This window comes from Bacteroidota bacterium (assembly GCA_034439655.1).
Classification (GTDB): Bacteria; Bacteroidota; Bacteroidia; order UKL13-3; family UKL13-3; genus CANJUD01.
On record JAWXAU010000159.1, the window covers coordinates 1 to 87,571 of the forward strand.

Here is an 87,571-nt window from a genome sequence, read left to right on the forward strand (position 1 = left end):
AAAAAAACTGTTATACTTACTATAAATTAGTATTTTATGCAATTAGGTCGTTGATTTTGCTGCAAGGCTTTATAGCGAAATTGCTCAATATCCGTGCAGAAGGTTTTGTTAACCCTAAATTAAAAGGAGAATCAACGCCTATATTCCATGTGAAAAAGAAGAATAATTATTCATTATACTATGCTTTTATATTACCACAATTTCTTTTGTTGATGCTTCTCCCAAAATAGAGAAGATTAATTCCAAATCTGTCATGTGGTCTCTAAGGTTTTGAGATTTCAACCCTTGCACTTTTTTATATTCTGATGGTATTAATCCAAAAGTAGCTTTTGAAATTTCGGCTAGTTTACTTAGTGCTTTATTCAATAAATTAAATGTTGGTAATTTAAGTTACAAGTTGTGAATTTATTTGTTTTTTCAAATTGGGATTTAGTATAATTATTATACCTTTGGCAATTCAAATTGCTTGTATCTATGACGACATGAAATGTTTAACGAAAGATTTAAGCGTCCATTTTCATCGGCGTTTATTTTTTGCTGGCTCATTACTAATTGGAAGATATGGGTTATACTTTTTAAGTATGATATGATGAATAAAAAAGATTTGAAATTTGAAGAGATTGTAAAGTTGGTACATGAGCAGGTAGAGACGATTGTACATGATTTTGATGTTATATTAGATGATTGTGTGTGTGAAAAAATAGCTAATAAATTGAAGAATTATGATGAAATTTATTATTTATTTATGGATAGAATATAAGATAACATTATGAATATAGAACCAATTAAAGAATCTATTGCCAAAAGAGATGTGGCATCATTTGTAAAAGAATGGGCATTGATAAAAGACACACTTAGTGATGAAGCTAGGCAGGAATTGCTTGCAGAAATTGTAGAATTTTATTATAAGGAAAAGTATTATAGTTCTTATAAAAGGATATTTGACTTAATATTATATAAACAATTGTCGCTTGACTTTAATATAGATAGTTGCCCATGTACTTTTTTATGTGCTGTTTTTGATAAGGCATCGATACAACTAATGGATTACTTTTTAGGGAAAGGTGCTAACTTAAATTATATAGGCGATAGCGACCCTGATGCGAAGGAGGGTGAATATGATGATGAAGCTGCGGGATATTTAAGGCAACGCCATGTTACTTGTTTGGATTTTGCTTAAAATAAAGTAGCCGATTTGGTAAGTACAGATTATAACTTTAGTGTGCCTGATAAACCCGAGGAAGACCTGCACTCAACGGAAATAAAAGACGATGAAAAGATAACTGTAAATAGAAGTACTTACTATTATTTGATAGAGCAAGCGGAGTATTTAAGAGAACTTGTACATACTGATAATTTATTTTACCACATAAAATCGCTTGGGGCGAAAACATACGGGGACCTAAAGAGAAAAGAATAATTGTTTTACTGAATTAGCTAAAAAGGTAGGCTGTAAATAGTCCGCCTTTTTATATGGTATTACGGTTATATCTGACCACCCTCTCAAGTCCAACCTTGCGGGTCGCCAAAGGAAAAATAATAACATATTATCAATTATTCATCGATACCAAAAACTCTTCGTTCGAGTCAGTGTCTTTCATGTGTTTTTTCAGTGTTTCCATAGCCTCCTCGGGGTTCATATCGTTGAGATAGTTACGCAGCACCCATATTTTTTGGAGCATGTTTTTCTCTATCAACAAATCTTCGCGGCGGGTGCCCGATGCCAATATATCAATGGCTGGGAATATACGTTTATTGGCCAAGCGACGATCCAACTGCAATTCCATATTACCTGTGCCTTTAAATTCTTCAAATATCACCTCATCCATTTTGGAGCCAGTATCAATCAATGCTGTTGCTATAATAGTGAGTGAGCCCCCGTTTTCAATTTTACGAGCAGCACCAAAAAAGCGTTTGGGTTTTTGCAAAGCATTGGCTTCCACACCACCACTCAATACTTTGCCCGATGATGGGGCCACCGTATTATATGCACGGGCAAGGCGGGTAATAGAATCTAAGAGTATTACAACATCATGACCACACTCCACCAAGCGTTTGGCTTTTTCGTGAACCATGTTTGCAAGCTTTACATGTTTTTCGGCAGGCTCGTCGAAGGTTGATGCAACTACCTCAGCTCTCACGCTGCGGGCCATATCGGTTACCTCCTCAGGGCGTTCATCTACCAATAATATTATTAGATAAACCTCTGGGTGATTGGCGGCAATGGCATTGGCCACATCTTTAAGCAAAACTGTTTTACCCGTTTTGGGTTGGGCCACTATCAATCCGCGTTGGCCTTTGCCTATGGGCGATAGCATATCTATGATACGCGTTGACAATGCTTTGTTATTGCCTCCCAAATTTAATTTTTCATCGGGGAATAGCGGCGTAAGATGCTCAAATGCTACACGGTCGCGAACATCTTGTGGGGTTTTACCATTAATGTTTTCTACACCGGTTAGTGCAAAATATTTCTCTCCCTCTTTGGGCGGGCGTATGGTACCTTTCACGGTATCACCCGTTTTAAGACCCATAGTTTTTATTTGGTTAGGCGATACATATATATCATCGGGCGATGGCATATAATTATAATCGGGCGAGCGGAGGAAACCATAGCCATCGGGCAATAGCTCCAAAACACCTGATGAAGAAACGAGTCCTTCTAGTTCGCTAATAAGTTGGTTGGTACTGTCCCGTTGATTAGGCTGCTCGCGTTGCTCACGCTGTTGTGGCGGATTTGGATTTTCTCTCTGTTCACGCGGCACTTGCGGATTTTCCCTTTGCTCACGTTGTTGTGGCGGATTGGGGTTCTCTCTTTGTTCACGTGGCTGTTGATTTGGATTTTCGCGTAACTCCCTAGGTTGTGGCAGATTTGGGTTTTCCCTTTGCTCACGCGGAGGGTTGGTACTTGTATTGTTTTGCTCCTTATTAGGATTGTTTCTTTCATTATAAGGAGGGCGTTGTTGCCTATTCTGAATATTCTGTTGGCGTTGCTGGTCTTGCCTATCAGGACCATTGGCTATAGGGCGTGGCGGTTGTGTGTCGCTAGGTTTAACTGGAGTGGCCACTATATCTTTAGGGTCAGGAGCAATAACAGGCTCCGTAGTTTTAGTTTCAACCGCTAGGGGCAATTGTGCTTGGGGTGCTGCATCCTCTTTGGTCTTGGGCTTGCGGCCACGTTTGGCAGGTTCGCTATCGGGAGTGGTTATGCCATCCGTTGGGTTTTTTACAATGGGTTTTCGAATTTTTTTTGCGGGTGCTTCTGGTTTTATTTCGTTGGGATTTTCTTTAAAATCTTTGGCATCAGGCATCACCGATTGTGTCTCGATGATTTTGTAAACCAAATCCTGTTTTGGCAAACTGTCCACGTTGCTCATATTGAGCTTTTGGGCAATGTCCTTAAGTTCCGACAACATAAGGTTGTTCAGATAAGCAATGTCGTACATGTAGAAATATGAATAGTTAAAATAATAATTGACAAGAATTTGTAGGGGTAAACTTTCGTTCTTTAAGAGATATTAAAGAAAAGCTTGACTGCGATTGTACTGCAATATTAAGACGGATTAAGCAAACGGCAAAAAATATTTAGGATTTAGGAACAAGGAATAAGGAATAAGGAGCTGACGCCTAATAACTATTTATTACTTTACCCTATTTCCTTATTCCTTGTTCCCACTTCCTTTTTGTTTTGTCTTTCCACTTTTATTGTTCTACATTTGTAACTACCAATGCTTGCCTAAAAAACGCCAATACACTTGAAACATTTTATCGAAATTGATGATACCACCAAAGGGGGACAGGAACTGTTTGCCCTCGTGAAATCGTTTATGGCGATGAGCGAAAACAATGAAGGGATAAAAATATCGGGGCCTTTGGAGGCCGCAGCAGTATTGGTAGAACGCAACGAATTTTTGGAAGACTTGCTAAATGAATTACCTATTGAGATGGGAATTTTGGACAAAGATGGGCGTTATATTTATATGAATAAAAAGTCAATTTCCAAACCTGAACGACGGGCATGGATTATTGGCAAAACAGATGAAGAATATTCCATCAAATACAATTTCCGCACAGATCTTTTCAAAAAACGTATGGATGCTTTTCATAATGCTTGCAAAAGTGGTAAAGAGATAACCTGGTTCGAAGAATTTACTATGCCCGATGGCAGCACCAAGCATTATTTAAGGAGATACGCACCCATACATAGTAAAGAAGGAAATTTCTCATACCTCATGGGCTATGGCTTGGATATTACCACCATTAAAGAAGCCGAGATAAAAATACTGGAAGCTAAAACTCATGTAGAGAAAGCCCTTAAAGTGAAATCAGATTTCCTATCAACCATGAGCCACGAGATGAGAACACCCATGAACGCTATCATTGGTTTTAGCGATTTGATGTTGGACGGAAAATTAGACGAAGAAAGTGTGACGATGCTTAACTCCATTCGTTTTTCTGCAGGGAATCTGTTGAGACTGATTACTGATATATTAGATCTTTCAACATTGGAAGCTGGCAAAGTAGAACTGCATGAGACCGTTTTTAGTATCAAGTCTTTGATGCCAAAAATAAAAAGCACTGTAGAACTGGCTGCTAAAAACAAAAATTTAGAACTTAATTTTACTGCCGCCGATAATTTGCCCAATATGCTAATTGGTGATGAGTTTCGTATATCGCAAGTACTTATTAATTTGCTCACCAATGCCGTTAAATATACCGATACTGGAAGTATAAATTTATCCGTTAAATGGCATGGGATTAGTGAAAGCCGTTGCTTGTTACATATAGAATTGAAAGATACTGGCATCGGTATTCCAGCAGATAAACTTAAATATATATTTGATAGTTTTACGCAAATGCATGTGCAACATTCACGCAAATATGGAGGCACCGGGTTAGGACTTGCCATTGTGAAACGATTGGTATTATTGATGGGTGGCGATATAAGTATTGAAAGTAATGTGGGCAAGGGTTCCTGCTTTCATTTGGCGTTACCGCTTCACATATATTTGGAAAAGGAACAAACAGAAGAGCCGCATAGTACACACGATGATATACCAAATGATCTAAAAACATTGGTAGGCAAAACTGTATTGGTAGTAGAAGACAATATCATTAACCAAAATGTGATTGCACAAATGCTTAAAAAGCTAAACCTTATTAGCACCATTACCGAAAATGGAAAGGTAGGATTAGATGCTATGCGTACGGGTAGTTTTGATATGATATTGATGGATTTGCACATGCCTGAAATGGATGGATTTGAAGCTACGCAACATATACGTAAATTTTCTACTGTCCCCATCATAGCACTCACTGCCGATATTTTCCCGCACTCGCAAGAACGTGCCTATCGATGCGGCGTTACCGATTATATAACGAAACCTGTGAGACTCGATGACTTGAAAAACAAGTTAGAGCAACATATATTGTAGTAAGCAGTTTACAGTTGGTTTACTAGTTGAGGTGAAGTAGTATAATATATATATTCTTCAATTTATTTTTTCAGAACCAAAGCGTGGTTATAATTAATGAGTGACCATGAATAAAATTTTTCCAAAAAAGACTTCCCTAAAAGCAAATCAGTGTCGTTGTTTTGTTGAACCGCTACCCTAATATTGGTAACTATATATTTGCCAATATGCAATTCCTTAATAACTGCGATTTTGCATACTATACTTTGTCCATTCGCTAACTCATACTCTTGAGTTTCTGCTGGGGTATTATATACTAATATTTTTTCGGATTTTAATTGATTCGCGATTTTTTTGTTTATTACCACATCACTTGCACCATTGTCCAACATAAAATAATAGGGTTTTCCGCTTAAATAGGTTTTTACCCTATTGCCTTGTGGTCCATTTATCAGGTCGATGGTAGCAGATAGTTTTAAACCGATAATCTCTGATTCGGATACCGGGGTATCCTTCAACCTAGTCTCAGAAAAGCAAGCCATAATTACTTCATTAAAAACAGGTGAACTTCTGTCTTTCATTTTCAATAAATCAATATCTTTTCTATCCTTCATTTTTTCGTAGGCACAGTTACAGAATTTATCTATATCTACCTTTTTTATCAATACCCCATCTGCCGAATCTTTAGCAGCCTTTTTACATACTGAAATAAATTCTGCTTTATCATACCCATTGCCACCCTCTGCTATTCTACCAAGCGTGCTAAGTGAAATTATAGTCCAAGCTATTATAAAAATATTTCGCTTTGTTTTTTCCGGCATTACTATTTTGAATAGATAATAACCAAGCATCACTAGCCATACTAATACCAATTCTTAACCTAAAATAGTTCTCCGCCTGTGGCGGATTTAGTATTTAGAATGGTAATGCCGAACTACATCCCGAAAGCCCCGCTTAATCCCGATAATTATTGGGATGCGGGGGAATTAGTCCCTTTCTTTTGGACTATTATATATTGAGTTTCGGTATAAAATACTCGGGAGGAGTATAAATCCAATCACTCCCCCGATAGTGCGAGGGATTAGCTCTTCCGGAGAATGATCCATTATAAAGTAAGACAGGGTAAAACTAATAACGAGTACAACTGCCCATTGAATTCTATTTAGTCCCATTAGCAAATCATTCAATCAATCATTCAATCGCTAAATCAACGAATATTAATAGTCTCCCTTTTCTCCAATAAACTGGTCTTCTTTATTTTTAAAGAGTACATTAAAAGTGGTAAGGCTTCCATATATTTTGGTGATATACTGTTGCAAATTAACTTTTTCTTCATCCTCTAATTTGCTGGCATTGATGCGTTGCTCCATTACACGAACGCGGTCTCTAATCATGATAACTTTGTGGAACAATTGCTCCACGGGAATCTCTTTATTGGCCAATCCACTATCCCCAGGTTTAAGAATCATCTTACCACCTTTCCACTTTTGCCCCAATTCTACGGGTTCGGGGTATTCGAGATAGCGTTTGAGTACACTTGTGAGGATACGTTCCACATCGAACATGCTCACCATATCGGTGTCAGGATCGAGTTGGTCGATAAGGGTGACCTCTTCTTCTTTCTTCACTTCACGCATGCCGTACTCAATGAAACTCACCACATACAATGCTGATTTTTCGTTCACTACCACACCTTTGCCATAGCGGGGATGTTCGAGACGAGTACCTATTCCTAAATTTTCTAACATACTTTTTTTTGTTTGGTTTATTAAGCCGTCAAAAATACATATATTTGCATGGAGATTGCAACACAATAAGATTTTAATTTTTGCGTTTATATATATATGTTAAGGCGTATCATCATAATCATAATATTAGCTACTGCCGTGGTTTCGGTCAGTTCATCGTGCAAAGCCAAAAAAGCAGCATGCTTCTGTCCTTAATAAACAATACATGGAGAAGGTGTTGAAACAAGGGCTATATATTGTGCCCACACCCATTGGTAATTTACAAGACATCACACTTCGGGCACTAGATATACTCAAAAGCTGTGATATGATTTTGGCCGAAGATACCCGTGTTACAGGCAATCTGCTCAAACATTTCAATATACAAAATACCGTGAAGCCATTTCATCTGGCTAATGAGCACAAAGTATTACAGCATTATATAGATTTATTAAAACAAGGAAAAACTCTAGCATTAGTGAGCGATGCTGGCACACCTGCCATTTCCGACCCCGGCTATTTACTTACCCGCGAATGTGTAGCCGAACACATATATATTGAATGCCTTCCTGGACCAACGGCTTTTGTACCCGCATTGGTGAAATCAGGATTCCCCACTGATAGTTTTGTGTTTGAGGGCTTTTTACCTCATAAAAAGGGCAGGCAAACAAAACTAAAAGAACTGGCTACCGAAAAGAGAACGATTATATTATATGAATCGCCCTACCGAGTGGTGAAATTATTGGAAGAACTTAAAGAACATTTTGGCGAGGACAGGCAGGTTTCTGCAAGCAGGGAATTAAGCAAAATGTTTGAGGAAACAATTAATGGAACTGTGGCCTTTTGCCTAGAACATTTTACAAAAAAAGACCCCAAGGGCGAATTCGTTATCGTAATAAAAGGACATGCTTAAAAAACTGTTTTATTATATACTTCCCGGCTTATTGCTTACTGCAAGCTGGCTCCACAATTATACTTTCTTCTTTATATTTATAGCTTTTATTCCTATTATACAAAAAGCAAATACTGAGCAAAAAACATTCAGGTTTTGGATATATACTTATGCCAATATGTTGTTATGGAATGTTGGCAGCACCTGGTGGGTTTGCCTTGCTTCGGTTGAGGGTGGAATTGCGGCTATTATAGCCAATAGCTTACTAATGACTTTGCCTCTGTTACTATATTATTATACCCAAAGACGTATTAATAAACCTTGGGCACTATTTTCGATTATATTTTATTGGCTCACTTTTGAATATCTGCATTTGCGTTGGGAACTCACCTGGCCTTGGCTCACGCTGGGCAATGTTTTTGCGGGGGTTCCATCCATAGTACAATGGTATGAATTTACTGGGCATTTGGGTGGAAGTATCTGGGTATTATTGGCTAACATTCTACTATATAAACACTATACTAGTTCCGTAAAAAATATAAAACCAATACTTGCTGTTTCTATTATCATTTTTCCTGTTATTATATCTTCAATATTAAATTTCTCACCTGTTACAGAAACGAAAAGCTATGAAACTATTATAGTACAACCCAATATAGACCCGTATAATGAAAAATTCGGCGAGCTCACATCTTCTCAGCAGTTGGACAAAATGCTCCAATTAGCTTCAAAGAGAATGAGTACGAAAACTAGGTTGGTGATGTTTCCTGAAACTGCATTAACTGATAATATAGAAGAAAGTCAAATAGAAGAAAATGAGAACATACTAAAATTACGAAATTTTATAGATAGTTTTCCCAAAGTTTCCATTTTAATAGGAGGCAATGTATATCATATATATAAAAACGGAGAAGTGCCACAGCCCACAGCCCGAAATGACCACAGCGGAATGTGTTATGATATTTATAATACAGCAATTTTTTTGGAGAAAGATAAAAAAGCAGAACTGTATTTCAAATCAAAATTAGTGCCTGGAGTGGAAAAAATGCCTTATCCGCAAGTGTTTAAATTCCTTGAAAAGTATGCAATAGATGAAGGTGGTATTTCAGGCTCATTAGGTGTGCAAGAAGAAAGAGAGGTATTCAATGTGCAAAATATATTTAAGATTGCACCAGTTATTTGTTATGAATCCGTATTTGGGGAATACGTGACGGAGTACATAAAAAAAGGAGCCAATGCAATATGCATCATCACCAATGATGGCTGGTGGGGTAATACCCCCGGCTATCGGCAACATTTTAACTATGCAAGACTCAGAGCTATTGAAACACGGAGAGCCATACTTCGCTCGGCCAATACTGGAATATCAGGAATTATCGACGAAAAAGGTGTTTCTTCACATGAAACAAAATGGTGGGAGCCTACGGTGATAGCGGCATCCTTCAAGCCCAATTCTAATTTGACTTTCTATGTGAGGTACGGAGATTACTTGGCTTTAGCTTGTTGCTGGGGCAGTTTGGCTTGGTTTATTTTAATGCTCTTTAAAGTCAAGTTCTAATATTATACCAATTCTTATCCTAAAATAGTTCTCCGCCTGTGGCGGATTAGGTTTGTAGAATGGTAATGCCGAACTACAATACATTTAGTCCCTTGCTTTTGGACTATTATATATTAAGTTTCGGTATTATACAAACACCAACCTATTTTTGTACCCGAAATGCAAAAAAATAACGAATGGAAACTACTTCTTTTTATTACCTTAATGGTGATAGGAGCAGATGTGGCAGGGAGTTATTTGGTGAAAGGTTCCGATGAATTGCGAGAAAGTTTGCTTATACTTATTTCCGTTCCCATTTATGTGGTAGTAATTGGTGCCGAAATCCTGTTCAGTTTTTTTAAAGAGAAAAAGTATTATAGTGGCGAAGGCACACTGGCTAATATATATTTAACTGTTTTGAATATGGGCTTCGACCTTGCACTTAGAGTATTTTGTCTATGGTTTCTGGGCAAATGTTATACGTTAGGGGGTTTGCGTTTAAATATGATATGGGCACCCGTGCTATATTGGATAGTGTTAACTATTTTCGAAGATTTTATGTACTATTGGGAGCATCGCATCGACCACTTTTGTAGGTTCTTTTGGGCTTCTCATATTACCCACCACAGCAGCGAGGAGTATAATCTCACCGTAGGTTTCCGTTCTTCTGTTTTCCAACCCTTATATAGATTCATCTATTTTATTCCCATAGCTTTTGCAGGTTTCAGACCCGAGGATATTATGTTCACTTATGCCTTTACGCAGATGTGGGGAATTTTCGTTCATACCCAAACAGTGGGGAAACTTTGGAAACCTATTGAATATATTATGTGTACGCCTAGCCACCACAGGGTTCACCATGCATCCAACATTAAATACTTAGATAAAAATATGGGAATGCTTCTAATAATTTGGGATAAAATGTTTGGCACTTTCCAAAAGGAAGATGAAACTTACGAACCTATTAAATATGGACTCACCACCAATATTAAAACAGTCCATCCAGTTACAATGGTTTTTCACGAATGGAAAAATATATTTAATGATGTACGGAAACCTGTAAAACTTAAAGATAAAATAATGTACCTTTTTGGCCCCCCAGGATGGAGCCACGATGGAAGTACGCTTACCAGTTCGCAACTGCGAGAAAAAGAAAAAAATATTAAATCAGGATAAAGATTTATCTTTGCTTATTAATGCAAAAAAACGAAGTGCTTTTTATATGAAATCCCTGCTAACTATCATAGTTATTCTTTGCTGTTTGAATGGTCACGCACAAGACAAGCGTAGCGATAGCGTGGATATTACCCATATCAAAATTAACTTAGATATGACCCGCAGCATCACAGGTCAAAATCAAATTGCAGGGTATGCAAGCATCAAACTTAAAGCAGTTAATTTTGCTATTTCTTATGTTTATTTCGATTTGCTTAAAATGACTATAGATAGTATCGTGCAAAATACTGCCCGATTGAATTATAATTACAATGATTCTATTATATATATAAACTTGTTCAAATCTTTGGTGTCAACAGATACCGAAGAAGTAAAAATATATTATCATGGGCAGCCGCAGGGTGATCCAACGGGCTGGGGAGGATTTTATTTCGCTACTCCTTATGTATATAATTTAGGAGTGGGGTTTGGAATGGACCCACATGTATATGGCCGTTGTTGGTTTCCTTGTTTCGATAATTTTGTAGAAAGGCAATTATTTAGCTTTAATATAAAAACTGATAGTATTGATCAAGCAATTTGCAATGGAATTCTTATTTCAAATTCTTTAAATGCCGATGCTACTATTAATTGGCAATGGCAATTGGGTCAACAAATTCCTACTTATCTAGCCAATGTATCTGTTGCACCTTACCGCCCTGCTAAAAATAACTTTAATAGTATCAGTGGTAAAAATATTCCTGTATGGCTCGCAGCCTTACCCGTTGACACCGCCAATGCAATAAAATCGTTTGCAAATCTGAACAATTGCCTGAAAGCTTTTGAAAAAAATTACGGCCCTTATTTATTCGACAGAGTAGGATACTGTATGGTTCCCTTTAACAGCGGAGCAATGGAACATGCAGGCAATATTTCCTATCCATTATATGCAAGCGATGGTACTAAAACCTATGAAACTCTATGGGCACACGAGCTTGCACATCAATGGTGGGGTAACCAAACTACCTGCAAAAATGAAGGTGACATGTGGCTGAACGAAGGATGGGCTTGTTATAATGAAGCTATATTTTTAGAAAACATATATGGTAGAGAATCCTATCGAAAACGTGTGAGTGATAACCATACTTTGGTATTACAAAAAGCCCATATAAATGATGACGGATACCGAGCCGTAGCAGGCATGCCCCATGATTATACTTATGGAACAACAGTATATAAAAAAGGTGCTGATGTGGTGCATTCTTTGAGAGGATATATGGGTGATAAAGATTTTTTCGAAGCTTGTTTAGATTTTCAAAATACCTATAAATTTAATTCGGTGGGCAGCGATGATTTGAAAAATATTTTTCAGAATCATACCAAACAAAGTATGAAAAGTTTCTTTGATAACTGGGTGTATGAAAAAGGCTTCCCGCATTTCGAAATATCCAATTTGCAAATAGATAGTAGCAATACATTATATAGTATATCAGGAACCATTTTACAAAGATTATTGGCTACACAAAAGTTGTACGACTCAGTACCTATGGACTTTACAGCCATTGGACCCAACTTAGAAAAATATACTGCCCAAGCTATCATAGGTGGTTACTATAGCCATTTCCAAATAAAGAATATTCCTTTTAAACCTGTCATTGTATGTCAAGACTTATATGAAAAAATTAGTGATGCCATAACAGATGAATATTATATAATAGATTCTGTACAAACTTATAAGTATACAAATGCCCGACTGAATTTGAATGTGAAAAGTGTTTCAAAAAATGATTCCAATTGGGTGAGGGTAGAACACCACTGGATAGGTGCTAATGGTGCTGCAAAAACACCGGGATTATATATATCACCCACACATTACTGGACTATTCAAACCATTGTAGGGACTACCTTTGACGCGGATGCGTCACTCAATTATTCAGGTGCTAAGGATGCAAGTGGTGTCCCCGGCCTCGATAGTAATTTGTTTTATAAGACCGAAGATAGTTTGGTATTGTTATACAGGGAAAATACCGATAGTACTTGGGTAGAATATATAGATTATATCAAAAACATGGGCAGTAAAACCGATTTAAAGGGTAATGTACTTATCAAACATATCAAATCAGGTGATTATACTTTTGGAGCATATAATACTCGGCTATCTATACCACCTGTAAAAAAAAATGACGAACATTATATAAAAAATTTCTATCCCAACCCCAGCAACGGCAATGCCCATATAGAACTGAAGGAGGGTAATATAAAAGGTAATTTTACATTATATGATATGAAAGGTGGTTTGCTACAAACCATTCCCATGCGTGCAGGAAATTTGCTTTATGAAATCAGCGTTCAAACCAAAGGTATATATATTATCAAACTGGAAGCTGAGAATGGACAGGTTTTGGAAACGGTGAAGTGGGTGGTGGAGTAAAGATGGTCGGTCATAAGACCAAACATAGGCAAACCATAAACTAAGAAAGTAATTTACAAATTTTATCATATACTATTTCCTGATCAATAGGCTTCGTTATATAATCATTCATCCCAATTTCTATCACCTTTTGTTTGGTACTTTCCATCACATCGGCTGTGATAGCTATAATAGGAATATTTGTGTTTTGCATACCGGCTTCTCCATTTCTAATGGCAATGGTAGATTCATATCCATCCATTACGGGCATGTGTAAATCCATCAGAATTAAATCTACAGAATTGTTTTTTAATACTTCCAAACATTCCAATCCATTATCGGCAAAACTTATCACCGCATTCTTCCACTTTTTTGTAATTGCTTCTATCACGAGTTTGTTAATGGCATTGTCCTCAACAATTAAAATATGTTTTCCTTTCAAATCATAAGCATCATTAGAAGAAGATATTTTGGCTTGTATATTTTGAATGGCGGGTAATTTATATTCCAATATAATTCTGCACAGTGTTCCTTTATTGGGTATACTGCTTAATTCTATGTTTCCATCATGTAAATCGACCAATGCTTTTACAATGCATAGGCCCAGTCCAAAGCCGCCGTACTTGCGTTTGTTATTGATAGTTTCTTGGGTGAAGGGCTCAAAAATTGTATTGATTTTTTCTTTTGCAATGCCAATTCCCGAATCGCTGATGGTAATAATAATACTTACTTTATGTGTGTCTTTTACTAAGGTGTCGACTTCAAACTTAACAAAACCTTTATCGGTATATTTAATAGCATTGTTTAATACATTATTGATAATCTGCCCTAAACGAGTAGCATCGCCCTGTATGATGGCGGGCATATTTTCAGGAGGTGAATATTTAAAATCCAAACCCTTTTCATAAGCTTCCACGCCTGCATTATTTTTAATTTGCTCAAATATTCTAAGAGGTTCAAAACTATTTTTCTCAAGCTTTAATTCCCCTTTCTCCATTTTAGAAAAATCGAGAATATCATTTACCGATGATAGCAAGTTATAGGAAGCGTGTTTAATCACCTCGCAATTATTTTTTACTTTTTCGTCACGGCTTTCTCTAAATGTTAAATCGGCAAGGCCCATGATAGCATTGAGTGGTGTGCGTAATTCATGACTCATATTTGATAAGAAAAACGATTTCACTTCATTCATTTCTTCTGAACGTTGTAATGCGATGGCTTGCATTTTTTCTTTTTCACTTTTTAATATTCGTACCCTCTTTGCCATCGATAAAGACAAAAATATAATTTCCATTCCTGTTCCCAATTTGGGACTATTTTCTACTAGATATGAATTGGGAATCAAACCAAAATTATTGAGAATAAAAACAACAAACCCTGATACCAAAAAGAATATACCGATACTGAAAAATCTGTCAACTGGAATATTGTTTTTATATAATGAGATAACTGAAGTGATTATTAAAACAAGCACAGTCAAGCCTAAAGCATTTGCAATAGGATATGAATAAACCAGAACACTTGGAGATATAAAAATTGCACCGAGCAACACCGCTAGAAGTAAGTATAAGATTCTAAATATATGATATATGGTTCTGCGATAGGTTCGTACTTTTAAGAATGTTTCCCCGTATTTGCCTAAGAAAATGCCTGATATAATAGCAAAGATAATAACCGAATGCTGCGAGAACCAGCCAGCATCGGGCATCATATACTGATAAAAATAACCATCTAATGAAAATTGCATCAAGGCAATAAAAATTACGTACAAACTATAATATAAAAAGCTCATATCTCGGAGAGCAAAAAACATAAACATATATATGATAGAAGCTAACATTAATATGCCATAAAATATACCAAAAACTAGCTGGTCGATATAGGTACTGGCTAACAAACTTTCGTAGGTATGCAGTTGCAATGGCAGGTTTATAACTTCCCCGTCACTTTTGAAATGAATAAATATTCTGGTTTTAACTCCATGCAGCAAACTCAACTTAAAAATCGATTTACGGTGTTTTAAACTTCGTTCTTCAAAAGGAATATTGTCGCCACCTTTTTGAGAAATTACCGTCCCTTGGGAATCGAGTATATATATATCGACTTCGTCGGTAACGGGTCTGCCTGTTTCTAAATAATATATAGTGGGTTCATTTGTATTGTTTACAATTTCAAATTTTACCCAGTAGTGGTGATTCGTAAATCCAAGATTTGATTTTGGATATGCTACAGATTTAAAAACTAAATTAACGTTATTGTCTTTTACTTCTGCGAAAGATAATTTTTGCGTTCCCGCATCTGCAATACTAGCGTAGCTATATAGTGACACTTCCTCATTTCTGCTATTTGAGTTTATAATGAATTGTGCTACTGCCTGTAACTGCTGAAACCCCAATATCATTAAGATTGCTAGGGTTTTTATTATAACACGTTTAATCATACCGTTCGAAAGTAGTGGATTGAGCTATACGAAGTCTGAATTATTTTAGATTCGTATAAAGCCCAATTTTTTAGAGGGGGCAAAATAAGTGAACAAAGATGTAATACCAATACGCAATGAACTAAAAATGAGTTGCATTCAATACTAAGCACTGACCACAACTCATTCTGGTTATTTTTCTACTACTAAACTTAATTCTCTACCTGTCTCACAAATTCCGCATTGGCAATAATTTTCACTTCTTCACCCAATAATATTCCACCAGTTTCAGAAACCATGCTAAAACTCACACCATAATCTTTACGGTTAATTTTTCCTGTCAATGAAAAACCTATGCGTGTATTGCCCCATAGGTCGATAGTTGAGCCGCCATATTCTACATCAAATACTACATCCTTACATACGCCACGCATATTAAGGGTACCCTGTATTTTATAATTTTCATCGTCCACTTTTTCCATCTGCTTTCCTTCAAAAATAACTTGTGGATGATTTTCTGCATCAAAGAAATCGGCTGAGTGCAGATGACCATCCCTTTGCTCATTATTGGTAGAAATTGATTTTACCTCCGCAGTGAAATGTACTTTGGCTGTGCTCAGGTCATCATCTTCCATATCCACTGAAGCGGCGAATGTATTAAATTGTCCTGTAACTGTAGAGATCAATAAGTGCTTTACTTTGAAATGAATCTCTGAATGTGTGGCGTCTATAGCCCATTTTGTTGTTGTTCCGAAAGCTATCGGAGTTTCTGTAGTGTTCATGCTATTAATTTATTATAAATTTTATTCGTTTTGGAAATACAAAATTAGATACCTTTGCTATACTTTAGTTAGTACTATACCAATGTATAGCACTATACTTTAAGATAGCTTATATAAAAACTACCATGGCACAAGCACAACAGAAACCAGTTAAAACGCATGGGGAATGCACCAAAGCCATTCTTCCAGTTCGTGATGCCTTAGATATATTGAGTGGCAAATGGAAACTGCCGATTATTATAGCACTTTCATTTGGCAACAAAAGATTTTCTCAAATGAGCAAAGAAATTCCTGGCATCACGGATAAAATGTTATCGAAGGAATTGCGTGATTTGGAAATAAACCAATTGGTTAAACGCACCGTTTACGATGCGATGCCCGTAGTAGTTGAATACTCCATGACCCCTTATGGCAAATCGCTCGAAAAATTAATTGATGAATTACGCAACTGGGGTTTACTGCATAGAAAGCGGGTAATGGGGAAAGGTAAATAATATATACTTTAACTCTACCTTTTCTGTTTTATAATTGCACCATGAAATTGATAGCTGATAGCGGTTCAACAAAAACAGATTGGGTGCTGATACATGATAGCAGTGAGGCTGGGCGTTACAGTACCCCAGGCTATAACCCATTCTTCTTCGACGCTGAAGCAATATATAACTCCCTTTCAGAAAACTTATTGGAAAAGTTGCAAGCCAGCGAAATAAATGAAATCTACTTTTATGGTGCAGGATGTTCTAGTCCCGAAAAATGCAATATCGTTCAACAAGCATTACGGCAAGCTTTTCCCGATGCAAGTATTATAGTGTCGCACGATTTGTTGGCTTCTGCCAAAGCTTTGCTGGGTGACAGTGCTGGCTTTGCTGCCATACTTGGGACCGGTGCAAACACTTGCTTGTACGACGGAGAAAAAGTAATATTCAATGTTGATTCTTTGGGATATATTTTGGGCGATGAAGGCAGCGGTTGCCATATAGGTCGTAAGCTATTACGTGATTATATGCGTAAACTCATGCCGCAAGACTTGTGGGAAGATTTTAGAGAAACGTATAAATTAGACAATGAGCATATATATGATATATTGTTTAACAAGCCATCACCCAATCGTTTCTTGGCAAGCTTTGCAAAATTTGCACAACAGCACAAACATAGCGAATACATTAGGGCCAAAGTAAGAGACAGCTTCCACGATTTCTTTAAAAACTTGGTAAGCCATTACCCCAATTATACTGATCATACCTTAAACTGTGTGGGCTCAATAGGGTATATCTTTAAAGATATTTTAATAGACAAAGCCGAAGAATTTAATATGAAACCTGGCAAAATAATACAAAGTCCTATCCACGATTTGGTGCTATATCATCTTAAATAGTTTTGGCATGATTTTGAATAAGTGCAATAACCATCATATAATAATAAAATTATGAAAAAATATTCTCTACTCTCTTTCTTAATTGCTGCTATAAGCTTTGCCAACGCACAAAGCGTACCTTTATATTTTCATCTTTCGGGTCATGCAGCTTTGCCCCAATCTAGCTTTCAAACCAATGGGTATGAAAAAGGAGGAGGAGTTCAAATGCTTTTATTGAGCGGTGCGTTAAACAAATATGGCTCCACAGACCCATGGAACAAAGGTTTCAAATTGCAGTTAGGCCTTGGTTTGGAAATTAACCAATTTGGCAAAAAATCTTTTGATATAGATTTATCAAACCCCGTAGGTGCGAGAGGAAACCAAGAGTTAAGTAATACTTCTGTTGCATGGTATGGGTTGGCAAGAGGCTCGTACACCCACAATTTTTTTATCGTGCCATTTGCAGAAGTACTAGTAGGTGCCCGCAATTTTAAAACACGAGAAGTTTTGAGTGTTACTTCCGTTCCAGATATAGACCCTATAAGTACGGATACTTTTAAAGCAAATTTAGCAACAATGGGTCTTGGCTTCGGGTTAGCTATAAAAATTAATGATAACTTTTTCATTGAGGCGAAAACCACCTATTTTATTGGAGGAAGCGGGACTTATTTGCCTGTTTCAAAAGCACAGCAACCCAGTAACCAAGTATATTATTATCCGCAAACATCGAATACCAATATATTACTTACACAAGTTGGAATTACCATTCGCATAGGCACTATGTTTAAATCTTGCGGATGCATTATGGGAATTTGCGGAAGCTTGAGCAATAATGGAAACTATAGCCCCACTGGTAAAACACGCACCAATTCACAACCAACGACTCCCAAAAAAGACCCGATGCAAAGAGGTACAAGTAAAACAACTACTCCTCAAACTCCAGGTGGGTCAACCCCCGCACCGGCAAATACTACTACGCCCAAGAAAAAAATTGAAGTAAAGCCTGACACTACGAAGCCTGTACCAAGGTAAAAATATTTTACCTGCAAATTGAAGAGGGTTTGCCTTAATTTTGAACCCTGTTGCAACACGAGGATATTATACAAGGACTGCAGAAAGGCGATCTCAAATCTATTGCCCGTGCTATCACTTTGGTAGAGAATGAAAGCCAGGGATGGTGGGAATTACTATCAGCATTGCCACATCACAATACTGTTCCCGTTATTGGTTTTACCGGACCCCCAGGTGCCGGCAAAAGCACACTCATCAATGCATTTATAGATTATATTATTAGTAGTGGCGAGCAAAATAAACGCATAGCTGTTATAGCCGTCGACCCTACAAGTCCGTTCACCAAAGGTTCGCTGCTGGGCGACAGGATTCGCATGTCGCAGCATTTTTTACATCCCAATGTATATATACGCAGTATGGCCACACGGGGTAGCTTGGGCGGACTTAGTCCTAAAGTATTTGAAGTGGTTGATGTGCTGAAGAGTTCACATTTTGATTATATAATTGTAGAGACGGTGGGTGTAGGACAGAGCGAAGTTGAAATTGCGGGCCTCGCAGATACTACAGTATTGGTGCTGGTTCCCGAGGCGGGCGATGAAGTGCAGGGAATTAAGTCGGGAGTGATGGAGATTGCCGATGTTTTTGTGGTGAACAAAGCAGATAGAGATGGTGCGGCATCATTCTATAAAAATATATGTATGGTTGCTATTGCAAATTCATCGCACAAATGGCAAATTCCTGTAATAAAAACTATTGCCACAGATGGAAATGGGATTGAAGAATTATATCTTAGTATTATAGCCCATCAACATACAGAACATAATAATGAAAAACGCAGCAAAGTATTGGCGGAGAAGGCGATGCAATTGATTCGAAAAAAACGTACTGTAGATATCGATTTTCAAAAACTCGCAGAAGATATACAGAACGCAAGCAGTAAAAAAGATTTTAACCTATATTTGTTCCTTGCAGATAAATTTTGACTTTAACCAAAACATATAGAATTTGGATTACCATAGGTAAATGGTTGTTAGCTATTATTGGCTTTGCATTTATATATAAACAGGTTTTTTTGAAAAGCGAATACGAACTGCTCAAATCAAATTTCATAAACTATTATACTGTTTCAAACATTATATATTTTCTGATTCCTGCCGCTGTATTAGTTTTTGTGAATTGGGGTGTAGAAAGTTATAAGTGGAAACATATCATCAAACCTCTCGAAAACATTGGCATGGTACAAGCATTAAAAGGCGTGCTGGCTGGTGTTGCTACTGGGTTTTTCACACCCAACAGGGTAGGTGAATTTGGCGGGAGAATACTTTATTTAAATCATGCAGATAAAATATCCTCTTCCATCTCCACAATAGCTGGAAGTTTTGCCCAACTAATTGCAACAGTAATGTTTGGTTGCTTGGCAATGGTAGCCTATAATATTGATTTACATTTGACCAATTATTATATCACTGCTCTGTTATTTTTTATTGCCGTTCTGCTTATTTCAAGCCTGCTTTTATTATATTACAATTTTTCCAAACTTGCTGATTTGATCAGCCTCAGATTATACTTACCTAGATTTTACGACAAATTTGCCCATTTAAAAAATGCGGACTCAACATATTTAAGCAAAATTATGTGGTTATCCGTACTTCGATATTTTACATTCTGTATACAATATATTTTACTACTCTACTTTTTTCAGGTAAATATTTCAATAGAGCATGCATTTATATGCGTATCTGTTATATATCTTTTGCATACTGCCATACCTACAGTAGCTATTATAGAAGCTGGTGTCCGTGGAGCTGGAGCACTTGCTGTAATTGGCTCATACACGCAACAACCCACTGAAATACTGTTAGCAGCCTATACGCTTTGGATAATCAATATTATACTTCCCTCTTTATTGGGATTGTATTTGATTGCCCGCATCAATATTAAAAACTAATGATTTTAGTTTTTTCATTTTTGGGATTATACATATTACTTATTGCACTTATCATTATATATAGTGGCAAAAAAAATGGCGTGATTTATCATTCAAACGAGGTGCTCACAAAAGTATCAGTAGTAGTGGCGGCAAGAAATGAAGAGGACAACATTCTTACACTTTTGGGATGTTTGCTCAACCAAAAATACCCAAAAGAAAAGTATGAAATTATTATTGTAAACGACTATTCCGACGACAATACTGAGAACCTTTTAAAGGGCTACGGACAGCAAATTAAATATATAAATGTCTGCGATTCTATTGAGCAAACGGGAGGTAAAAAAAATGCAATTGCTTATGGAGTAAGCCAAGCAACAGGAGAATTAATTATTACCACCGATGCCGATTGTATCCTGAATCCAACCCATATAAGTGTTATAGAAAAACTATACCGCAGCACTGATGCTAAATTTATTTCGGCACCAGTAATATTATATCATATAGGTAATCCCATTCTTTCACGGTTATTACACCATTTTCAAGTGGTAGAGTTCGGCTCTTTGATAGTGGCTGGCAATGCACTCATTAATATGAGAAAACCTTTGCTATGCAATGGTGCTAATATGGCTTATCCTAAAAAGGTTTTTGAAGAAGTGAATGGCTATGCAGGCAATGAGCAAATACCCAGCGGAGATGATGAGTTTCTGCTGAAAAAAATCGCCGCTAAATATCCCAACGACATACATTTCTTGCCCGATAAAGAGGCCGCAGTGCACACACCTGCCATGGCCACATTGAGTGAATTGGTGCAACAAAGAATTCGTTGGGCTTCTAAACATAAAAATTACAATTCTCTAAACAAGGCAATTTTATGGTTGATTTTTATTGCCAATTTCATGCTATACGCTACACTTCTTTTACCCGAAAATCCTGTATATTTTTTTACACGCTATTTAATCTATAAAATACTTGTAGATGCTTGCCTCACAAGCTTATATTTGAGATACAAAATTAGTATAAAAACATTTATTTATTTGCCCCTAATTGAACTACTGTATCCTATATATTTGGTATATATTGGCATAGCTGCGAATTTCCTTAAGTACGAATGGAAAGGCCGTGTGCAAAAGGCTTAATCAAATGTTTCTTTCTTTTTTTTATAAAATACCGTATTTTTGCTAATTAAAATTTAATGAACTGGAACAAAATACATACCCAAACTACTTTATATATTATAGGGTTTGTTATGTGTATGGGCATTGCAAAGGCTCAACCAGTGGCCAACTTCAGCTTTACCGACTCGATTTGCGGGAACAAAACAGTAAAATTTACCAATACATCTAGTAACGCAAACAAGTTCTTTTGGTTCATCAAAGGCTCATTTCAAACATCCACCAACCTCACCTATACTTTCGATTCTTTCAAAACATATACTGTTACGCTCATTGTATCCGACAATAGTGGAAACCAAGATACCGTGCAAAAAGACGTTCACCTTTTCGATTTCCCGCAGTTCTCTATCAGTCCGCCACCACCAGCGGGTTGCCCTGGAAGTGTGGTATTTTTATTGGCTACTTATAATTCATCTTTTATATATGATTGGAGCCCGACAAGTTATTTGAGCAACCCCAAAGTCCACAATCCAAAGGCGGCACCATTGGTCACCACCAATTACAAATTATTGGTTACCGATACTGGTACCAAATGTTTTGCAAGCGATTCTATCACCATCAGTGTGAAGCCCTGCAATCTGCCTACTGCCAAGTTTACACGCAATAAAATTACCTGTGGTAATTTCGCTGTTACCTTCCGAAACTATAGTACGAAGGCTTATGGAATTTTATGGAATTTTGACGACCCCAGCAGTGGAACTTCCGATACCTCTACCTTAATGGACACTAGCATTACACATACTTTTAGCGGACCAGGCACCTATAAAGTTTTATTAACCGCTTTTGATAGTTTGGGTCTATACTTCGATACTATTTCTATGTATATAGGAGTTGATAGTGTGTTAAAGGCAACTATTGCAACTGCTAACCAAACTATTTGTCCCGGTGAAATTGTGCAATTGGTTTCTACAGTTAATTTGGTGGGAGGTGCCACCGTAATTTGGCAACCCGGAGGCAGTCTCATAGATTCCACGTCATTGGTGGTGGCTGCAAAACCAAATAATACTACGCGATACAAATTGACCTATAGTAGAAACGGTTGTAGTGATACAAATTCTGTTTTGATAACGGTGCTTGCCCCTCCATTATTTGATATACTATTCGACACGGTTTGTTTTGGTACTCCTACTTTTATCAGAACCGCACAAAATATTTCTTCCACACTTAATTTTATTTGGGATTTGGGAGATGGCGACACCAGTACTAGCAAAACCCCCATGCATACTTATGCAAAAGCGGGTGATTATAATGTAACCATTACCGCTACACAGGGAATTTGTTCGCAATTATCTTCCAGAACCATTACCGTAAAACCGCTACCGGAAACAATTTTTTCCTATTCACCAAACGAAATATTTTTTGATAATCCCAAAATTACTTTTGTAGACGGGGGGAAGGATATTGCTCGTCGTTTATGGGATTTTGGCGATGGAATTACCGATACAGATTCTGTAGTAGTTCATAATTTTTTAGATACAGGGTATTATAATGTTTCACTCATTAATTTTAGTGCTTTTGGTTGCACAGACACTGTTTCCCAAACTATATTAATTAGACCCATTATACTACTTTATGTACCCAATGCATTTACCCCAAACAGGCAAGGCCCTATCGAAAACGAAACATTTTACCTTACTTGCAACGACCATTTGCCAGAGTTTCATTTTGTTTTATATAATAGATGGGGCGAAAAAATATATGAGACCTTCGATCAAAAATTTGTTTGGGACGGTACTTTTAAAAACAAGCCAGTTGAAGCAGGACTCTTTATTTGGAGAATGAATTTCCGAATCTCTGCCGAGAAAGGTGAAGTAAAAACTGGTGAATTAATTTTATATAGATAATGCAAAGATCAAAACATTCAGCTTTCAAAACTATAATACTCTCTGCGGTTATTATTTTCTTTTCTTCATTTGTATATGATAATAAAGCAGAGGTGGACCTTTTATGGAAAGCAGAGATTATGCCTGCTTGTACACTAAAAAAAGGTGACACGGCATGGGTGGTACTGCAAACAGATATTCCCAAAGGATACCATTCTTATTCGAATGAAAATACGTCAGATGATGGTCCCATTCTCACTCAGCTCAACTTTGAAAAGAAGAAAAAATATAAACTTATAGGTAAAGATATTATAGAAGGGGAAAAAGAAGTAGTGTATGAAGAAGTGTTCAAAGCTAAGTTTACCAAGGTGAAAGGGCACATGGTGGTGAAACGAAAATTTAAAGTAACTAGTAAAACCATCAAATTTAAAGTAATGACACAAATATGCGACGAAAATGTATGTATACTAAAAGAAAAAGATTTTGAGTTAAAAATATATTAATAGAAATTATAAATGAAAAAAATGAAGTATATATATATATTATTATTTAGTTTAATATTTAATGCTAGTTTTGCTCAAGAAAAAGTGCAACCCATAAAATGGAGTTTTGAAATTAGCCCATTTAAATTAAAGATTGGCGAAGAAGCTACAATTATATTTACGGGAACTGTGCCTTCAACCCAAACTATATATACTTCCGACGACCCACTTTATCCCTGTTTCGCTGAATATAAAACAATGGATGGGTTTAGCTTGCTGGGAAATCTTATTACATTGGGTAAACCAGAAAAACATTATGATGACCTTTTTGGTAGTGATAGAATCTTCTTTAAAGGTAAATTACAATGCAAACAAAAAATTAAAATCACAAAAAACATAGTAAAGATTTCTGGTTCAATTGATGGCCAAACTTGTTCTGATGCCAGTTGTACACAAACAAAATCTTCGTTTAATATACCAATTTCTGTATTGGCTGCAACAACAACTATTATTATAGATTCGCCAAAAAATATTGACACCGCCTCTCAAACTATTATAGAAAAGAAAACTGATACGATTCATAAAACTGATGAAATAAAAGTTGCAACACCCACCAATAAAACTCCCGATGACGACCTTTTGGGTTTCATATTACAAGCCTTAGCGGTTGGATTTTTGGCCATCTTCACGCCTTGTGTATTCCCAATGTTACCTATGACGGTTTCTTTCTTTATACGCAGTGCTGCAAAGGATGAAGAGGAAAAGAAAAAAGCAAAACGCAGAGGTATTCGTAGTGCATTATTATTCGGACTATTTGTAATAGTTATATATACAATTCCTGGGGCATTGATATCGGGAACCAAAGGGCCTGAGTTTAATAATTGGCTCAGCACACATTGGTTGCCCAATATATTTTTCTTCTTAGTATTTATGGTTTTTGGGTTCTCATTTTTGGGGTGGTTCGAAATTATACTACCGAGCAGATTTGTAAACAAAATGGACAGTAAATCGAGCAAGGATTCTTTAGGAGGCTTGTTTTTTATGGCATTCACTTTGGTATTGGTTTCTTTCTCTTGTACTGGACCATTTGTGGGAAGTTTATTGGTAGAGGCGTCAACAGGACATATATTAAAACCTGTAATGGGAATGTTCTTTTTCTCGTTAGCTATTGCTTTGCCATTTGTATTATTTGCGATATTCCCAAATATGCTACATAGCCTTCCCAAATCAGGTGGATGGCTTAATGCGGTGAAGGTTTCATTTGGATTTTTTGAAATAGCCTTTGCATTCAAATTCCTTTCAATTCCAGACCAAACATATCATTGGGGTATCTTAAGTCGCGATATATTCTTTGCTATATGGATAGTCGTATTTTTATTATGGGGATTATATCTTTTGGGTAAAATTAAATTACCGCACGATAGTGATATGAACCATATCGGAGTTCCACGCTTGTTATTGGCTATTATAGTTTTATCATTCACTGTTTATATGATACCAGGCATGTGGGGTGCACCAGTCAAATTACTATCGGGCATTACGCCACCATTGCAATATCAGGAGTTTGATATTAATGCAGGTAGAACAAATAATACTGCTAGCACAGATCCAAATGATATTGACATGAGCAAAGTTAAATATGGAAACTTGCATAAAATGCCAAATGGACTCAAAGGCTTTTTCGATTTTAAAGAAGCTAGTGAATACAGCAAAAAAGTAGGCAAACCCATGCTCATAGATTTTACCGGTAATGCCTGTACAAACTGTCGTAAAATGGAAGAGTATGTTTGGGTAAAACCTGAAGTATTGACTCGTATGAAAGAGAATTTTGTATTGGCATCATTATATGTTGATGATAGACACAAGCTGCCCGAGAACGAATGGTATACCAGCAAAAGGGATGGTGAAGTAAAGAGAACATTGGGTGACCAATTGAGTGATTTTCAAATTACCAATTACAAAACCTCAAGTCAACCACAATATATTATAACGGACGCGGAAGGTAATAATCTATTAGGTAGTGAAACTACAACTTATGATTCAGACGAACAAATCTATATTACATTCCTAGATAAAGGTTTAGCAGCATACAAAGCTAAATTTAAGAAATAGTTAATGTGGCAGCACTATAATTGCTTCCTTATGAATAAACATTTCTGCTATATTATTATCGTATTCTCCTTGCTGCAAGCTTGCCGCACGGATATAAAGGGTACTAAAAATAACAATAAAGCACCTCGTACATTTTTGGTATGCGATACCATAGCCCGTAGTGGTAATAACAGGCTTTCTTCCACAGTACAACTACAATGGTGGGGCGATGATGCAGATGGATATATTTCTCACTATAAATATTCGTTTGATGGTATAAATTGGTTAACTACCAAAATACAAGACTCTGTTTTTAATTTACAAATACCTCCAGGTAAAGATACTTTTGATTTTAAATTTATAGTAAAAGCAGTGGACAATATGGGCTTGGAAGACCCTGTAGGTGCATCACTAGGCGTGCCAGTAAAAAACTCTTCACCCAATATAGATTTTATCATTCCTACCGGTAGTGCTGGCTCTTCTACCCGAAACCCTATTAAAACATTCCCTGTCCTCAAATATTATTGGCAAACCAATGACCCTGATGGTGCAGCAGATGTAGACCATATAGAACTATATTTAAATGATACGAATAGTATGCCTGTAAATGTGCCTGCTAATTTTAATGAGGTGACTTTAGTGGCTAAAAACCCCACTCAAATAACGAGTGATTGTAATATATTACAAGGAAGCAATCAGACTTTGTCAGCAAGTGTACTTAAAGGTATGGTGCTAGATGCAAGCAATGTATTATATATTCGTTCAGTTGATAAAGTAGGAGCAAAATCATTATATAAACCATCGCAAAATATATTTGTGAAAAAAGTACATGGGTCTGTTTTATTGGTCAATGGAATGCTGAGTAGTAGCGGCAAAATAAGCTCACAACAATTTTATGAAACAGCATTAAAAAACATGAATCTATTAAGCTATGATACTTTATTGAGCAACGATATTCAAAATAATAATTATACCGAACTGGCTCCTGACAATCAAACGCAAGCCCTGATATTCGGACTTTTCCCACATATTATATGGTTCACCGATGATGCAAATACCGCTCTCAATTTTGCAAAGAAAACACTTCCCACATTTTTCTCAAATAACGGAACATTACTTATGAGTGTGGCTTTTAATTCTTCGTTTGATACCACAGCAAATTTTCTAGACTTCACACCTGCAAGTCAACTCGTATATATGCCACAAGGTCAAACATACCGACTTAACAATAGTGCGAATATAGACCCAGTAAGTAGTGGCTGGCCCAATTTAGTAAGTAGTTCGCCTCCCTTTGTTTGCCGACCTATATATAAACTAGATAACAATCAAAATTACAATTACGAATATTTATATAATGCACACATCATTATATCGGGTAGTGTGAACAAGACATGGCAGCAGGCAGACAGTACGAATGTGATGATAAAACGTATAAAAACCAGTACTAACAAAACAGATTTTATCATTACATCTGTGCCCCTTGAAAAAGTAAACGGCAATAGCAATATTCAACAATTTATGGATAAAGCACTCAAAACGGAATTGGGATTTTAAATATATAATAGTATGAACGAAGACTTAGACCCCTTAGAAATGGATGTGCTCAATTGCCTATATTTTGTAGAGCCCTTCCAAACTATATTAGAAGAAACTGGTTTGAGCCCAGCAATAGCGGGAGATGTATTGAAAACACTTATTGCCAAAAAATGGGTAAGCCCGATGAAGTTTGATGAGAAGGAACAAGAATATATTCGTAGTTTTATATATGATACCGACCACATGCACGATTATCGATATATGGCCACCAAAGAAGGGTTGATGAAACATAATGGACTCGAATAACTACAAGTTTTTTAATCTATTGTAGTCAATTTTTGTATGATGTCGTGGGTCTTTGGGTAATGAATCAAGTTTTCTTGTTTCAATATTACCTAAACCAAGTTTACTTAATTCAGAAGTAAAAAACGCCTTATCAAAATCAGCACTAGGCACAAAAAATATAATTGGAATATTATTGATTTGTATAATAGTTCCTTCTTTAATTCCTGATATATTTTTTAAAGTATATTCAAGAATAAATGGGAATACGTAGGTGTTATGGTATACAAATGATTCTTTGCAACGACCTAGTAAATAAAGTACGCCGTCATTGCCTAGCCTTCCCGCATCACCTGTACGATGCCACAAACCCGAGTTGGTTTTAATTTTATTATTGAGTTGGTCTTTTGCTAAACCTAAATAATTTTCTAAGACATGTTTCCCTTTTACAACAATTTCTCCAAACTGTCCAACGGAACATTGTATGTTTTCCCATTCATTGCCACTATATTCATGGTAAGTATCTGGCAAAAATTGTATAATACATAATTCTGTTTGTGCATCGGGAATACCGACAGGCAGACCATTTTCTAATGTGTAATATTGAAGTTTATTTGCATCAATGTGGCTAATAGGTTCCGCTTCGGTACTTCCATATACTATCATATTTTTGGCATCTGGAAAAGTATATACTATATCTTTTGCTACATCAGGGAATACAGGCCCACCACCAGTTACCAAATGCTTTACTGTATAATTTTGGAATTTGTTCTCAACTCCATATTTCCCTAAAGATGCAGTATAATATGGAGATGCTACAATACTTTCTATGTAGTACCTTTCTATATCGCTATATATATTCTCTGGTATAAATGTTTTAGGTTTAGATGTTTTAAAACTCGGTATAACTGTGGTTTTTCCATGTCCCAAATTAAGCATCGTAACAATAGGCAAGGTGCATAATTCTGTAAAGTTTTCACTCCCAGCTATTAAATGTTCGAGTGCATTAAACTGCTCAAACAAAAAACCATGTGTGCGATTGGCAGCCTTCGGTATACCTGTACTTCCACTCGTAAGCGTAATTAATGCAGAAACGTTTTCCTCCATCTCAACAGGTAGATGATTATATATATTAGTTTGCTTAGTAATAAATACTTTAAGAGGGATTGTTCTCAAATCCTTATTGAACCATGCAAACAACGTAGCTTTCCAACCCCCTGCAAACCCTTTGCAGTCAATCATTCTGCAACATTGGCTAATACGCTCTTTGTTGGCCCATTCATCAATAAATACAGCTACAGAACCATTATAGAAAATAGCAAGTAGCATAATATATAAGTCTATGCTCATCGGAATATAGACCAAGACTTTATCGCCTTTTAATATATTCTTTTCTTGCAAATATGCTACTTGTTGTAATACTTTTACTTTTAATTGTGCATAGGTAATTTCCATTCCCTTATGAATCAGTGCGACTTTGTCGGGATACTGCTCTGCCGCTTCCAGAAAGAGATTAACGATATTCATTGTTTATAGTGCTTTACCAAATAAGGTATAGTGTCTAAAATCATTACCTGAAAACTTCGCTGATACATTCACGGATTTATTTTGCACGTGCATAAAAGCATGGTATAATTTTGTAATATGATTTTGGGATGCGTATTGCACAATCATATCACAAAGCAATTGAGTAATTCCAGCATATTTTCTTGCAGGATTCCTAGCCAATGTTTTTATTATAATACTTTGCTTACTTGCATCAAATAAATCTGGAATTGCAAATATAAATCCTGCTAATTTACCTGTCACTGTGTCTTCTGCCAGAATAATCAAATCAGGATTGAGAATTGGCATTAGCAGTAAATACAGGTTTAAGAAATCTTTTGATGAGATAGGCGTATACAGAAAATTATGAACAAAAACCTCGCTACACAAATCATATAACAGTAGTAATTCTTTCTCCAAATTGTTCATATCAATTGAACGGATATTTATTTGCTGTTGATCAAATCTTTCTTTTAAATATAAGTATTTTCCGAACGCCAAATCGGTATCGACTTGAGATAGGTAATGTGAAATTGCTCCAAACCCATTTGCTTCGAACTGCTGCGAGTAATAATGTTGATGAAGGTTTTCAGTAAAAAATAGTGGGTTTGTTTGACTATCTATAAATCGATAAGCTTTCCAAGTGCTTCCATTCATTGGGCCAATAATATAAGTATAGTCCTTTTCTTTGGCAATTTCAAATGCTGAATTTAATAATGTTTTTGCAGCTTCATGTTTGTCAATGCATTCATAATTACCTATTGCAATCGCAGATGTATTATTATATAATAAATCTTTGTTTTCATATAATGCCAAACGTCCGCAAGGCATATCCTCTTCCATTAGTAATAAACAAGTTGCTATGCCTGCTAGGGCAAATTGATTTTTAAAACGCTGCGACCTATCACCATACAAATCAAAAGGGAAATTTATAAAATCCTCATACTTTGCATGAAGCTCATTTACCACAATCGTATGATACTTTTCCATCTTATACTTGTATATTAAACATCCATAAATAATTTACCGCAATGCAAGCAAGGGGAATAAAGAAATTATCAGAGCCTTTGCTGGCTAACAGTTCCGTGACGGCGGTGATAACTGACATTAACAAAACAAAAGTATATATATTTCCAAGAATAGGTGCATGGAGAAAATGGGCCAATAAACTTGTTACTATAGCAGCTACTATAATAAAACCCACAAATCCCGAGAGAGATTTTTTGTCGCCAAAGATGTACATAATTCCTATTGGGAAACCTCTACCACAGAGAGCCGCAGCAGGGTCGGCCAATGCCATAACCAATACCGGTTGATAGAACCAAAAATAACTCTGGAGGCCTGTATGTCCTCGCATAAAATCGTAAAATAAAAAACTCATGTATACTGCCACTGGATATAAAATACTCCCATGAGATTTGCGGTCTATAGCATTAATAGAACGAAGCAAATTAAATTTCAAACTTACCACTAACAGGATAACAAATGATGAACAAATACCCAATACCCACCAATGTGAGCTGAATAATATAGGGAACAGCATGGTGAGTAAACCTGAACCTATATGTACCACTTTCCGTGAATGCTCACCTTGTACTTTCAATTTATGATACAATACTTCTGCCGTTGCAAATAAAACGATATATGCTCCCGATAATATAATATAATGTAGTAAATCAGTATTCATATTTTTTGATCAACTATATATTGATTGTAAAAAAAGCATTTATCAATGCTATGTAGTTTGTTGGAGAGTTCCTTTTGAAAAGCAAACTGCGTAGGATAACTTTCTGACAAACGCCTTGGCACCATCAGGTTCCAATAGGCTACACGGGCATTTGGGTTGGAATAGGTAGAAATAATATCTGCGTTTTCTCTCATTTGCCCTTCGCTCATGTATTCAAATATATCCGACAAGTTAAACCCATCAAATTTTCCGTAGGTGCTTAAAATTTCTTCTGCTGTTCCCTGTACAAATTTTATATTCTTTATATTAGCTCTTACTTTCTTCAAGTTTTCGGGTAATAGATATTGGGGCAATTGCGGACTAAATTTACCTGTAAATATATATGATAAGTACTCATTATTTTGGCAAGAAACCGACATCAAATGTTCGTCAGCCCGTTGGTATATAAATTCACCTACATTGAGCTTTACATGTTTCATGAATTCAGGGGAACGGCCTGCATTACCCATTACCTTCTTGCTATAGAACAACTTGAAAAGCAGTTTCCACCGCCATGAATTCCATTTGTAATTATAAAATTTTGCTTGTTCTATTTCTGCTTTTTTGTCTAGTAATTTCTTAGTAGTTCCTTTCGAATGAATAAAGGGTAATACCCATTTGCGAAACAAAGAAAAATATTTTTCGAATTTTCCCGCATGTATAATACCTTTTTCTATATCGCCCAGATGCTGGTCAAAATATTTTTTAGCGTCACTATGCAATTCAAGTCTGAAAGATTTATATATCTTTACTCTTTGGCTACTGTCCGTAAATCCCAAGAATGCCAATAACTCATCGTCCTCAAGCTGAGTGATAGCAAGCTTTTTCAACTCGCATAAATATAATTGGATGGGGTTCAAATCTCCAGCAACTATAAGTTCCGGATTTAAGGTGAGTAGCGAAAAACTATTATCGCCCGCTGATGCAATAGAGAATATCTTCCCCCCTTGTGCGGTTTTTAATCCTTCTAATAATACAGATGAATCTTCCCAACAATTGGCATATCTTATAATATCAAAATTGGTATTTTTGAATTGCATGGTATTATATAGTTTCTAAAATTTTTATATTTCCTGTCGAACCATCCATCTCCACCCAGTCTCCTGTTTTCAATCTTTGCAATAGTCCTGAAATACCCACCACACATGGTATCCCCATCTCGCGTGAGACAATAGCTGAGTGGCTGAGCAAACTTCCACGTTCCACCAAAATGCCTGAAGCAGTTGGAAATAATGATACCCAGCCTGGGTCGGTGCTGCTGGTTACCAATATATCTCCATCTAATCCTTCGGCTTCGGAAGGGTGTGTCAATACCCGTACTTTTGCTTTTACAACACCTGCACAGCAAGGAATTCCCTTTAAGTCTCCTTCCAAAATTTGCATATTTTTTTCTGCAGCCATTTTGTTGCCTGCATATAAAGGTCCATAACTTTTTATCCTTTCTGCTGGATTCATCTTTTCAAAATCGAGATACATTTGTTTGCGAAGTAAAACTAAATCTTTCAAATTACTATGCACGAATGTTCCCTTAATGGCTCCGAAAATTTCAATTTGTGTTAGATAAAAAATATCAGCAGCGTTTTCCAATAAATGTTCTGCATAGAACTTATTCCCTATCTCCGTAAAAATATTCCTCACCATGGCAAAACCTCTGGTCCTTTCGTAGCGAAGGTTTTCACGATTGCTCACTAGATACCGTGCTTTGCCCATGATATAATTGAAGAAGAATTTTTTAATGGGTTTATTTTTTAACTTATTATATATAAACAACTCCGCTTCTTTCCTCACTTTGGGTTCTGTATGCACACCTCTAATACTTTCTGCTTTCAAATATCCTTTTAATATTTGGATATACATTTCTGGTTTTTGACGGTACGTAATTGTTTCCAATTTAAGTTCGCCCACCGTTCTATCTCCCCAACGATCCAAATATTTATCTATTTTTTGCTTGAGTTCAAAATACTTTTCATCATGAAGCATTCTCCATATTTTCAGATTGTCCTTTTCCTCAAATAAAGTTTTATATAATATATTTTGTTTAATAAAGGAGACAAGTTCAAGCCCCATCATAACAGGCTCCACAGAAACAATATCGCCTGATCCTGCCATCAAATCATTATGTAAATTGCTATGTTCATCACCAGATATTTTCACCACCAATTTTTGCAAGAGTCCGAAATATATCATACAAAAAAAGTCATTGGTAAGTGGTGCTTTCCATTTTTTCACCAAGGTATCTTCAAACTCTAGATAATCATTCATCAATTCATCAGGTCTGCGTTGTGAGAAATCTATCTGTTTATATGTGGTAATAACCTTATTGAAATGTTCTAAGAATTCTCTTCGTTGCTTGTCTACCGTAAACAAATTATATAATACAAATCGAATAGCACGCAACACATCCATATAATCACGTAATCCTGCTCGCTTAGGCTCTTCCGTATTAAATGATTCCTTAACACCCATCATTTTCTCCATGAACTTGGCATTGATGGAAAAGCCAGGCAATAGTGCCAAGGCATTATACCAATTATTCAAATTATAATATACACGTCCATATATATGTCCCAGCATATTGGCATATACTTCTCCATTGGCTGCAATCACAGAGGGACGAATACCCATGATGGCACTGAATTGCCGGTACACACTATCATACATTTTCGCAATAAATGAAAAAGTTAGTGGCAGGGTGAAACCCGGGTATGATTCTATAATATTACTATTGTCCCAAATGGTGGATTTTGCTCCTGAATCAGGCACGTGCACATGGCTAGTAATAGGACGAGCCTGCAATAAGTATAATATATTGTTTTTATAAGCAAATTCTATATCTTGGTATTTGTGAAAATACTTATATAATGTATTTAATACTTCTGCTACTTCATAAATTTGTGCATCGCTCAAAGAAGCCTGATTTTGCTTGCCTTCGGGTACTGCTACTATTTTTACTCCTGATTTATTCTCAATATCAAAAACCAACATTTCAGTTTTTACTGCAATCTGTTTTTCTATATTGTTTTCTTTGACAGTAAATGTATCTGCTAATAATTCTCCCGATACCAAACCTTCACCCAACCCATATAAAGTACTAATCGTTTTCACAGTTCTATTTCCGTCCAATGGGTTGATACCAAAGCCCACCCCAGCGACATCTGCATCAATCATTTCTTGTATAATTATAGATACAGGGACAATTCTACTTTCACCTGCATTATATACTTTTACCCTAAGTGCGTATGCCGATTTCCACACTTTTTTAATGGCATTATATATTTCATTGAAGGGAACATATAGTAAAGTTTCATACTGTCCTGCAAAAGATTTATCTCCAGTATCTTCTGCAATTCCCGATGATCTTACTGCAAAATATTTAGATTCGTCTACTCCAAAATATGCTTTTAAAGAACTTAGCAGTGCATCATCAAATATATAATTGTCAATGATAGTTTCTGGCTTTTCGTTAGGATTGCTTTCAATTTCGTAAATAATAATCGCTGCGGGAACTACTGCATAGTCGGGTACTCTGAGTCCTATACTTTGCAAATGAAATAAATTCCAAGCTTTCATACCAGTGATTTGTTCATCACCGCTTTGTATTTTATAATCTTTAGAAAAAATAATTTGTTTCATAATAGATTATATAAGATTGCCAATCATGGGGCCTGCACCTAAAATTAAATACATACAGATGCTCCAAATTCCTGAAGATAATTCAATTTGCTTGGCATATTTTGTTTGCATATTGCTCCTGAACATCAATGCGGGTATACAACATACCACAAACAATACAGCCAATATAATATATGGACCCACATTATAATTTGCATAATAACAAGCACCCATTGCCAGCATCATAGTTCCCAATAGACACAATATCCAATATATGGGAGCAGCTTTATGACCCATTAGATTGGTATAAGAAACAACACCAGGTTCTTCCTTATCTGGAGTTTTTATTTTGCGACCTATCTCCAATACAATTCCATTCATAAACGAAACCAAAAAGAAAAATATCAAACCCTTGGGAGCAGAAGCTCCCGCCAGGAACCAATCGTAGCCGCTTGCGTACACATCGACCAAAGGTATAATAAGCATGTGCGATACCACATACCAAAATTGTCTTTTTCGCAACCATTCTACTATAAAGAATTCTTTCAACATTAACATCATATATAGCATCGCTACTAAATACAATATAATCATATTGGGGTAGGTAAATATTTGCACGAGTATTTGCAAACCTGCTACACAAAAACCTATATATTTTAGTTCGTTTAAAGATATAATACCACGGGGAACTGGCAAATAACTTCTATATAATTTATCTTCTTCAGCATCCTTATGTTCATCGCAAATTCGCAATAATAAAAACAAGGTAATGGTATTAAATATACAAACCAGATAAGGCTCCCATGCTATGAAACCATCGGCTCCACGGCAAATTCGAGAATACGATATGGCAGAAAAACTAAATGCTGCGATGAGCAAACCGTGTGTTGCAAACGGAAATCTTTCTTTTTGATATATATAAAATCGTTTGATGAATGAATCCATAATATACAATTAAGTTTGTTTGAATTATTATATATAATTTCTACCTCCGCGGATTATTTTTTTCTTCCGAATATTTTATGTGCTTTCGAAAAATTACCAGACGCCATTGCTGCGGCAATAGATAGTTCGCCACAGAGCACGGTTGCACCGCATATTTCTGCAAACTTTCGTGCCGAACCAGGCCCCACACAATCCAATAAATTTAAACATTCGCGTTGGGTGGGTAATCCAGTTCCGCCACCCACCGTACCCACCATCAAACTGGGCAAAGTAACTGCTAAATATAAATCGCCATTGCCCACAACTTCCATCCTAGTAACACCCACAAAAGCTTCCGATACACATGCTACATCTTGCCCGCAAGCCATAAATATAGCAGTTAATCCATTGGCAAAATGCCCTTGAATGCCGATGCTTCCGCTCAATACCGATGCTACTGAAGAAGTTTGCCAATATATAGCAATATCTTCGGGCGTGGAACCCAATACTTCTTTTACCACCTGCCGCGTTATTTGTGCTTCGGCAGTTACTTTTTTTCCACGCACGGACGAAAATGAAACTGCGGTAGCTTTTTTATCGCCTGCATAATTACTTTCAATATACCATTGCTTTGGTTTTATGGGCAAGTGTTCTATTATATAATGACATACAGCATCAGTACATATCGTCACCATATTTTGTCCTGCGGCATCGCCAGTTGTATAATCAAAAATCATCACAGCTTGGTTGCCTTCCATATTCAATCTGAAATCTTCCAGTTTTGCATGATTGCTATGTTTACTTACAATTTCGCGAAATACTTCAATTTTATCCAGAACCCAAAACATAAAGGTACCCAATTCGCTCAATGAATTAAATCGAAAAACAGGAGCTCTTTGAACAGCTTCGGTAAGGCAAACCGAGGTTATACCTCCGCATAGCCGTGATGCTTTTGCACCTCTGTTATACGATGCCACCAACGCCCCTTCACTAGTAGCCATTGGCACATAGAAATCGCCCTGTGCAAGCGTGCCGCTTATATGGAGTGGCCCCATAATTCCAGTTGGTATTTGGGTCATTCCTATATAATTTTCTATATTGCCCCGCAAAGATTCTGTGTCTTCAAATTTTGATACCCCGGTTAAAAAGGGCAACTCCATGTTCTTTTCCTTTTTTATAAAATCTAAACGATGCTCCCAAGCTTCCTTACTCCAAGAAATAGGACCCGGAATGGAAGGGCTGATACCTGAACTTTCTCGCAACTTCAAGTCTTCGAGTACTTGCTCGAAAGGCTTGATACGGGTAAATAGTTCAATAAGTTTGCGTGCTTTTTCGCTGCTTGTCGACATAAATTGTTAATTATTAAAGATTGACAAAGATATGTTTACAATTGGTAATACAAAATCTGATTTATCGTAAAGTACAACCAAGAATTGTATAAACCATTAAGAAGTTAAGGGGCATTAAGCATATTTATACCAATTCTTAAACTAAAATAGTTCTCCGCCTGTGGCGGATTTGGTTTTTAGAATGGTAATGCCGAACTACATCCCGAAAGCCCCGCTTAATCCCGATAATTATCGGGATGCGGGGGGTTTAGCCCCTTTCTTTTCGACTATTATATATTGAGTTTCGGTATTACTTAATATTCTTAACTCTTTCCCGCCGCGGCTGGAATATTATGTTTTGTGCTGTAAAGAGAATTGTAAAAAGGTCTATTATATAATACCCTCCCTATTCAAATCATGAATATGCAAAAGGCCGACGTACTTCCCTGAATCGGTGACTAGAAGTTGCGAAATTTTATATTCTCTCACTAGCTCCAAAGCCTCGGTAGCCATAGCATTTTTTTCTATTTGCTTGGGAGCAGTATTCATCAAATTCGTAGCCGTAGTGCCAGCCAAATTATCAGTTTTTTCTATCAATCGACGCAAGTCCCCATCGGTTATAATACCGCATATCTTATCACCATTAATTACCGCAGTTGCACCTAACCGCCCACTACTTATGGAATATATAACTTCTTTTAAAGGTGAATCAGGATTTACAATTGGTTTTTCTGATGATATAATATCACCAACTTTCATATATAATTTTTTGCCCAAAGCACCGCCTGGGTGAAACTTGGCAAAATCTTCAGGACCAAAATTTCTGCATGATAATAATGCAACTGCAAGTGCGTCACCCATCACCAATTGAGCCGTGGTACTGCTTGTGGGGGCAAGGTTATTGGGACATGCCTCGGTGCTTATGGTGCAATTCAATAACATATCAGCATGTGTGGCCAAGTAAGAATTTGTATTGCCCACCATCGCTATCAATTTATTGCCTGCTCTTTTCAATAATGGGGTGAGTACTTTTATTTCGGAAGTCTCCCCACTTTTACTAATTGCTATTATAATATCATCTTGTTGCAAAGTTCCCAAATCTCCGTGCACGGCATCGGCGGCATGCATAAATACGGAGGGCGTTCCCGTACTGTTGAGCGTAGCTACAATTTTTTGCCCGATAATGGCACTTTTGCCAATGCCCGTAACCACTACTCTTCCCGTGCTTTGTATAATACATTGTACCGCATCTGCAAAACCAGAATCTATATGTTGTTCCAAAGCCAATATCTCCGCAGCTTCGGTACGAATAGTTTGTTTGGCATTGTCAATGATTTCTTGGGGTGAGAGCATGGGCTTTTTGTTTGGAATTTGTGGTGCAAATATATGGGGGAGTTTGCAGTTTTTGGTAGACAGTTGTGACCCTGAACGTTCCCGAAAGTATTCGGGAGACAGGTGTAGTTTAGTGTACCTGAATAAAAATGAATATATAATACTTACTAAAACTATCACTTAGTAATACTGATTATATATATAAAAGTGACGAAAAATACCCAGACATAAAAAGTATTTATGTGATTTGGATATTTGGGAAATAGGGATACCATTGAAACGACATTTATAAGACAAATAAGTAAGTTAGCTGTAATTTGATATGAAGGTAATTTTTCTCGATATTGATGGAGTTCTTAATTCCATGGACCATTTGGATAGCCTGATGAAAATAAAACCATACAAAAAAAAACTTGAGCAATTTGATGAAATTACTCATGAAAAATTTGGTGAAAAATTTGATTTTCGTTGCTGCAATTGGCTCGAATATATTATTGGAGCAACAAAAGCAAAAATTGTTATTTCATCAAGTTGGAAAGAAATAGGAATTGTTGGATTAAAAGAAATGTGGATTAAAAGAGCTTTACCAGGAGAAATACTGGATATTACCAAGGAATTAAAATCCTCCAGAGGACAAGAAATTGATAATTGGGTTATTGAAAATAATCCTTCATCCTATGTTATAATTGATGATACCGCAGATTTTTTTTTACACCAAAATAAAAATTTAATACTAACCAATAGTAAATTTGGACTAACAAGGGAACTATCAGACTTGGCAATTAAAATTTTAGGTACATAACTAATCTGATAATAATCTATAAATTGGGTTAAACAAACTACCCCAAACACGGGTTTTGCAATTATAGCCCGAGCCATTTTGCAAGCAGATTGATAAATGAAACGGGTTAGTGTCAAATGATTCAGATGGTTATAAAACACAAATCGGCTCGGGTGGGAAACGTTATAAATTTTTGTTTTAAATATTACCAATTATTACTAGCTTTGTGAAAAAAATTATGGCACGAAACACCTGTGTTTCTTTGGGTAATTATTTTGAAACCTTTGTTGATAGCAGCGTTTCAGAAGGTAGATTTAAAAATGCCAGTGAAGTTATTAAAGCTGGTTTAAGATTATTGGAAGAAGAAGAAAATAAAATTAGGACACTTAAAATTGCCATAAACGAAGGAATTGAAAGTGGCATTGCTGAAGACTTCAATCCCAAACTTCATCTTAAATCTTTAAAAGCCAAAAGGAAAAATGGCTGAGTATAAACTTACTAAAAAAGCTGTTGAAGATTTATCTAAAATTTGGGACTACACATATAGAGCTTGGTCTGAAAATCAGGCAGACAAATATTATTGTCAACTCCTTGAAGTTTGTCAAGAATTAGTTGAGAATCACAATTTGGGCAGCAATTATAACGACATTGGAAATGAAGTTTTGGGCTGCAAATCTCGCGAACATATAATTTTTTACAGAATTCTTAATAATAAAGTAATTGAAATTACTAGATTTCTTCACATAAGAATAGATTTGAAAAACAGGATTCAAGAATAAAACTGCAGTTAACATATATATAGCTAAATTTCAAAAATAATATTACACTATATAATAAAAGTGAGAATTATATAAGATGAAAAAATCAGAAAAAAAATTAAAATGATTGTAGAAAAAACCAAAACGGGCTTTTCTGCTTTTTCTGAGGAATATCCAATATTCACTGCAGCTAGGTCTATTAGTGAGTTAATAGATAATTCATACGAAGCGGCGAATCTCTATTTTGTCGATGATAAAATTAAAATAACGCACGATAATTTAAAACTTGAAATTGATTTCAAACACTTTTTTAAATATTATAAAGTTTTAAATTCAAAATTTTTGGCTAATAAAATAGGAAAGAATCCTACTCTTTTGTCACAATATGTACAAGGTCATAAAAAACCCTCGCATACACAAACAGAAAAAATATTATCAGGTGTACATCAGATTGGTCAAGAACTTTCGGAGATAAATTTGATATATAGACGATAATACTATAATAAAAATTCAAATAAACATATTTTTTTACCATCAGAACAATATTAGAATAAAACAATATAAACAATGAAACAATATTTTTTAAGACAAATTAAATCAGAAATTTGGGCAAACAAAATGATAGCAGATGCTATTGAAAAAGCCCACGAACCTGCTGAGAGAACCTTAGTACTTTTTTCACATATACTATCTGCATACAGTATGTGGTTAAGCAGAATAAATGGTACCGCAATTACCTGTACACTTTTTCAGGATAGAACTTTAGCCGAATGTAAAATATTGATGAATGAAGTGTTCGAAGGTTATACAAACCATATAACAAATGCCGATGAAAATGAATTAAATAGAATCGTACATTTTACCTTTCCGCTTGATGGAAGCAAACGCAAAATGGCTGTCGCCGATGCCCTCACACATGTGGTAACACATTCATTCTATCACCGTGGGCAAATTGTAACAAGCCTAAAAGGAAAGATAGAACCATTACCGCTTACAACGTATATTGCTTTCGCAAGTGAGATGGATTCTTAGTTAAAAACTAAAAACTAAAAGTGCTTACGCCACCCTTTTCCCGAATACTTTCGGGAACGCTCAGGGTTACAACTGTAAACTAATATATTATGACACGAATAGAATTAATTAATCAGATTTTTGATCAAACGGATTTTACAAACTACCTCGAAATAGGTACTGAAAAAGGATTTTCTCTATTGCCTATCAAATGCAAAAACAAAATCTCGGTAGACCCTTTTTACAAGATAAAATTGCGTACAAAACTGAAGTGGCTTATTAAAATTCCTGCTAATTTTAATAACAAATATTTTGAAGAAACAAGTGATGATTTTTTTGATAAAAGAAAAAAAGTATTACAAGATTTTGGCTCAATTGATATCGCATTTTTAGACGGTCTTCACACCTTCGAAGCTTCGCTAAATGATGTATTAAATTCACTTAAGTATTTAAACCCCAAAGGTATTATAATCATGCACGATTGCTTTCCACCCCACAAAGCAGCGGGCTTGCCCACTAGAGATTTCCCCCGTGATGACGAACAACAAGTTGAAGGTTGGACTGGTGAATGGTGCGGTGATGTATGGAAAACTATTGTATACCTACGCACCAATTTATCTGAGCATTTGGATGTATGTGTTATCAATACCGATTATGGATTGGGTATTATAAGGATTAAAAGTAAAAATGATACCGATTTAAGTATTGATAAAAAATCATTCGATGAAATTGATAAGATGGATTACGATGCTATGATACAAAATGGTGCATCAATGATAGATTTGAAAAATGTTGACTACGCAAAGAAAATCATTGAAGAAGTTGCGGCTAACTTTCCAAAAGTTTAAACCTTTTGGAAAGTTTAAAAACAGCCCAATGTGTGAATTATGTAATTATTTAACCTTGTTATGTAATTTTTCTGAGCATCGTGCTGTTCATATTTGCGTATGAATAATTTATTTAGAACTATCATTGCTGGTTATACCGCAAAAAAATTAGGTGGTGGATGTCTAGGAACCATTATAATTTTTATAATTGTATATATGATGTTGGAACGGTGTTAATACATCGAAACGCTAAAAGGAAAGATTTCTTTTGTTACAAAGTAATTCCCTAGCTGGCAAGGCGAATGCTTGATTTTAAACGAGATCAAAATGTGGGAATTATGTAATATTTTAAAATGATTATATAGCATTGCTCTCGCGGTACTATCTCACTTTTGTGTCAAGTATCAATATAAGGATTATGGCAAAAAAAGCAATAGACAAAGTTGAAAAAGTGATGCACGAGTTCAAGGAAGGCACTTTAAAATCGGGCAAGGAAGGGGACGGTGGGATTGTAAAAAGCAGAAAGCAAGCAATAGCAATTGGGTTAAGCGAAGCAAGGGAAGCAGGTGCCAATGTACCAAAAAAGAAAAGCAAATAATGCTATGCAGAAGACTAACCCGAAGAAAAAACTCTTCAAAAAACAATCGCAGCCCCATCCAGGCATGGAATACAAAATGGATCCTTTGCCAATATACGACAATGATTTACTAGGAAGCAACAAACTCTTAAACAAAAAATGTATTATTACTGGAGGAGATAGTGGGATAGGAAGAGCAGTGGCTATTGCTTTTGCAAAACAAGGTGCAGACATTGCTATACTTCACCTTGAAAGCGAAAAAAGAGATGCAAATGCTACTGCCAAATATATACAAGAAAAGTATCATAGAAACTGCATTGCTTTGGCCGCTGATATTTCAAAAGAAGGTAATTGTAAAACAGCTATTCACACCCTAATAAAAACATTTCATAGTATAGATGTATTGGTGAACAATGCTGCCGTGCACTATCCTGTTGATGATATTTTAAAAATTACTACCAAACAATTAATCGAAACTTTTTCGGTAAACATTTTTTCAATGTTTTGGCTTACAAAAGCTGTGTTGCCATATATGAAGAAAGGTTCTAATATTATCAATACTACCTCGGTAACAGCCTATCGTGGAAGTGGGGGCCTGTTAGACTATAGTGCCACAAAAGGAGCCATAGTTTCATTTACACGAAGCCTTTCTGCTAATTTAATGGAAAAAGGAATACGGGTGAATGGTGTATCACCTGGCCCAGTGTGGACGCCTTTGGTACCCGCAAGCTTTTCCTCATCCCAAGTGGAAGTATATGGTACTGATACACCTATGAAACGACCAGCTCAGCCCTCGGAAATTGCACCTGCTTATGTGTTTTTGGCAAGTGACGATGCCAGTTATATTTCAGGGCAATTTATACATGTTAACGGTGGCGAAATTATAAACGGATAATATAATAATATATATGAAAGCAATTTGGAAAGGAGCAATCAATTTTGGACTGGTAAATATACCTGTAAAACTATATAGTGCCACCGAGCAAAGTAATCTTGATATGGATATGGTTGATAGCAGAGACATGAGTAAAATTCGTTTTCAACGCGTAAATGAAAATACGGGGAAGGAAGTGAAATGGGAAAATATAGCAAAAGCATATCTGTTAGATGGTGAGTTTATAATGTTAGAGGACGCTGATTTTGAGCAGGCGGCACCCGAAAAAAGTAAAATAATTGAGGTTAACCATTTTATTGATGAAGGTGAAATTGATACCATCTATTTTGAAAATTCATATTATGTGGAACCAGAAAAAAGTGGTGAAAAAGCTTATGCGTTATTGCATGAAGCTCTCGCAAAATCGGGCAAGGTGGGCATTGCTCAGTTTGTGTTGCGGACAGCAGAAACAATAACCGTATTGAAACCACTTAACAATATTTTAGTATTGAGTAAAATACGATTTGCACAAGAAATACGAAGTACAGAAGATTTTAACCTCCCTGCAAAATCTGTGGTGAAGCCCGCTGAACTAAAAATGGCCATCTCACTTATTGAACAATATACAGAACCTTTCAATATTGAAAAATACAAAGATGAGTATGCCAGCGAACTGCTTAAAGTAATCAAAGCCAAAGCCACAGGCAAGAAAATTAGAGGCCCAAAACTAAAAGTAAAATATAATAAAACAGATAACCTCATGGATCAACTCAAAGCTAGTTTATCGAAAAAGAAAGTATCATAACACAATGAGCTTATCACTATATAAAAAGAAAAGGAATTTTGCAAATACACCAGAGCCCGATGCTGCAAAAGGAGTGAAAAAATCGACACTAAGTTTTGTAGTGCAGCGGCATCATGCCTCTAATTTGCACTATGATTTCAGACTAGAAATGGAAGGCGTACTGAAAAGTTGGGCTGTACCTAAAGGTCCTTCCATGGTAGCTGGGGAGAAACGCTTGGCAGTGCTCGTAGAAGACCATCCATTACCTTACGGAAAGTTTTATGGAGAAATACCAAAAGGAAATTACGGGGCGGGCACTGTAGAAATATGGGATGCAGGAACCTATCGCACTATTGAAGAAAGTAGTAATGAAGAAAAAACATTGCTGGCACAGTTATATAAAGGGGATGTGAAATTTATAATAAACGGCAATTATTTACAAGGTGAATTTGCATTGGTACGTATGAATGATGGTGAAAGAAAAAATTGGTTATTGATCAAAAAAAAAGATGGATTTGCACAAAATAATTTTAATATAGAATCATTGCCGCCATTAAAATCAACCAATAAAAAAAAAGTAAAACCTGGCAGCAAGAATATAGCAGTGCCTAAAAAAGCACAACCTCTAAAAGAGGACCCATTCCCAACAGAAGTTATTAAACCAATGTTGGCAAAACTTGGCGAGACCGTAATAGACGATACAGATTGGCTCTATGAAGTAAAGTACGATGGTTATAGGGCAATCGCCAAAATAAATAATGGTAAGGTGGAAATGTTTTCACGCAATGGTAATAATTTCACCAACACTTACCAACTATTGGTAAGTGAATTGGCAACCATTCAAGAAAATATTATTTTGGATGGTGAAATGGTCATAGAAAATAAAAAAGGGGTAAGCGATTTTCAATTATTGCAAAACTATAGTAAAACCAAACAAGGAGTATTAAAGTATTATATATTTGATTTGCTTTATTTGAATGGCCATAGTACCGTTTCGTTAACCTTAAAAGAAAGAAAAGAACTGCTTGAAATGTTCTTTAAGAATTATAATTTTAAGAACATTTACAATTCCGCTTTTCAAATCGGCGATGGTAAAACTTTGTTCAACAAACTTTCTGTGAAGGGTTACGAGGGAATCATTGCAAAAGACCCCGATAGTAGGTACCTACTAGGTAGACGTAGTGAAGCATGGTTAAAAATAAAAGTGACTATGATGCAAGAAGTTGTTATATGTGGGTACACATTGCCACAAAATAGTCGTAAATATTTTGGTTCACTTATACTGGGATTATATGATGGCAAAGTACTAAAATATATTGGAAATTGTGGTACTGGATTTACAGAAGTTTCGCTTAAGGAATTGCATACTTTTTTTGAGAAATTAAAAACCACAGAATGTCCCTTTATTATTCAACCAAAACTTGCAGGTACAAAAGGCAAGCCCGTATGGCTAAAACCTAATTTAGTATGTAATGTCAAATTTTCTGAATGGACACAGAATGAGCACATGCGAGTACCTGTTTTTATGGGTATTCGCACCGATAAAAAAGCGGAGGAAGTTATTAATGAAACTATAAAAACAACAGAAAAAACTAACAGCCAATCCGAAAAAGAAAAAACCATAATTATAGCAGGCAAAAAAGTAAAGTGTACTAATATAACAAAAGTATACTGGCCTGAGCAAGGTTATACCAAAGGCGATTTACTTAATTATTATCAAACAATTTATAAATACCTGCTGCCGTACTTAAAAAACAGGCCGCAATCATTAAATAGGCACCCTAACGGGATTACAGGCCATAATTTTTACCAAAAAGATATGGAAGTAAAGCAATTGCCTGATTGGATTAAAACGGTAAAGTTGTATTCAAAATCGAACAACTCATATATTAACTATTTACTGTGCAATGATGCAGCCACCCTTATTTTAATGGCCAATATGGGCTGCATAGAAATCAACCCATGGCATAGCACCTTTATGAATGTAGATGAACCTGATTATATGATCCTTGATTTAGACCCGGGTAATATTTCATTTGTGGATGTAGTTGATACTGCTTTGGTGATACAAGAAATATGTACTGAAATACAAATTCCTTCTTATTGTAAAACAAGTGGTGCCACGGGTTTACATATTTATATTCCACTGGGAGCCAAATATAATTACGCCGAAGTAAAAATATTTGCAGAATTATTAGCGGTTATTACTCACAGCAGGCTACCACATACTACAAGTATTGAACGTTCAGTGGCAAAACGTCCAGATAAAATATATATAGATTTTTTACAAAACAGGAAAGGGCAAACAATAGCAGCCCCCTACAGTATTCGTCCCAAAAATTTTGCAACTGTTTCTACCCCGCTTTTATGGAAAGAAGTGAATCATAAATTAACGCCTGAAAAGTTCACGATAAAAAATACAGAAAAGCGATTGCAAAAAATGGGAGATTTGTGGCAGCCTGTTTTAAAAAAAGGGATCATACTTGCCAAAGCACTGAAATTAATCGAGAAGTTATAAATTACTATATAGTTTTGAATAGCAATTGTATTATAATACATTCAACACTTGTTCCTTCACTTTCTCTAGTTCATCCTTCATTCCCACCACCAGTTGTTGTATTTCAAAATGGTTTGCTTTGCTACCCATTGTATTTATTTCGCGTAGCATCTCTTGGGCAATAAAACCAAGCTTCTTCCCTGATTCGGCTTCATCAATATTTTGTAAAAAATAATTTAAGTGTTGTTGCAAACGTGTTTTTTCTTCTGCAATATCTAGCTTTTCTATATAATATATAATCTCTTGCTCCAAGCGGTTATTGTCTATATTCTCGGGCAATATATATTTGTTGAGTTGTGTTTGTATTTTTTCTCTTACGGCAATTAATCGGGCTGGCTCAAAAGTAGCAACTTTATCCAATTTTTGTTGAAGGTTATTGATACACTCTTTCAAATGGTTCTCGATAGTTTTTCCTTCATCAGCCCTAAAAATATTGAGACTGGCACATGCTTCCAAAATTAATTTTTCGGTGAGAATCCAATCTTGCTCAGCAAGTTCACGGTCGTTGGGCACTAGCACTTCGGGCAAAGTGAGTACTTGGTTATATATACCTTTGGCTTCAAAATTCATATTTTTGGTTGCCTCTCGTATCTCTTTTATATAATTTGCCAGTACCGCCCCATTAATGGTATTTGCAAGCGATGCTTCCGATTTATATTGCCAAGTTATATTGCATTGTATGGTGCCACGCACTATTTGTTGGTTCAACATATTCCGTACTTGCAATTCTTTGGAAGAAAGCAAGCGAGGCAACCTGAGGTTAAATTCTGCGAACTTCCCGTTGAGGGTTTTAATCTCTACTTTGGCATGTAGTTTTTCGCTTTCGAACCTAGCAAGGCCATATCCAGTCATGGATTTTATCATACTGTAGCTTTTTTATATAATTTATTATTTACCAAAAACACTCCTGCAAAAATAAGTAAGGTATACCCTGCTTTTTCTAGCGTCATTTTATCTTCTCCAGCCATTTCTGCAAGTAAGGTGGTCAATACTGGCTGCAAATATATATAACTTCCCACCAAACTAGAACTTCCATGCCTTAATGACCATGCATTGAGCAGATAGGTAACAAAGGAAGAAGCTATAATAATAAATGCGATATATATCCAGATTTGTGAAGGGATTTGTTCCCATTTTACTTCAGAAATTTCAACAAGGCCAAAGGGCAACACAAATATACTTCCATATAGAAATGTCCATTTAGAAACTGTGATGGGATTGTATTTCGACATTAAAGGACGGGAGTATACCAAATAGAAAGAATATATAATAGCATTTATTGTTATCATTAAATCGCCGGCTGCTGTTTCGCTGCTGAATTTTAAATCGGGACCAGCTATTAATAAAGTAGCACCTGTGGTGGCAATTAATACACCTGCTAGTTTGCCTAATGTGAGCTTCTCTGTTCCATATATAGCGGCCACTATCACCACAAATATGGGTGTACAAGTCATTAAAACCGCACCATTGATAGGCACTGTATTGGCAAGCCCTTTAAAGAACAATAACATATTTGCCCCAACCCCAAACACGCTGCAAATAATAAATTTGATATGGTCTTTTTTGTCAACTATTTTTTCCTTAACAAATAACTGGTGAATTAAGAGATATAATAATGCTGATACGGAAACTCGCAACAAAATGAAACCAAAAGGATGAATATATACATTCATTACCTTGCGGGCAATAATAAATGTAACGGCATATATAAGTGCTACAACAAATAAGGCCAAGTGGACTTTTATAGAAGTGCTTTTAGAAATCAAGCCACGAAAATCGGTGAAAATTCGTATAAAATACCATTTCTTAAACTATAATAGTTCTACGCCAACGGCGGATTTCCGTATTAGAATGGTAATGCCGAACTACATCCCGAAAGCCCTTTCGGTATAATACCAAAACCCTTGTGTATGTTTTTATTTGGTGGTGATATCGGGCGTTCGCCGCGACGAACACCCGATTCTTAAATTACAAAATAGCTTTATCAGTTACAAACTCATCAACCAGTTCTTTGATGATGCCGTCTTTGAGACCCACATTGGGGGCATATATTTTTTTGATGCCTGCCCATTTCATGATGGAAAGATATATTTTCAAAGCAGGCTCTATCACATCTGCTCGGTCAGGATTTAGCTTTAATTTATAGATACGCTCTTTCATGGTATGGTCTTTAATCATATTGCTTAAAGATTTCAACTTTTCAAAACTGACTGAATCACGGTCGCCAATACCCAGCATACGCAGCGATTTATTGATATTCCCTCCTGTTCCGACTGCCATAAGCGATTTCAAATTTTTTGAATTAGATACAACCCAATTATGCATTTTGTCCCATTCTTCATCAGTTACATTGCCATATAATAAACGAACCGTACCAATATTGAACGACTGAGAATATACAGGTTCACGGTCATGGATAATCGTAATTTCAGTACTGCCGCCACCTACATCAATATTTAAAAAATCGCCATCCTTAGGGAAGAAGTCCATGACAGACTCTAAAATTAACTTTGATTCTTCATTGCCATCAATGATTTCTATATGGATACCTGTTTCCTTTTCGATACGTTCCACAACCTCTCGTCCATTTTTAGAATCACGCATGGCCGATGTGGCACAAGCCCTATAATGCGATACATGGTGTACCTCCATTAACAGTGCAAATGACTGTATGGTTTTAAGTAATTGGACTTCTTTTACCTCCCCAATAAACTTTTGACTGAACACATCATCGCCCAAACGGAGAGGTACACGGATAAATTCGGCACGCTTCAATTGTGTGCTACCGTTTTGCATTACCCTGTTAATGATAAGCCTGACGGCGTTTGAGCCAATATCTATGCCTGCAAGTTTCAAATTATATATGATGAAAATATGAACTGCAAAAATGGTTGATATATGTTAAATCTATGTGAACAAACTATCAACGGATTTTGGGCCTCTAAGGGTTTTATTATTTGTCGCCGAGCAGATAAGATGTAAACCATTGAATGATTTATCGAAATCTTCAGAGCGTTTTTTCAAAAACTAAACCCAATACAAAAGCAGCATTTATTACTAAAAAGATAATACCAATGTTATTAAAATAATATAATTTGTTGAGTGGGTCCTTTATTTTATAAATACCCCAAACTCCTATAATTAATAAAAACAAGCATATTAATAACCCGGCTAGTTCAAAAGCAAAAGGCAATGCAACACTAGGGAACCAAAGAGTCAAATATAATAATAATAGACTTCTTTGTACTTGCTTTATATTGGGGTTTTCTATATTCCTAAGTGATATTATTGCTGCTACAATAAAAGGAATACTGGTAAATAAATTCACTGCGATTAACCAATCTCCCCATGCAAAAGGATTGAAAAAATAATAGCTTACTAAAGTTATAGATACCGAAGCTAACCCTGTAATATTAATCCAACTTATAATTTTTACCGACAGCTTCATTTTTCAGTAGTCAAATAGTTTATAACTTTTACGTGATTAGAATTTATATAATACTATAATCAGCTACAAATACTGCAAACTACAAGCTCTCAGCTGTCAACTCAATGAAACACCAACACCTTACCCACCTTATGTTGAAACGCGTCACTCGTATTTGCGAAGATGAGATACACCCCTGTATGAACACGCTCGCCTTTAAAATTTTTGATATCCCAAGTGGCAATGCCACCGCTTGATTGTATCTCGTTTACGATGTTTCCTACAGCATCTGTTATCTTGATATTAGAATTATCGATGAGTCCTTTAATAGTTACATTGCCATGATAGTTAGAGTTTACGGGATTGGGAAATATAACAAGACTATCATAGTTTTCTGCACCTTGGTTGGCATCACCTTTTACAGATACCATTCCTTTGTCGGTAGATATAAATACCTCGCCAGTGGTAGGATTCACGCCAATACGTGATACAAAATTAGATATAAGCGGGCTATTGTCTTTGGTATAATTTTTCAATATTTTCTGTCCATCGGCACTAATCAAATATGCCCCATTTCGTGTGCCCACCCACTTGCGATTTGCAGGATCAACAGCTACACAGTTTACCACATCCTCCCCAAAAAGCCATTGCGGTTTGCCATTTACTGTTATCACAATTCGCTGTGCATCGAAATTGGTTTTTGTAGAAAATATATTGCCCGGTGAATAAAAAACTACCAAGCCTTTTTTGGTGGCCACCCACATATTGCCCTCTCTATCTTTGGCTACCTGCGATACTTCCAAATCGGGCAATAGCCCGCCCCCTACATCAGTTCCCAATAATTTGGAACGTGGTGGCCCGGGATTATTATTATTATTACCTTCGTCGAAAACTATGATACCTTTTCCGCGTGGTGCAACCATCCATTTTTGGCCAAGATCGTCGAGAACAATATCTACAAATACATCGGATATACCTGATAAGGAACCTAAATTATATGATTCCCATTTATAGTTGGTATCCATTTTTACTATTACATCCTTAGTGCCGGGATTTGAAATCCAAAGGTTTCCTTTGTCATCGAAAGTGAGACCACTAATTTGAAAAATAGAATAGGTGCCTAGTTTTAAACTATCCAATTTACACCCATTAACTCCAGGAATAAATGCTTGCGTTACTTTGTTGTTCACCATCTCAATTAACCCATACCCGAATGAGCCGATATATACTTTTTTGTTAAATGGATTCACGGCTATTTTATAAAAGTCACGCATATTATCCATGATAGGATCGGGCTGTGTATAGTTTATCCATTTCTCACCGTCGTAAAGCGAGAAACGATCATTCCCATATAATGGCGAAAATATTTGGTTAGGACCCGTGGAGGCCGTCCACAGGTTAGTTTCATCGAAGCACATATCGGTTAGCCTTTTGCTTGTGGGGCCATTGGGAGAGATAAACCCCAAGTTTCCATTCGCTTGATATACGATTAACCCGTACGCATAGTCAGCTATATAAATATCGTCATTCTTTATTTGAATAACATGCCTTTTTTGTACTTCCACAATTGCTTTAACCAAGCTTTTGTTTTTTAATATTATAATACTATCACCTTTGTTCACAATCAAACTACCATAGTTACTTTCCAAACTATATAACAGACTTTTTCCTATACTATAATAGTTGCTAAAAACACCATTAGCATAAGTTTGGAGTGTACTATCTACGCCAACTACAATTGTGTTTTCATGATTAATTATATGTGAACAGCCACCCCCTTGGTATATATACTTCCACTGATGGTAATCGGCTAGGTTAGGTGAAAGGATAGATGCGGATATGATACCCGTAGGAGTAGCGGCAAATATTGAATCCTCTTTGATGGTTAGCGAATTTATTTCTACCGAACTTCCTCCCTGTCCTAAATTTTCATACGATTCCGATATTTCGCGTTTATCTAAATCGAATCGAACAATACCAAAACTACATGACAGATAAGCAAAATTCTTATGATAATATATATGATTTATTTGTTTCTTACCAATAATAGGTGTTTTTAAAATATCGGGGTAATGTGAAACATTCTCGTTTTCTATAATATCAATATTGGTATTAGCATAAGCAACCAAGAATAATTTTTTGCCCTCATTGTATCTTATCAGTGTAGCCTCCGTTTCTCCCAGTCCTTCCACAGTGGTAAAAGTGCGAACTGTATTATAGGTGGGGTCATAAATAAAAAGACCGCTATTGGTTGCAGCCCACACCTCACCACTTCCCTCGGTTACATTGTTTACATGCGTAAAAGGCATGTGGGCTTTCCATGTTCCAATTCTCTGTGCTGCCACATTGCCCAAAAAAAACATGCACAAAATGTATAAATTTATTCTTCTCATTATTTACAAGATTTCAGAATCTCCAATTTGGTTGCAAATTACCACGAAGTTTTGTCAAAAAAAACTTAATTGTTCAAACAGTCAAGTTGTTAAAAATCACTGCATCGCAACAATTTTTTGCAAAAGCACCTTCGCTATATTTTCATAACTTTGGGCACTCCAACCGCCCACATGGGGCGTAAAAACACAATTGGGGTGATTGATTAAATAATCAAAACGCTGTTTTTCTGCGTGGCTGAGTATATGCAAATTCTCGTTTTCAAACACGTCCAAGCAGCACCCAATTATTTTTCCTGATACTAAATTTTCGACCAAAGCATTTGTGTCTACAACGCCCCCCCTACTCAAGTTCATGAGTATCATATTTTTTTTGAAGGATTTGATAAATTGATCGTTCGCATAATGCTTGGTTTCGGCATTAAGTGGTATATGAAATGATATAATATCTGCTTGTTCAAAAATAGTTTCTAAATTACCCGCTTTTATATAATTATTTTCTGTAATATCTATATACTTATCGTAGGCCAAAACATTTACCCCAAAGCCCGATAGCATACTGGCAAAGGCTTTTCCTGTATAACCATAACCAATAATTCCAATGGTTTGATGTTGCAATTCGATACCCTCATTTCCATAACGATCGATTATATATTTTCGTACTTGCGAATCACCCCAATTTATACGGTGCAATAGGCTCAATAACATTCCTACAGCATGTTCACCTAAAGAATTTGCATTGGCTCCTGCAGCATGTATACAAGCAATATGGTGTTGTTGTGCATACAGTTCATCCACATTGTCCATCCCTGCACCAGCACGGGCTATAAATTTTAACTGGCTTGCATTGGCCAATAATTCTGCATTGATATTGGTTTTTGAACGAACTACAATACCTTCATAATTTTGTATAGTTTCTATAATCTGTTCTCTGGAAATGTTAGGTTCATAATCTACTTCAAATCCTTTTTCCAGCAAGCCTTCCTGCATGCATGGGTGCATTTTTTCGATGATAAGTATTTTCATTATTGAGCATTTAATGGAGCTGCCAATTGACTCCTCCTACGCAGCAAATTTCCAAATACATAATCTTGCAAAATCATCCCTTCCTTATTACCGTTCTTAAATGCATAATACCGATCGGTATCATACTTCGATGCCTGCATACTTATGGGGTCAAACTGTGCCTTGGTACGATCACTCACGTGCTTGGCATGTATTCTTAGCACATCTGGCTTATGGTCATTTTGCGTAACAGTCAATATTACCATAGGTTTTGACTTATATATAGAGTCCATGTTTTCTATAGTAGTTTCAGCACCAAAAGCTTCGGCTGAAACACCTTCGCCCTTTTTGCCATTGAAAAATCCTTTGATATAATATATAAAGCCAGAATCAATTTTTGTAGTAATGGTTGGCGATATAGTATATGTTGAATTGTGGTAATCTACCTCATACGATTCGGCCATATTATCTGGGAATTCCAGTTTAACAGATTGTATATTGTCTGGTTTAATTCGGAACACCATCCGGTTACGCCATCGTTTCAAATCGGTATGAAACTGTGGATTGAGGATGCCTTCAAAGCCTGGCACTTCTACTACAAATGGTTCCGACGAACCTGCCAAAAGCATATAAGTACCGTTGCCTTGCGAGTTGCCCTGACTTATAAAATAGGTCTTGAAAATTTGATTACTTTTATATACTTCTACTTTTGTGTGCGAGACCGAAATTAATTTAATAACGCTTTCCATTTGACTTTGAGGAATGGGGGTTTTAACCTGAAGCTTTTGCAAAGTTTCGAACATTTGGTCTAAGTATGCCGAATTCGCTTCATAGGTTTTATTCACCATCCATATTCCATTTATATTTTCGAGCAAAATATCTTTACCGTTTTTTTCTACCAAATATATTTTATTGATTCCCGAAGTATCCTTAATGGCAAAATCTTTTAATGCCTTATTCCCAAAAAACCAACCTTGCTTATTGCCCCAAAAGGCAACACAAAGTAGTGCAATAAATACGAGGAGGATTATTATAGTTTTGTTCATTTTTTTGTGAGTTGTGGGTTGCTAGATGTGGGTTGTGAGTTGTGAGTCCCGATAACTATCGGGTTGCTGTCGCCTTATGGTCTCGCAACTCACAACTATATAACGTTCAAACTAAGTATTGCGTTGCTTTCTAATAAAATTATTGATATAACCAAATATAACAACCAGTAAAATAGGGAATACAATATTGAACCATTGGTACTGGCTTTTATATAATTTTATTTTTTCGCGGTCGAGGGGTCTTATCTCTACCTTTTTACTGCGGGCATCCATCAATTTTGTTCCCTCCACCAAGTATTCAATGCAGTTCATCAGAAATTTTTTATTACCGTATGTTTTAGGTATTTGGTCCGTATTGTCAAAGCCTAAGGGTACTATTTCATTACCCCGTTGTACCAATACTTTATTTTTTATAATATCACCGTCCGATATAATAATCATGCGATTGTCGTCTATCTGATTTTTATAGCCTAGCAGTTTGGTAATGCTATCATTACCATAGTTTTTAAATATAGAATTGAACTTGCCTTCTAATAAAACCGCAATTGGTAAAAATTCACTTCGATACAATATCATATCTTGCTGCTTAACCAAACTACCCTCAATGCTTAATAAAACTGGGGCTTGCAAGGTAGTAGCATGATCGCTCGAGCGTAGCAAAACGGTTTTTGTCACCCCTTCGCGACTCACCGTATCAAGTGTGCCACTAAACATGCCAGCTACGGGTTCTAAATTGCGAACAATTGGGTGTTCACTTTGTGTAAAATATAATGGAGCAAAAGTCCAAGGTTTAAACACAGGGCGTGTGCCCCCATTGGCCAGTTTTTCGGTGAGTTGGATACGGGTACATGCAAGGTCTTTGAGTAATACTGAATTTAAACGCACGCCATATCTAAACAACATTTCTTCTAAACCAGTGTTCACAATGGGTGCAAAGGTTTGTCCGCGGCTTTTGAGGCTATCCATTTCGGCTCTAACGTTTTCTACCAACATCAATAGTTTGCCGCCATGCATCACATATTGATCGAGTTTGGACAAATCATAATTCTCGAATAGTGAATCGGGTTTTGCTACAATCAAGCAAGCATACTTATTAAGTTCTGCTGCTGGAAAATCACTAATCCGAATTCTTTCTACATCATAATAATCACTGAGCTCATTGGTAAGACTGGCGGTATAATCCTTTCCCAACTCTCCATGCCCCACAGTATATGCAATTTTTTTCTTTTTAATGTTTACACATTTTTTCAAGGCATTGCTTATATCATATTCTAAATTTTCGATGCTTTGGTTAAGGGCAATTTCTGCCGGCATTCCAAACTGTTCACGTAAAAAATTCATAGGAAATTCCTTGGTGCCTTTAAATGAAACTAAGGCTCCAGGGAAAATAGTTTTGCGAGAAAATTCATTCTCTTGGTCTACTTGCAAGGAAGTGGGTTTCAACCCCAAATCGATTAATTGTTGCATACGTGAATGCCGCTCCTGCTTTTCTTCCACAGTGCCCGAGGAGTCCATGATTTCGGTATTGGGATCTATAAACTCGTACTGTATTTTTCCATTAGAATAGCTTTGAAATTCATCTAATGTTTCTTTCAATGATTGTTGTAAGCGTTTGAAACGTGCATCAAAATCGCCTTCTAAAAATATTTTAAAATATACTACATCGGGAAGCGAGGCTGCAATTTCTTTGGATGAATTTGATAAAGTAAAACGTTTCTCTTTGGTTAAGTCCAGCCTAATAAAATTGGTAGTCGCCACAAAGTTGAGCAATACCAATAGTATACCCACCAGAGTGATTTCTATAATAGCTTGCTTCTTGTAATTTTTCATATACTAATTACCATTTCCTACTTCCAAACACCGTTTTACTTCCCCATAAAAACATCACAATCACACTTACAAAGTATAATATATCTCTACTATCCACCAAGCCCACACTTATATTTTTATAATGGGTTTCTATACTGAACCATTCTACCAATCTATCATAAGTACCGAATAATTTGAAGTCGCTCAACAGGCTGAAACCTTGATATAGGAAGAAGCACAGGAACATGGAAACCAAAAAACTCACAATCTGGTTATCAGTAATTGCACTTCCAAAAATTCCGATGGAAGCATATACAGCACCCAAAAAAAACAAACCTATATAACTTCCCATAATAGCTCCCGTATCGAGGTTTCCTACTGGGTTTGAAAGTTTGTATACTGATACATAAAATATAATAGTGGGTATTAATGAAAATAAAACCAACACTACCGAAGCGAAATATTTTGCCAATACAATTTGCCAATCCGTAAGCGGTTTGGTGGTGAGCAATTCTATAGTTCCTGATTTTTTTTCTTCGCTAAAACTCCGCATGGTGATAGCCGAAATCAAAAATATAAATACCCAAGGTGCAATATTGAATAGCGTGTCCAGATTGGCATAACCGCCATCGAAAACATTATAACCTGGAAAAACCCACATAAATAATCCGATAGCCAATAAAAAAACTATAATAACCACATAGGCTATAAGCGAACTTAAAAAACTCCTGATTTCTTTTACAAAAACACTATACATTTTTTACTGATCTTTTTTTGTCAGGGTTTTAAATACGTCTTCCAATTTTTGCTTTTCCAGACTTAATCCTAGTAAATTCATATTGTTTTCGTAGGCTGCTTTATTTATTTGTTCGCGTATATCTTTATCGCAAATAAGTCTGTATTGGTTGCTTTGAAGTCTTGTTATACTCTTTACGCCACCCATTTTTTTGAGTATATTATCATTAATTTCTTTTCCAAACTCTACTATAATAATATACTCTTCTATCTCTTGCTTGCCAAGGTTTTCAGTAAGGTCATCCGCTACTATTTTTCCTTGATTTATAATAATAACTCGCTTGCACATGGCTTGTACTTCTTGCATAATATGTGTAGAAAGTATTACAGTGCGGTCTCTTCCAATTTCTTGAATAAGGTTGCGAATATCTACTATTTGATTAGGGTCGAGACCCGAGGTAGGTTCGTCCAAAATCAATACTTTGGGATTGTGCAGCATGGATTGTGCGAGACCCACACGTTGCCTATAACCTTTGGAAAGTTGCCCAATTTTTTTATGTGCTTCAGGAGTTAGCCCCACATTGCTGATCATTTCCTCCACACGCTTTTTCGCTGTTTTTCCCAATCCGTGAATTTGTGCCATAAACCTTAAATATTCACGCACATACATATCGGTATATAAGGGGTTCAATTCGGGTAAATACCCAATGACTTTGCGAACCTCCAGTGGCTTTTCTGTAATACTAAAATTGCAAACTGTGGCAGTGCCCGATGTTGGGGGAATATAACACGTCAGCATTTTCATGGTAGTCGATTTGCCAGCTCCGTTAGGCCCTAAAAAACCAAGTACTTCACCCGGTTTAGCCTCGAACGATATAGAATCTACGGCCTTTTGGGTGCCATAGTGTTTGCTCAAATTTTCTACAATAATCGACATGCTGTTTTTGTTCGTTGCAAAAATACAGGTTTCTATCAGTTATACCGATATGGTATCTGTTTTAGAAATTTGTTTTCTAACAGATACACAGTCGGCATTACCATTCTATGCAACAAAAAAAGCAAAAATATTTTTTGTTGCAAGAATTGGTATTACTTTGCAGCCCACATGATTTTTTTGTACGACTGTTTCATCGCCCTGTATTCTTTAGTAGCCAAACTAATGGCTATAGCAGGCCACAAAAAGGCCAAGCTATGGGTAGAAGGAAGAGCTGGGGATAGAGAAGAATTTAAAAAGTATGCACTACAGCAGTCTCCCCTCAGGGATTCGCCGCGGCGAATAGTGGGGCAAAGCCACCAAACTCTCTGGTTCCACTTCGCTAGTCTCGGTGAGTATGAGCAAGGTCGACCTGTTATGGAGAAATTAAAATCGGAGCGAAAGAATATAAAAATAGTTGCCACTTTTTTCTCGCCCTCGGGATATGAATATTGTAAAGATACCCAACTCATAGATTATAAATTTTATTTACCTGCCGACATAGAATCAAATGCGAAAAAATTTGTGGAATTTATTAATCCCAGTGAAGTTTTTTTTATCAAATATGAATTTTGGTATCACTACCTGCATATATTAAAAGAGAAGAAGATTCCTGTATATTTGGTGTCGGGATTATTCCGTCGCAAGCAAGTATTTTTTAAATGGTATGGTGGACTTCACAGAAAAATGTTGTCCTGTTTTACCCACTTTTTTGTGCAGAATGAAAGTGCTCAAAAACTATTACAATCATTGAACTATAATAATGTAACAGTAACAGGAGATACCCGATACGACCGCTGTTTGCAGATAGCCGATACACCTTATATAAATGATATTATTAAAGACTTTATCGGACAAAATTTTTGTTTGGTTGCTGGTAGTACTTGGACAGAGGATGAGAATATAATTTTAAATCATACAGATAAGTTCAAAATTATTTTAGCACCACACGATATATCGCGTTCTGAAAGTTTATATAAACAGTTTAGCGATTCGGTACTATTTTCACAGTACAATAATAATTCTGATAAAAACATATTAATCATCGACAATATTGGCATGCTTGCTAATATATATCGCTTTGCAAGTATTGCTTATGTAGGCGGGGCATTTGGTAGTGGTTTGCATAATATTATAGAACCATTGTCGCATGGAAAACCTGTAATTCTCGGACCTAAAACTGATAAGTTTCCTGAGGCGGCAGAAGCCATTAATGCAGGAGTAGCTCATCAAATAGAAATGGCAGACGAATTATATATCATCGCAGAAAAATATATCAGTAATGACACGTATTTACAGCAACAACAAAACAGGGCAAAACAATTTGCAGTAGGAAATAAAGGGGCTGCTGAAAAGATTTTGAGAGGACTGTACTAACCTCCTAATACTGCCCCGTCCTCAACAATACCAAGGTACAAGCCTCCATATATGCTATACCATTTTCATCGAGAAAACTATATAATTCTTCGTTTTCTGTTCCTGGATTAAATATAATACGTTTGGGTTTTAGCTGCAGCAAATCATTATAATACTGCTTTTGTATTTGAGGATTTATATACAATGTTACGGTATCAAAATTATCGTTTTCCGGAAATTCGTTAATGAAACGAACGCCATCAATTTCATCTTTTTTTATACTGAGCAAAACCACCTCATGTCCATGGCTACGCAACAGTTTAAAAGCCTTATAGGCATATCGTTCGGGATTGGGGCTTGCACCTATTAGTAATACTTTTTCCATTTCACAAAAATAAATCTTAACATTGCAAGTTAAATGGAAGAAATCATAATACCCTCCGAAAAACTGCACCGCTTTGTGGTTCAAGTATTTGAACATGTCGGTTTTTCTGTTGATCATGCCACAGAAAGTGCAGATGCACTTTTGGACGCCGATTTACGCGGAATCGACTCACATGGTGTCGCCCGTTTATCGGGTTATTTGCGATTACTGGAATCAGGCCGTGCCAATGCAAAACCAAATATATATATAACGCGTGAAACACCTTCTACCGCTAATATCGACGCCGATTTGGCTTTAGGTTTAGTGTCTGGAACTTATGCCATGCAAGTAGCGATACAAAAAGCAAAAAATGTAGGAACCTCATGGGTAACTGTTCATAACTCAAATCATTTTGGAATTGCTGCACACCATGCCATGAAAGCTTTACCACACGATATGATAGGAATTGCGATGACGAATGCGAGTCCACTTGTTGCACCCGCAGGCAGCAAACAACGAATGCTTGGAACCAATCCGATGTGCTTTGCATTTCCTGCACACAATCAAAATCCCGTTGTGGTTGATACTGCAACTTCCGCAGCCGCAAATGGAAAATTGGAAATTGCACAACGCAAGAATAAATCTGTGCCCAAGGGCTGGGTACAAACTGCAGATGGCGAAAATACAACCGATGCCAATGCGTTAAAAAATAAAGGTTCCTTGCTGCCTTTGGGCAGTTTTGAAGAGTTGGGCTATCATAAAGGTTACGCTTTGGGAGCAGTGGTTGATATATTTTCTGGCGTATTGGGAGGTGCGAATTTTGGCCCTTTTGTTCCACCCTTTGTCAGTTTTTTGCCTGTATTGCCCAATGCCCCCGGCAAAGGAATCGGGCATATATTTGGAGTGATACGTGTGGATGCTTTCCAAGAGTTGGATGACTATTATAAAAATATGGATTTGTGGATTGAAACATTTAAAAAGTCAACTCCAATTAATATAGAAAAACCTGTTTTAATTCCTGGCGAACCAGAGCATAATAATGCGGAGTATCGTATGCTATATGGAATCCCCTTACATAAATTAGTATATGATGATTTGGTGGAAATAGGAGAGAAGTATGATATAGAAGGAATAAGGAAGGAATAAGGAGTAAGGAGTAAGGAGTAAGGCCATACGGCAGATGGCATGCCCACTTGCTCCTTACTCCTTACCCCTTACTCCTAAAATAAAAATATAAAATTCAAAACATGAAAATAGCATTAGTCGGTTACGGTAAATTATCCAAAATAGTTGAACAAGTTGCAAAAGAACGTGGACATGAAATTGGGTTGATTATTAACTCACAAAATTTGCATGAATTTACCCAAGAAAATATATCAAAATGCGAGGTGGTTATCGAACTTAGCACTCCCGAAAATGCATTTGATAATATATTAAGATGTATAGATTTTAAAATACCTGTGGTGAGCGGAACTACTGGGTGGTACACGCATTTGCATGATGCAGAAAAATATTGTGTAGAACAAAACGCTTGTATGCTTACGGCAACTAATTTTAGTCCGGGCGTGAATATATTTTTTAAAATTAATGAACAGTTGGCAGGATATATAAACAAATTAAAAGACTATCATATATCTATCGACGAAATACATCATATACATAAAAAAGATCATCCAAGTGGAACAGCTTCTACATTGGCTGCGGGAATTTTTGCAAACCACAAGGACTATCATACTATCAAAGCTTCTTTGGAAAATGAAAGTATGGAAATAAATTCAGGAGAATTGTCCATTTTAAGCAGACGAGATGGTGAAGTTCCTGGAACACATCAGGTGAATTATGATAGTGCTATTGATTCCATTCAAATTACGCACACCGCCCATAACCGCAATGGCTTTGCACTGGGAGCTGTTTTGGCGGCTGAGTATATATATAATAAGCAAGGGGTTTATTATATGAGTGATGTTTTGGGCTTGTAACAATACTCATTAGAAGCAGAATATTTTAACCACAGTGTTACACAGAGTTGGGCACAGAGTTTCACTGAGGGGGACAGCTTGTTAGACTTTCCACACCAATTCGTGCAAAGTTTCTTCATAAAGAAATGGTGGGGTTGCCTTATTCTCAAATAACTTTGCACCATCATGGCAAAATCAACTTATAACGAAGACAGCATACGCTCGCTCGACTGGAAAGAGCACATACGCCTAAGGCCGGGCATGTATATAGGCAAACTGGGCGATGGCTCAGCAATGGATGACGGTATTTATGTGCTAGTAAAAGAAATCATTGACAACAGTATAGACGAGCATGTAATGGGCAATGGTAAAACCATAGAAATCACTATATCTGACCACAAAGTAATGGTTCGTGACTTTGGCCGCGGTATCCCATTGGGCAAGGTGATAGACTGTGTAAGCAAAATTAATACAGGTGGGAAATATGATAGCAAGGCTTTCCAAAAAGCAGTGGGACTGAATGGTGTGGGAACAAAAGCGGTGAATGCCTTGTCGGCTTATTTTAAAGTGCAAAGTGTGAGAGATGGCCGTACTAAAATTGTTGAATTTGAACGCGGTGTTATACTAAAAGACCACAAGGAAGCAAAGACCACGGAGGAAAATGGAACTATTATAACTTTTACACCCGATGAAACCATCTTTAAAAACTATAGATTTATTCCCGAGTTTTTAGAGAATCAAATTAAGAATTATGCATACCTAAATGCAGGCCTTGCACTATATTATAATAAACAAAAATTCCAATCAAAGAATGGGTTATTAGATTTGATGACGGAAAAAACGAATGAAGATACGAACCGTTATCCCATTATACATTTGAAAGGCGATGATATAGAAGTTGCCTTTACGCATGCCGACCAATATGGTGAAGAGTATTATGCATTTGTAAATGGACAGCATACAACCCAAGGTGGAACACATCTATCAGCTTTTCGTGAGGCGATGGTGAAAACCATTCGTGAGTTTTATAAAAAAGATTTTGAGGCTGCCGATGTTCGTGCATCTATTATAGCTGCAATTTCCGTAAGAGTGCAAGAGCCAGTGTTCGAAAGTCAAACAAAAACCAAACTAGGTTCGCAAAATATAGCACACGATGGGCCAACAGTTAAAATGTTTGTAAACGATTTTCTCAAAAAAGCACTAGATGACTTCTTGCATAAAAACCCTTCGGTAGCAGATGCTCTACAGAAAAAAATAATGCAGAGTGAACGCGAACGCAAAGATATGGCAGGCATTAAAAAATTGGCCAATGAGCGTGCAAAAAAAGCAAATCTTCATAATAAAAAATTACGCGATTGCCGTTTTCATTTGGGCGAGGAGAGTGATGACAAAACGATGGAAACTACTTTGTTTATTACCGAGGGCGACTCGGCTAGTGGCTCGCTCACCAAAAGTCGCAAAGTAGAAACACAAGCTGTATTTAGTTTGCGTGGCAAGCCTTTGAATTGTTACGGGCTTACTAAAAAAGTAGTATATGAAAACGAAGAATTTAATTTATTACAACATGCACTTAATATAGAAGATGGTATTGAAGGTTTGCGTTATAACCGCATAGTAGTAGCCACCGATGCCGATGTGGATGGAATGCATATACGTTTGTTGTTGCTCACTTTTTTCTTACAATTTTTTCCTGATATTGTTCGCAACGGACATGTATTTATTTTGGAAACACCATTGTTCAGGGTAAGGAATAAACAAAAAACTATATATTGTTATGATGAAGCAGAAAAGCAAGTTGCCATGACGGAGCTTGGCAGCAAGCCTGAGATAACGCGTTTCAAAGGACTGGGAGAAATATCTCCGGGCGAGTTTGAGCAGTTCATTGGTGACCACATGCGATTGGTTCCTGTATTCTTAAAATCAGATTCTAATATACAAAAAATGCTCGAATACTTTATGGGCAAAAACACACCTGACAGGCAAACATTTATTATAGATAATTTGCGTGTGGAATTGGATGATTTGGTGGAGGCATAGTGACTGCTGATATCCCCAGTTTTGAATTTTGAATTGAATAAAGGGGAGCAACTTCAGCTACATTCACATAAATTTGTACCATATAAAATTAATTAATTTATGAGGTCAATTATAATTATACTTTTAGTTTACCTAACACTAGTAGGTTGTTCAAATGGAAAAATAGATTATAGGAAAACTAAAAACGGATGTATAGTTTTTAATTCAAGTGATGACTATGCCAAGGATAGCCTTAAAGAGCACAAGGAAGAACCGAATACTGTCAGAATTCTTTCTGAAGAAGAAAAAATATTTGAAGATAAGCAAAAAGAATCATCTGAAGCATATTTAGTCAACACCTCGAAATCTCATATAATATCATTTACTGTAAAGTTTCTTCGGAGGATACTGCGGATGAGTCACAAACAGTAGTATATAATTTGAATCCAGGTCAAGAAAATTCTTTGGGTTGCAGCATGTTTTGGGAATTTGGGTCAGAGAAAATTTTAAAAAGAAAGTTTGAAATCGTAGGGGAGGTAATAGATAAATAATATATGCCAAACACCTTTTCACAAAAATATATTCAGGTTGTGTTTACAGGGAAGTACAGGGAAGCTTTAATTGATTTAGCTTGGGAGGAAAGATTATATAATACCGACACTCAATATATAATAGTCCAAAAGAAAGGGACTAATCCCCCCGCATCCCGATAATTATCGGGATTAAGCGGGGCTTTCGTGATGTAGTTCGGTATTACCATTCTAAAAACTAAATCCGCCACAGGCGGAGAACTATTTTAGTTTAAGAATTGGTATAAATATATAACAGGTATATCAAAACAAAGAAAACATTCTTATTGCATAAAAACTTGGTGAAATTAAATGTTGATCTCGCTTTTTTGTTATCATATATATATATATCACTATATTTGTAGTAATTATAATAAAAATTTAATGCGAAAATTATATATAGACATTGACGGAATTATCCTCGCATCCCGACCAACTAAAGTGGCAAATTTTGCAATCCCTTTTATACATTACATCATCGAAAATTTCGATTGCTATTGGCTAACAACGCACTGCAAAGGTAATACAACGAATGTGATGAGGTATTTGAAAAAGTATTTCGATGAGGATACAATGAAACTGTTGATGAAAATAAAACCCACAAATTGGAAAAATTTAAAAACAGAAGCAATAGATTTTACAACTGATTTTATATGGATAGAAGATAATCCTTTGGAAGAAGAACGAGCTATATTAAAAAAGCACTATGCGGAGAAAAAAGTATTACTATTGGAAGAAAAAAATCCTGATGCCTTATTGCAATTAATATCAACTTTTAGAAAATTCAATAGCTAATCGTTATAATATAATAACCATGGAAAATCAAAAACTACCATTGCCTCCATTTACTTTGGAAACTGCTCTTCAAAAAATAAAAATGGCTGAAGATGCTTGGAATAGCAAAGACCCAGAGCGTGTATGTATGGCTTATACCATTGATACCGAATGGAGAAATCGGAAGGAATTTATTAATGGCCGTGAAGAAGTAAAAGCATTTTTAAAACGCAAATGGGAAGCAGAGAAACATTATAAACTTAAAAAAGAATTGTGGGCATTTAGAGAAAATAGAATCGCAGTTCGTTTTGAATATGAATACCAAGACGCTAACGGGCAATGGTGGCGGGCCTATGGCAATGAAAATTGGGAGTTTGATGAAAATGGTTTCATGGCAAAAAGATATGCCAGCATTAATGATTTAGCTATTAATGAAACTGACAGAAAATTATTGTAATTTATTATATTAAATAGCTTGATGAAATATACACCGACACTAAGCAAAATTACTATATATCCGGTAAAATCACTCGATGGGATTTCCTTACAGAAAGCGGTGGTGACGCATGGTGGGTGCCTGTTGCATGATAGAGAATATGCAATTACAAATGAGGAAGGAAACTATATTATTGGTAAGTCTAATCCATTAGTGCATAGCCTACGAACGGAATTCGATTTAGAAAACAGTATCATATCTTTTCGACGTCAAAATGAAAGCATTGTAAGTCAATTTAATTTAACGAATGAACGCTCGCTAATTGAAAAATATCTTTCTGATTATTTTGGAGAATATATAAAATTTCACCAAAATAAAACTGGGCGTTTTTTGGATATACCCGATTTAAGTGGTGTTACAGTTATTTCGAATAGTAGTCTCGAAACTGTTTCATCATGGTATAATAATTTAGATGTGGAGGAAGCTAGAAGAAGATTTAGAGCAACATTAGAAATAGCGAATGTACCTGCTTTTTGGGAGGATTATTTATTCACTGCTGACGGTTCCCGTGTTGAATTTAAAATAGGAGAGGTTACCATACAAGGGGTGAATCCCCGAGCGAGATGTGTCGTCCCAACCCGTCATCCGCTTACAGGTGAGGTTTTATTTGGATTCCCAAAAATATTTGCTAAACATCGTGCAGAAACTTTGCCAGTGTGGTCAGCATTAGAATCGCACGGGCATTATTATCATTTATCGGTTGATTGTTATATCGCTCCTTCTGAAATTGGCAAATCATTATCGGTAGGAGATGAATTGAGAATAGGGTAAACCGCAGTCTTTAAAAATTATTCACATACCCCAAATGTACCCTTCCATTCGCAACACTGAAAGGCGTTCCCGCAGTTTGACCCAAAGCATAAAAAAGTTTTAAAATACCGCCACCAGTTTTTAATTGTACCCCTGCTCCCACACTATATATAATATTTTGGGTATAGCCTTTATCCCACTTTTTTTCGTACCAACCACTATTTAGAAATGCAACTGCGTGAGAGTATGTAGAAAGTAAATATCTATATTCATAATTGCTAATGGCGTAAGTGGTAGCAAATATGGATTGCTCGTTAAAACCCCTCACCGTATTGAGTCCGCCGATACGATACATATCATTTTGAAATATATGGTTGATAAAATTTGCACCTCCGTTTAAGCTCCATAGCACGCAGGAGTATTTACTGACTTTTATATATATATTACTTTTAAAAATTAGTTTATACTGAACGGTATTTAGTTTAATACTATCATATATATGATAGGAATCACCTTGTTGACTTTTAAATATCATATCATTTATTTGTTTATTTTTTTGCAAATTACGCAAGCCTACTTGTGCTGTAGCGTCTATCGAATATCCTTTCAGTGGATTGGGTGCAAAATCTAATTTTTTTAGGCTAATATTAATACCATAATTCCCTGCGGTTAAGTCATTGAAATTGGGTAATTGCCTTGTTTGTCGGATAGCGAGAGTATCTATATTGAGTAAAAATATATTTTGGTGTTCGTAAAAAACCCTAAGATAATTCGATGGATTGGGCTGATAGCGAAAACCAATTTGTGTATTCACATCTATATAAGTAGTATCAAATTTCAGTACAGAAATAGCTGCGTCCACCCCTAAAGGGCTTTTCAAGAAATTGGGTACATTTACTTTAGTTTTAAAATCTTGTGAGTTGCCCGCAAAGCTGCGGTAATCCAAAGTAGTTTCAACACCGCGGTTAAATAAATTTGGGATTTGCAAATGGAATTCACCTGTTAGTATAAAGCTACGTTTGCCTGTTTCATCGGGTTGTAACCCAACTACTCCATCAAAATTATTGGCCTTGCTCTGGTTCAAAAAAATGCGAACCTTTGCCTTGCTTCCTTCAAAATATACTTGGATGGGTTTATATACTGCAACAAAACTTAGTTGTCGTAATTTATTGTCGGCAGAAACGATCATAGATTCATTATAGTTAGTCCCTTTTTTAACCCCTATATAATATTCGATATAGCTTTGCCGTATTTTCGCATCGCCTATCACTTCTACCTGATCTATGATAAACTGTGGCCCTGCGTTGAATATGAGGTTTGCTTCAACAATACGTTCAGTTAAAGTAGTAGGCTTTATATAGAAACTCGCAAAAGGATATCCATTATTTTCATAGATATTTAAAAATTTTTGTATCGATTTTTCTAGAGCTAAACCTGTTGCTTTATTTCCCACTATATGATATATATTTTTGGTATCAACTTGCAAAATATTGGAAGTATCGTTGAAACTTTTTATGATATATTCATATTTGAAACCCTTTGAAATATACAATTCAAATGAAGAGTCTTTATTGCTGATTTCGATGTTGGGGTTCATATATCCAAAAGCAGCCAGTGTTCCCTTTACTTTTTCAAGCAGTTGGGGAAGGTGAAAGGAATCTGCTTGAAATTTGCGGTTGAACGATTTGTACAAAGCCAAATCCTGGCTTGAATCGGAAAGTGTGATATGGACAGGCAAAATCCTTTGTGCATTTGCCACTGAACAAGCAAATACCAATACAAATACGCCTATTATTTTCCGAACAATCATTTTGCTACGAATTACACGAATTATTCCGAATGTTAAACCAATTGTTTTTATAAAACATTCCAAACTGTTTTATAAATTTACAATGGTAATGCCAATAATACATGAAAATAGCATAATAACCTTTGTGTAAATTGGACTATGTTGAATGTTAAATCGATATTATTCACATAAATTTGCAGAAATTTTTTTATACGTGGAATCGCTCATACAATTGCTCAACAAAGGCATCAATGATTATAATACCGCAACGCAAGATTACCAGACTGCTGAGCAACAAAAATACCTAATGGATTTAGGTGGCAAGCGGGTACGTCCGCTGCTGGCTTTAATCTCGTGTCAAATGTTTGGCAAAGACCCCGAGGCCGCATTACCTGCTGCACTGGCCGTAGAGGTATTTCATAATTTTAGTTTGGTACACGATGATATCATGGACCAAGCACCGATGCGAAGGGGCAAAGAAACTGTACATCAAAAATGGAATCCTGCAACTGCGATTCTCACAGGCGATGTGATGTTGGTGAATGCTTATGAATTGCTGCTACAACTTGATAATGATGTGCTCAAACAATCGATGGAATTATTCAGCACCACAGCCATTCAAGTATGCGATGGACAAATGTTGGACATGAGTTTTGAAGACAAAGCAGAAGTTAGTATTAACGAATATATAAATATGATAACTCTAAAGACCGCAGTATTACTGGGCTGTTCGCTCAAGCTGGGAGCTATTGTGGCACAAGCCCCCCATACTTTTGCCAATCATTTATACCATTTTGGGGTGAAACTGGGAATCTCTTTTCAATTGCAAGATGATATATTGGATGTGTATGCAGAAGGTGATGCGTTTGGCAAACAAATAGGAGGTGATATACTGGCCAATAAAAAAACTTTTTTACTTATTTCTGCAATGGAAAAAGCAACAGGCGAAGATAAAAAATTATTAGATTTTTGGTTGACCCATCCCAATCCTGAGCCTCGTGACAAAGTAAAAGCTATAACAGAACTGTATAATAAATTGGGAATTGCAGCACAGGCAAAAAACATGATGGAAAACTATTATAATGACGCAATGGACCTATTGGCAGCAGTGGAAGTAAACCCAGAAGCTAAACAACCATTATATAAATTGGCACAGCAATTATTGAACAGAAATTCTTAATTTCCATATAACAATAAATTCTGAATAGTATACAAAATGCCTTTGGTTGTCCTGAATGCATTCGGGACCGCCGACCACTAATTACTTTAATTTCCGTACAACAATAAATTTTCTTGGGTCTTGTTTCCTTTTTTATCGGAAGCTTCAATATGCAAAACAAATGTTGACTTGGTAGAATACGTCAAGGTCCACGATTTTTGTACTTTGATTTGTTTTAACCCCACACTCTCTGTTTGCACCAATTCTTCTTTTTGCGTAGTTTCATTACTCAGTTTCATGCTGTAACTACTTATCTCTTCATTGTCCGATACCAAAAAATCGATATTGAGCACATCGCCTTTATTAATATGCTTACCATCAAATGGATTGTTTATGTTGATGCCCGGCGGGTATGGGTCTTTGCTATTGCAGCACATAAAAAAGAAGATAATTAAATAAAAGAGTATATTTTTTTTCATTATTGTTCTGCAAATAAACGAAAGGGTTTCGTTATTTGCAGCAAAATTACAAAAGAAACAATGCAAATAAGAATTATCGTTACGGGAGGCACTTTCGACAAAGAGTATAATGAACTCAATGGGCAATTATTTTTCAAAGAGACGCACTTGCACGATATGCTTGGTCTGGGGCGTTGCCTGTTGAATGTTTCCGTCGATATTCCGATGCTTATCGATAGTCTCGACATGACTGATAAAGACCGAGAAATTATAGCTGCTGAGATTTCTAAATGCAGCGAAGACCGTTTGGTAATTACACACGGTACTGATACGATGGTGGATACCGCTACGTATCTAGCTGCAAAAAAATATAATAAAACTATCATACTAACAGGGGCCATGGTACCCTACAAATTTGGTAGTAGCGATGGATTATTTAATTTAGGTTCGGCATTAGCATTTGCTCAAACTTTGCCGCATGGCGTATATGTAGCAATGAATGGTCGTTATTTTAACTGGAACAATGTGTGGAAGAATAAGGCCTTTGGGGTTTTTGAGGAGAAGGGGTAATAGGATTGGGGATTCAGTTCGCCGCGGCGAATGGGGTCGCGATGCGGATGAATTGAGTGTCTGAATGCCCGTGGTTGTGTGTTCCCACCAACCACAACATTGATATATTATCCACCAAATCTCATCACCTTAGTCGCATTCATATATATTCTAATATCGGGAGCATTTAATATTTGATTGGTAGGTATGAGCAAATATCTGATTTTGATACAGGTAATCAAACTTCCAGTTTTCAATTTTGATATAGCAGTTTTCATTTCTTTCGTGAACACAGCACCTTTGGCATATAGCGTATCAAACTTTGTATTATTGTTGAGCACCATCGCAAATTCTACTACGCCACCCCTAAATATATCGTCGGCAGGGAAGGTGGCTGAGAGGTGGCCATAAGCCATTAGGTTCAGTTTCTCTGCAACACTGTCAGGTATTACATCGTTTATTTTTATTAAAGGTTTAGGGACAGGACGTACTATATATTTTTTGTTGAGCAACAATACATTTTCGCCTTTTGAGTTGGTACCGTATATGTGCATGTTTGCAAATATAGCATTGTTCAAACCTTCTATCACCCACTCACTATCATTACGTCCCGATAGATATCGGGTTGCTTTTGCACCTTCCATGCTTATATTACTTATTTTGCCGATAGAATTCGTAATAACAAATCTTTGCTTCATTCCTATATATAATACATTCACATTAGGAAGCACAGAAACTTCTTGCATGCTTGCTATTACTTTAATGATTCGAATAGAATCTTTTTGTGCAAAAAGGCAAATTGGAAAAAAGGCGAACGCCACCCATCCGCCACGGCGGAGTAGTGGCATCCAGCCTCTTACAAAACACCTGCATCTGTATGCTGACATATCTTTATAACGTATTAATTAATTTTTTATTGTATAAAATCATTAATTCAAATTCAAAAATTCTGCAATATCACCTTCAGTTTTCAAATCTTTTTCGCTCACCCGCATCGCAAAGGTAAGTTGATTGATTCCTTCTTTTTTCGGCTTTAATTTTTTTACCTCCGCGGGTTCTATCATGGCAATTTTCCCATCATTGGTTACCACCCAAAATGTAGTGGACGATTCTGGATTATAAGTTAAATTTGCTTTGTCACCTCCATTAGATATAGTATATAATGCATTACGTCCATGGTCGACCATATATAATGTAGTGAATGCTATCGTTTTTCCTTTATCGTCGGTAACACTTGCTAGAACTGTAGCTCCAGTGGGAAAAGAGCTAGGGCAATCGCCATTATACATTCCAAACTGACGGACTTGAAAAGCTCTATAACCTATACTTTGTATATAGGATGATTTGTTTTGTTTTTCCCAGGCTTCTGCTTGTTTCCTGCGAAATTCTTCCATGGCCTTTTCATACTTTGCAAAATCTTCTTTTTGTTTAGCTTCGTCTTCTATTAATTTTTTCTGATTGCGTTCTTGATTAAGGACTTTACCTGTATATCTACTTTCATATTTTGCATATAAAGTATTATAAGTTTCCATAGCAGCATCATAATCTTTTCCAGTAAATACGGGACTGCAATTGGTCAGTGAATATATGCTAGGGTCACCGCCCCTATTGGCTTTTACCAACGTAAAATCATAATATCCTTCGGTTATGCTTTTCATCATTTTCACATCTTCAAAATCATTCTTCTCAAAATTAGCAGGTAACTTATTATATTGTGCCAAAGGAATTTCGAACAATACATCTTTATATACTGCAATCTCTGGAAACTGCCCTGGGTCTACTTCTAGCTTAAAAGTATTTTTCATATCCTTTAGTTTGGCGGGCTTGGCAGGCTTGATTTCTGCAATTGGTTTATAAACAGGCTTTACAAAGGCTCCACTAGGAACAAGTATAGGTTTACTATCTTCTGCTTTAATAGCCTCTACGAAGGTAATTTCTGTATTTGTATCTACTGGTACTTTAATAATATCACTTTTGCTTGAAATTATTTCTTTTTTAGGTTTTTTAATTTCATCAATTGTCTCCTCAGTTTTCACCAACTCACTCTTCCCTAAATAAACCCAAGTTTTAGAAACAGTATCTAATACATATTTATTATATTTATTTTCGCCAAAAGCAGTACTCATTTTCACATTCAAACTTTTTCCTTCTGCAATCTTTATTGGAGCACCGCCTACAAAGCCTGTTAAATCAAACATCCCGGCAGATTCAAAAGTATATTTAGTTCCTGCACTATCATACGTCATGGGAATTCCTGATACAAAAAAATCTGTGGGTTTGCGAAACTCTCTATACTTTAAATCAATCATTCCTTTTACTATACTACCATCCATATTTGCAAAAGCATTGGCGGGAACTTCTATCATACTTCCACTGGGTAATATAATAGTTCCTCCTGTTGAGGCATTTATCTGCAAAGTAGTGTCGGGTAAGTTAACCCCAGTAATAGGAGGGTTTACAAAAGGTTGGGTTGATATTAAAGGAGCATCGGTTTTTAAATAACTGTAGGCCATAATGCCTACTACAGCTATAATACTTGCAGCCGCACTCCATAGCATCGGTTTATTATATACTTTTGGTTTGGGAGATGTGTTATAATTATTTAATAAACTCTCAAAATTTTTGCTTGATTCTATTTCTGCATCACCGATGGGTGCTCGGTTTTTATTATACTTGTTCATGATAATTCTTTTTTAATAGTTTTTGAAAATGTTACGTAATTTTTCCAATACACGGTACATTCGAGTTTTGCAGGTAGCCTCGGGAATGTCAATAATTTGGGCTATTTCGGCAAATGGCCGCTGCTCAAAATAACGCATCTCCACCAACCATAGCTCATCGGCATCAAGTTGGTTCAGGGCTTTGTATAATAGTTCATCGTCCTGCACCTGTGTGTCGGTCTCGCTCAACAACGGTGGTAATTCTTCGCTTTGCAGGTTAATAGTGCGTTGCACTTTGTTCTTGCGGAACATCATATTCATTTCGTTCACTGCAATGCGAAACATCCAAGCCATAAATGGCAAACCCTTGTCTCTATATGAATCCAACTTTACTAAAGCTTTCAGAAAAACCTGTTGGGTTACATCTGCCGCTTCATCTTTGCTATTGAGCCTACGGTATACGAATCGGAATAAATCTTTATAATACCGATTGTATAGATGCTCAAATGCAGCAGGGTCTTTGCGTGCAGCACTTACCCATTCACTATCGTTGTTGGGCTTGTGCTGTGTGGTACTCATTTGGGTTTGTGATATAATGGCCATAGCTGTTGGCGGATTTGTATATGCTTAATGCAATACCTCATCAAAAGCTTCAAAACTTTTTCAAATTAAAATGTAAAAAATTGATTTACAATGAGGAAATATTTTTTCAAGCCGTCATTTTGAGTCCGATGGCTATCAGACTCGCTTCGAGACAAAAAATCTGTTGGAAGTTAAGTAATATTATTTTTTCGACATCGACCCGAACAGATTCTTCGCATTGAATCCCGATAAGTCGGGATCAGAATGACGTTAGGCCCCAGCAGCCCACTTCGCTGCATAACTCGCAGCAATATCTACAAAGTTTTTCATGCTCTTATCATATTGTAGATTTCCTTTCGAGCTTCCCGTTTCATCAATATGTTCGTGGGTACTGTAGCCCTCAAAATAACGGGGACATATAAAACTATGGTAATTCATAATCCCCAAAACTTTGTTCAGCATAATACCCATTTGTATAATGGGCATCCTGCCACCACGACCATTGGAAACACCCGCCAGGGCAAATACTTTATTATGCCACATGGTCGTATATTCTTTGCCCGTCATTTGGTTGAAGAAGTTTACAATCTCTGCACTAGGCATCCAGTTATATTCTGGCGAAAGTATAAAAACCAATTCCGCTTTTTCCATATCGTTGTATAATGTTTGCTGGAAATTACTCAAACTTCCATGCTCCATTTTTCCCTGGCCTTCTAGTGGAATATCATAATGAGCAAAGTCTATTACACTAACTTCGTGATGTTCCTTCGCCAAGCTTTCTATAGCTTTGGCTAGTTTAACGGTATTAGAATTCCAGCGGGGTGAACCCGAGATGATGCAGATATTCATGTGATGTATTGTGTTGCAAGGTATAACAACTTACGATATTTTCAAACAGATTTGTGCGGACATTGTTTTATTGACTCTGACCCGTAGCTAAAAAAAATTGATTATTGACTATTGATAGTAAAAAGTAAAGTGTAAACAAAAAATTGGGTTTTATAGATATTGTATATTTCAAACAGTTCATGACTTGGTTGGTGAGGACACCAACCAAGTCATGCAGTCCCTGCCCTATGTCCTTTCAATACGTGTCCAGAAGAGGTGACAGCCCGCCCATAAAGGGACTTTATACCAATTCTTAACCTAAAATAGTCCTCCGCCTGTGGCGGATTTGGTTTGTAGAATGGTAATGCCGAACTACAATACATTTAGTCCCTTTCTTTTGGACTATTATATATTGAGTTTCGGTATTAATATAAAAAGCAAAAATCTTACGAACACATCAAATGTCCTCACCAAAGAGCAATTTCTTATTGCAAACTATATCTTAAGCAGGTTTGCGAAGATTGTTTTTTTAGGATATTTATACACTATCTAATCAAAGTCAGCGACCCAATTGTATTATATAAGCCATTAGGATACAGCTTGCCTGGCCATACACTTCCATCAATAAAGGTAGCGTCAATTTTCCAAACATAAACATCTTGCTTGCAGGGTTTTCCCTTCCAAGTTCCGTCCCACGATTCTTTGGGTTTGGTGCCCTCCAATTCGGTGCTCTCCCAAATTAATTCACCCCAAGTAGTAAATACACGTACATGATACGTTTGCAATCCCACACCCTGCGGTTGGAATACTGCTGCATCGTTTTTAAATCCATCAGGGCTCATCGCATTGCTCACCCACAATCCTTTCATCAGCTCCACATGTATTGTTTGTACAAAAGTATCATAACAACCAAAATTGGTATTCACGATTAAAGTTACTATATAATCTTTGGGTTGTTGATAGCGATGTGTCGGATGTTCATCGACCGATTGTGTACCATCGCCGAAGTTCCAGAAGTAGGAAATTGCTCCCACACTTTGGTTGGTAAATTTAATGGTGCCCGATGGTGGTGGCCCATCATCGACCCATGTAAAACCTGCTAATGGCAAGGGGTATACGATAATCGTATCTTCATTCGCTGTATCAAAACAGTTACCATTTTTTATAATTAAAGTTGGCATATAAGTTCCCGCTTTATCATATATATGCGTAGGCGATGCTATAATACTACCTTGCCCATCGTTAAAATTCCAGAAATTGAAAGTATTATTGGTGCTTACGTTTTCAAATTCTACCACCAAAGGTTCGCAACCTGCATGTGGTTTCAATTTAAAAATTGCTTTGGGTTGTATCGCTACTATATAAGGCAAGGTCATAGAGTCCATGCAACCCGCAGTAGTAATAGCTGTGAGCACAACATTATAGGTTCCATTATTTATATATATTGCAGTAGGACTTGTTAATGTGGATGTCTTCCCATTTCCCAATTCCCAAATATATGCCGTAGCGTTTTGACTTATATTAATACAATTTGCAGTAATTGGAGTATCGCATGCTGCGGTTGGATTTATATAGAAGTTCGCAGTAGGATCTTGATATACTACTGCATGGTGTTTTGAAGTATCACTACAACGATATTGGTTGAAAGTTATGAGGTTTGGATAATAATTCCCTGGCTGTATATAACCATGAGTGGGCGATGCAAGAGTAGAATTATTATTTACACCACCGCTTAAAGGATCATCAAAATCCCATAACCAACTCACTGCATCGCTGCTACTTTGGTCGGTAAATTTAAGAATAAGTTGCACACATTCTGCAGTATCACTCAAACTGAAATCAGATTTTGGCTTAGGGGTAACTGTATATATATGATTGGTGGAATCGCTACAGCCATAGTCAGAAGTAACCCATAGTCTTACTGTATAATTTCCAGCAGTATTATAGAAGGTTGATGGGTTCTTAAGTACAGATGTTTTCCCATTTCCAAAATCCCAGAACGATTTTAATGCTCCAAAATCAATGGTACTTTGGTTAAAATAATCGTAAGCTTGATTGTTCACACATTGCGAATCTTGGTTCACTGCAAATAAGGCAACAGGCATAGCACGCACTACTACTGCACGTTTCAGCGTGTCCACACAACCCATATCCGAAGTGGCAATGAGAGAAATTATATAAGTTCCTGCCACACTATAACTATGTGTTTGTTGACCACTACCACTGTTTATAGTGCTATTACCATCGCCATAATACCAATCGTAAGTCATGGTGCCACTTAGTATACTACAGTTGTTTGTATATATAAATGAATTCCCTGTGAGACATTGGTCCGTATCATTAATAGCAAATGCTACTGTGGGTTTGGGCCATACTGTAATTTGTTTGGTAATAGAATCTTCACAACCTAATTGTGTGGTTACAACCAATTTTACATTATAAGTTCCTGCACTTGTATATACATGCGAAGGTGATTGTGCGGTTGATGTTTTACCATCACCGAAATCCCAAGCGTAGAAAAGGTTTCCGCCAGGTATGGTGGTTAAATTTATATAAGAAAAACTATTAATATTCAAACATTGTGATTGTGTATTGATAGCAAAATCTACCGTAGGTTTGGGAGCTACTATAATACTATTTGTAACAGAATCTTTACAACCAAAATCGCTAATCGCAACTAGTTTTATATCATACATTCCATAGTTTGCATAAGTATGTGATACATTCTTAGAACTATTGTTAATGGATGTTTGAGCATCGCCAAAGTACCAGTCATACTGCATGCTTCCACTAAATATCGTACTGTTATTGGTATATATAAAATTTTGATAATTCACACATTGCATCGAATCATTCACCGTGAATATAGGTGAAGGTTTGGGCCAAACTATAATAGTATGGGTAACAGAATCTGTGCACCCAAAACTACTGTTTACTTTTAGTTTTATATTATATGTTCCTGCTGTGGCATAACTATGCTTTACCGCAGATTGATTGTTCCCTGTATTTTGTGTATTGCCATCGCCAAAATCCCAGAAAAGACTGAGGGTGCCATAAGGTATAGTAGCGGTTGGTGTGTATTTAAATGTATTGCCGTTGAGACACATATTGGTATCGCTCAATATAAAATCTAATGTTGGTTTTGGACGAACATACACCGTTTTTGTGAGTGAATCCACACATCCATTATCCGTTGTTGCATACAATGTTACTTTATATACTCCAGTATCTGCATAAGTATATGTTGGGTTTGTAGCAGTGGAGTTTTGTCCATCACCGAAAAGCCAATTATAATCATTATAACCACTGCTCACACTAGATGAATTTGTGAATGAGAAAAACTGACTGTTCACACATTGATCAGTATCATTAATAGCATATACCATGTTTGGTTTAGGCCACACTATAATAGTATGTGCAGCCGAATCTATACAACCTTGTGTAGTGGTTGCCAGTAATCGAACTATATATGTTCCTGAAACTGTATAACTATGATTTGCAGCAGTAGTACTTGCTACTATAATATTTTGTTTTCCATCACCCCACTTCCAGGTGAAACTAGTCAAACCTGCTGCGGCACTAGCATTTGCAGTAAAATTAAACTGTTGTGTATTTACACATTGCAATGAGTCGTTCACACTAAAATCAACAAGCGGAAGTTTGTTTACTACTATTTGTCGGGTAGCAGAATCAATACAGCCGTCAGATCCCGTCATCGTCATTATCATAGTATATGTTCCTGCTGTGAACCAATTATGTTTTATGGTACGTCCTGTGTCGGTAACACCATCGCCAAAATCCCATTCCACTTTTTGTGGATTTACATTGGGGCTTTGATAGGTTCCCTTAACACCCAAACATAATATCGTATCAATGGCAACAATTTTTAAAGTATCATTGCCACCAATCTTAATTAATTTGGAAGTAGAATCCACACAACCATTTACAGTGGTAACTTTTAATTTGAGTTTATATATTCCAGGTTTTGCCCAAGTATGATTTACGGAGTTAAATACGTTAGATGTTTGGCCGTCGCCGAAATCCCAAACGGCTGCAGCAGCATTGCTGCTCGATATATTATTGAATGACAATGTTCCGGGGAAACAAGCAAATGTATCAATGGCACTAATACCCGCTTTTGGCTTCGCATATACTGTTATAGTGGTAAACGCAGAATCGCTGCAGCCATTTACATTGTTATTAACTAGACGAACTTTGTAAGTAGTATCGTTTCCTAAAGTAGTATATGTTTGTTGTGGATTGATATTGGTTGAAGTATTTCCATTCCCAAAATCCCAGAAATAATTGTTGGTATGGGTAGAACCCAATGCACTAAAATTAACTACCAAAGCTTCGCAACCATTGGTGGCAGAAGCTGACAATGATGGGACAGGTTTATTATATATAGTTATATATTTACTAAAAGTGTCAACACAAGTCTGACCCGTAGAATCAATATTGCGGGCACTAAGTATCACTTTATATATTCCACCACTATCATATAAATGATTTGGACTTGTAGCAATGGAAGTATCGCCATCTCCAAAATTCCAACTATAACTATTGGCATTAATTGTTTTATTGGTGAAATATACAGTTCCAGGTTCACAATATTTTCCTGAATCACTAAAGCTCACGATTGGAGGGTCGGTAACAAGGATCGCAATATATATAGAAGTATCACTACAGGCATTTGCGGCATTCATCTCCACATTATATATTCCTGCTTTGGTAAAAGTCCATTGTGCATTTTTGGTATTCGTTCCATTCACACTATCAAACTTCCATGTAAACGAATTTGCACCTGTAGTATTGTTGGTAAAGGTTACTGTAAGTGGATTACAACCTTGTCCGTTTGCTGGTAATATAGAAGTGAGGGGAACAATACTATTCGGATATACAATTAACTGATGTGTTTGACTATCGACTCCACATTGATTATAAGCCCAAAGTTTCACATAAAATGTATCGGTACTTCCTACTATATAAGTATGTGTTCTGTTCAATTTATTTTTAACGGTATCGATGGGGGTTCCGTCGCCAAAATCCCAAACCATATAGTCGGTAACTAAGTTAGAATCGATACCCAAGGTAGTATTTACAAAAACTGCTTTAAAGGGCGAACAACCTACTTGCTTAAGCGGCGTAACAAAGGCATAAGGTGTTGTTCTTATTCTCACAGAGTCTATAATAGTTGCAGTATCACAATTATTCCATGCGGTGAACTTAACTATATAAGTACTGTCTTTCCCTGTTTTGTTTAAACCATAATTTACGGTACTTGGATTTAATAAATTAGAACTATCGCCATTCCCAAAAAGCCACTTATATTTTACATGCGTACCTGCTAAATTATTGGTAATAAATCCTGTGAATTTCACATTGGGATTACAGGTAAGTGTATCACTTTGTGTAGTGGTAATATGGGGCGGTTCAAGTACTGTAAGCCTAGCACTATCAATAGTTATACGGCATTCGTTCACCGCAGTGAGTTTCAGTTTATAGATACCTTCATTTGTATAATTATGCGAAAAATTATTTTTAACCGTAGTAGTTAAAAATGTAGTATCTCCAAAGTCCCAAAAGAAAGTATCTACATTTCCGAAGGATAGATTTTGTATATTTAGCGTAGCAGTTCCGCCATGAGTGCATAATAAAGTATCTGATATACTAAACTGAGAAGTTGGTCCGGGCTTCACGTTGATAGTGCGGTTCACCGTGTCTTTACAACCAAATGATGATGTAACAAAAAGTGTAATAGTATATACTGTATCTTGCGTATTGCTTGAGTTATAAGTATGTGTCGGGTTTGTTGCAGTATCAGCATTTCCATCACCTAAATCCCAATTGTAATTCATGGAAGTATTGGAAGTGCTTTGGTTGGTAAACGTAACTAAAACAGGGCCACAAGAATTAATGCTATCGGCCACAAAAGCTCCACGGGGCCTAGGGTGCACGGTGAATGTATTTGTAATAGTATCTTTACAACCATTATTTCCTGTGGCAATTAATTTAATGGTATATATACTATCAGCAGTGCCTTTATTTTCAGGAACAGTAACTGTTGGATTTGTTGCAGTGGTACTGCTAATTGTTATATTGGTATGCGTAGTACTCCACTTATAACTTAATGCATACAATGAATTATTCTGCAAATTAAATACCGCTGGACCACAGCTATTGGTAGGGTTCACATCGAATGATGCAATAGGTCTGCTGGGCAAAACAATCGGCAAAGAAATAGAATCGAAACATCCAAAAATAGATTTGGCAATTTGTTTTACTGTATAATTTTTATAGGCTCCTGTTTTGTTGTCAGGTAAATTTATAGTGGTAGAAGTTGATGCACTATCATTTGCTATAACCACACTTGTATCTGGAATTACTCGCCACAAGTATGATTTAATGAGCGGAACAAGCGATGAACTATTGGTTGCGGTAAATGCGAAAGGCCAACAAATGGTGTCCGTTGATAAACCAAAATTAGGATTGGGAAGTGGCTTTGCCGTCACCGTTTTACTAATGCTATCTTTACAACCCGAACCTGCAGATACCACCAATTTAACCGTATAAATCGAATCGACGATTCCTGAATTATTATAGTTAATATTTGTTGGGTTTTGAATTGTTGAAGTTTGCCCATTGCCTAGTGTCCACTCATATACCAAACCACTGGTAGGCGTTGACGCATCCGCAAGATTAATTACAAATTGATGGCAGCCTACGGTATCACTTCGCACAAAATTTGGAGTAGGGTTAGCGATGGTTCTGAACCATAGCTTTTGCGTATCATTTTTGCATCCGTTCTTACTAATTGCCACCAAACTAATTAATATAGAATCGTTGGCATTGGTGATACTGGTGCCTGGAAAAGATAAAGTAGCACCCGTTTGCGTTGCACCAAGTTGTGTAGCATTTGTAAACCATTTGTATTGGCTATTGGCAGTACCATAATGCGTCGCAGAAATTTTAGAAGTCGGAATATTATAGGGAGCACAACTCACGCTATCAGTAGCGGTGAAGTATGCTTTTGCATCAGGTCTTATAGTTAAGTAAGTAGATTGTGTATCTAAACAATTATATATATTGGTAGTGGTGAGTGAAATATTATATATACTATCATTTACTGAGGTATTATAATAAATTAAACTCGTATCTCTACTTGTTGCAGAAATTCCGTTACCATAATTCCAATTGTAGTTTAATCCATTATAAGGAGAAGAATTATTGCTAATATATATCCTCACGGGTCCACAAGTATCAGCACGTGACAACGCCAGTGCAGCAAGAGGTGTGGGATATAGGTTATAGGACTTGATAATTGTATCTTTACATCCTCCACTCGTAGTTGCAATATTTTTGATTGTATATGTTTTGATAACACTATCTATATAATTTCCAAAGGTGAATGTGGGATTTGTTGCCGCACTGCTGCTTAAAAAAACTCCAGTGGCCGGAGCTATACTCCAATTGTAACTGGCAGCAAATTGACTACTATTACTTACAATAAATGTATCGGGGCCGCAGGAAGCAGTATCGCTAGTGAAAGCTGCAATGGGACGTGTTTTCACAGTTAAAGCAGATATCGTCGAATCTATACAACCTTTGTTTGTGGTAGCAATTAATCGTATATTAAAATTACTATCACTTCCTGTTTGATTATCGCCAAATATAAATGAGGGGTTTTTTATTATACTACTTTTCACCACAGCTCCTGAATATATAATATTCCAATTCCAAGTTGATACCGTAGGTACTGCTGCCGTATTATTGGAGGGGCTTAAAGTAACAGGTGCACACACACTACTGGTATAAGTAAATGTAGGGGTTGGCTTTGGATTTATAACAACTGGTTTTGATAAAGTATCAATACATCCAAAAGTAGAAGTGATGGTTAATTTATTTATATAAGTTCCTCCTGTTGGATATATATGTGTAGGGTTCACTACAGAAGAACTATCCCCATCTCCAAATTTCCAACTATATATGTTTCCCGATGCTGATGAGAAGGTAGATGAATCTGTAAATGTTGTTGTTAAACGCTGACAAACCGTGTCGTTACTGTATTTAGCTAAGGGTCTACTATGTATAGTAAATGTTTTTTGTATAGAATCGGTACATGCACTTGCAGTGGTACTATATAACCAAATGTTAAACGAACTATCGATTCCCGATTGATTGCCATTAAAAGTAAAAGTAGGATTTGCTAATGTAGAAGTTTTATATAAACTTGAACCATCATTCACATTCCATTTCCAACTTGATATAGCCGGCGATGCTGCGGTATTATTGCTAGGGCTAATGCTAGCAGGAACACAAAAATCGGTACCGACCGTAAACATAGGTTGTGATGATGGGTGAACGACGATATTTTTAGCAATAGAATCTTTACAACCTGCTCCGGCAAGACCTATCAATTTTACTTTCCATGTGGTATCAGAAGTACCAGTATTGGTAAATGTATAATATAAGGAATCGGTTTGTGTACTTGTATTACTTGAGTTGCCAAACTGCCATTGATAGGCCAAGCCTGTGGGTGTTGATGTATTGGTAAACAGTACAATTAAGGGATTACAACCAATCGTATCACTTCTCACAAAATTGGGTTGTGGATTGGTAATAGTCTTGAACCACATTTGTATACTATCATCCTTACAACCTTTGAGCGAAGTAACTTTTAATTTAATCAATACCGAATCGTTTGAGTTGGTAATAGTATAGCCTGGGAAGGTAGCCGCAGAACCAATCAGACTTCCATTCGCATACCACTTATAAGTACTATTGGCATTCGTAAATAGCTGGGTTGAAATAACAGAAGTGTCAATCACGAAAGGAGCACAGCCCGATGTATTGGTAGCATTATATATAGCTTTTGCATTGGGTTTTATATTCACGGTGCGTACACTATCATCAAAACACCCCAAACTTGATTTAGCTTTAAGTGTAATGGAATATCCAGAATCATTTCCTGAAGTATTATAATATATAATTGAAGTATCTTTAATAGTTGAACTCACGCCATTTCCAAAATCCCAATTATAGGTGGTGCCCGCAGAGGGAGTGGTTGTATTTGTTAAATATACACGCAAGGGCCCACAGCTATCTATATTACTCATGGTAAATTTAGCATTGGGGTCAGCATATACTTTTACTGTATCATTCAATGAGTCCTTACAGCCACCAGCATTTGCAATAACGAGTTTTATAATATAATTGATAGTACTACCCGTTTGATTTCTTGCTAAAGTTATTATGGGCTGGGCAATTGTCGTATTACTAAATGAAGTACTCGGATTGCTGCTCCAGTTATAACCTGTCGCATTCAAACTATTATTTTGAATCGTGAATACTATAGGGCCACAACTATCATTCACAAAGGTATACAATGCTTTTGGTCGACTCTTTATAGTTATAGTAACCGTGGTCGAATCTTTACAACCATCTTTGCTAGTAGCTTTTAATTTTATAGTATAATTAGAATCGGTACCACTTTGTATATCGGGGAAAGTAAAGGTAGGCTGCTTCGCTGTATCGTTCGATATAGTAACACTACTATTACCTTGTATACTCCATTTCCAAGCAGTAATAAAGGGAGAAGCCGCTGAACTATTAGTTACAGCACTCGTATAAGGTGCACAAAAACTAGTTGCTCCAAAAGTAAAACTTGGTATAGGCATCGCATATATAGTTATATTTCTCGACAAACTATCTTTACAACCTTTGCTATTTGTTATAATTAATTTCACACTATATACTCCTGCACTGCTATATGTTTGTGCGGCTGGTGAAGCTGAAGTGGAAGTATTTCCATTTCCAAAATCCCAAGCATAGTTTGTAATAGTTCCACCATTTGCAGTGGAGGTACTATTATAAGAAAAACTATTCCCTGTTAAGCATTGATCGGTGTCATTTATAGTAAACGAAACACTTGGCCCATTCAATACTTTCATCGTTTTTGAAACACTGTCTTTGCAACCATTATTACTTATAGCAATTAGTTTTGTTATATAAGTTCCTGTATCTGCAAAACTATGTGTAGGGCTTGTGCTGTTTGATGTTGCGGTATCTCCAAAAGTCCATTTAAAAATAGAAATACTTCCCAAGGTGATAGAGGTCAAATTGGTATATACAAAACTATTTCCACTAATACATTGTATACTATCATTCACGCTAAACGAAACTTGTGGTTTGGGATATACAATTATATTTTTTGACAAACTATCACTACATCCAAAGCTATTGGTGATCACTAATTTCACAGTATAGGTTCCGGCACTTGTATAAGTATGGCTAGGATTTGTAGCAGTTGATGTATTGCCATCGCCAAAATACCATTTGCGAGAAGTGATGCTAGAACTGGGTGCGGTAGATGAATCCGTAAACTGTATAGCCGAATCTAAACATTTATTTACAGCACTAAATTTCACAACGGGTATATCAAAAACCTTCATTTTTTTTGTTGCAGTATCAGTGCATCCATTCGCATCGGTATAAGTATATTTTAAGGTAAATAAGCCCACACCCGAAGTACTCGGATTAAACACACCACCACTGCTAACGGCTGTTCCACTCCAAGTGCCACCCGTAGGGCTATATCCTGAGAGTGTAAAATTTCCATTGTTCAAACATATACTATCTATACTTTTTCCCGCATTCACGGTAGGCGGATTAAATACCGTAAAACTTCGCGTTGCAGAATCTGTTCCGCACTCATTTGTTGCTTTTGCTACCACCGTATAAGTACCCGCGGAACTATATACAATTGTTCCTGCACTTTGTGTGTTCTTCGTAGCAGGACTACCACCTGTAAATGTCCAACTATAGGCAGAGATAGTTGAATTATTACTATTATAGGTTGCCGAAGGCGAAATACTATAAGGCTTACAACCATTTGCAATCGCTGGCAAGGTTACCGCTGGTTTTGTTTTTACCTTGATAGTATCATATATATAAACTGTAGTGCAGGGATTGGTAACTGCAAGTTCTACCACAAACAATCCAGCAGAAGTGAATTTGAAAACAGGATTTGTGGAAGTATTTGAAGTGCTACCTGTATAGGAGAAACCTGTGGTAGGGCTCACGATCCACACATAGGTTAATCCTTTGCCCGTACTTTGATTTATCATAGTGTCTGTAAACGTCACACAACCAGAATCGGGCTTGGGCGTGAAGGCGGCAACGGGTATATCAACAACATATATAGTTTTTACTGCCGAATCAAGTCCGCATGTATTCCCTTTATTTGCTACAATTATTTTTGTAGTATAGGCTCCTGTATCAGTATACTGTGCAGTAAAAGTAGAAGTTCCCCAAAAAGCACTGTTATTACTCGTATACCATTTTGTTGAATCGCCCATTGAGCCGCTGGTTATACTTGTATTAGCAGTGGGAGACATTTTCCACAAGCGTTTTTTTGTTGAATCGCAACTCGAAGCAGTAGGGAGAAAAACTCCTGCCAATGAATTATCAGTGAATGTTACGGTACTGTTTTTACAAATGGTATCGGCACTGCTCGAAAGCTTTGCTACCGGTCTTTGATTTACCGTAATGGGCTCAACTGTTCCAGCAGAAACACCGCAAGGATTTGTAGCATCGATACGCAAATGGAATGAATTGGCAAAACTTCCTTGACTTGTATATCCGCAACTTCCCCTGTTAAAAGTCCACAACACGGTATCTGGCGGTGGATGCGAATAACTCAGGGAAGTATTCCCATCGTTCGACGAAACTATATAAGTTGTACCGGGTGGGTTACTACTCGTGCTTGTAACAGGGAATTTTAATTGTATAGGTCCGCATAAATTTGTTGTACCTCCTGGGTTTGCAAAGCCTACAGATGGGTTTGTGCCATTAAAAACCGAATATGTTTTTGTATTGATGCATTTATTTTTTCCAGTAACAGTTACTTTCAAAGTAAAAAACCCCAGATTATTGTACGTATTGGTATCACTGCTGAAAGAAGCATTGGTAATTGTATCTTTTCTTCCATTATCCCAATCAATAAAATATACTGAATCGGTAGAGGAGGTAGTAGATGATTTATCTATTTGTAATAAAAAACTTCCCAAACTACAATTTGTAAAAGAAACGGTAGAGTTCACGTCAACCACTGTGCCATCAGGTCTTTCCTTAACACGAACTGTTTTGGTGGCAGAATCTTTACAACCTGCATTCGACGTGCAAATTAACTTTACACTATAAGAACTAAAACTATTACCCACAGCTTTTGTATAAGCATGGGTTGGATTAGTAGTAGCTGATGTTAAAGGATTTCCTGTTGATGAATCTGCAAAATTCCATGAGTGTGTTAAGCCCGTTCCACTGCTCGAATTGGAAAAGGTAACGATGCTATTTGCACAACTACTATCGGGCGAAAACGTGAAAGCAACGGTGGGCATTGCAAAGACCGTAAACGTTTTTGTTGCCGAATCTACACAGCCGGTAGCATTGGTCGTAATTAGTTTTACAGTATAAGAACCTGCGGTTGAAAATGTTTGAGAAAAACTTTTCGCTGACGAAACCACAGAGCCGTTTATTTTCCAAGAGTAAGTTAAGCCTGTTGCTGTGGCATTAAATGAATTTGAACTTCCGCTGCACACACTGTCGTTCCCTATAGTAAATGCCGTTGATGGAAGTGCTACTACAGTAATGCTATCTATTATTGTATCTCTACAACCTGCTGTAAAACGACGAATCATTCTCAAGTAAAATGTACCAGCAGTTGTATAACTATGATTGGTGCTGTCGCCAGAAGAAACATATTTTTTCACAAATGAACTTCCATCACCAAATACAATTCTGAAAGAATCAATAGCTACCGACGAGCCAAAATTAAACTTGATGGAACTATTAATGCATACCGAAGCAGGCCCCGAAAACGAAGAAGTACCACTACAAGCCTGTGCCGAAACGGCATTGGAATTGGGTGCCAAAACCCCTACCAAACTCAATATTTGTATTAATCGATTGATTGACAATGTGTTTTCAAAAATTGCAAGCAAAATAAGGCAATAACCTCCAAATAAAAAATACCTTTTTCGTGGTATATGAGGGAGTGGTAATGAGTATGGAATAAGTACCATACGGCAGATTTCACTTAATACCGACACTCAATATATAATAGTCCAAAATAAGGGGACTAATCCCCCCGCATCCCGATAATTATCGGGATTAAGCGGGGCTTTCGGGATGTAGTTCGGCATTAATACCGAAACTCAATATATAA

At 36.5% G+C, this 87,571-nt stretch carries 70 protein-coding genes and 1 pseudogene; 39 read left to right on the top strand and 32 right to left on the bottom strand.

Going from position 1 to position 87,571, the window contains the following annotated elements; translation table 11 throughout:
* Window positions 1-198: 198 nt before the first annotated feature.
* Window positions 199-342: pseudogene (locus SGJ10_11540) on the bottom strand (phage antirepressor protein).
* 244 nt (window positions 343-586) lie between these two features.
* Here SGJ10_11540 and SGJ10_11545 point away from each other — a divergent pair.
* The 3 genes from SGJ10_11545 to SGJ10_11555 are packed head-to-tail and all read left to right on the top strand — an operon-like array spanning window position 587 to window position 1,420.
* The gene (locus tag SGJ10_11545; protein MDZ4758752.1) at window positions 587-760 is read left to right on the top strand and encodes a hypothetical protein; all 174 of its coding nucleotides are present in this window, start codon (window positions 587-589) and stop codon (window positions 758-760) included.
* 9 nt (window positions 761-769) lie between these two features.
* Entirely contained in the window at window positions 770-1,180 is a 411-nt protein-coding gene (locus SGJ10_11550) for a hypothetical protein (GenBank protein ID MDZ4758753.1), read from the top strand.
* Between the two features lie 15 nt (window positions 1,181-1,195).
* Window positions 1,196-1,420, top strand: a complete 225-nt coding sequence (locus tag SGJ10_11555; GenBank protein MDZ4758754.1) for a hypothetical protein — start codon at window positions 1,196-1,198, stop codon at window positions 1,418-1,420.
* Window positions 1,421-1,550: 130 nt separating this feature from the next.
* Here SGJ10_11555 and rho read toward each other — a convergent pair whose 3' ends face one another.
* Window positions 1,551-3,446 (bottom strand): transcription termination factor Rho, encoded by a 1,896-nt coding sequence (gene rho, locus SGJ10_11560; GenBank protein ID MDZ4758755.1) that lies wholly within the window; start codon window positions 3,444-3,446, stop codon window positions 1,551-1,553.
* 309 nt (window positions 3,447-3,755) lie between these two features.
* Between rho and SGJ10_11565 the strand changes: the two genes are divergently transcribed.
* Window positions 3,756-5,435 (top strand): ATP-binding protein, encoded by a 1,680-nt coding sequence (locus SGJ10_11565; GenBank protein MDZ4758756.1) that lies wholly within the window; start codon window positions 3,756-3,758, stop codon window positions 5,433-5,435.
* Between the two features lie 62 nt (window positions 5,436-5,497).
* Here the strand turns inward: SGJ10_11565 and SGJ10_11570 are convergent, their stop codons facing one another.
* Together SGJ10_11570 and SGJ10_11575 are read right to left on the bottom strand one after the other, a co-directional pair.
* Window positions 5,498-6,235: a retropepsin-like aspartic protease gene (locus SGJ10_11570; GenBank protein MDZ4758757.1), complete on the bottom strand. Its 738-nt coding sequence runs from the start codon at window positions 6,233-6,235 to the stop codon at window positions 5,498-5,500.
* Window positions 6,236-6,631: 396 nt separating this feature from the next.
* Entirely contained in the window at window positions 6,632-7,162 is a 531-nt protein-coding gene (locus SGJ10_11575; GenBank protein ID MDZ4758758.1) for a hypothetical protein, read from the bottom strand.
* Window positions 7,163-7,367: 205 nt separating this feature from the next.
* Here SGJ10_11575 and rsmI point away from each other — a divergent pair, with 205 nt between their 5' ends.
* The 4 genes from rsmI (at window position 7,368) to SGJ10_11595 (ending at window position 13,156) form a co-directional block, all read left to right on the top strand.
* Window positions 7,368-8,054, top strand: coding sequence for a 16S rRNA (cytidine(1402)-2'-O)-methyltransferase (gene rsmI / locus SGJ10_11580; protein MDZ4758759.1), 687 nt, complete (start codon window positions 7,368-7,370; stop codon window positions 8,052-8,054).
* Window positions 8,047-9,591, top strand: coding sequence for an apolipoprotein N-acyltransferase (lnt, locus tag SGJ10_11585; GenBank protein ID MDZ4758760.1), 1,545 nt, complete (start codon window positions 8,047-8,049; stop codon window positions 9,589-9,591). The genes rsmI and lnt overlap by 8 nt, the downstream gene beginning before the upstream one ends.
* Window positions 9,592-9,750: 159 nt before the next feature.
* Window positions 9,751-10,746, top strand: a complete 996-nt coding sequence (locus SGJ10_11590) for a sterol desaturase family protein (GenBank protein MDZ4758761.1) — start codon at window positions 9,751-9,753, stop codon at window positions 10,744-10,746.
* The gene (locus SGJ10_11595) at window positions 10,661-13,156 is read left to right on the top strand and encodes a M1 family aminopeptidase (GenBank protein MDZ4758762.1); all 2,496 of its coding nucleotides are present in this window, start codon (window positions 10,661-10,663) and stop codon (window positions 13,154-13,156) included. Before SGJ10_11590 ends, SGJ10_11595 begins: the two co-directional genes overlap by 86 nt.
* A 40-nt stretch (window positions 13,157-13,196) precedes the next feature.
* Here SGJ10_11595 and SGJ10_11600 read toward each other — a convergent pair whose 3' ends face one another.
* Together SGJ10_11600 and SGJ10_11605 are read right to left on the bottom strand one after the other, a co-directional pair.
* Entirely contained in the window at window positions 13,197-15,575 is a 2,379-nt protein-coding gene (locus SGJ10_11600) for a 7TM diverse intracellular signaling domain-containing protein (protein MDZ4758763.1), read from the bottom strand.
* Between the two features lie 191 nt (window positions 15,576-15,766).
* A complete protein-coding gene (locus tag SGJ10_11605; GenBank protein ID MDZ4758764.1) occupies window positions 15,767-16,336 on the bottom strand; it encodes a YceI family protein in 570 nt (189 codons plus the stop codon).
* A 125-nt stretch (window positions 16,337-16,461) separates the two neighbouring features.
* Between SGJ10_11605 and SGJ10_11610 the strand changes: the two genes are divergently transcribed.
* The 11 genes from SGJ10_11610 to SGJ10_11660 are packed head-to-tail and all read left to right on the top strand — an operon-like array spanning window position 16,462 to window position 28,041.
* Window positions 16,462-16,830, top strand: coding sequence for a helix-turn-helix domain-containing protein (locus tag SGJ10_11610; protein MDZ4758765.1), 369 nt, complete (start codon window positions 16,462-16,464; stop codon window positions 16,828-16,830).
* A 41-nt stretch (window positions 16,831-16,871) separates the two neighbouring features.
* On the top strand, window positions 16,872-17,711 hold the full coding sequence (locus SGJ10_11615; protein ID MDZ4758766.1) for an N-acetylglucosamine kinase: 840 nt from the start codon (window positions 16,872-16,874) through the stop codon (window positions 17,709-17,711).
* Window positions 17,712-17,762: 51 nt separating this feature from the next.
* Entirely contained in the window at window positions 17,763-18,722 is a 960-nt protein-coding gene (locus SGJ10_11620; GenBank protein MDZ4758767.1) for a hypothetical protein, read from the top strand.
* Between the two features lie 50 nt (window positions 18,723-18,772).
* Complete coding sequence (gene meaB, locus SGJ10_11625; protein MDZ4758768.1) at window positions 18,773-19,684, top strand: methylmalonyl Co-A mutase-associated GTPase MeaB; 912 nt, start codon at window positions 18,773-18,775, stop codon at window positions 19,682-19,684.
* Complete coding sequence (locus tag SGJ10_11630) at window positions 19,681-20,649, top strand: lysylphosphatidylglycerol synthase domain-containing protein (protein MDZ4758769.1); 969 nt, start codon at window positions 19,681-19,683, stop codon at window positions 20,647-20,649. The genes meaB and SGJ10_11630 overlap by 4 nt, the downstream gene beginning before the upstream one ends.
* Window positions 20,649-21,767, top strand: a complete 1,119-nt coding sequence (locus SGJ10_11635; protein MDZ4758770.1) for a glycosyltransferase — start codon at window positions 20,649-20,651, stop codon at window positions 21,765-21,767. The genes SGJ10_11630 and SGJ10_11635 overlap by 1 nt, the downstream gene beginning before the upstream one ends.
* A gap of 56 nt (window positions 21,768-21,823) precedes the next feature.
* Complete coding sequence (locus tag SGJ10_11640; protein MDZ4758771.1) at window positions 21,824-23,647, top strand: PKD domain-containing protein; 1,824 nt, start codon at window positions 21,824-21,826, stop codon at window positions 23,645-23,647.
* Complete coding sequence (locus SGJ10_11645; GenBank protein MDZ4758772.1) at window positions 23,647-24,129, top strand: protein-disulfide reductase DsbD family protein; 483 nt, start codon at window positions 23,647-23,649, stop codon at window positions 24,127-24,129. Before SGJ10_11640 ends, SGJ10_11645 begins: the two co-directional genes overlap by 1 nt.
* Window positions 24,130-24,141: 12 nt before the next feature.
* On the top strand, window positions 24,142-26,220 hold the full coding sequence (locus SGJ10_11650; GenBank protein ID MDZ4758773.1) for a cytochrome c biogenesis protein CcdA: 2,079 nt from the start codon (window positions 24,142-24,144) through the stop codon (window positions 26,218-26,220).
* A gap of 30 nt (window positions 26,221-26,250) precedes the next feature.
* Complete coding sequence (locus SGJ10_11655; protein MDZ4758774.1) at window positions 26,251-27,753, top strand: hypothetical protein; 1,503 nt, start codon at window positions 26,251-26,253, stop codon at window positions 27,751-27,753.
* 12 nt (window positions 27,754-27,765) lie between these two features.
* Window positions 27,766-28,041: a hypothetical protein gene (locus SGJ10_11660; GenBank protein ID MDZ4758775.1), complete on the top strand. Its 276-nt coding sequence runs from the start codon at window positions 27,766-27,768 to the stop codon at window positions 28,039-28,041.
* Here SGJ10_11660 and SGJ10_11665 read toward each other — a convergent pair whose 3' ends face one another.
* The 8 genes from SGJ10_11665 to SGJ10_11700 form a co-directional block, all read right to left on the bottom strand.
* A complete protein-coding gene (locus SGJ10_11665; protein MDZ4758776.1) occupies window positions 28,042-29,544 on the bottom strand; it encodes an AMP-binding protein in 1,503 nt (500 codons plus the stop codon).
* A 3-nt stretch (window positions 29,545-29,547) separates the two neighbouring features.
* Window positions 29,548-30,552: a hypothetical protein gene (locus SGJ10_11670; protein MDZ4758777.1), complete on the bottom strand. Its 1,005-nt coding sequence runs from the start codon at window positions 30,550-30,552 to the stop codon at window positions 29,548-29,550.
* 1 nt (window position 30,553) lies between these two features.
* Complete coding sequence (locus SGJ10_11675) at window positions 30,554-31,249, bottom strand: phosphatidate cytidylyltransferase (protein ID MDZ4758778.1); 696 nt, start codon at window positions 31,247-31,249, stop codon at window positions 30,554-30,556.
* A complete protein-coding gene (locus SGJ10_11680; protein MDZ4758779.1) occupies window positions 31,246-32,328 on the bottom strand; it encodes a DUF3419 family protein in 1,083 nt (360 codons plus the stop codon). Before SGJ10_11680 ends, SGJ10_11675 begins: the two co-directional genes overlap by 4 nt.
* A gap of 4 nt (window positions 32,329-32,332) precedes the next feature.
* On the bottom strand, window positions 32,333-34,921 hold the full coding sequence (locus tag SGJ10_11685; protein MDZ4758780.1) for a PEP/pyruvate-binding domain-containing protein: 2,589 nt from the start codon (window positions 34,919-34,921) through the stop codon (window positions 32,333-32,335).
* Window positions 34,922-34,927: 6 nt separating this feature from the next.
* On the bottom strand, window positions 34,928-35,845 hold the full coding sequence (locus SGJ10_11690) for a hypothetical protein (GenBank protein ID MDZ4758781.1): 918 nt from the start codon (window positions 35,843-35,845) through the stop codon (window positions 34,928-34,930).
* Window positions 35,846-35,898: 53 nt separating this feature from the next.
* Window positions 35,899-37,173, bottom strand: a complete 1,275-nt coding sequence (locus SGJ10_11695) for a hydroxymethylglutaryl-CoA reductase (GenBank protein MDZ4758782.1) — start codon at window positions 37,171-37,173, stop codon at window positions 35,899-35,901.
* Window positions 37,174-37,542: 369 nt separating this feature from the next.
* Window positions 37,543-38,505 carry a KpsF/GutQ family sugar-phosphate isomerase gene (locus SGJ10_11700; GenBank protein ID MDZ4758783.1) on the bottom strand — a complete coding sequence of 321 codons (963 nt, stop codon included), beginning with the start codon at window positions 38,503-38,505 and terminating at the stop codon, window positions 37,543-37,545.
* A 301-nt stretch (window positions 38,506-38,806) separates the two neighbouring features.
* On the opposite strand from SGJ10_11700, the gene SGJ10_11705 reads away from it, so the two are divergent.
* The 10 genes from SGJ10_11705 (at window position 38,807) to ligD (ending at window position 46,614) form a co-directional block, all read left to right on the top strand.
* Window positions 38,807-39,286, top strand: a complete 480-nt coding sequence (locus tag SGJ10_11705) for an HAD domain-containing protein (protein MDZ4758784.1) — start codon at window positions 38,807-38,809, stop codon at window positions 39,284-39,286.
* A 217-nt stretch (window positions 39,287-39,503) separates the two neighbouring features.
* Window positions 39,504-39,752 carry a type II toxin-antitoxin system ParD family antitoxin gene (locus SGJ10_11710; GenBank protein MDZ4758785.1) on the top strand — a complete coding sequence of 83 codons (249 nt, stop codon included), beginning with the start codon at window positions 39,504-39,506 and terminating at the stop codon, window positions 39,750-39,752.
* Window positions 39,745-40,044 carry a type II toxin-antitoxin system RelE/ParE family toxin gene (locus SGJ10_11715; GenBank protein MDZ4758786.1) on the top strand — a complete coding sequence of 100 codons (300 nt, stop codon included), beginning with the start codon at window positions 39,745-39,747 and terminating at the stop codon, window positions 40,042-40,044. The genes SGJ10_11710 and SGJ10_11715 overlap by 8 nt, the downstream gene beginning before the upstream one ends.
* Window positions 40,045-40,146: 102 nt before the next feature.
* Window positions 40,147-40,518 (top strand): XRE family transcriptional regulator, encoded by a 372-nt coding sequence (locus tag SGJ10_11720; protein MDZ4758787.1) that lies wholly within the window; start codon window positions 40,147-40,149, stop codon window positions 40,516-40,518.
* A gap of 72 nt (window positions 40,519-40,590) precedes the next feature.
* Window positions 40,591-41,055: a DinB family protein gene (locus tag SGJ10_11725; GenBank protein MDZ4758788.1), complete on the top strand. Its 465-nt coding sequence runs from the start codon at window positions 40,591-40,593 to the stop codon at window positions 41,053-41,055.
* 89 nt (window positions 41,056-41,144) lie between these two features.
* On the top strand, window positions 41,145-41,882 hold the full coding sequence (locus SGJ10_11730) for a class I SAM-dependent methyltransferase (GenBank protein MDZ4758789.1): 738 nt from the start codon (window positions 41,145-41,147) through the stop codon (window positions 41,880-41,882).
* Window positions 41,883-42,279: 397 nt separating this feature from the next.
* Window positions 42,280-42,459 carry a DUF6496 domain-containing protein gene (locus SGJ10_11735; GenBank protein ID MDZ4758790.1) on the top strand — a complete coding sequence of 60 codons (180 nt, stop codon included), beginning with the start codon at window positions 42,280-42,282 and terminating at the stop codon, window positions 42,457-42,459.
* Window positions 42,460-42,463: 4 nt separating this feature from the next.
* Window positions 42,464-43,333, top strand: coding sequence for an SDR family oxidoreductase (locus SGJ10_11740; GenBank protein ID MDZ4758791.1), 870 nt, complete (start codon window positions 42,464-42,466; stop codon window positions 43,331-43,333).
* 13 nt (window positions 43,334-43,346) lie between these two features.
* Window positions 43,347-44,117: a Ku protein gene (locus tag SGJ10_11745; GenBank protein MDZ4758792.1), complete on the top strand. Its 771-nt coding sequence runs from the start codon at window positions 43,347-43,349 to the stop codon at window positions 44,115-44,117.
* A gap of 4 nt (window positions 44,118-44,121) precedes the next feature.
* Window positions 44,122-46,614, top strand: a complete 2,493-nt coding sequence (gene ligD / locus SGJ10_11750; GenBank protein MDZ4758793.1) for a DNA ligase D — start codon at window positions 44,122-44,124, stop codon at window positions 46,612-46,614.
* Window positions 46,615-46,644: 30 nt separating this feature from the next.
* Here ligD and SGJ10_11755 read toward each other — a convergent pair whose 3' ends face one another.
* The 10 genes from SGJ10_11755 to gldA form a co-directional block, all read right to left on the bottom strand.
* Complete coding sequence (locus tag SGJ10_11755; protein MDZ4758794.1) at window positions 46,645-47,517, bottom strand: YicC/YloC family endoribonuclease; 873 nt, start codon at window positions 47,515-47,517, stop codon at window positions 46,645-46,647.
* A complete protein-coding gene (locus tag SGJ10_11760) occupies window positions 47,514-48,386 on the bottom strand; it encodes a DMT family transporter (GenBank protein ID MDZ4758795.1) in 873 nt (290 codons plus the stop codon). The genes SGJ10_11755 and SGJ10_11760 overlap by 4 nt, the downstream gene beginning before the upstream one ends.
* A 235-nt stretch (window positions 48,387-48,621) precedes the next feature.
* Entirely contained in the window at window positions 48,622-49,449 is an 828-nt protein-coding gene (locus SGJ10_11765; protein MDZ4758796.1) for an exopolyphosphatase, read from the bottom strand.
* 211 nt (window positions 49,450-49,660) lie between these two features.
* On the bottom strand, window positions 49,661-50,101 hold the full coding sequence (locus tag SGJ10_11770) for a hypothetical protein (GenBank protein ID MDZ4758797.1): 441 nt from the start codon (window positions 50,099-50,101) through the stop codon (window positions 49,661-49,663).
* Between the two features lie 101 nt (window positions 50,102-50,202).
* Window positions 50,203-52,473 (bottom strand): two-component regulator propeller domain-containing protein, encoded by a 2,271-nt coding sequence (locus tag SGJ10_11775; GenBank protein MDZ4758798.1) that lies wholly within the window; start codon window positions 52,471-52,473, stop codon window positions 50,203-50,205.
* A gap of 96 nt (window positions 52,474-52,569) precedes the next feature.
* The gene (locus SGJ10_11780; GenBank protein MDZ4758799.1) at window positions 52,570-53,496 is read right to left on the bottom strand and encodes an NAD(P)-dependent oxidoreductase; all 927 of its coding nucleotides are present in this window, start codon (window positions 53,494-53,496) and stop codon (window positions 52,570-52,572) included.
* The gene (locus SGJ10_11785) at window positions 53,496-54,521 is read right to left on the bottom strand and encodes a DUF4340 domain-containing protein (protein MDZ4758800.1); all 1,026 of its coding nucleotides are present in this window, start codon (window positions 54,519-54,521) and stop codon (window positions 53,496-53,498) included. Before SGJ10_11785 ends, SGJ10_11780 begins: the two co-directional genes overlap by 1 nt.
* A gap of 111 nt (window positions 54,522-54,632) precedes the next feature.
* Complete coding sequence (gene gldG, locus SGJ10_11790) at window positions 54,633-56,351, bottom strand: gliding motility-associated ABC transporter substrate-binding protein GldG (protein ID MDZ4758801.1); 1,719 nt, start codon at window positions 56,349-56,351, stop codon at window positions 54,633-54,635.
* Window positions 56,352-56,358: 7 nt separating this feature from the next.
* Window positions 56,359-57,087 (bottom strand): gliding motility-associated ABC transporter permease subunit GldF, encoded by a 729-nt coding sequence (gldF, locus tag SGJ10_11795; protein MDZ4758802.1) that lies wholly within the window; start codon window positions 57,085-57,087, stop codon window positions 56,359-56,361.
* Between the two features lie 3 nt (window positions 57,088-57,090).
* Entirely contained in the window at window positions 57,091-58,002 is a 912-nt protein-coding gene (gldA, locus tag SGJ10_11800; protein MDZ4758803.1) for a gliding motility-associated ABC transporter ATP-binding subunit GldA, read from the bottom strand.
* A gap of 168 nt (window positions 58,003-58,170) precedes the next feature.
* On the opposite strand from gldA, the gene SGJ10_11805 reads away from it, so the two are divergent.
* A complete protein-coding gene (locus SGJ10_11805; GenBank protein MDZ4758804.1) occupies window positions 58,171-59,415 on the top strand; it encodes a glycosyltransferase N-terminal domain-containing protein in 1,245 nt (414 codons plus the stop codon).
* 4 nt (window positions 59,416-59,419) lie between these two features.
* Here SGJ10_11805 and SGJ10_11810 read toward each other — a convergent pair whose 3' ends face one another.
* A complete protein-coding gene (locus SGJ10_11810; GenBank protein ID MDZ4758805.1) occupies window positions 59,420-59,779 on the bottom strand; it encodes a CoA-binding protein in 360 nt (119 codons plus the stop codon).
* A 33-nt stretch (window positions 59,780-59,812) separates the two neighbouring features.
* Between SGJ10_11810 and SGJ10_11815 the strand changes: the two genes are divergently transcribed.
* From SGJ10_11815 to SGJ10_11845, 7 genes are all read left to right on the top strand, one after another.
* Entirely contained in the window at window positions 59,813-60,904 is a 1,092-nt protein-coding gene (locus tag SGJ10_11815; GenBank protein ID MDZ4758806.1) for an Ldh family oxidoreductase, read from the top strand.
* Between the two features lie 101 nt (window positions 60,905-61,005).
* Window positions 61,006-61,737: a 4-hydroxy-tetrahydrodipicolinate reductase gene (gene dapB, locus SGJ10_11820; protein MDZ4758807.1), complete on the top strand. Its 732-nt coding sequence runs from the start codon at window positions 61,006-61,008 to the stop codon at window positions 61,735-61,737.
* 165 nt (window positions 61,738-61,902) lie between these two features.
* Window positions 61,903-63,753, top strand: a complete 1,851-nt coding sequence (locus SGJ10_11825) for a DNA topoisomerase IV subunit B (GenBank protein ID MDZ4758808.1) — start codon at window positions 61,903-61,905, stop codon at window positions 63,751-63,753.
* A 99-nt stretch (window positions 63,754-63,852) separates the two neighbouring features.
* Window positions 63,853-64,164 (top strand): hypothetical protein, encoded by a 312-nt coding sequence (locus SGJ10_11830; protein ID MDZ4758809.1) that lies wholly within the window; start codon window positions 63,853-63,855, stop codon window positions 64,162-64,164.
* A 521-nt stretch (window positions 64,165-64,685) separates the two neighbouring features.
* Entirely contained in the window at window positions 64,686-65,096 is a 411-nt protein-coding gene (locus SGJ10_11835) for a hypothetical protein (protein ID MDZ4758810.1), read from the top strand.
* Window positions 65,097-65,115: 19 nt separating this feature from the next.
* Window positions 65,116-65,532 (top strand): nuclear transport factor 2 family protein, encoded by a 417-nt coding sequence (locus SGJ10_11840; GenBank protein MDZ4758811.1) that lies wholly within the window; start codon window positions 65,116-65,118, stop codon window positions 65,530-65,532.
* Between the two features lie 21 nt (window positions 65,533-65,553).
* Window positions 65,554-66,342, top strand: a complete 789-nt coding sequence (locus SGJ10_11845) for an MOSC N-terminal beta barrel domain-containing protein (GenBank protein MDZ4758812.1) — start codon at window positions 65,554-65,556, stop codon at window positions 66,340-66,342.
* Window positions 66,343-66,352: 10 nt separating this feature from the next.
* On the opposite strand, the gene SGJ10_11850 is transcribed toward SGJ10_11845, so the two are convergent.
* On the bottom strand, window positions 66,353-68,131 hold the full coding sequence (locus SGJ10_11850) for a hypothetical protein (GenBank protein ID MDZ4758813.1): 1,779 nt from the start codon (window positions 68,129-68,131) through the stop codon (window positions 66,353-66,355).
* Window positions 68,132-68,324: 193 nt separating this feature from the next.
* On the opposite strand from SGJ10_11850, the gene SGJ10_11855 reads away from it, so the two are divergent.
* A complete protein-coding gene (locus SGJ10_11855) occupies window positions 68,325-69,290 on the top strand; it encodes a polyprenyl synthetase family protein (protein MDZ4758814.1) in 966 nt (321 codons plus the stop codon).
* A gap of 86 nt (window positions 69,291-69,376) precedes the next feature.
* On the opposite strand, the gene SGJ10_11860 is transcribed toward SGJ10_11855, so the two are convergent.
* Entirely contained in the window at window positions 69,377-69,748 is a 372-nt protein-coding gene (locus tag SGJ10_11860) for a DUF4625 domain-containing protein (GenBank protein ID MDZ4758815.1), read from the bottom strand.
* 60 nt (window positions 69,749-69,808) lie between these two features.
* Between SGJ10_11860 and SGJ10_11865 the strand changes: the two genes are divergently transcribed.
* Window positions 69,809-70,297, top strand: a complete 489-nt coding sequence (locus tag SGJ10_11865; GenBank protein ID MDZ4758816.1) for an asparaginase domain-containing protein — start codon at window positions 69,809-69,811, stop codon at window positions 70,295-70,297.
* A 107-nt stretch (window positions 70,298-70,404) separates the two neighbouring features.
* On the opposite strand, the gene SGJ10_11870 is transcribed toward SGJ10_11865, so the two are convergent.
* From SGJ10_11870 to SGJ10_11890, 5 genes are all read right to left on the bottom strand, one after another.
* Window positions 70,405-71,124 (bottom strand): GldM family protein, encoded by a 720-nt coding sequence (locus SGJ10_11870; GenBank protein ID MDZ4758817.1) that lies wholly within the window; start codon window positions 71,122-71,124, stop codon window positions 70,405-70,407.
* Between the two features lie 81 nt (window positions 71,125-71,205).
* Window positions 71,206-72,957, bottom strand: coding sequence for a hypothetical protein (locus SGJ10_11875; protein ID MDZ4758818.1), 1,752 nt, complete (start codon window positions 72,955-72,957; stop codon window positions 71,206-71,208).
* A gap of 12 nt (window positions 72,958-72,969) precedes the next feature.
* Complete coding sequence (locus tag SGJ10_11880; GenBank protein MDZ4758819.1) at window positions 72,970-73,515, bottom strand: RNA polymerase sigma factor; 546 nt, start codon at window positions 73,513-73,515, stop codon at window positions 72,970-72,972.
* Window positions 73,516-73,788: 273 nt separating this feature from the next.
* Complete coding sequence (locus tag SGJ10_11885) at window positions 73,789-74,367, bottom strand: NAD(P)H-dependent oxidoreductase (protein ID MDZ4758820.1); 579 nt, start codon at window positions 74,365-74,367, stop codon at window positions 73,789-73,791.
* Window positions 74,368-74,891: 524 nt separating this feature from the next.
* Window positions 74,892-87,323 (bottom strand): PKD domain-containing protein, encoded by a 12,432-nt coding sequence (locus SGJ10_11890; GenBank protein MDZ4758821.1) that lies wholly within the window; start codon window positions 87,321-87,323, stop codon window positions 74,892-74,894.
* Window positions 87,324-87,571 lie beyond the last annotated feature (248 nt).

Coding starts and splice junctions, on each gene's coding strand:
- SGJ10_11545 (MDZ4758752.1), top strand. CDS start 587: ATGATGAATAAAAAAGATTTGAAATTTGAAGAGATTGTAAAGTTGGTA.
- SGJ10_11550 (MDZ4758753.1), top strand. CDS start 770: ATGAATATAGAACCAATTAAAGAATCTATTGCCAAAAGAGATGTGGCA.
- rho (MDZ4758755.1), bottom strand. CDS start 3,446: ATGTACGACATTGCTTATCTGAACAACCTTATGTTGTCGGAACTTAAG.
- SGJ10_11570 (MDZ4758757.1), bottom strand. CDS start 6,235: ATGCCGGAAAAAACAAAGCGAAATATTTTTATAATAGCTTGGACTATA.
- SGJ10_11575 (MDZ4758758.1), bottom strand. CDS start 7,162: ATGTTAGAAAATTTAGGAATAGGTACTCGTCTCGAACATCCCCGCTAT.
- rsmI (MDZ4758759.1), top strand. CDS start 7,368: ATGGAGAAGGTGTTGAAACAAGGGCTATATATTGTGCCCACACCCATT.
- lnt (MDZ4758760.1), top strand. CDS start 8,047: ATGCTTAAAAAACTGTTTTATTATATACTTCCCGGCTTATTGCTTACT.
- SGJ10_11590 (MDZ4758761.1), top strand. CDS start 9,751: ATGCAAAAAAATAACGAATGGAAACTACTTCTTTTTATTACCTTAATG.
- SGJ10_11600 (MDZ4758763.1), bottom strand. CDS start 15,575: ATGATTAAACGTGTTATAATAAAAACCCTAGCAATCTTAATGATATTG.
- SGJ10_11605 (MDZ4758764.1), bottom strand. CDS start 16,336: ATGAACACTACAGAAACTCCGATAGCTTTCGGAACAACAACAAAATGG.
- SGJ10_11610 (MDZ4758765.1), top strand. CDS start 16,462: ATGGCACAAGCACAACAGAAACCAGTTAAAACGCATGGGGAATGCACC.
- SGJ10_11615 (MDZ4758766.1), top strand. CDS start 16,872: ATGAAATTGATAGCTGATAGCGGTTCAACAAAAACAGATTGGGTGCTG.
- SGJ10_11620 (MDZ4758767.1), top strand. CDS start 17,763: ATGAAAAAATATTCTCTACTCTCTTTCTTAATTGCTGCTATAAGCTTT.
- SGJ10_11635 (MDZ4758770.1), top strand. CDS start 20,649: ATGATTTTAGTTTTTTCATTTTTGGGATTATACATATTACTTATTGCA.
- SGJ10_11640 (MDZ4758771.1), top strand. CDS start 21,824: ATGAACTGGAACAAAATACATACCCAAACTACTTTATATATTATAGGG.
- SGJ10_11645 (MDZ4758772.1), top strand. CDS start 23,647: ATGCAAAGATCAAAACATTCAGCTTTCAAAACTATAATACTCTCTGCG.
- SGJ10_11650 (MDZ4758773.1), top strand. CDS start 24,142: ATGAAAAAAATGAAGTATATATATATATTATTATTTAGTTTAATATTT.
- SGJ10_11655 (MDZ4758774.1), top strand. CDS start 26,251: ATGAATAAACATTTCTGCTATATTATTATCGTATTCTCCTTGCTGCAA.
- SGJ10_11660 (MDZ4758775.1), top strand. CDS start 27,766: ATGAACGAAGACTTAGACCCCTTAGAAATGGATGTGCTCAATTGCCTA.
- SGJ10_11665 (MDZ4758776.1), bottom strand. CDS start 29,544: ATGAATATCGTTAATCTCTTTCTGGAAGCGGCAGAGCAGTATCCCGAC.
- SGJ10_11670 (MDZ4758777.1), bottom strand. CDS start 30,552: ATGGAAAAGTATCATACGATTGTGGTAAATGAGCTTCATGCAAAGTAT.
- SGJ10_11675 (MDZ4758778.1), bottom strand. CDS start 31,249: ATGAATACTGATTTACTACATTATATTATATTATCGGGAGCATATATC.
- SGJ10_11680 (MDZ4758779.1), bottom strand. CDS start 32,328: ATGCAATTCAAAAATACCAATTTTGATATTATAAGATATGCCAATTGT.
- SGJ10_11685 (MDZ4758780.1), bottom strand. CDS start 34,921: ATGAAACAAATTATTTTTTCTAAAGATTATAAAATACAAAGCGGTGAT.
- SGJ10_11690 (MDZ4758781.1), bottom strand. CDS start 35,845: ATGGATTCATTCATCAAACGATTTTATATATATCAAAAAGAAAGATTT.
- SGJ10_11695 (MDZ4758782.1), bottom strand. CDS start 37,173: ATGTCGACAAGCAGCGAAAAAGCACGCAAACTTATTGAACTATTTACC.
- SGJ10_11700 (MDZ4758783.1), bottom strand. CDS start 38,505: ATGCTCTCACCCCAAGAAATCATTGACAATGCCAAACAAACTATTCGT.
- SGJ10_11705 (MDZ4758784.1), top strand. CDS start 38,807: ATGAAGGTAATTTTTCTCGATATTGATGGAGTTCTTAATTCCATGGAC.
- SGJ10_11710 (MDZ4758785.1), top strand. CDS start 39,504: ATGGCACGAAACACCTGTGTTTCTTTGGGTAATTATTTTGAAACCTTT.
- SGJ10_11715 (MDZ4758786.1), top strand. CDS start 39,745: ATGGCTGAGTATAAACTTACTAAAAAAGCTGTTGAAGATTTATCTAAA.
- SGJ10_11720 (MDZ4758787.1), top strand. CDS start 40,147: ATGATTGTAGAAAAAACCAAAACGGGCTTTTCTGCTTTTTCTGAGGAA.
- SGJ10_11725 (MDZ4758788.1), top strand. CDS start 40,591: ATGAAACAATATTTTTTAAGACAAATTAAATCAGAAATTTGGGCAAAC.
- SGJ10_11730 (MDZ4758789.1), top strand. CDS start 41,145: ATGACACGAATAGAATTAATTAATCAGATTTTTGATCAAACGGATTTT.
- SGJ10_11735 (MDZ4758790.1), top strand. CDS start 42,280: ATGGCAAAAAAAGCAATAGACAAAGTTGAAAAAGTGATGCACGAGTTC.
- SGJ10_11740 (MDZ4758791.1), top strand. CDS start 42,464: ATGCAGAAGACTAACCCGAAGAAAAAACTCTTCAAAAAACAATCGCAG.
- SGJ10_11745 (MDZ4758792.1), top strand. CDS start 43,347: ATGAAAGCAATTTGGAAAGGAGCAATCAATTTTGGACTGGTAAATATA.
- ligD (MDZ4758793.1), top strand. CDS start 44,122: ATGAGCTTATCACTATATAAAAAGAAAAGGAATTTTGCAAATACACCA.
- SGJ10_11755 (MDZ4758794.1), bottom strand. CDS start 47,517: ATGATAAAATCCATGACTGGATATGGCCTTGCTAGGTTCGAAAGCGAA.
- SGJ10_11765 (MDZ4758796.1), bottom strand. CDS start 49,449: ATGCAAAACGGTAGCACACAATTGAAGCGTGCCGAATTTATCCGTGTA.
- SGJ10_11770 (MDZ4758797.1), bottom strand. CDS start 50,101: ATGAAGCTGTCGGTAAAAATTATAAGTTGGATTAATATTACAGGGTTA.
- SGJ10_11775 (MDZ4758798.1), bottom strand. CDS start 52,473: ATGAGAAGAATAAATTTATACATTTTGTGCATGTTTTTTTTGGGCAAT.
- SGJ10_11780 (MDZ4758799.1), bottom strand. CDS start 53,496: ATGAAAATACTTATCATCGAAAAAATGCACCCATGCATGCAGGAAGGC.
- SGJ10_11785 (MDZ4758800.1), bottom strand. CDS start 54,521: ATGAACAAAACTATAATAATCCTCCTCGTATTTATTGCACTACTTTGT.
- gldG (MDZ4758801.1), bottom strand. CDS start 56,351: ATGAAAAATTACAAGAAGCAAGCTATTATAGAAATCACTCTGGTGGGT.
- gldF (MDZ4758802.1), bottom strand. CDS start 57,087: ATGTATAGTGTTTTTGTAAAAGAAATCAGGAGTTTTTTAAGTTCGCTT.
- gldA (MDZ4758803.1), bottom strand. CDS start 58,002: ATGTCGATTATTGTAGAAAATTTGAGCAAACACTATGGCACCCAAAAG.
- SGJ10_11805 (MDZ4758804.1), top strand. CDS start 58,171: ATGATTTTTTTGTACGACTGTTTCATCGCCCTGTATTCTTTAGTAGCC.
- SGJ10_11810 (MDZ4758805.1), bottom strand. CDS start 59,779: ATGGAAAAAGTATTACTAATAGGTGCAAGCCCCAATCCCGAACGATAT.
- SGJ10_11815 (MDZ4758806.1), top strand. CDS start 59,813: ATGGAAGAAATCATAATACCCTCCGAAAAACTGCACCGCTTTGTGGTT.
- dapB (MDZ4758807.1), top strand. CDS start 61,006: ATGAAAATAGCATTAGTCGGTTACGGTAAATTATCCAAAATAGTTGAA.
- SGJ10_11825 (MDZ4758808.1), top strand. CDS start 61,903: ATGGCAAAATCAACTTATAACGAAGACAGCATACGCTCGCTCGACTGG.
- SGJ10_11830 (MDZ4758809.1), top strand. CDS start 63,853: ATGAGGTCAATTATAATTATACTTTTAGTTTACCTAACACTAGTAGGT.
- SGJ10_11835 (MDZ4758810.1), top strand. CDS start 64,686: ATGCGAAAATTATATATAGACATTGACGGAATTATCCTCGCATCCCGA.
- SGJ10_11840 (MDZ4758811.1), top strand. CDS start 65,116: ATGGAAAATCAAAAACTACCATTGCCTCCATTTACTTTGGAAACTGCT.
- SGJ10_11845 (MDZ4758812.1), top strand. CDS start 65,554: ATGAAATATACACCGACACTAAGCAAAATTACTATATATCCGGTAAAA.
- SGJ10_11850 (MDZ4758813.1), bottom strand. CDS start 68,131: ATGATTGTTCGGAAAATAATAGGCGTATTTGTATTGGTATTTGCTTGT.
- SGJ10_11860 (MDZ4758815.1), bottom strand. CDS start 69,748: ATGAAAAAAAATATACTCTTTTATTTAATTATCTTCTTTTTTATGTGC.
- SGJ10_11865 (MDZ4758816.1), top strand. CDS start 69,809: ATGCAAATAAGAATTATCGTTACGGGAGGCACTTTCGACAAAGAGTAT.
- SGJ10_11870 (MDZ4758817.1), bottom strand. CDS start 71,124: ATGCCACTACTCCGCCGTGGCGGATGGGTGGCGTTCGCCTTTTTTCCA.
- SGJ10_11875 (MDZ4758818.1), bottom strand. CDS start 72,957: ATGAACAAGTATAATAAAAACCGAGCACCCATCGGTGATGCAGAAATA.
- SGJ10_11880 (MDZ4758819.1), bottom strand. CDS start 73,515: ATGAGTACCACACAGCACAAGCCCAACAACGATAGTGAATGGGTAAGT.
- SGJ10_11885 (MDZ4758820.1), bottom strand. CDS start 74,367: ATGAATATCTGCATCATCTCGGGTTCACCCCGCTGGAATTCTAATACC.